The following is a 115,343-nucleotide window of genomic DNA, read 5'->3' as shown; positions in this document are numbered from 1 at the left end:
AGAACGACGTGGTGCTGGTAGAAGAGGGTGCCACATTCGCCATCGGCTTACCGCCGGAGCGTTGCCATCTGTTCCGTGAAGATGGCACCGCCTGCCGCCGGTTACATAAAGAACCGGGCGTTTAAGCGTACCCCACAAAGCGTTTACACAAAGCCATTCGCATTATGTCGAGGCGGCAACGTGATGACTCTCCGGCAACGTACAACCGTACCAGGCCGGGATTCATGACGGCAGCCAATAAAGAGATAGCGCGAAGGGGGATGTGTAAAAAAAAGAAAAGCAAGCTCAGGAGATAGAACGATGATTACTCTGCGCAAACTTCCACTGGCTCTCGCCATCGCGGCAGGCATACTGTCTGCACAGGCGGGTGCTGTTGATTTCAAAGGTTACGCCCGTTCGGGGATTGGCTGGACCGGCAGCGGCGGCGAGCAGCAATGCTTCCAGGCCACCGGTGCGGATGCCAAATACCGTCTCGGTAACGAATGCGAAACCTATGCGGAAATTAAATTAGGTCAGGAAGTCTGGAAAGAAGCGGATAAAAGCTTCTATTTCGACTCCAACATTGCCTATAAAACCGCACAGCTGAACGACTGGGAAAACGACAACGTACCAGCGGTTCGCGAATTTAACGTAGTGGGTAAAAACCTGATCGACTCCCTGCCAGGCGCCAACATCTGGGCCGGTAAGCGTTTCTATCAGCGCCACGACGTCCACATGATCGACTTCTACTACTGGGATATCTCCGGCCCGGGTGCAGGTCTTGAAAATATCGACGTTGGTATCGGTAAACTCTCTCTCGCCGCAACGCGTTCTTCTGAGCTGGGTGGTTCTTCTGCCTTTGGCGATCGCGATCCAAACACCGGCCTGCGCACGTATAACAACAAAGTGCCAAACGATGTCTTCGATGTGCGTTTAGCACAGTTGGCTACCAACCCGAATGGTGTGCTGGAACTGGGCGTTGACTACGGTCACACCAACATTCCTGACGACTATTACCTGGAGCCAGGCGCATCGAAAGATGGCTGGATGTTCACCGCTGAACATACCCAGAGCATGATGAAGGGCTACAACAAGTTCGTGGTGCAGTACGCCACCGACGCAATGATCTCGCAGGGTAAAGGCCAGGCTCGCGGCGGCGCTGTGGATAACGATGGTCACCTGATCCGCGTACTCGATCATGGTGCAATCAACCTCGCTGAGAAGTGGGACCTGATGTATGTCGGTATGTACCAGGATACCGATCGCGATAACAAACGCGGCAACACCTGGTACACCGTGGGCGTACGTCCGATGTACAAATGGACGCCGATCATGAGCACGTTGATGGAAGTGGGCTACGACAACGTCAAATCACAGCAAACGGGCGATCGCAACAGTCAGTACAAAATCACCCTGGCGCAACAGTGGCAGGCGGGCGACAGCATCTGGTCTCGTCCGGCAATCCGCGTTTTCGCTACCTACGCCAAGTGGGATGAGAAATGGGGTTACGTGAAAACGGACGCCGATGGCAACACCTCTTCCCTGGCTGCGAGCAATGGCGCGACTACACCGTTTGGCTTTGGCACCAATAGCCGTGGCAATGACGACGAGTGGACCTTCGGCGCCCAGATGGAAATCTGGTGGTAATGCTTAAACACCCGCTGTAATGACCAAATGAGGGGCGCAAGCCCCTCAATCTTAGGTGACGCGCGCTATTGCCTGGCCAACGCTCACCGCGCAATCAAGGTGATCATAATGAAAATGAAAAAAAGTCTCGTCGCACTCTGCTTATCCGCAGGGCTGCTGGCTGCGGCTCCCGCTGTGAGCTTGGCTGCTATAAATATCGTGCCGCAGGATGTCTCTGCAGCACCGTCTATCCCTGCTTCAACGTTGCAACAACTGCACTGGACGCCAGTGTCACCTTCGCAAACGCTGACCAGCGATATCGCTGCTGCCGGACAGACGCTGAATGCCGGTGATATTACTGGCCCGGTAATGGCCTATAGCGTTCCGGCGAATATTGGCGAATTGAACATTACATTGACCAGCAAAGTGAACAACGAGAGCGTTTATGCGCCAAACGTGCTGGTACTTGATCAGAACTTCACACCTGCAGCATTTTTCCCGTCCAGCTTCTTTGCGTACCAGGAGCCGGGCGTGATGTCTGATAACCGTTTAGAAGGTACGATGAAACTGACCCCGGCGTTGGGTCAGCAGAAACTTTATCTGCTGGTATTTACCACGCAAAAAGATCTGCAAAAAACCACGCAGATGGTAGATCCGGCTAAAGCCTATGCTAAAGGTAACGGTAACGCCGTACCGGATATTCCCGATCCGATTGCCCGCCATGGCGTGGCAGGTTCACTGGCGCTGAAAGCCAGCACCTCCTCCTCTTCCAGCATATTAGTCGGCCCGCTGTTTGGCTCTTCTGGCCCGGCTTCCGTTACCGTGGGCAATACCGCTGCACCGGCTTACAACACGCAACCGGCTCCTGCCGCCGCGCCCGCTGCGGCTCCTGCGCCAGTGGCGAAAAGCGAGCCGATGCTCAACGATACAGAGAGCTACTTTAACCAGGCCATCAAACAAGCCGCTGCCAAAGGTGATATTGATAAGGCGCTGAAATTATTGAATGAAGCAGAACGCCTCGGGTCGAAATCCGCCCGTGCCACTTTTATCAGCAGTGTAAAAGGCAAGGGGTAATCTCTCCCCACAATGCTGATATTTGCAGCAACTGGTGCGTCGCCTGACGCACCTTTTTTTCCGGCGCAGATGCGCGCTGTTGCGCATCTGTTGCGCTGATGAAAACTGAATGAAGTTTCCCCGCCCCGTGCGCCGGTTCTGCGATACAATAACGCTACGTTATGTACCGGAGAGTAAGGCATGTCACACCCTGCGCTTACGCAACTGCGAGCGCTGCGCTACGTAGACGCAATTCCCGCGCTTGAACCGCAACTGCTCGAGTGGCTGTTGCTGGAAGATTCAATGACCAAACGTTTTGAGCAACAAGGCAAGACGGTCAGCGTTACGCTGATTCGGGAAGGCTTTGTGACGGTGGATGAGATCGCCGAAGAACGCGACAGTCTGCCGAAGGAGGATCGTTACTGGTTGCGGGAAATTATTCTCTGCGCCGACGGGGAACCCTGGCTCGCCGGACGCACCGTGGTGCCGGAATCTACGCTGAGCGGTCCGGAACTGGCGCTGCAAACCCTGGGTAAAACGCCGCTTGGGCGATATCTCTTTACCTCATCTACGCTTACGCGTGACTTTATTGAAATTGGTCGTCATGAGCAGCTCTGGGGACGCCGTTCCCGTCTGCGTCTGGGCGGGAAACCGCTGATGCTGACCGAACTGTTTTTGCCTGCATCGCCGCTGTACTAAGAGGAAAAGAAAATGGAGTGGAGTCTCACGCAGAATAAGCTGTTGGCCTTTCACAGGCTTATGCGTACGGACAAACCAATTGGCGCTTTGTTGCTGCTGTGGCCAACGCTGTGGGCGCTGTGGGTGGCGACGCCGGGCGTGCCGCCGCTGTGGATTTTGCTGGTTTTTGTCGCGGGCGTCTGGCTGATGCGCGCTGCCGGTTGTGTCGTCAATGACTATGCGGATCGTAAATTCGACGGTCATGTTAAACGCACGGCAAATCGCCCGTTGCCAAGCGGCGCGGTAACGGAAAATGAAGCGCGCGTGCTGTTTGTGGTGCTGGTGCTGCTGGCCTTCGCGCTGGTGCTGACGCTAAATGTCATGACCATTTTGCTCTCCGTCGCGGCGCTGGCGCTGGCGTGGGTTTACCCGTTTATGAAGCGCTATACGCATCTGCCGCAGGTGGTGCTTGGGGCGGCTTTCGGCTGGTCGATTCCGATGGCGTTTGCAGCCGTGAGTGAATCTGTACCGCTGAGCTGCTGGATTATGTTTCTCGCCAATATCCTGTGGGCGGTCGCGTATGACACGCAGTATGCGATGGTTGACCGTGACGATGATGTGAAGATTGGCATCAAGTCGACGGCAATTCTGTTTGGTCGTTTCGACAAGCTGATTATCGGCATTTTGCAGGTGGCAGTGCTGGTGCTGATGGCGTCGATTGGCTGGCTGAATGGGCTGGGCTCGACCTACTACGTGACGGTGCTGATCGCCGGTGCGCTGTTTGTTTATCAGCAAAAGTTGATTGCCGGGCGTGACCGTGATGCCTGTTTTAAAGCGTTTATGAACAATAACTTTGTGGGGCTGGTGCTGTTTTTAGGGCTGGCGTTAAGTTACCTGCATTTGCCTTGAGTTTTTTCCCCTCTCCGGCAAGAGAGGGGAACATTTACCCTCACGCTTCCGCTTGCGTCGCGCTCTCAATCGTCAGACGCACATCCGACGTTATCAAGTCCGCCAGCATCTGGTACACGTTTAAGGTACGCGCCGGATCCGCATCGCCGGTATCGCTGATATAACCTTCATCGCGTAGCGTCAGCACCAGCGTACTGAACACCGCTTTATCGAAGAACTCCGGTGCGTTGATACCGTGCAGCACCGACAGGCGCTGCGCCAGCGTACGGCTCTCTTTTTCCAGCGTACTGCGGTTCATCGCCGGGTTGGCGCTCAGCAGCCAGAAAGTGATGGCATAACGCTGTAAGGTTTCTCGCGCGCCTGCCGCCAGCAGTTGCAAGGTGCGGGAGTGCGCCGGATTGATGCTCAGACGATCGTCTTTCACCGTCAACAAGCCCTGGCGCAGCAGCTCCTGCGTCAGGTTCTCCAGCACTTGCGCCAGCTCCGCTTTTTCCCAGCGCAGGAACAGCTCGGCTTTCAGCATCGGGTAAAGTAACTCGACGTGGCGCAGGATCTCGCTACGGGAGATAGCGCGGTGCTGGGTGACAATCGCCGCCAGCAGCGACGGCAGCATCAGCATATGCGCAATGTTGTTGCGGTAGTACGTCATCAACACCGCCTGCTCACGCGGCAGAATGATGATATCGCCGATGGTGTCTTTCTCGACTTCGAACTTGTTCATCTGCAGCGCGTGGTCGATAAGCTCGCTGGCGCTGGCCGACGGCGTGGTCGAATCCGGCGAATAAGGCACGTTGCGCATCAGCTCAAGATAGCAGCTTAACTGCTCGGTCAGTTGCTCGCGGGTCAGCGAACGCTGGCGGGAAGCCAGCAGCGCCGTACAGCACAGGTTCATGGCGTTAGCCGCACCGGCGTTGTTGATGCGCACCATCAGATCAGCGGCAATGGTGTTCACCGTTGGTGTTAACCACGCCGGACGGATGGATTCAATGGGATCGATGGCTTCGCGCCACTCCGGAACATGGTGGTTCAGGTAGTTCATCAGCGGAATGGGTTCGCCGAAGTTCACATAGCCCTGACCGAGGTTACGCAGCTTGCTTAAACCACGCAGCATCTGCAACAGGCTCTCTTTCTCTTTTGTCGCGCCACGCAGCTCTTTGGCGTAAGTGCCCACTTCCATCACGTGTTCATACCCGATGTAAATCGGCACCAGCGTGATGGGGCGCGTACCGCCGCGCAGCATCGCCTGAATGGTCATCGACAGCGTACCGGTTTTCGGATCCAGCAAACGCCCGGTGCGCGAACGCCCGCCCTCAACGAAGTACTCTACCGAATAACCGCGGCTGAACAGCTCACCCAGATATTCGCGGAACACGGTGGAATAGAGCTTGTTGCCTTTAAAGGTGCGGCGAATGAAGAAAGCGCCCAGGCGGCGGAAAATCGGCCCGGCGGGCCAGAAATTCAGGTTGATACCGGCAGCGATATGCGGCGGCACCAGCCCCTGGTGATAGAGCACATAGGAGAGCAGCAGGTAGTCCATATGGCTACGATGGCAGGGCACATAGACAATTTCGTGACCGTCGTGCGCCAGCTGGCGTACGCGCTCTGCATTATGCACATTGATGCCCTGATAGAGACGGTTCCAGGTAAAACCCAGAATGCGGTCGGTCAGGCGGATCATCTCGTAGGAGAAGTTCGCGGCGATCTCTTCCATCAGCGCGATGGCGTTTTGCTGCGCTTTATCATGGGAGATTTTTTTGCTGCGCGCTTCATCTTCGACCGCGCGGGCAATCGCTTTGGAAGAGAGCAATTTGTTAAACAAATCCTGACGCGCCGGCAGACGTGGGCCTACTGCGGCCAGACGCTGGCGGGCAAAGTGCATACGCGCCACGCGCGCCAGTTTTTGCGCGATAATTTTATCGGTGCCGTGCTCCGTCGCCATACGGCGCAGCGAAACTGGCGGTGAAAAACGCACAAAGCTGTCGCGGCCAAGCCAGGAAACAGCAAAGAATTTCTGGATGCCGTTCAGCATGCGCAGCGGCGGATTAATTTCGCCTTTTTCACGTCCGGGCGAACGGCCAAACATCACCGATACCGGCACCATTTGCACATCCAAATCGGGATGGCTGCGGTGTAAATCCAGGTAGTCGTGGAACAGCTTGATCGACTCTTCTTTTGGCGCGTAATAAGTGAACACGCGCGGCCCACCGTGGATAAACACGAAACGCGGCAGCAACGCGCCGTCGATTTCCAGCGGTTCCAGCGGGTCGGGCAACTCATGCGCCAGACACTGCGCGCGTAAAGTCAGTAAATCTGCCTTTGAGTTATAAGGCAGCACGTACATGATGGGGCGTGATGTATCGAGACCCAGTTCCTGTGCAGGTTCTGCGGGAATCGATTTACTTTTTACCAGCACGCTTAATGGTAAATTCAGTAATTTGTAGTAAATTCGTGGCCAGCCGGACATAAAGGATGTAAAGCCTCTGGTTAATAGTGCCATTGCGCCGCAAGAATATCAGAAAGCGCACATAATTTCTGTTGTACCGCTGCGCGCTTGCTGAGACATTGACGCCAATTTAATAAAAAGGTTCTTTTAAATGGCTAATAATACCACCGGTTTCACCCGGATCATTAAAGCCGCTGGATACTCCTGGAAAGGCGTTCGCGCTGCCTGGATTAATGAAGCGGCATTTCGTCAGGAGTCCGTTGCGGTTATCCTGGCAATTATAATCGCTAGCTGGCTCGATATTGACACAATGACGCGCGTACTGCTGATTGGTTCTGTGACGCTGGTAATGATTGTCGAAATTCTGAACAGTGCCATCGAAGCCGTGGTAGATCGAATTGGTTCGGAATTCCATGAACTTTCCGGGCGGGCGAAGGATATGGGGTCGGCGGCGGTGCTGATGTCCATCCTGCTGGCGCTGTTTACCTGGATCGCATTACTGTGGTCACATTTTCGATAACGCTTCCAGAATTCGATAACGCCCTGGTTTTTTGCTTAAATTTGGTTCCAAAATCGCCTTTAGCTGTATATACTCACAGCATAACTGTATATACACCCAGGGGGCGGGATGAAAGCATTAACGGCCAGGCAGCAAGAGGTGTTCGATCTTATTCGCGATCGCATCACTCAAACCGGTATGCCACCAACGCGTGCGGAAATCGCACAGCAATTGGGGTTCCGTTCCCCAAATGCGGCGGAAGAACACCTCAAAGCGCTGGCGCGCAAAGGGGTTATCGAAATCGTATCTGGCGCATCACGCGGCCTTCGTCTGCTGCTTGAAGAAGAAGAGGACGATATCGGTTTACCGCTGATTGGTCGCGTCGCTGCGGGTGAGCCGCTGCTGGCTCAGCAGCATATCGAAGGCCATTACCAGGTCGATCCGAGTCTCTTTAAACCTCATGCGGATTTCCTGCTGCGCGTTAGCGGTATGTCGATGCGTGATATTGGCATTATGGATGGCGATCTGCTGGCGGTGCATAAAACGCAGGATGTGCGTAACGGCCAGGTCGTTGTAGCGCGCATTGAAGACGAAGTGACCGTCAAGCGTTTGAAAAAGCAGGGTAACACCGTCGAACTGTTGCCGGAAAACAGCGAGTTTTCCCCGATCGTTGTCGATCTGCGCGATCAAAACTTCACCATCGAAGGGCTGGCGGTCGGTGTTATTCGTAATGGCGCGTGGTTGTAACGCACATTCGCTTTGCTGCGGGGCGGGTTCAGGTTCCGCAGCGATCTCCTCTTTTGCCTCATTAAATTTCACATTCAAACCATGCCACTGCTAACCGCATCTGACAAAGCGCTCTGGCGGCTTGCGCTGCCGATGATCTTCTCGAATATCACTGTCCCATTACTGGGGCTGGTGGATACGGCGGTAGTGGGGCATCTGGACAGCCCGGTTTACCTGGGTGGTGTGGCGATTGGCGCAACGGCGACCAGTTTTCTCTTTATGCTGCTGCTCTTTTTGCGCATGAGCACCACCGGCCTGACAGCTCAGGCGTTCGGCGCGAAAAATGCGTCCGCGCTGGCACGTGCGTTAGTCCAGCCTTTGCTGCTGGCGCTTGGGGCCGGTGTGTTGATTACCCTGCTGCGCACGCCGCTTATCGACCTGGCGCTGCATATCACTGGCGGTAGCGAGGCGGTGCTGGAACAGGCGCGACGGTTTCTGGATATTCGCTGGTTGAGTGCGCCCGCTTCGCTGGGCAATCTGGTGTTGCTCGGTTGGTTGCTCGGCGTGCAGTATGCGCGTGCACCGGTGATATTGCTGGTGGTGGGGAATCTGCTCAACATCGTGCTCGATGTGTGGCTGGTCATGGGGCTGCATATGAATGTGCAAGGTGCGGCACTTGCCACGGTCATTGCAGAATACGCCACCTTCGCTATTGGTTTATGGATGGTGCGACACGTACTCGTAATGCGCGGCATTTCATTGCTGACGCTGAAAAATGCATGGCGCGGCGGCGTACGGCGTTTGCTGGCGCTGAACCGCGATATCATGTTGCGTTCGCTGCTGCTGCAACTCTGCTTTGGTTCGATAACGGTGTTTGGTGCCCGGCTCGGGGATGAGACGGTGGCGGCAAATGCGGTGCTGATGATGTTTTTAACCTTTACCGCCTATGCGCTGGATGGTTTCGCGTATGCGGTTGAGGCGCACTCCGGGCAGGCTTACGGTGCCAGAGACGGCAGTCAATTGATGCATATCTGGCGGGCTGCCTGCCGGCAGGCCGGTCTGGTGGCGCTGTTCTTTGCCGTTGTGTATGCAGTGGCGGGTCAGCAAATTATCGGGCTGTTAACATCGTTACCCGCGCTGCAACAGCTTGCCGGACATTATCTGATTTGGCAGGTTATCTTACCGTTAGTGGGGGTGTGGTGTTATCTGCTGGACGGTATGTTTGTCGGTGCCACGCGCGCGGCCGAAATGCGTAACAGTATGGCAGTGGCGGCGGCGGGGTTTGCCGCTACGCTACTCACCGTGCCTGTTTTGGGCAATCACGGTTTGTGGCTGTCACTTGCTGTATTCCTTGCTCTGCGTGGGCTGACGCTGGCGCTAATATGGCGTCGTCACTGGCGTAACAACAGTTGGTTTGCTGCCAGCGATCCTTCCTGATAGCGCTTTATTTTCTAAGGTAGTGCTCCGATTTTCTCGTCTCGTTTACGCTGCTTTTATCTTGTTAGATGGTTAAAGATTCCGAATAAAATTCATAATGCCGAATCCCTGACTACAATAATCAGTACGTTCAGCACGGTGAGAACGTCATTTTAACCGAACGATAAGGAGTCCATGATGAATAAAGACGAAGTCGGCGGTAACTGGAAACAGTTTAAAGGCACAGTGAAAGAGAAATGGGGCAAACTCACCGACGATGATATGACTATCATTGAAGGTAAACGTGATCAGTTGGTGGGTAAAATCCAGGAACGTTACGGTTACGCAAAAGATCAGGCGGAAAAAGAAGTGACGGACTGGGAAACGCGTAATGATTACCGTTGGTAGCCAGCACATCCCCTCAAATGTGTTAACCCTCTAAAGGCTACCCTGCCCGAAGGTACAAGGATGTACCACCCCTCCAGATTCCATATTTATTAACTCTAACTACATTGTTTTGCGCACAAACTTCCTGATTTTGTGCTCTTATCGCATCCCTCTGTCTGCCTCGTTTTACCAACAGTTCGCCCGATCCACGGCTCCCGCAGCATGCGCTTGCTCGCCGCCATTAAAATGCGAAACCTGGCGGGTTGTGTTGCAGGTAATAAAGAGCTGATAAAAGACGGGAAACAATTATCGCGGTTTTTTCTTTAGCGGGACGCTATGGTCATGGTGGCAGTGATCGTGATGGCGGCAGGCTTCCACTTCCACGCAGGCGGCACACAGGCCATGGGCTTCAATCACATTATGACGCAGGGCAAAACCCATCTTCGCCGCCAGCGCATGCATAATATCTTCCACGCCTTCGGCCTGCTCTTCTTTCACCGAACCGCAGCGGTCGCAAATAAACATCGCAGAAGTATGCGTCGGCTGATCAAAAAGGTGGCACAGCACGTAACTGTTGGTGGACTCAACCTTGTGGACAAAGCCTTGCTCCAGCAGGAAATCAAGCGCGCGATAAACTGTCGGCGGTTTTGCTTGCGGTTCGCTCTCGCGCAGCAGGTCGAGCAAATCATACGCGCTGATCGCCCCTTGTTGCAGGCTCAGTAACCGCAATACTTCAAGGCGCTGGGGAGTCAGGCGCACATTGCGCTGCGCGCACAGCTTTTCAGCCTGCACTAACATCTCTTGCGAAGTGGTCTTATCCATTGGCGCCCTCGGGTTGGTGGGAACAGAAACCCACACTTTACCATGTCCTGCCCAAAACGCCGAGATCGCCGCCCGTAAACTCCTTTTCTCACTTTCCTTCCCGAAACGAATTTCCTCTTCTATAAATATTGAGAGTTTCCTCAATAACTATAACGTTCATATATATCCTGTACGTTCACATGATTTAGCTTCTTTTTTGGTCGTTGTTCGCAGCAATAGTGAATTCCTGTTTCTTTTAAAATAAACAGGCTTAAAAAAACTCATCTGGCTACGAGACACATATTGTGAATAAAAAACGTAAACTTTCAGTGGTCGCTATCGCTGTCTCCTTCTTTGCAGCAAATCAGGCAGGAGCAGCCAATACCTGGGCAGAAGCACGTAACGATGCAATGGGAGGAACCGGTGTTGCATCGGCAAATTATGGTAGTGGGGCACTCATCAACCCGGCGCTGCTGGCGAAAGCCAAACCGGAAGATGACGTCACGATTATCCTGCCGAGCGTGCAGGCGCAAATTACCGACAAAGATAACCTTCGCGATGAAATCGATAACATCAATGACAAAATTGATGGTTACAAGGATGTGGTCGATAACCTGACCGCCGCACAGATCATTGCTAACCCGATTGGTACATTAAATCAGTTCCAGGGGGCGGCGAAAGATCTGGCTGACGAACTGGTGTTCCTGAAAGGCAAAACCGCGCAGGCCAAAGCCGCTGCCGGGCTTGCCGTTAGTATTCCCAATGATGTGCTTTCGCTGGCCTTTGTTACCAAAGCCTACGCCCACGCCCGTGTCAGCTCGAATATCGATCAACAAGATATTGATTACCTGCGCGGCATTCAGAACAACGACGGCATTGCTTTGAGCGAAGCGCTGCGGGCGGTTGTCTCGCCAAACGGTAGCGAAGAGATCACCAAAAACCTTAACTCTACCGCTGCCGGTCGTGCGGCAATCGTCTCTGACTTTGGTATTGCCATGGCGCGCCAGTTTGAAGTTGCTGGCGTGCCGTTATCCCTTGGCGTGACGCCGAAACTGCAAAAAACGTGGGTCTACAACTACACCGCGTCTATTTATGACTATAAGAGCAGCGACCTGAGAGACAGCCGTTATCGTACCGATGACACAGGCTTTAACATCGATGTCGGTGCTGCGGCAGATCTTAGTGAAAACATCACTGTGGGCTTAACCGGCACCAACCTTATCTCGCGCGATATCGATACACAGAATATTCGAATTCGCAATGGTAGAACCGGTGTGGTCACCAATTACAAAGACACCTACCAGATTAGCCCGGTAGTGACGGCTGGCGCGGCCTGGCATAATGAGCTGGTGACATTAAGCGCCGACGGGGATTTAACCGAAACCAAAGGCTTTAAGAGCGAGAAAAACTCCCAGTACGTGGGCGTTGGTGCGGAAGTTCGCCCGCTTAGCTGGCTGGCGGTGCGGGCCGGTTACCGTGCGGATGTGAAAGGTGATGATAAAAACGTCTTCACAGGCGGTGTCGGTTTTGCACCGTTTAACCGTGTCCATGTCGATTTGATGGGGCTGGTTGGTGAAGATGAAACCTGGGGCGCAGGCGCACAGTTAAGCGTCACATTCTAAGATGTTCTGGCCGGAGGCTTGATGCCTCCGGTTTTTTATGACTTATAAATCAGATGATTAAGCCAGGAAGTGGAATTAAATGTTGCTCATCCTGGCATAGCTGGTCATCAAATTGCCGTAATCAGGAATATGAGTACAGAAAAGATTGCCCAACCCTTCAATATCGTTACGCCAGTCGCGGTGCAACTCGCAGGCAACACCAAACCAGGTCATCAACTGCGCCCCGGCCTGCGACATACGGTTCCATGCTGAATGACGGGTAATTTCATTAAATGTACCTGACGCATCGGTGACGACAAACACCTCGAAGCCCTCTTCCAGGGCAGATAACGCCGGAAATGCCACGCAAACTTCGGTCACGATTCCCGCAATAATCAACTGTTTCTTACCCGTTGCTTTCACTGCTTTCACAAAATCTTCGTTATCCCAGGCGTTGATATTACCAGGACGAGCAATGTAGGGCGCCGCGGGCAATTGTGTTTGCAGTTCCGGCATGAGAGGGCCATTCGGGCCAGTTTCGAAGCTGGTTGTCAGAATGGTGGGTAGCTTAAAATATGTAGCGAGGTCGGCCAGCGCCAGCACGTTGTTTTTGAATTTATCCGGATCGAGATCCCGGACCAGTGATAGCAAGCCCGTTTGATGATCGACGAGCAACACAGCGGCATTGTTTTTATCAAGACGTACATACGGTTTAGTCATTTTCCTTAACTCCCTTTGACCTGTTACGGTTATAAATAGCTTTCGCTATTAATGAACATTTCCTATGCCTACCAAAAATGTTAGGTAGTGGTTCCGTTTTGTACAAGGCTACCCCGGGCATATATCCATAACAGATGCTGACCATGCATTGTGTCAGCGGGTTTACGTGCTTCCTCTATGCTAGAATAATGCCCCGCTATTTCAGACGCTGGCGATTGCCGGACCTGAGTGGAAATCAGATACGACAAACCTTTTTAACTGTCCAAAATGCACGGTAACCCTGAAATGACAAACCCCCATCAAACCAACGCAACGACGCTCAATTCCACTCAACACTGGAATGGCCGGTTTAGCGTGGCGCCGATGCTCGACTGGACGGACAGACATTGCCGCTACTTTTTGCGTTTGCTGTCGCGCCAGACGTTGCTCTACACCGAAATGGTCACCACCGGTGCCATCATTCATGGCAAGGGGGATTACCTGGCGTACAGCGAAGAAGAACATCCGGTCGCGTTGCAGCTCGGCGGCAGCGATCCGGCGCAGCTTGCCCATTGTGCAAAGCTGGCCGAAGCGCGCGGGTATGATGAAATTAACCTCAACGTCGGGTGTCCGTCCGATCGTGTGCAGAATGGTCGTTTCGGCGCGTGTCTGATGGGCGAAGCGCAACTGGTGGCGGATTGCATTAAAGCGATGCGTGATGTGGTGTCGATTCCGGTCACCGTCAAAACGCGTATTGGCATTGACGATCACGACAGCTACGAATTTCTCTGCGATTTTATTGGCACCGTGGCCGGAAAAGGCGAGTGCGAAAGCTTTATCATCCATGCGCGCAAAGCGTGGCTTTCGGGGTTAAGCCCAAAAGAGAACCGGGAAATCCCGCCGCTGGATTACCCGCGTGTGTATCAGTTGAAACGTGATTTTCCGCACCTGAAAATGGCCATTAACGGCGGTATCAAATCGCTGGAAGAAGCCAAAGCGCATCTGGAACATATGGATGGCGTGATGGTCGGTCGTGAAGCGTATCAGAACCCTGGCATACTGGCGTCTGTTGACCGCGAGATCTTTGGCGCAGACGTGGCGGATGCCGATCCGATCGCCGTGGTGCGCGCGATGTATCCCTACATTGAGCGCGAGCTGAGCCAGGGCGCGTATCTCGGGCATATCACACGGCATATGCTGGGGCTGTTTCAGGGCGTTCCCGGCGCGCGTCAGTGGCGTCGTTATCTGAGTGAAAATGCGCATAAAGCCGGTGCGGATATCGCGGTAGTGGAACACGCGCTCAACCTGGTGGCCTCAAAGCGTTAAAGTTTCACTAAAAGGTAGTCAAATTCACTAAGCTCCGCCTTCTGCTGCGGAGCTTTTTTATTGATAAATAAGCTAATTTTTCCTGGCATGGTTCTTGTAATAACCGGGGAGTTACCTCTTTGGGAGATCCATCATGCTGGAATTACTGTTTATCGTGGGCTTTTTTATCATGTTGCTGGTGACCGGCGTTTCGCTGCTGGGCATCATCGCGGCGCTGCTGGTGGCAACGGCTGTTATGTTCCTCGGCGGGCTTTTCGCGTTGATGATCAAGCTATTGCCATGGCTGCTGCTGGCCGTCGCCGTTGTCTGGATTATCCGTGCCGTGAAAGAACCGAAGATCCCACGTTATCAACGCAATAACCGTTGGCGTTACTAAAGTATTGCGTGGTTCGTCACATACCGAAGACTTTTCCCGGTACATTGCTTAGAACCGAATAGGATTTACTTATTAAATCTGTCACTATCGCGACGTTAACGAATTCATCGCGCTGTACCCTACAATGCAGCCGAACTAAAAAAGAAAGGGCTTCCCACGGGAAGCCCTAATTCTTTCAGGCGATTAGCTTAAGGGATCAACAGACTGGAGCCCTGCGTCGCCCGACTCTCCAGCACTTCATGCGCCCGCTGTGCATCGTGCAGCGCGAACTTCTGGCTTTCGGTCACATCCACTTTGATAACCCCGCTGGCAATCAGCGAAAACAGCTCATTACTGGCTTCCTGCAACTCTTCCCGGTTAGTGACATAGCCATTGAGGGAAGGGCGCGTGGCGTAGAGCGAGCCTTTCTGGTTAAGAATACCCAGATTCACGCCGGTCACCGGGCCGGAAGCGTTACCGAAACTGACCATCAGCCCGCGACGGCGCAGACAATCAAGCGACGTCTCCCAGGTGTCTTTCCCCACCGAGTCGTACACCACCGCCACCTTTTTACCGCCGGTGAGTTCTTTGACACGTTCCACCACATTCTCTTCGCTGTAGTTGATCACCTGCCAGGCACCGGCCTGTAACGCGCGCTGCGCTTTTTGCGCGGAACCCACGGTGCCAATCAGTTTCGCGCCAAGAGCTTTTGCCCACTGGCAGGCAATCAACCCGACACCACCGGCGGCGGCATGGAACAGGAACATTTCATCTGGCTTGATTTCGTAGGTTTTGCGCAGCAGATAAAACACCGTCAGACCCTTCAGGAATGACGCCGCCGCTTGTTCGAAGGAGATCGCGTTCGGCAGCACCGCGACTTTATCCGCCAAAACGTTATGCACCGAGCTATACGCACCCAGGCCCGATTGCGCATATACCACGCGATCGCCCACTTTCACCTGCGTGACGCCGCTGCCCACTTTGCTTACCACGCCTGCCGCTTCGGTGCCCAGCCCGCTTGGTAACGCTGGCGGCGGATATAACCCGCTACGGATATAGGTATCGATATAGTTGATGCCAATGGCTTTATTTTCTACCTGCACTTCGTTTTCCGCTGGCGCTGCGGGGGTGAACTCAACCGCTTTAAGCACCTCAGGCCCACCATGCTTTTGAAATTCTATTCTCGTCGCCATGCTTCCTCCTGATGTGATAATCTCTCAACCCATTCATTACCCGGATAGCTCCATTCACTATGGCAGGAAATAAACCCTTCAACAAACAGACTGAAACCCGCGACGTACAGCTCGAGGGGATGAAAGTGCCTCCGCATTCTATTGAAGCGGAGCAGTCGGTGTTGGGCGGTTTAATGCTGGATAACGAGCGTTGGGATGATGTCGCCGAACGCGTCGTGGCGGATGATTTTTATACGCGCCCGCACCGCCATATTTTTACCGAGATGCACCGCCTGCAGGAGATGGGCAAACCCATCGATCTGATAACGCTTGCGGAATCGCTGGAACTGCAGGGGCAACTGGATATTGTCGGCGGCTTTGCTTACCTGGCTGAGCTCTCCAAAAATACGCCAAGTGCAGCGAACATCAGTGCCTATGCCGATATCGTGCGTGAGCGTGCGGTAGTTCGTGAAATGATTTCGGTGGCGAATGAAATCGCCAACGCCGGTTTTGATCCGCAGGGGCGCAGCAGCGAAGATCTGCTCGACCTTGCCGAATCCCGCGTTTTCAAAATCGCCGAAAGCCGCGCAAATAAAGACGAAGGCCCGAAAAACATCGCCGATGTGCTTGAAGCGACCGTTTCGCGCATTGAACAGCTTTTCCAGCAGCCGCACGACGGTGTCACCGGTGTTAACACAGGTTATGACGATCTTAATAAGAAAACGGCAGGTTTACAGCCGTCGGATTTGATTATCGTTGCCGCGCGTCCGTCGATGGGTAAAACGACATTTGCGATGAACCTCGTCGAAAACGCGGCGATGTTGCAGGATAAACCGGTATTAATCTTCAGTCTTGAGATGCCCTCCGAACAGATCATGATGCGTTCGCTGGCCTCCCTTTCGCGTGTCGATCAGACGCGTATTCGTACCGGCCAACTGGACGATGAAGACTGGGCGCGCATCTCCGGCACCATGGGTATCCTGCTGGAAAAACGCAATATCTATATTGATGACTCTTCCGGCCTGACGCCGACGGAAGTCCGTTCCCGTGCGCGGCGCATCGCTCGCGAGCATGGCGGCATTGGGCTTATCATGATCGACTACCTGCAACTGATGCGTGTGCCGTCGTTGTCGGATAATCGTACGCTGGAAATTGCTGAAATCTCCCGCTCGCTAAAAGCGCTGGCGAAAGAGTTACAGGTGCCGGTGGTGGCGCTGTCGCAGCTTAACCGCTCGCTGGAGCAGCGCGCCGACAAACGTCCGGTAAACTCCGACTTGCGTGAATCCGGCTCCATCGAGCAGGACGCCGACTTGATCATGTTTATTTATCGTGACGAGGTTTATCACGAAAACAGTGACTTAAAAGGCATTGCAGAAATTATTATTGGTAAACAGCGTAACGGCCCAATTGGTACCGTGCGTCTGACATTTAACGGGCAGTGGTCGCGCTTTGATAATTATGCAGGGCCACAATACGACGACGAATAAATCCTCTTCATCCTTCGCATTACAGGGACGTTGACCGCGTCCGCGGATCCCGGTCGCCTGGTTTATACCAAACCGCCGGTATCGACGGACTTGTCGTCTTCCTGTAGACGAATGATGTTGACGATTGCTTGATAGGGTAATGTAAATGCAAGCGGCACCCGTAGTAGTTAACCGCCGCGCTCTGCGACACAATCTGCAACGCCTGCGTGAACTGGCTCCCGCCAGCCGCGTGGTTGCGGTCGTGAAAGCGAACGCCTATGGACACGGTCTTCTCGAGACCGCGCGAACGCTCCCCGATGCCGATGCTTTCGGTGTCTCCCGTCTTGAAGAAGCCCTGCAATTACGCGCGGGCGGCATCACACAACCGATTTTGCTGCTGGAAGGTTTCTTCGCCGCCAGCGATCTGCCATTGGTCGCTGAACACCAGCTTCACACGGTTATTCATAGCCTTGAACAGCTGGAAGCGCTGGAAACCGCAACGCTGAAAGCGCCGGTGACCGTGTGGATGAAGCTCGATACCGGTATGCACCGCCTGGGCGTACATCCGCACGAGGCTGAGGCGTTTTATGCGCGCTTGTCACAGTGCAAAAATGTGCGCCAGCCAGTTAACGTTGCCAGCCATTTTGCCCGCGCCGACGAACCGGAATGCGGCGCAACAGAGCGCCAGCTTGATATCTTCACCACCTTTACTGACGGCAAACCTGGTCTGCGTTCCATAGCCGCTTCTGGCGGTACGCTGCTGTGGCCGCAATCGCACTTCGACTGGGTTCGCCCTGGCATTATTTTGTACGGTGTTTCGCCGCTCGATCATAAACCGTGGGGTGCCGATTTCGGTTTTCAGCCAGTCATGACGCTGACTTCGCAACTGATCGCCGTGCGCGAGCATAAAGCTGGCGATGCGGTGGGCTATGGCGGCACGTGGGAAAGTACGCGCGACACGCGTTTAGGCGTGGTGGCGATGGGCTATGGCGATGGCTATCCGCGCGCTGCGCCTTCCGGCACGCCGGTGCTGGTTAATGGTCGCGAAGTGCCGATTGTTGGTCGTGTGGCGATGGATATGATTTGCGTTGATCTCGGCCCGGATGCGCAAGACAAAGCCGGTGATGAAGTGGTGCTGTGGGGAGAGGGTTTGCCCGTTGAACGTATTGCTGAAGCAACAAAAGTGAGTGCTTACGAACTTATCACGCGCCTGACTTCGCGGGCGACTTTAAAATACATCGACTAAAAGGATTGCGCCTTGTCGCCAATGGAAATCGCCGCCTGCCTGGCTTATGCCCTCTCTGTATGGCTTGCCGCACGCAACAATATGCACACCTGGTGGACGGGGATTATTGGCTGCGTGCTGTATGGCTGGGTGTTCTACTCCGTACAGCTCTACGCCGATGTCACGCTGCAACTGTTCTTTATCGCCAGCAGTATTGCCGGGTGGATCAACTGGCTGAAAGGCAACCACGGCAGCGAACTGGCGGTACGCAAAACGCCGCTTAACCATTTGTTGCTGATGTTAGCGGGCGCGCTGGTTGTCGCCGGGTGTTACGCCTGGCTGTTGCACCGCTTTACCAACGCGTGGTCGCCGTGGCTGGACTCCACCATTATGGTTTTCAGCGTGCTCGCGCAATTTATGCTGATGGGGCGCAGGCTCGAAAGCTGGTATTTCTGGCTGCTGGTTAACACCATTGCCGTGCCGCTGTATGCCGCCCGCGATCTCTGGCTCACCGCCGGGTTATATCTTGTTTTCTGGTGTAACGCCTGGCATGGTCTGTATCAATGGCGCAAAGCGATGGCCGCGCGATGAAACGCTTTGCCAGCGGGTTGATCGTCGGTAAATTTGCGCCGTTACACTGCGGCCACGAACGATTGATTAACGCTGCGCTGGAACAGTGCGAACGCCTGTGGATCGTCAGCTACTCTGTGCCAGAGTTGCCTGGATGCGAGCCGGAAAAGCGTGAACGCTGGCTTCGTGCGCGTTTTCCGCAATGCGACATTCTGGTTCTCACCCCCCAGCGTCTTGCTGATTATGGCTTGAGTGCGCCACCGCATAACGAGGCCGACGGCGATCTGCATCGCCACTATATGGCCGATATCTGTTTGCTGGTACTGCACTGCCAACCGCAGGCGGTTTTTACCGCCGAAGAGTACGGCGACGGCTTTGCCCGCGTACTCAGCGAACGCTTCGCCAGCCCCGTCGTACATGTCCGTTTGCAGCGTGAGCAAGGAGAGCAGGCACCTTCCGGCACACTGATTCGTAGTGATGTTCACCGCTGGCGGCAGATGTTAGCGCCTGTTGTTTACCGGGATTTCGTTCAGCGCATCTGCCTGCTGGGTGGCGAATCGACCGGCAAAAGCACGCTGAGCATCGCACTGGCGCAGGCACTGGAGACGGCGTATGTGGCGGAATATGGCCGCGAGCGCTGGGACGAAAAGGGCGGTGAACTGGTTTATGACGATATGCTGGCGATTGCACAAACGCAGGTACAGCGTGAAGAAGCCGCCGATGCCCGGCAGTGGCTGGTATGTGACACCTCGCCGCTAACAACGTTGTTTTATACGTTGGCGATGTTTGGTCACGCGCCGGATGCGCTCTATGCACTGGCGCAGCGGCATTATCACCTCGTGGTGCTGTGCGACGACGATTTCCCGTTTGTGCAGGACGGCACCCGCCAGGATGAAACCTTCCGCCAGCGTCAGCAGGCCTGGTACAACGAACAGCTGACGCAACGCGGCATTCCCTTTCTGCGTGTACGTGGTTCGGTAAGCGAGCGTGTGGCGCAAATACTGGCCGCGCTGCGCGGCTAAAGCGCTTATTTTTTAACACCGCTATTACTGCTCTCGATCTTCCTCTGCTTCCGGTTTATTGTGGTGGTTCTTGCCTACTGTAAACCTGGAGAGTACACGCGTGTTTCAGAAAGTTGACGCCTACGCCGGCGACCCGATTCTGTCGTTAATGGAGCGCTTTAAAGAAGATCCCCGCAGCGACAAGGTCAATCTCAGTATCGGGCTTTACTACAACGAAGATGGCATTATTCCGCGTTTGCAGGCGGTCGCCGAAGCCGAAGCGCGCCTGAATGCGCAGCCGCACGGTGCGTCAGTTTATCTGCCGATGGAAGGGCTCAATAGCTATCGCAACGCGATCGCTCCGCTGCTGTTCGGTGCAGAACACCCGGTACTGGCGCAAAACCGCGTTGCCACCATCCAGACATTAGGCGGCTCCGGTGCGCTGAAAGTCGGCGCAGATTTTCTGAAACGTTACTTTCCAGATTCCGGCGTGTGGGTCAGTGACCCGACCTGGGAAAACCATGTCGCTATTTTTGAAGGCGCTGGCTTCGTAGTGAGTACTTACCCCTGGTACGATAGCGCGACTAACGGCGTGCGTTTTGAAGCATTTCTGGAAAAACTGAACACCCTGGACGCCCAGAGCATTGTGCTGCTGCATCCCTGCTGTCATAACCCAACCGGAGCGGATCTGACTCACGCGCAGTGGGACCAGGTGGTTGAGGTGTTGCAAGCGCGCAATCTGATCCCGTTCCTCGACATCGCCTATCAGGGCTTTGGTGCCGGAATGGAAGACGATGCTTATGCCATCCGCGCGGTTGCCCGCGCCGGGCTGCCTGCGCTGGTCAGCAACTCATTTTCGAAAATTTTCTCGCTGTATGGCGAGCGCGTTGGCGGGCTTTCCGTGGTGTGTGACGATGCGGACGCCGCCAGCCGCGTGCTGGGGCAGCTCAAAGCCACCGTGCGCCGTAACTACTCCAGCCCGCCGAATTTTGGCGCACAACTGGTCGCAACAGTACTTGGCGACGCCGGTCTGAAAGCCTCCTGGCTGGCGGAAGTGGAAGCCATGCGTACGCGCATTCTGGCGATGCGCCAGGAGCTGGTCACCGTGCTGAAAGAGGCGGTACCGGGCGGTAATTTCGATTATCTGCTTAAACAGCGCGGCATGTTCAGTTATACCGGCCTGAGCGCGGCGCAGGTCGATCGTCTGCGTGAAGAGTTTGGCGTTTATCTCATCGCCAGCGGGCGGATGTGCGTTGCCGGCTTGAATAGCCGTAACGTGCACCGCGTGGCGCAAGCATTTGCCGCAGTAATGTAAGCACCCACTTACTTTTTCCCGTCCCCTGCGTTCTGGCAGGGGATTATTTATGCCTCAATATTCGCTTATTCTCTGAATAATCTGCAAAAAATCCTTTTTTTCATCGGCTTCACAGGGTATGGTCTGGTAACATTTTGACCATTCGCACCATTTATAAAATATAACGAACTGATAATTTAGGGATAAATATGCGAAAGTTCATACGCGCGCTCGGCGCGGTCTGCCTGTGGATGACGTTTGGCAGCGCGGTTTACGCTTCGGCGCCCACGCCGGTATCTGAAGGCACCAATGTTGCCAGACTCGCCGAACAGGCGCCCGTTCACTGGGTTTCCGTGGCGCAAATCGAAAATTCTCTGATCGAACGCCCGCCAATGGCGGTCGGGTTTGATATTGACGACACGGTGCTGTTTTCCAGCCCCGGTTTCTGGCGCGGTAAAAAAACCTGGTCGCCGGATAGCGATGCCTATCTGCAAAACCCGGCGTTTTGGGAAAAGATGAACAACGGCTGGGACGACTTCAGTATTCCGAAAGAAGTGGCCCGCCATCTGATTGCGATGCATGTAAAGCGCGGTGACACCATCTTTTTCATCACCGGACGTAGCCCGACAAAAACAGAAACGGTTAGTAAAACGTTACAGGACGATTTTCTTATTCCTGCGGCCAATATGAACCCGGTGATTTTCGCCGGTGATAAGCCTGGCCAGAACAGCAAAACCCAGTGGCTGAAGGCCAATAAAATCCGCATTTTCTATGGCGATTCAGACAGCGATATCACCGCCGCGCGCGAAAGCGAAGCCCGGCCAATTCGCGTGCTACGCGCTTCAAACTCGACCTATCGCCCTTTACCGCAGGCGGGTGCGTTGGGTGAGGAAGTGATTGTAAACTCCGAATATTAGCCCCGGCTTTCCTGTTTCGCAGCCTGCTGCCACACTGACAAGAGTTCATTTTGCTGACAGGAGATGTGCATGTGGTATCAACAAACCCTTACGCTTGGCGCGAAGTCGCGCGGGTTTCATCTGGTGACGGACGAGGTGCTTGGGCAACTTCGCGATCTCTCCCGCATTAACGTTGGTTTGCTGCACTTGTTGCTGCAACATACCTCTGCTTCGCTCACCCTGAACGAAAATTGCGATCCCACCGTGCGCCACGATATGGAGCAGCATTTTCTGCAAGCCGTGCCGGACAACGCGCCGTATGAGCATGATTACGAAGGGCCGGATGATATGCCGTCGCACATTAAATCCTCGCTGTTAGGCGTTTCTCTGCTGTTACCTGTGCAAAACGGGCGCGTGGTGCTGGGCACATGGCAGGGAATTTGGCTTGGCGAGCACCGCATTCACGGCGGCTCGCGCAAAATCATCGCCACGCTGCAAGGAGAGTAGCCGCTCCATCAAACCTCCATATACCCCGGTTATAAGCCTGCATAAAGACGTGTGGGTGCGTCTGATAACACGGGGTAGTTATGGTTTTACGGAATGTTTTCGCGTGGCTGTACGGTTGGGAACCGTGCGATTTCGCCACCTACAAAATGGTCTGGCAACAACGTGGCGGTTCTGTCTGTACACATCCGGATGTGCTGCAATTTTTAAGTGCTGAAACGGGGGCGAAGCTGGATTTTTACGTCATTCGTCGCAAGCAGTTATACGTTGGCGCGTGTTACGCGGTGAAGGGTTCATTATCGCTACAGGACCGGCGTTATCCCTTTGTTTTTGATGACATCATTCTGCCGCTGCAAACGAAAAAGGTAGGGTATTTACCTGCGGTTACCAAGCGGTTATCTCCACATCATCGATCCGACTTTCTCAATGTTTTATTCAGCGGTTATTTAAAAAACAAGATCTGCTACGTCAAAGAGAGCCTGTCGAAAGCGTCACAGAAAAAACGCAACGGCGAAATGAAAAAGTTTCTTGCCTGTGGCGGTGAAGTTCGGTGGGTTGATGACTTTTCGGATAGTGAACTGGCCGACATATATATCGACGTGTTCAGGCAGCGCTGGCAGAGTAAAATTTACTGTTTTGCGCGTGATGACTTAATCAGAACATTCGCCGCATTGCGACATTTACTCTTTGGCGCGGTGTTGTTTATGCATGGTCGCCCCTGCGCGTTTGATATCATTTTTATGGCCGAGTGCGATGGCTATTTTTATTTCGATGATATTAATGGTGGGTATTCTCAGAACTATCCTGAATTTAATCTCGGCAGTATTTTGTTGTGGGTGAATATCTGCAAAGCAAAAGAATTATGTCTCGCGAAAGATAAAAAATTTAAATTTTCTCTCGGGGTCTATAAAGATTACTGGAGCTATAAAAAACAGTGGTGCGACATTCTGCCGTTGGGCAGGACGCTGTTTTAATGAACGCTCCCGGCGGTGGTTATCCCCCGCCGGGAGCCTGTTAGGCTACATCAATCTCCTAACCGATAGCCGAAGCCGCGTACGCACTCCGGCACATTGACGATGCCCGCCTGCTGGATCTTCTTTCTTAATTTGCTGACATGGCTATCTACGGTACGATCGCAGGCGTTTCCCTCTGGCATGCAGGAATTCATAATCTCTTCACGCGTAAAGATGCGCTGCGGGTAGCGAATTAAATGCATCAATATCTTAAACTCGGTTGAGGTTAAGTCTGTAGATAAATCCATTTTCTTCGGACCAACGTATACCTGATGCGTTATTTTATTTATTTCAATATTTCTGGTTTTATACAGTTTCAGATTTTGTAGCGCATGATATTGTTGGCTTCTTTTTAAAATAACATGCACCCTGGCGACTAATTCCTCGGGGTTGAACGGTTTTACTACATAATCATCAGCGCCCGTTTTTAATGCCAGAACTTTATCCGTATCGGCGCCTGATGCGGTCAGCATCATAATCGGGGTATCGGTTTTCTGGCGCAGCTCCATCAATACTTGCCAGCCATCCTTTTTCGGTATCTTGATATCCAGAATAATAAAATCAGGCTGGTATTTTTCGGCCATCATGACCGCTTTTTCACCATCAGGGGCATGAATCACCGCGAACTTGTCGCGTTCAAGGTAAGCAATAATAACACCAGCAATATCACTATCATCTTCAGCGACAAGGACGGTTTTCTTCTCGCCATGTAATATGCTCATCAGGCATCTCCGGGAGTTTTCTCTTTAATCCGTAATCAATTGCACATCAGTGTGCTGCTTTTATCTATTTGAAAAAAATGAAAAAATAACTGTTACTTTCTGGTTGTAACCATTTGTCACTCTAAAACACAAAAGGTTCCAGCGTTCTCAATTCTGTTTAGGTTGTGTTAATCGTCAGGTTTTGTAACGACCCACGATTTTTTTATCCATACACTACGCTTTAATGATGTATTTATGCCGATCGCGATACCCCACCACGACATGACAAGGAGAAGCAAAAGTGACAATTTCCGAGTTACTGCAATATTGCATGGCGAAGCCTGGCGCTGAACAGAGCGTGCACAGCGACTGGAAAGCAACACAAATCAAAGTTGCGGATGTGCTGTTTGTGATGGTGAAAGAGGTGGAAGGCCGGCCGGCAGCGTCGTTGAAAACGAGCCCAGAACTGGCGGATTTGCTGCGCCAGCAGCATGAAGATGTGCGCCCCAGCCGCCATTTAAATAAAGCGCACTGGAGCACCGTTTACCTGGATGGTTCGTTACCGGATTCGCAGATTTACTACCTGGTGGATGCGTCGTATCAGCAGGCGATTGAGTTGGTGCCGGAACAGGTCCGGCAGCAACTCTCCGTGTAATTACTTCAGCATCGGTTTGAGGAAGCGCGCCGTATGAGAGGCTTCGCATTCGGCGACCGTTTCCGGCGTGCCGGAGACCAGGATCTCGCCGCCGCCGCTGCCGCCTTCCGGGCCGAGATCGACAATCCAGTCCGCCGTTTTAATCACGTCCAGGTTGTGCTCAATCACCACAATGGTGTTGCCCTGATCCCGTAACTGATGCAGCACGTCCAGCAACTGCTGGATATCAGCAAAGTGCAGGCCAGTGGTTGGTTCGTCGAGGATATAGAGCGTCTGGCCGGTGCCGCGTTTCGACAGCTCGCGCGCCAGCTTCACGCGCTGGGCTTCACCGCCGGAAAGCGTCGTCGCCGACTGTCCAAGACGAATATAGGTCAGGCCAACATCCATCAGCGTTTGCAGCTTACGCGCCAGCGCCGGAACAGCATCGAAGAATTCGCGTGCTTCTTCGATAGTCATATCCAGCACTTCATGGATAGTCTTGCCTTTGTATTTGATCTCCAGCGTTTCACGGTTGTAGCGCTTGCCTTTGCACTGGTCGCAAGGCACGTAAATATCCGGCAGAAAGTGCATTTCAACCTTAATGACGCCATCACCCTGGCACGCTTCGCAGCGACCGCCGCGCACGTTAAAACTGAAGCGCCCCGGTGTGTAACCGCGCGAGCGGGACTCCGGCACACCGGCAAACAGCTCGCGCACTGGCGTAAAGACGCCAGTATAGGTGGCCGGGTTGGAGCGCGGCGTACGCCCAATCGGGCTCTGGTCGATATCAATGACTTTGTCGAAATGCTCCAGCCCCTGCACATCGCGATACGGCGCAGGTTCGGCGATGGTCGCGCCGTTCAACTGACGCTGGGCGATTGGGAACAGCGTATCGTTGATCAGCGTCGATTTACCGGAGCCGGAAACGCCGGTGATACAGGTGAACAGGCCCACCGGCAGCGTCAGCGTTACATCTTTCAGGTTGTTACCGCGCGCGCCAGTCAGCTTCAGCACTTTTTCCGGATCGGCTTTCACGCGCTGTTTCGGCAGCTCAATTTTACGTTTGCCGCTCATGTACTGCCCGGTCAGGGATTCCGGCACCGCCATGATGGCATCCAGCGTCCCTTCCGCCACCACCTGGCCGCCGTGTACGCCCGCGCCAGGGCCGATGTCGATCACATGGTCGGCGGCGCGAATGGCGTCTTCGTCGTGTTCGACAACAATCACCGTGTTACCGAGGTTACGCAGATGGATAAGCGTGCCGAGCAGACGTTCGTTATCGCGCTGATGCAGGCCAATTGACGGCTCATCCAGCACGTACATGACACCTACCAGACCCGCGCCAATCTGGCTTGCCAGACGAATGCGCTGCGCTTCGCCGCCGGAGAGCGTTTCCGCCGAGCGCGAGAGCGTCAGATAGTTCAGGCCGACGTTTACCAGGAACTTCAGACGATCGCCAATCTCTTTCAGCACTTTTTCGGCGATTTTTGCCCGCTGGCCGGAAAGTTTCAGATTGTTGAAGAAGTCCATCGCATGGCCGATGCTCATATCGGAAATGGTCGGCAGCGGGGTGTTTTCAACAAACACATGGCGTGCTTCGCGACGCAGGCGCGTCCCTTCACAGGAGGCGCACGGTCGGTTGCTGATGAACTTCGCCAGCTCCTCACGTACCGCGCTGGATTCCGTCTCTTTGTAACGGCGCTCCATATTATGCAGCACGCCTTCAAACGGGTGACGACGCACAGAGGTGTCGCCACGATCGTTCATGTATTTGAACTCAATCGACTCTTTACCGGAACCAAACAGCACCACTTTCTGCACGTTGGCGCTCAGGCTTTCCCATGGCGCTTCCACGTCGAATTTGTAGTGTTCCGCCAGCGATTTCAGCATCTGGAAATAGTAAAAGTTGCGGCGATCCCAGCCGCGGATCGCGCCGCCGGCCAGCGACAGCTCCGGGTTCTGGATCACGCGATCGGGATCGAAATATTGCTGCACGCCCAGACCGTCGCAGGTCGGACACGCGCCAGCCGGGTTGTTGAACGAGAACAGGCGAGGTTCCAGCTCGCGCATGCTGTAGCCACAAATCGGGCAGGCGAAGTTGGCGGAAAACAGCAGCTCTTCGGCGGTCGGCTCATCCATATCGGCAACCACTGCCGTGCCGCCGGAAAGCTCCAGTGCGGTTTCAAACGATTCTGCCAGGCGCTGGGCAAGATCAGCGCGCACTTTAAAACGGTCGATCACCACTTCAATGGTGTGTTTCTTTTGTAGCTCGAGTTTCGGCGGATCGGAGAGATCGCACACTTCGCCGTCGATCCTTGCGCGGATATAACCCTGGCTTGCGAGGTTCTCCAGCGTCTTACTGTGTTCACCTTTACGCTCTTTGATAACTGGCGCCAGCAGCATCAGGCGCTTGCCTTCCGGTTGCGACAACACGTTATCCACCATCTGGCTCACGGTTTGCGCCGCCAGCGGAACGTCGTGGTCCGGGCAACGCGGCTCGCCGACGCGGGCGAACAGCAGACGCAGGTAATCGTGAATCTCCGTGATCGTGCCGACGGTGGAACGCGGGTTGTGGGATGTCGATTTTTGTTCAATAGAAATGGCGGGCGATAAACCTTCAATGTGGTCAACGTCCGGTTTTTCCATCAGCGACAGAAACTGACGCGCATACGCGGAGAGTGATTCAACGTAACGACGCTGCCCTTCGGCATAGAGTGTGTCGAAAGCCAGGGAGGACTTACCAGAACCCGACAGCCCGGTGACGACAATCAGTTTGTCGCGAGGGATGACGAGGTTGATGTTTTTGAGATTATGGGTGCGGGCGCCCCGTACTTCTATCTTATCCAATCCATTCACCTTTTACCCGGAGGAACACTTTTTGCCTGGTGTGTTTGAAGGACAACCAGCGGTCAGAAACGGCTAATTATGACACAATTTAACCTGAATGAATATACAGTATTCGCATGCATCTTCGCTTCGGGTATGTCAAACTATGGCGCGCGGCGATAATCTGGAATCCTCCTCGCAGCTATCTAAGTGTGGCTTTGTAATGCTACAATCGCGCGTTTACACTACTAAGAATCAAGCAACGTTTTCAGGAGACACAATATGGCCAGCAGAGGCGTAAACAAGGTGATTCTCGTCGGTAATCTGGGCCAGGACCCGGAAGTACGCTATATGCCGAGTGGTGGCGCAGTTGCCAACATTACGCTGGCTACTTCCGAATCCTGGCGTGACAAGCAGACCGGCGAAACCAAAGAGCAGACCGAATGGCACCGTGTTGTGCTGTTTGGCAAGCTGGCGGAAGTGGCCGGCGAGTACCTGCGTAAAGGCTCTCAGGTTTATATTGAAGGCCAGCTGCGCACCCGCAAATGGACCGATCAATCCGGTCAGGAAAAATACACCACTGAAGTAGTGGTTAACGTTGGCGGCACCATGCAAATGCTGGGCGGCCGTCAGGGTGGCGGCGCACCGGCAGGTGGCGGCCAGCAGCAGGGCGGCTGGGGTCAGCCTCAGCAGCCACAGGGTGGCAACCAGTTCAGCGGCGGCGCGCAGTCTCGCCCGCAGCAGCAGTCTGCACCGGCACCGTCTAACGAACCGCCGATGGATTTCGACGACGACATCCCGTTCTGATTTGCGTTACGCCGCAAATTTAAAAACCCCGCCAGGCGGGGTTTTTTTGTTTACAGAAAACCCCCAGCCAGGCTCGGGGTTCCGCAAAGTTTTCAGCTTTAAGCCAGTTATTATGCGCCGCGCCCGCTGAACTGATGCAGCAGTAGCTCCGCAACGGTGGGCGCAACGCCGTCTGCGGCAAGCAGCACAAACGCAGCGCCCCAGCTTTGCATAGTGTCGAACTTGCATATTGTCGAAGACGCGCGCAAATAAAATGGGTGTCCGTGAGCAAGGCACCAGCGGCATAAAAAACCCCGCGTTGCGGGGTCTTACCATTCAGCGGCTACGCATCACTTCGACACATCCGCGCCGAAGTATTTCTGCGAAATGCGTTGATAAGTGCCGTCGGCTTTGATCTCTTCCAGTGCCTTATCAATCGCGGCTTTCAGTTGCGGGTTGCCCTTGCGGAATAACACGCCGGATTTCTCCGCGTCAGATTGCGTGGCGACAATTTTCACCGGCGCGTCGGGTTTATGTTTTTTGAAATCCAGGAATGACAGGTTGTCGTTGATGGTCGCATCGGCGCGCCCCTGCACCACCAAATCGACAGACTGGTTAAAGCCGTCGGTGGCGACGATCTCCGCACCATATTTGCGCGCGATCTGCGCATAGTTGCTGGTCAGCGTGTGGGCGGATTTTTTACCTTTTAAATCCTCGAAACGGGTGATTGCCGTATTTTTGCTGTTGACGATCAACACCGCTTTGGAGGCGATATACGGCTCGGAGAAGTCATATTTTTTCTGGCGTTCCGGCGTAATGCCCACCTGATTGATCACCGCGTCGTAGCGGTTAGCATCAATACCGGCGATCAGGCCATCCCATTTGCCTTCAACAAACTGGGCGTTCACTTTCAGGCGCTTGGCGATTTCCTGGCCGATTTCGACATCAAACCCTTCCAGCTTGCCGGCGGCGTTATGGAAAGTGAAGGGCGGATAAGTCCCTTCGGTGCCAATTTTTAACACCCCGGCGGACTGAATTTTTGCCAGATCATCCTGCGCCAGCGCCGCGTGAGCAAAGCCCAGCTGCATAACGCCTGCTATCACCAGTGTTGCGAATGCCTTCATCTGCGTTACCCCGTAAATATTGTTATTGATGCGCTTCGATAGTCGAAAACGCTGTGCTTAAAGAGGCGATGAATTCCGTGGTTCGTGGTTTCTTCGCCTGTGAAAAAAGGGTGCTGGCGCTGCCCGATTCGACAATTTCCCCGGCTTCGAGAAATACCACCTGGCTTGCGATATGGGCTGCTAAGCGCAGATCGTGGGTGGCCATAATCATCGTCGTGCCCTCGTGTGCCAGCTGGCGCAGGACGGCGACCACTTCGCCGGAAAGTTCCGGGTCGAGCGCCGAGGTTGGCTCATCGCACAGTAACACCGCAGGCGAAGGTGCCAGCGCGCGGGCAATCGCCACGCGTTGTTGCTGGCCGCCGGAAAGTGTATTCGGCAGTGCGTTACGCTTATGCAGCATGCCAACCTTCTCCAGCAGCGCCTCGCCGCGTTTGCGGGCTCGCTCGCGGTCCCATTTATGCACCGTAATCAGTCCCTCGGTAATGTTGTCGAGAGCGGTCATATGCGGAAACAGCGCAAAGTTTTGAAAAACCATTCCGGTCTGACGGCTCATCCGGCGAATATCCTGGCCTTTAATACGGGCACCTGGCGTAAATACCATCTCTTCTTTGCCGATGGTTAATTCCCCGGACTGGGGGATTTCCAGCAAATTAATACAACGTAATAATGTACTTTTCCCGCTACCGGAGGGGCCAATTAAGGCGGTGACGGTGCCTTCTGCTACCGTTAAATGAATATTTTGCAGCACCCGGTGACCGGCAAAACTTTTTTCAATGTTGCAGAGCGTTATCATTTGCCCGCTCCTTAACGGTTGTCCCGGCTAATTTCCGCTCCAGCTTCTCTTGTAAATGCGATAAGACAGAGCTGAATAAGAGATAAATCACCGCGGCCTCGCTATATAAAATTAACGGCTCGTAAGTCACCGCGGCTATTTGCTGCGCAGCGAGAAACATCTCCGGCACGGTGATCACCGAGGCCAGCGAGGTGTCTTTCACCAGCGAGATAAAGGTATTGGATAACGGCGGCACAGCGATGCGCGCGGCCTGCGGCAGAATAATGCGCCGTAGCGCCTGCGCCCAGGTCATGCTGATGGCATGCGCGGCTTCCCACTGACTTTTAGGCACGGCGAGCAGCGTGGCGCGGATCACTTCCGAGGTATAAGCACCAATATTTACCGTAAAACCAATCACCGCCGCCGGAAAGGCATCGATAGTCACTCCCGCGCTGGGCAACGCGTAAAAAATTAAAAATAATTGTACTAATAACGGGGTGCCGCGAATTAACCAGACGTAAAATATGACTATCGGTTTTAAACATGCCGGGCCATATAAACGCAATAACGCCACAATAAAACCGAGTGTCAGACCAAGAATAAATGCGCTTAACGTTAAGGGAATGGTAAATTTCAGCCCGGCGGAAAGCATTGGCCAGAACGAATCGATCGCTAAGGGTAACCATGTTGGCACTAAACACCTTCCGCACATCATTTATTGCCAGAAAAAGCTGGCAGAATGCTATGTAAATATTCCAGTTGATTATTCTGGTACCGTATTAAAATGAATTATATTCGTTGTGTCTGTGGCGAAAACCAATATATCCGGATAAGAATATGCGCAAATGTGCTAAAGGCCGTTGGCTGTGCGACAGCGAACAACTGTTGGGCAGCGGACTGTTGCGAAACTGCAAATCGGCAACGGTGGATGCCATAGCCCGCACCGAAGTTTAAAAATGCAGGCCAACTGACGGCTGTTTTTAATTTTAAATACGCAAATTTCATTTAGGGAGATATTATTGTAAATTGAAGAATATATGATGCGTTATTATTTATTGTTAGCTGAATCGAATAACCTGAAATCCACTGTTTTATCAGGGTAATTTGCACTGAATTGATTTTAAATAAGTTATTATTTTAATTATAAAATAAGACGATTCTGATATGTATTTGGCTGTCGTTTTTATGAACTGTGGATAATATTATTCGTAATCGTTGGTCGTTAGTAAATAATACGCGCGCGTATAAGTTTCTTTTGAATGATTTCCCGCAAATCGTTTTCTCCCGAAATATCCGCCGCTGCTACCAAGGAATACGTATGGTTAACCGGATAACCGTCCTGTCATCCGTTGGCAGTGATTCACTCCTGTTCTGGAAATTGAAAGGGGAAGAGCATCTTTCTGCTCCTTTTCGCTTTCAGGTCGACCTGCTGAGCAAAGACTTCACCCTTGATCGGCAAAAACTGCTCGGGCAGGAGATGACGGTGGTGATCCCGTGCCAGATTCCGGGTAGCGAACGCTATCTTTCCGGGAGAGTGACCGCCGTTTCGGTGCGTACCGAAGAACTGGACGGCACGCAGTACGCGGCGTACCAGGCGACGCTGGAACCCGATTTCTGGCCGATGATGCGCGATCGCAACTTCCGTATTTTCCAGCAGCAACGCGTGCCGGATATCGCCAAAACGCTGTTTTCCGAATACAACGTCAGGGTTGAAGACAAACTGACGCGCAGCTATCGCCAGTGGGATTACAGCGTGCAGTATGGTGAAAGCAGCTTCCACTTCATCAGCCGTTTGCTGGAGCTTGAAGGCATCAGCTACCTGTTTCGCCACAGCAAAGAGGGGCACACGCTGGTGCTGATGGACGACTACTCGCAGGCGGAGGCGTTTCCCGGTTACGACACTATTCCCTGGCATGCGCAAACCGGCGGCGGCGCGGTCAACGAAGAGGGCATCAGCCAGTTGGTGGCGAACCACGTGGTGACGCCGGGTCTGTACAGCACCGATGATTACGATTTCCGAAAGCCGCATGCCTGGATGCTGCAAACCCTGCAAAACCCCGTTTCGCCAAGCCCAGGGAAAATTGATGTGTATGACTGGCCAGGCCGCTTTGTTGAGCATGGCGACGGTGAAGCGTACGCGCGTATTCGCCAGCAGGCCTGGCAGGCGGAGCAGCAGCAAATGCAAGGCTCCGGTACCGCGACCGGCATCGCGCCTGGCCATCTTTTTCGGCTTACCAATGCACCCAATTTCGCCGATAACACGCAGTGGCTGGTGATTGGCGCCCGGTATGCGTTTGAAGAGAATCAGTACGCCTCCGGCGGGCAATTCAGTTCACAGCATAACATCGCCTTTACCGTTATTCCGGCGACAACGCCTTTTCGCCCGGCATCGGTCACCGACTGGCCGCGCACCTATGGCCCGCAAACGGCGCGCGTGGTCGGGCCGCAGGGCGAATCGATCTGGACGGACAAATATGGCCGCGTGAAGGTGAAGTTCCACTGGGATCGGCAAAGCCAGGGCGATGAAAACAGCTCTTGCTGGGTGCGCGTCTCCAGCGCGTGGGCCGGGCAGGGCTACGGCGGTGTGCAGATCCCGCGTGTGGGCGACGAAGTGGTGGTCGATTTTATTAACGGTGAGCCGGACAGACCGATAATCATTGGTCGCGTCTATAACGAAGCCAGCATGCCGCCGTGGGCGCTGCCGGCGGCGGCGACGCAGATGGGCTTTATGAGCCGTTCGAAAGACGGTTCGCCGGATAACGCCAACGCCCTGCGCTTTGAAGACAAACCCGGTGAGGAGCAACTCTGGCTGCATGCTGAGCGCAACATGGATACCGAAGTCGAAAACGACGAAACCCATGATGTTGGCAGCAACCGCACCAAAACCGTTGGCAAAGACGAAACCAGCCATATCAAACAGAACCGTACCCGCACAGTGGACGGCAATGAAACCGTCACTATCGGCCAGGATCGCAGCAAAACCATCAACGGTAACGAAACCACCACCGTGCAGCAGAACCGCACCGAAAGCGTGAAAGGCAATGAAACTCTCAGTGTCGAGCAAAACCGCGATGAGACCATTACCGGCAATCACACCACCACGGTGAAGAGCAACAACACCGGCACCGTGCAAGGCAACCAGACGCTGACCGTGGTGCAGGACAGAACCCGCACCGTGCAGGGCAACGAAAAGGTGAGCGTGCAGCAAAACCGCACCGTACAGGTCACTGGCGACCAGACGCTGGAAGTGACCGGTAACCGCAACGTCACCGTCAGCAGCAACGAAGTGCGCACGGTGGTGCGAAAGCAAGAGGTGAATATCGGTGCCGGGCGCACGCTGAGCATTACCGGCGGCGACACCCGTTTTACCCAGGGTAGCGTGGCGGACAGCGCAACGGATACCTTCCAGATCAACGTCGGCGAAAGCGGCATTCTGATTGGCAACGGCAGCGTGGAGATCACCGCGGGCGGCTCGACCATCACCATTAACGCGGCGGGCGTGATGGTCAATGGCAAGAAAATCGAGCTTAACGCCTGATAAGGACACGGAATGCGCGCGGCAAAGAACCCCACAGAGAAAGTGATGAGCGAGCTGGAGCTAAGCTGGCTGGACGCCAGCGAGAACGCTGCGCGTACCCGCCTGTTTATCTGGCGCGTTCCGGCGGGCGGCGAATCGCTGCTGGATGCCTTTATCGCCCTGCAACAGCACGCGGAAGGCCGCACACTGCCGGATCTGTTTCTTGGGTTGAATACCCCCTTCGAAACCGGTTATGGCTACAGCGACGCGCTGGGGCGGGAGTTTGTCGAGCAGTACGAAGCCACGGAAAATGCCGCCGCCTGGAATGCGGAACCCTGGCTGCCCTGTTACTCCCCGGCGCAACTGAACCGCTTATTACAGAGTTTCGCACAGGCTTTTGCAGACGATCTCCGTTACCTGGTACTGGTGCTTAAACCCGCCGCTGTCAGCGACGAAAGCGCCCTGGCGCGCTGGTTGACAGGCTGGCTGGAGCAGGATGAGAGTGCCCCGCGTGTGCTGTTGATTGATACGCTGGAACAACCGATCTGGCAGCCGTTATATGAGGCGCATCCGCACGGGGTGCAGTTGATTGTCGATGAAGTCGATGGCATGCGGGTGATGCACCAGACCGCGCAGCAGCAGACGGATACCGATGCCGACCGGTTGCTGTTTCGCCGCTACCTTGCTGACGCGATGCTGCTGCTGGAAAAAGGCAGTGCCGCACAAGTCGCCGCACGCGGCGAGCTGGCGCTGGGCATTGCGCAGCGGCGCGGCTGGACGGATCAACAAGCGATGATGCACAACCTGATGGCCGGTGGCTGGCTAAAAGGCGGCGACCATGCGCAGGCCGTCACTCACTACCGGCAGGCACAAACCCTCTCTGATGATATCCCTGATCCGGCGCTGAAAGGGCAGTTACGCACGCAAAGCACCTTCGGTGAAGCGGGCGCGTGGTTCGCGAAAAAAGATCACCTGCAGGCGGCGAAAGGCTATCGCCAGGCGGCGCTGGAAGCACAGGCCATTCCCCATCCGGTATTTGAGATGGAAGGCTGGCGCATGTCCGGGTTTTGCCTCTGGCTTGCCGGTCACCGACCGACGGCGATGGAGGAGTACGCGCGCGCCGTACAGGCGGCGGAAAGCGTGGCGCTGCCCGAACGCAGCCAGACCACGTTGCCGCTGGTGTTTCAGGATTTACTCCGTATGCACGATAAGCGCCGCACCGAGGCGCTCGAAGCATGCGCTGCGCGCTGGCAACGTGAAAAACAGCGGCTAATTCAGCAGGCGGAAGCGGCCCTGCCCGCCGGGCCGACCGTCGCGCAAGTTAAGCAGACCGAAAGCCGCTTGCAGTTACAACTTGAGGCCATGTTTACCGTGATCCGCGAGGAGCGGGAAAATCTGATTCGTCGCGGCGATGACAGTTTTCGCCGCGTTATCCGGCTGGCGCGGGAGAAATTACACCCGCACTGGAACGGCCTGCCGGAGATCGCTCATCCCTTTGATGCGCCCCCTGGCGAGTGGCAGAACCTGCCCGACTGGGGCAACCATGACGCATCGTTATCTGATACTGCAGGAAGCAACCCGCTATGAAAAATCGCATCATTATTATTGTTGTCGTCACGCTGCTCGCGCTGCTGTTTTTAAGCCTTTCCGATAGCGAGCTGGCGACAGAGGTTCGAACGTTCTTACGCGCGTTACTGCGCGCCATGTTCTGAGGCCAGACTTATGCACTCCGGCGCGCACTTCGATCCGCAGCTCGGGCTGGATATTCATACCTACCCGTGGCCGCTGCCAACGCCGCATATCGGCATTGTTTTTGACGTGTTCGATTACCTGCCGCTGATTGGCACCACGGTGCACGTCAACAGCATTAAGCGTGCGAGTGCAGGAACGGGCGGCATCGCCGTGCATATTCCGGTCGGCGGCGTATGGGTGCCGCCGCTACGCGCTCCGGGCGGGCCGCAAATTGAAGACGAGCTGTTTATGGGCAGTAAAACCGTCTCGGTGGACGGCGAACCCTTCTCGCGCATCGGCATGCCGGTGTTGAGCTGCAACATTATTGGTCTGGTGCCGCCGTTTCGCCTCAAGCGCGCCACCAAGCCAAAACCGCTCTCTCTCACGCTCCCGCTCACCTTTAACCTCGCCATTCCCAATAACGTGGTAGTGGGCGGCCCGCCGACCATCAACCTGATGGCGTTGCTGATGCGCGCCGGGTTAAGCGGGCTGGGTAAAGGCTTCAAGAAACTGAAGAAAACGCCGCAGTGGCGGCTGTTTATGCGCCGCTTTCGTAAGCTGCGGCAAAAGCTGTTTCGCAATATGGACTCCGGCTTCCTCAAGTGCCGCGTGTTGCGCGCCGAACCGGTGGATATTCGCGACGGCAGCGTCAGCCTGGAGCAGCAGGATTTCCTGTTAGCGGGTCGTCTGCCGCTGGCGTGGGCGCGGACCTATTCGTCGGCGGATAGTGAGGTCGAAGGGGTGTGCGGCTTTGGCTGGTCAACCCCGGCAGATATCCGCCTCGATGTGCTGGCAGAAGAGGGCGTCGCGCTGCTGACGCAGCCGGAAGGGATGACATTATTTGCTGCGTTGCCGCAAAGCGACGGGCGCGAACATGCCATTCACGGTTTGCCGGAGGGCAGCCGCCTGTGGCGGGAAACCCGTGATGGCGAGGTGGTGTGGCGGGTGGATCAGGAAAGCGGCCCGCTGCTGCACTTTAGCGGCAAACAGGGCGCCCTGCCGATTTCCGATATTGTCGATCGTAGCGGTAATGGCTGGAAATTCGAGCGTGATGAGGGCGAGTTACGGAAAATTCGCGAGTACACCCACGCGGGGATGACCGGGCGCGAAATCCTCGTCACACAGGAGCGAAACCGTCTGCATTCTCTGCGTCTGCATAATGCGCTGGACGGAGAGATAACGCCGCTTACCCGCTACGAATATGACACCCACGGCCAGTTGAGCGCGGAGATCGATGCGCTGTCGCATCCGCGCCGTTTTGCGTATCAGCAGCGTCGTATGGTCAGCCATGTTGACCGCAACGGGCAGGGGTTTCACTACCAGTACAACGAGGCCTGGCAGGTTATCCACGCCTGGGGTGATGGCGGGGTGTGGGATTATCACTTTGCGTACCACGCGCTGCTCAACGAAGTGGAAGTGACCGACTCGCAGGGTGCTGTTTCGCGCATCACCTTTGATGAAAATGGCCTGCCCGTCTCGGAAATCGATCCGTTGGGTGGCAACACCGTGTTCCGCTATGACGATTTTGGCCGCACGGTGGAAGTGACAGAGCCGGACGGCAGTACGCACCGCTGGGAGTATGACGAACAGGGGCGCATGACTGTTGAACAGATGCCCGATGGTTGCGCGATTCAGGCGGTTTATGACGATGACGGGCAATTACTGGCGCTTACCGATGAGAAAGGCGCGGTCTGGCGCTCGGAATACAGTGAGGCCGGTAATCTTACCCGCGAAATCGATCCCACCGGCGTCGCCACAAGTTATCAGTACGACGCGTTTGGGCAGCTTTGTGCGGCGCATGTGCCCGGTGTTTCGCCCACGCGCTACCAGTATGATCGTTATGGCTTTCCGCAGCGGATTGAACAGGCTGGCGCGGGCGCGATACAGCTTCGCCACGCGGCCCGTGGAACGCTGCTGGAGCGTATTGACGAAAGCGGGGGGATAACCCGTTTTCACTGGGACAGCAAAGACCGTCTGGTGGCAACCACCGATCCGGCAGGCGGGGAAATACGTGTTGTCTACGATCGAGAAGATGACCCGGTAAGTTACACCGATGAGCAGGGGCGCACTACGCAGCTTCGCTATAACGGCAGCGGCATGCTGACGGCCTGCGAAACCCCGGACGGCGCGACGCTGCGCTTTCTCTATGATGCGGAAGATCGCCTGGTGACGGTGGTGAATCAAAATGGCCAACGCTGGCAACTGACGCGCGATGCGCTCGGGCGGGTGACACAAGAGCATGATTATTGGGGGCAGGTGACGCGTTACGGTTGGGATAAGGCCAGCCGGTTGATAAGTCGTGAAGATCCGCTGGGTCGCGAAGTGCGCTACGGCTATGACAAAAGGGGACGGCTGACGGAGCGGCGCAGCGGCGACACGTTACAGGTTAAATACCATTACGATCCCTGCGGACGGATGGTGCTGTGTGAAAACCCGTGGCGGCGGCTGAGCTGGCGCTATGACGATGCCGGGCGTGTCCTGCTGGAAGAGCAGGACGGTTTTCAACTGCGCTACGGTTACAACGAACGCGGTGTGTTGATCACACGTGAAAGCGACAGTGGTCACCAGGTGCGTTATCACCTCGATGAGCATGAACGGCTCAGCCAGATACAGCTTAACGACGATGCGCCTATTCTGTTCACCTACGACGAGGCCGGGCGATGCGTGAGCGAACAGCTCTCCACCGATGTCCTGCGTACCTTTACTTTCGACAGACTGGGGCGGCTCAGTACCCAGCAGGTGCTGCAACACGATTTACCATTGTTTGCCAGCGGGTTTGCTTACGATCGCGCCGGGAATCTGACGTTACGGGAAGATAGCCTGTGGGGCAGCGATCGCTACAGCTACGATCCGGTGGGACGGTTGACGGCGCATACGACACCCGATGGCGCACTGCGACAATTTGTGCAGGATGCCGCCGGTAATCAATTGCAGACGCAAACGCGCGAGGTGAATGACAGCGCGGGCGGTTGGTTTCGCGAAGGCATTCACCACGGCGTGCGCTATGTGTTTGACCGCGCCGGTGAGCTACGCCAGCGGCGGGATAGCCAGTGCGAAGGCGAAAAAGAGGATTTTGTCTGGGATGACAATCGCCAGTTGGTCGCCGTGCGTAAAGGCGACAGCCTGGTGCGCTATGGCTATGACGGCCTGGGTCGACGGGTATTCAAGCAGACGGCGAGCGAAACCCGCTGGTTTTACTGGCAGGATGATGTGCTGGCGGGTGAAACGGTCACCAGGTTACAGGAACCGCTGGCCGCGCTGAGTATTTTCGATACCGGCGGCAGGTTAAAACGGCAGAAAGCGCAGGCTAACCTGTTCAGTGAGATGCGGGAATATATCTACTACCCGGACAGTTTCTGGCCGCTGGCGTTACTGACGCAAGAAGAGGGCGAAAAGCAGAGCTGGCACTACCACTGCGATCCCAACGGTGCGCCGGTCAGATTGACCTCGCCACAGGGAGAGATTGTCTGGTCGGAGAAAAGCGGCATCTGGGGCGAGAAAGGAGAGGTTTACGCCAGCCGCATCGACAATCCGCTGCGTTTTCAGGGGCAGTATTACGACGCGGAAACCGGGCTGCACTATAACCGCTATCGCTATTATGACCCGAACATTGCGGCCTATATCAGCCAGGATCCGGTGGGGATGGTGGCGGGGGTTAGCGTATACCAATATGCGCCAAATCCACTGGCATGGAGCGATCCGCTCGGCTTGCAGCGCTGCCTGGGGCTGCCGTCTACGCGCCCGCCCGGTGGCTCGAAGAAGAAGTACAACCGCGCCAAAGGGCAAGGGTTATATATTCTGCACGAGAATGGCAAAATCCGTTATGTTGGACGCGGTGATGCACCCACCCGTTTAAACGCCCATGCGAAAACGCCGGGTAAATCGCATCTGGAACAGCTGATCATTTTTGACAATAACTTAACCAAAGCTGAAGCTAAATTTCTGGAAGAAAAACTTATTGGTATGCATGGTGGTGCTAAGTCAATGAATCCATTAACGAATTTATTGAATGATATCCGGTCTTACCGCCCCGGAAATAAAAACGCACCCACCTATAAAATCGCTGGCGATAGCTCAGCATGGGGTAAAGAAATCTTACAAGACGCGCTGTCTATCATAAGGGGTAGCATATGAGTCAAAAGTACCAGGAAGGTGATATCTTTCTGATCCCAACTGCCGATGGTCGGTTTGCCGTGTGTCAGATCGTCTGTGCCTTAAAGGGGCGCTTTAAAAAGGCTTTCGCATTTGGCGTGCTGAGCATTCAGGCTGATAAAACCATTCCGCAACACGATGAGTTTCTGAAGTTTAAAAACTCACGAGGCATGACCAATGTGATCTTTGCGGCGGTTGATAGCCTCAAAAGTGGTGAGTGGGAAATCATTGGTCATATCCCGCTGACGGAGTGGAAAAACGAGCTGAAAATATTCCATAGCGCCGGGCATTTGTACAATGGCGATGATTACGTCAGAGTGCTTGATAAAAGCGAATACAAGCAATTCAATGTAATGGGCGTTGCCGGTAACGAGCTGGTACAGCAATATCTGGCGCAACATTGATGCATAAAGAAGTGAAGACGTTGCGCTTCACTTCTTGTTAATACTTTTAACTCACCAGGCATGTCTTATATCTACTTATTGATTAAACATTTCCTCCGTAATTTTTCACCGCGAGTACAGCGCCTTATATTGGTTAAGGCTCGTAATTCTGTTTTTGTATATTGTCGCTAAGGGAAAATAAAGGGGGTGGTCTGTCGTCGATTTATTATAGGCAAAGTTACAAAATTGGCGGTTATTGATATTAAAAGCCAGTAATGATTTTAATGAGTTTAAAAAATGACAAGTATTATATATCACCAAAGCGAGTGAGGAATGAGATCGTTTAAACATCAGTAAATTAGCCTGTTCAATGCTGAGTTCGACCAAAAAAGAAGATTATCGCCTTTTGATTTCTACCCGATAAAAAGCACTCCTCGCACACTTTAAAGGAGAGTAATCAGTAAGTTGCTAAAGAACCCCATTATGGGGAAGAATATATTCCCTTGCAGGCGACTATCTTTCGCAATAACGACTCGCTTTAAAAAATATATTTACGCACGAAAAGAGCATGATAATTCCTGGTTTTATCTCTTTACATGATTAATCTTATTTTTTTACGATGAACTTATGAATTATCCTAGGTAATTATGCAACGTTAAAATCCACATCCGGTTTCTGACGGATTTTTGTTTGATATATCCAGGATAAAGTTCTGAAAGATTATTTTAATTTTATAAAATCTCTTTTGTATCTCTTTGAATTCCGCCCGTTTATGGCTGTTATTCCGCTTTTAGCCAATGATCAACCTTCGCTGGAGCGATATAAAATGATCTCCTACGCTGTATTTCAACTTCCTTTTATCGGGCTGCTTATCTGCTCGCATGATGGCGAGGTCATTTAACGCTTACTGAAGAAATAGCGGTAATAAACGCGGCTGATCCTGTCCAGGAGAGCTGGTGGACAGTTTTTTGCTGATGGAAACAGGCAACCATGAATAAATGGTGGCCCCGCTACCTGCACGTTAAAAAGCTCTTCTGTCACATACAACCTTCCCTATTTAAAAAAGTTGAGGGGATACCTTATGTACGACTCTTATTACGATACCAAAACGATACTGGACAAAATCAGCCTTGCCCGCACCGGCGGGACAGATGACGGTGGCGTGGTCACCCAAAGCAGTGACGTGGTCACCCAAAGCAGTCTGGTTGATGAAAACAGCCTGCTCGCCTCACTGATGCCCAACTCCTTTGCCGAAATCTGGGCCAGCTATCAGGATGTGTTAACGCTCGGCGAGGCGGAGTACCTCAGCCAGGCGATCAGCGATGCGCAGAAAAAAAACACCGAAACCGAAGTGCGCACCTTCAGCCGGGCCAACCCGCAGCTGGCGCAGGCGGTCAGCCTGGGGATCAGCCAGAACCGTAACACACGGGATTACAACTCCGCGTTCGGCAACCGGGCGCAAATGTACGTTTCGCCGGGTTCGGTGGCATCGATGTTCTCGCCTGCCGGTTACCTGACCGAGCTCTACCGGGAAGCCCGCGACCTGCATACCACCGGCCACGCGCGCCATCTGGACAGCCGCCGCCCGGATCTGTCCCGGCTGGCGCTGAGCCAGGACAATATGGACGCGGAAGTCACCACGCTCTCCATCGCCAACGATATCGTGCTGAACGCCATTGCCAGCCGGGAAGGGACGGACGGCGACGCGGTAATGGAAAAACTCGCCGCCTGGCGCTTCTCCGGCAACACGCCGTACCACCTGCCGTATGAAAGCGCGCGCCTGGCGGTACTGCTGCAGGATCCGATGCTGGACGCGCTGACGGATAACCCGGCGATTGCGCAGCAGGTGGATCTCAACTCGCTGCTGGCGATCGTGGCGGATGTGTCGCCGGAGCTGTACCGCATCCTGACCGAGGAGATCAGCGCCGGTAGTGCTGCCGATCTGTACAGCAAAAACTTCGGCACGACCACCGCCGACACGCTGATGAACACCTATATGCTGGCCGGGTATTACGATGTGAGCGTGGAAGATCTGACGGCCTTAACCAGCCTGCTGACGCACCACGATTTTTCCGAGCCGGTGCCGTATTACGTCAACAATATGCTGACCACGATGGTGTCAGCCGATGACAGTTCTGCCGGTGGGGTGGTGCAGATTGTCCGCAGCGGGTTGCACAGTACGCTCAACTATGCAGAGTTGTTACCGCAGGGCGGGGACAGCTATCTCTTTAATTTTAATTTCAATTCTGCATGGAGTGCGGCGGACGTATTACGGATTGGCACACAAAGCGGAAATTCGTCCGATTTATACCAGGGTGCACTCATACCGCAGGCAAATGAACATATCAGTATCCCTGTCACGATCCCGGCAGAAAAATTAGCCGCCGGGGTCTCGATCGGCATCACTCGTTTTGATAACGACAGTTGGAGTTATAGATACGCGTCCACCACCTTCCAGCTGTACACCCTGTCATCAGAGCAGTACCTGCTCTACCTGAACAAAATCATCCGCCTGTACAAGGCCTGCCGCCTGACGGCGGAGCAGATGTACCTGCTGATTTACAACCACCCCGGCACGGAGCCGTTTGCGACCGGTATGCTGGGGCTGAGCTTCCTCAGCTATTACTACCTGCAGCGCTACAGCCTGCGCTTTGAGGATGCGCTGGTACTGGCCGGGGGGCGCATCAGCGCCGTCGGGATGAAAGGCCGGGACAGCTACTTCACCACGCTGTTCAACACCCCGCCGCTCAGTAACCGGTCCTTCAGCGCCGACGGCGCGCCGGTGGACTGGGATTCACAGGACGCGGACCACCTGTTCCGCGCCAGCGTCATCAAGCGCGGTTTTCACACCAGCGGTGCCGACCTGAAGGTGCTGTGGCAGATAGCGGCAGGTGAGAACACGGCGTTCACCGCCACGGCGGATAACCTGGCGCTGCTCTACCGCACGCAGCTGCTGGCGGAGGTTCACCATCTTTCTGCGTCTGAGCTGGCCCTGCTGCTGGCGGTATCGCCGTGGCAGGACGTGCCGCTGTCATCGCTGGACACCGCCGGTTTCGCGGCGGCGGTGAACTTTGTCTACAGCACCACCCGCTGGCTGAAACAGCTGGGCTGGACGGTGGGTGACCTGTACCTGATGACCACCACGGACTACAGCCCGGTGCTGACCCCGGAAATCAGCAGCCTGGTGGCCTCCCTGCGCGGGGCGGTGGGTCAGGCGGACGCCGACACGCCGGCGCTTATCCGTGACATCGCGCCGGTGATAGCCGCCGCCGGGCAACTGAACCAGTCCGGCAGGGCGGAGAGCATTCTGCGCTGGCTGGATGTGCGTAAACCGGGCGGCACGGACGTGAAAACGTTTATCGCGCTGGTGCTGAAGGACACCCGCAGCGAGGCGGAGACGGGGCAGCTGGTGGCATTCTGCCAGGCGCTGGCACAGCTGGCGCTGCTGGTGCGCAAAACAGACATCAGCGACTACCTGTTATCGATGCTGATAAGCGACCCGTCGCGGTTTGCCGGCGGGGTGAGCGTCATTCCGCTGGATATTGAGTCGCTGCGCCTGCTGGGGCGGATGAACCGGCGCATCCTGCAGACCGGGGATTACGCGCAGCAGGTGCTGGCGGCGCTGGAGGCGGGGACGCTGACCACCGCGCTGCTGGCACAGGCGCTGGGGGCGACACCGCAGTCGGTGGAGCAGGCGCTGATGCTGGCGGACAGCGGGGCGGGCGGAATTATCCGTTCGCTGAAAACGCTGGACGTGACGCTGCAGTGGCTGGACTTCTCGGCGGTGCTGAACTGCACGCCGGCGGCGGTGGCGGCAGTGGTGGCGCAGAAGTACACGAACACCGGGACGGATACACCGCAGGCGTATGCCAACTGGCTGACTGTGAGCAACCTGCTGCAGGCGGGGCTGAGCGCGGAGCATACCGTAATGCTGCACCGGCAACTGGACGAGCTGACCAGCGCGGCGCTGAGCAGCTATTACATCCAGACGGCCGGTCCGGCAGAAGTGAACGACCGCGAGCAGCTGTACGCGTGGCTGCTGATCGACGGGCAGGCCTCGTCGCAGGTGACCACCACACGGGTGGCGGAAGCGATCGCCAGCATCCAGTTGTATGTCAACCGCTGCCAGAATGCTCAGGAGGCGGAGGTGCAGCGGGCGGTGCTGACACGGCAGTTCTTCACCGACTGGGACCGGTATAACAAGCGCTACAGCACCTGGGCGGGGGTGTCGGAACTGGTGTATTACCCGGAAAACTATATCGATCCGACGGTGCGCACCGGGCAGACCAGCATGATGGACGATATGCTGGCGACCATCGGGCAGAGTGAGCTGAGTGCGGACTCGGTGGGAGACGCGTTCCGGGGGTACATGACGCAGTTTGAGAAGGTGGCGAACCTGGAGATAGTCAGTGCCTACCACGACAACGCCAGCATGGAGGAGGGGAGAACCTGGTTTCTTGGCCGGGCCAGCGCCGAAGGGGAGAAATACTACTGGCGCACGCTGCAGCAGAACATGCTGACGGACGGGAAATACCCGGCGACGGCGTGGAGCGAGTGGCGGGAGATTGGCACCGGTATCGCGGCGTACAACAATATGGTGCATCCGGTGGTGTTCAATGACCGGCTGTATGTGGTGTGGGTGACGGAGCAGCCAACGGCGACGGACAACAGTGGCACGGTGACGGAGACTTCAGATCACTTTCTCAGCTTCTCGTATCTGCGTCATGACGGAAGCTGGAGCACGCCGCTGAACGGTAAGCTGTCGGATTACCTGCCTTCCGGGGATATCAGCGCGTTGTCAACAAAACATCTCTATTGTTCGAATACGAATAAGGACAACGCACAGATTGCTGTGGTGTTTTATACACCGGGTGCCAACGAATCGGTGAATCAGAACATTACGGTATCCGGGTTAACCATCTCTGCAGAGCATAAACTGGCGATTATGGCGGATGTGAAATACTACCACGGCTATATCTGGCGGGAATATGATACTCAGAGTGAAAAACGGGTTAATTTTTTAATTGTACCCGCATTAACGTATAAAGCCGGAGCACTGAATTATGAGTGGGGTTATGAAAACCTGGCCATAATGCGTAACGGCAGTTACTGGGTTAGATACCTCACGTTAGATGAGGGTGGCGGTTATTTTACGCTTGGGTACACCATGAATGTTTCTTATTCCTTTGGCGGCGATGATAGAGGTACCTTTGGCAATAATAGACGGGAGTGGACTAATTTAATTAAGTTAGTGCAGGGAGTGGGCCACAAATATGTAATTTACAGAAGGCCAGTTTTATATAATTACCAGGGATATAACGGTGAAGGGTTTGTTATTGGAGCGCTTGAGCATGATAATATTTTTGGGCCAAATTATTTGCTGCATTCCAATAGTCCAATCTACAATTTTTCGATTCGCTTGAATGACGGCATTTTTATTGATTGGGATAAATTTCGTAATGCTGGCGGCCCTACTGATTTATGGATTTTAAATGCCACTGAAAGTGACATGAACAATATAGCCTATTTTAACGATTTTTACGGCGTACATATCATAAGTGCCTTTAGCGATCCTATTTATTATTCCACCGTGGTTAATCCTGGTGATGTTGGCTATACGATGACAAGCCCCAGTGGACATTATGCCTACGCCAATGGCAGTGCAGGAATGACCACGCCAGGCTGGGATACCACTTATACTTTTAATAAATACACCACCTTCAATATATCTGAATTTAAGAACGGAAGAATGGATCTGGTGATTCGCTTTCATGCAAACAATGCGCTGGGGCAATCACTGGGTGCTCAAACCGCGACCCTGACAATTTATCAGGGGACAGAATCACGGAAAATGTCATTTCTGCGTACCGATACTGGCGTGCAATATCTGCAGCGTGGGCCTTATCGGGTTCGTATTAATACGCTATTTGCCCGCCAACTGGTAGCTCGCGCGAATCTGGGACTGGACGCCGTGCTTTCTATGGAAACCCAGTTATTACAGGAGCCGCAATTAGGCCTTGGTAACTATGTTACAGTGACGTTTCCCCCTTATGACGAGTCGTTACATGGCGAGGGTTGGTACAAGTTATATTTGGTGGGGATTACGACTTCGGCAGGCGATAATATTGATAGGGATGTTAGTCTTATTGCTTCCGGATATGTTTCCGAAACGGAAAATACGACGTTAACAATTTTCCTTCCCCATGATCCCAATAAGAAAGGAAGCGAGGATTTTTCAGGTATAGGTGTTGAGTACTCTGATTATTCAGGTTTTGGTTCATACAAAACAATAGAAAAATATGATTGGCATAGTTCAAATAATTACGAGAAAGATACGACCACAAGTAGTCGAGGATTAACTTCCTTTATTCGTGCCGGCAACACCGAACCGATGGATTTCGCCGGTGCCAACGCGCTCTATTTCTGGGAGATGTTCTTCTACGTGCCGTCGATGGTGTTCCAGCGCCTGCTGCAGGAGAGCAAGTTCGCGGAGGCCACCGCCTGGATGAAGTATATCTGGAACCCGGCTGGCTATTACGGCAGCAATGGTGCGCCAGCGCCGTGGACGTGGAACGTGCGCCCGCTGGAAGAGGACACCTCGTGGAACCCCAATCCGCTCGATTCCGTTGATCCGGACGCGGTGGCCCAGTCCGACCCGATGCACTACAAAGTCGCCACCTTTATGCGCGTGCTGGATCTGCTCATCGCGCGCGGTGACGCCGCCTTCCGGTTGCTGGAGCGCGACACGCTGAACGAAGCCAAAATGTGGTATGTGCAGGCGCTGAACCTGCTGGGACAAGAACCGTATGACTCGCTGGTCTACGGCCAGGGAAGCTGGTCCAGCCCGGTGCTGGGCGCGGCGGCGAGCCAGACGCTACATCAGGCCTACCAGTTGCAGCTGCTCAGGGCCCGTGCTGAAACAGTACCGGCTGTGGAAACGCGGACGGCGAACTCGCTGCTGGGGCTGTTCTACCCGCAGTTTAACAGCAAGCTGAGCGGCTACTGGCAGACGCTGCGCCAGCGGCTCTACAACCTGCGGCATAACCTGTCAATTGACGGCCAGGCACTGTACCTGCCGGTATACGCGGCACCGGCCAGCCCGTCGGCGCTGCTGAGCGCGGCGGTGATGTCAGCCAGCGGGGGCGATTCGCTGCCGACGGTTCCGCTGCCGTTGCTGCGCTTCCCGACGCTGCTGGAGAGTGCGCGCGCGGTGGTGAGCCAGCTTATCCAGTTCGGCAACGCGATGCAGGCCATCACCGAACGCCAGGACGCGGAAGCGCTCTCCGTGCTGCTGCAGAACCAGGGGCTGGCGCTGCTGAGCCAGAGCATTCAGGTGCAGGAGCATGCGCTGACGGAGCTGGATGCCGACAGGGAAGCGCTGCTGGTGAGCCGCGCCGCCGCCGAGCAGCGGCGTAACAGCTACCGGCAGCTGTATGACGAAAACATTAATGCCGGGGAGATTCAGGCCATGAGTCTGCAGCTCTCCTCCTCTGTCACAGCGCAAGGGGCCAACGCCCTGCATATGGGGGCCGCGGCGCTGAGTATGGTGCCCAATATCTATGGCCTGGCTAATGGCGGTGGTCGTTATGGGGCGATACTGTCGGCGGTGGGGATCGGGATCCAGATCGCTTCCGATGTTCAACGCATTGCCAGCGATAAAGTCAGCCAGTCGGAGTACTATCGCCGCCGCCGCCAGGAGTGGGAGATCCAGCGCAATAACGCGGAGTCGGAGATCAAACTGGCGGACGCGCAGCTGGCGTCGCTGAGTGTCCGGCGCGAGGGTCTGGCGCTGCAGAAAGCACAGGTGGAAACGCAACTGGCGCAGACGCAGGCGCAGCTTGATTACCTGCAGGGCAAGTTCACCGGGCAGGCGCTGTACAGCTGGCTGCGCGGTACGCTGTCATCGATTTACTACCAGTTCTATGACGCGGCGCTGACGCGCTGCCTGCTGGCACAGCGGGCGTGGCAACTGCACTTTGCCGATGAGGCGACGACCTTTATCAAACCGGGGGCGTGGCAGGGAAGCTGGATGGGCTTTATGGCCGGGGAGACGCTGATGCTGGAGCTGGAGCGGATGTCGCAGGCGTGGATCGAGCAGGATGCGCGGATGCTGGAGGTGAACAAAACCGTCTCGCTGGCAGATTTTTACCGCGGGGGGGCTGGCGGGTCGTTCATCCTCACCGATCAGGCCCCATCCCTGATCATCAACGGGTCGGGCAGTGTAGGTAGCGGGGGTAACACACTGTCGATAGCCGACGGGCAGTTGAAAGCCAGCGTCAGGCTCGCCGATCTGAGCATTCTCGATGATTACCCCGCCGGGCTTGGCGCGCGGCGGCGTATCAAACAGATAAGCGTCACGCTGGCACTGCCCGTGGGACCCTATGAGGATGTTCAGGCCGTGCTGAGTTATGGCGGCAGCGTGGTGTTACCGCAGGGGTGCAAGGCTGTAGTGGTCTCGCACGGCATGAACGACAGCGGTCAGTTCCAGCTTGATTTTAATGATGGTCGCTGGCTGCCGTTTGAAGGGATCCCGGTGGATGACAGCGGCACGCTGACCCTCAGCTTCCCGGATATCAGCGGGGAACAAAAGGAACTTCTGCTTGGCCTGGCGGATATCGTTCTGCATATCCGCTACACCATTACCGGCTAAATCGATGTTTTTATTTCAGGCTCCCTGCGGGGAGCCTGTGGGAGCGCAGCCATGCAAAACACAGATATTGTCAGGCCTGAAACCCTGTCGTTGCCAAAAGGTGGCGGCGCGATTTCTGGTGTAAAAGGTGATGTGGCGGGAGCCGGTCCGGATGGCGCAAATTCTCTGACGCTACCGCTACCCATTAATGCCGGGAGAGGGTATGCGCCTTCGCTGGCACTGAGCTATTACAGCCGCTCTGGCAATGGTCCCTTCGGTATGGGATGGAGCGTTGATGCACCCGCCATTCGTCGTCGCACGAAAAAAGGGGTGCCCAATTATAACGATACAGATGAGTTTCTGGGGCCAAATGGCGAAGTCATTGTGCCGTTTCTCGCTGATGACGGTACGGCGAGCACCCGCACCGCCAGTTCACTGCTTGGCGTCGATCTCGGCAGCGGCTTTACCGTTCACCGTTATCGTTACCGCGTGGAGAGCGATTTTAGTCGGTTTGAATATTGGGTCGAAAGCGGATCTGCCGCGCGTGATTTTTGGCTCCTCTACACGCCAGATGGCCAGGTGTATCTCTATGGCAATACCGCTCAGGCTCGCGTTAGTCACCCCGAAGCCGCAGAGAAGGCGGGTATCTGGCTGCTGGAGTCATCCGTTTCGGCAACCGGGGAACAGATCTACTGGCTGTATCGCAGTGAAGATAATACGGGGTGTACCGGACCTGAAATCACCGCGCATCCGAATGCCACTGCGCAACGCTATCTCGCGGCCGTCTACTATGGCAACCGTGTTGCCGGGCGCGTATTACCCGGATTGACGGCCGACCCCGCGCTTACGGACTGGTTGTTTATGGTGGTGTTCGATTATGGCGAGCGTAACGTGGATATGTATATGGTGCCGGATTGGGTCACGCCAGGTACTGGCGACTGGGCTTGCCGCCAGGATTGCTTCTCCAGTTGGGAGTATGGTTTTGAAATCCGTACTCGCCGTCTCTGCCGCCAGGTATTGAGTTATCACTTTACCGGCACATTAGGCGGCAGCACCGCCGAAAGCCTGCCTCAACTGGTTTCCCGCCTCCTGTTGCGCTATGAAGAATCACTGATAGTCACGACGCTCGTGAGCGTCTTGCAGTCAGGTTTGAATGCCAATGGTACGTTCAGCTTCTTACCTGAGGTGCAGTTTGGCTGGAGTAAATTTGTGAATGACGGGTATTCCATGGAGTGGGACATCACATGGCAAGAACGTGAAGACCTGGGAAATTTGAATAGCCGCCAGCCCTATCAGATGGTTGATCTCAATGGCGAGGGGATTGCCGGCATTTTGTATCAGGATAGCGGGGCGTGGTGGTACCGCGCGCCCATTCGCCAGCAAGGCAGTGATGCCAATGCTGTCACCTGGGATAAGCCTGAGCGGTTATCGACCATTCCCGCGCTCCGCGATGGCGGTGTTCTGGCGGATCTGAATGGCGATGGCTATATGGAGTGGGTCGTCACTTCGGCGGGCGTCAACGGTTACTACGGACGCACACCGGAACGGGGATGGCTCAATTTCACCCCGCTTTCGGCCTACCCGGTGGAGTACCTTCACCCGCGCAGTCTGCTGGCGGATATCACCGGCGCGGGGCTGGCGGATTTGGCGCTTATCGGCCCGAAAAGCGTGCGGCTTTATGCCGGAACCGGCGATGGCTGGGAAAAAGCGCAGGATGTGTTGCAACCAACCGGCGTCCAACTGCCAGTTCCCGGGACTAATGAACGGGTTCTGGTGGCGTTCAGCGATATGGCCGGCAGCGGGCAGCAGCATCTGGTCGAGATAAAACAAGACAGCTTGCGTTACTGGCCCAATTTAGGAAATGGGCAGTTTGGCGCGCCGGTGAAGATGGCGGGATGGTGGATGGGGGTACAGTTTATTCCCTCAAATATTTTTCTGGCCGATGTTGATGGCTCCGGCACGACAGATGTAATCATTGCCGTTCAAGAATATCTCATCATCTTAATCAATCAGTCCGGGAACAGCTTTGCAATGCCTTTTCAGTTCAAACTGCCGGATGGGGTGCATTTCGATAACACCTGCGAATTGCACGTCGCGGATATTCAGGGCATGGGTGTCGCCAGCCTGATACTGACCGTTCCTCACCCGAAACCGCGGCACTATGTGTGTAATATCACCTCGGTAAAACCCTGGTTGTTGAACAAAATGAAAAACATTATTGGGGCGCAGCATGATTTCACCTACCGCAGTTCAACCCAGTTCTGGCTGGATGAGAAACACGAGGCAGCGGCGGCAGGAGAACCCGTTCCGGCCAGCTATTTGCCGTTTCCACTTCATCTGCTTGCCCGCACTGACGTAACAGACCTCTTCACCGGAAATAAACTGGTCAGCACGGCGCGTTATCGTTCCGGCGCGTGGGATGGTAAAGAGCGTGAGTTCCGGGGGTTTGGCTATGTCGAAATACAGGACACCGATACGCGGACCAGCCAGGGCACCACGACGGAAATTAGCCAGCCGTCTTTGACGCGTAACTGGTTTGCCACCGGTCTGGCGACCATTGATGATCGCATGCCGCAAGCGTGGTGGTCCGGCGATAGTGGCGCGTTTGAGCACTATTCCACCCGTTATACCCGGGGTTTTGGCAATAATGAGCAGGTTTATACCCCGGATGAGAACGAGGCTTTCTGGTTACGCCGCGCCACGAAAGGCATGCTGTTGCGCAGCGAGTTGTATGGCCTTGATGACAGTGCTTCGCAACCCATTCCGTATCAGGTGAGTGAATCGCGCCCGCAGGTTCGCCTGGTGGTGGCAGCGGGCGAGGCCCGTTATCCGGTGGTCTTGCCGATAAACGCCGAAACGCGATCCTATGTCTATGAACGGGTAAGCAACGATCCGCAGTGTAGCCAGCAGGTCACCCTCTGCAGCGATCAGTATGGTCAGCCGCTTTATGTCATGACGCTCAATTATCCGCGCCGCGCCAAACCGGCAACCAGCCCCTACCCGTATACGCTACCGGATACGCTGTTTGATTCCAGCTACGACGACCAACAGCAGCAGTTGGTGGTGACCCGCCAGGAAAACCACTGGTATAGCATTGATGATATGGCCGCCGGGAGATGGGTTAACGGCCTTGAGGATGCGATAAGGAGCGATGTTTATCTCTACTCCACCGCCCCGGAAACGGGGTTAACGCTCGAAGATCTGAGTATTTCCGGCGCACCGCTGGGGGCGCCGGCCAGACAGGCTTTTGCCGGCTGGCATCAACCCTGGTATCTGGACGGCAATAACAATCCCACTTCCGAGCTGCCAGCCTTTCCTCCGCGTGTCGGATTGATCGAAACGGCGGTGCTGGACGCCGAAATGGTGGCGACGCTGAGAGAGGATCTGACCGACAGCGTGCTTAGCGACGCAGGGTACATTTGGCTTTCGTTTCTCAACGCGTGGGTGGTGCGGCGTAACCTCACCACCTACGGCCCGGCAGAGCATTTCTGGTTGCCGCAGACGGTGCGGGATTCGGCGCTGACCGGCGCGATTACCCTGACCCGCGATGCTTACGACTGTGTGGTGACCAAAGTGGTGGATGCTGCGGGGCTTACGACGCAGGCCGAATATGACTGGCGATTTTTAACGCCAGTTAAACTTACCGATGTGAACAATAACATCCATCAAGTCACGCTGGATGGGCTGGGACGCGTGACCAGCCAGCGCTTTAGCGGCACCGAGAACGGTGTGGAGGCGGGTTACAGCGATACCGAGTTCTCCCCACCGAACGATATTGATGAAGCCCTGGCGCTGAACCCACCGTTACCGGTGGCGCAGTGTCTGGTTTATTCAAGCCCATGGAGCAGTAGCCTCAAACAACAACCCCCCCATGTGCTGGTGCTGACAACCGATCGTTATGATCGGGGGGAAGGCAGCGAGGAACAACAGATCCGCCAGACGGTGGTCTTCAGCGATGGCTTCGGTCGTGAATTGCAAACCTCGGTTCGCTTTGAAGCGGGCGAGGCCTGGCAGCGCGCGGGCGATGGAACGCTGATTACTGAAATGGCGCAGACCAGCAACCGCTGGGCGGTAAGTGGCCGCACGGAGTATGACAACAAAGGCCAGGCCATTCGCACCTATCAACCCTATTTTCTGAATAGCTGGCAGTGGGTGAAAGATGACAGCGCGCGCACTGATCTGTATGCCGACACGCACTATTTTGATCCTCTCGGACGTGAAAGAGAGGCGCTAACTGCCAAGGGCTACCAGCGACGCACGCTTTACACGCCGTGGTTTGTGGTCAGCGAAGATGAAAATGATCTTTTCGGCGTTAAGTCAGACTGGTGGATTGAAATAATCGTCGTTGCCAACAATGGTGTAGTAGGTGAAACGGCAGGCAACACCATCAAAGTTACAGCCTATGATCCGTATGGCGATCCTTTGGCTGGCAAAGCTGTGACGTTGAGCTGTGATGGCGACGTCAACATTGAACAGCTTACGCAGAGCACCGGGGCTGATGGTAGCGTAACGGCTATATTGACCACTACTGTTGCCGGGCAATTTACGGTGGACGCGACAAGCGATGGTCATCGCGCTTCTGCCAGTGTTACTTTCATAGCTGATGTTAATCACCTGAGTCCAACCTTGTCGACACTGGCGGCAAATCCCCCGTCTGTCGTTGACACAGGGGCGAGCATGTCAACCCTCACACTTGTACTAAAAGATATTTATGGCAACCGGATTGCAGGGCAACACGTTGAGCTTATCAGTAGCATGGCAGAGCTTATTCGTTCCGCTTTTTCTGACAGAAAAGATGGTTCATATGACGCGATGATAGGTAGCCAAACCCGGGGTGATGTCACTCTCACGGTGAAGGTTAACGGCAATGACCTTGAGGGGCTTTCGACAATTTTCCACGTTTTAGCTATCCCTGAATTAGTGCCGGCTGACACCAAGCTCTCGGTGAACGGATACGAGTTCTATAGGGGCACTCAATTCCCACACACAGGTATCCTTGGTGCGAAATTTCAGGTTTGGTTCAACGGAGATGCATCAAACAACAGCGCTTACCAATGGTCAGTCGATCAACCGTGGGTGAGCATAGACAGTGAAGCCAATGTCACGTTTATTGATACGCCGGACAGCACCAATAATACGGTGACCATCATAGCAATCCCCATCGATACAGGGACGCCGAGGTATTACCATACCTTTACCGTAAGTAAATGGTTTGTTACGGCAGGCGGGGAGAAAAAAAACTGGGCGGGTGCTGACGCCTGGTGTAAGGAAAATGGTCTGGAGATGGCTTCCATGGCCGATGTTGTTTATGCTTCACAGAGACGATATTGGGGACCATATTTGTGGTCAGAATGGGGAGACTGCTCTGTGTTTGCGAATGCAGGCGTGACTTCTGGTTATTATTGCTGGGTAACGGATGTGGGGGATGATGGTGTTCATCGCAATATCTCGCTATGGGGTGGTGGTGAGTGGGTTGATACGACTGGTGGGCGGACTGATGAATTTGAAATGAATGTTGTCGGTAAAAAAACGCTTTAGTTTTAAACACCTTTAGCAAACGGCTCTGTGGGGCCGTTTGCGCTTTTAAGCATCTCCCCGTTAGTGCGAGTCATAAACAGTACATATAAAACGCGCCATGGTATTCACTAACAATAAGGACACCCTGTGTGTACGCGGAAAGCGATGCTGACCAACCTGTTACATGATCTCCCCGCGAGCACGAATGACGCGGAGACGTTTGACGATCTGCTTTCGCGAAAAGATCTGAAAATTGAGCGCATCGTCTCTACCGGGCAGGCCAGCCCGCCTGATTTCTGGTACTGCCAGCCGCAAAGCGAGTGGGTATTGATTCTTCAGGGCGCCGCCGGTTTGCAACTTGAAGACGAAGCGCAAGAGCGGGTGTTGCAGGTGGGAGATTTCGTCAATATCCCCGCGCAATGCCGCCATCGGGTGAACTGGACACAGGCTGAACCGCCGACCATCTGGCTGGCGGTTCACTACGAATACCCAGAAGAAGAACGGCCCGAATGAGCCGTTTTCCCTGGAAAGCGGGTTTAACCATTTGGCAGTAAAATCGGTTGCAGGCGCTGCCACACGTGCGGCGTTGCCGCCCAGGCGTTATTGCCCTGCGTCAGACCATTATTGGCAAGAAAATCGTTATGCATGCCGCCCGCTTCTTTAATAATCACCAGCCCCGCCAGCGCATCCCAGCTGTGCAGGTGCGCTTCGAAATAACCATGCACCTGGCCGGCGGCTACGTGCGCCAGCATTAACGCGCCCGCACCAAAGCGGCGGTGTTCCACGCCGTGTTCAAACAGGGTTTCGATGGTTTGTGTATATTCGCGTGGCGGCCTGCGGCTGGAGCGGCCAATGCCGAGCACTACCGCGTCGGCGTCTGGTTCGCTCAGGCTCAGGCGTTTACCGTTTAAGAACGCGCCTTTGCCGCTTTCAGCGAAGAAAAACTCGTCGCGATCCGGGGCGTAAATCACCCCAAGTTGGATGGCATCATTGCGCACGTAAGCAACCGAAATGCACCAGTAATCCATGCCGAGAATAAAGTTGGTGGTGCCATCAATCGGGTCGATAACCCATACGCCGTCGCTGCCTGGTTCCAGCCCGCGCTCCTCGCCGAGCAGACCATCCTGCGGACGTTCAGCTTTCAGCCAGGCGCGCAGCTCGGTTTCGACATACACATCCGCCTGGGAGACAAAATCCTGACGGCCTTTCTGTTCAATGGTCAGCCCGTTATCACGAAGCTGTTTCGCCTGCTGACCGAGACGACGAATCAGTGCGCACAGCGCCTGGGTAAACTCTTCTCTCATATCTGAACTCTTAGCCAATCTGTGGCGATGTTTGTCGGTGAATCAATGTCACCTTAACCCACTCAACGCGGGAAGGCTGTAAAGGATTTTTCGCCCGCTCCAGCAGGCGCGTCAGCGCCCGGTTGGCTATCTCCGCCACATCCTGATGCAACGTGGTTAACTGGTAGCTGAACTGGCCGCTCTGCGGCGTGTTATCAAAACCTATCAGGTGAAAATCGTCTGGCGCGAATTTTCCGCGCTGGCGCATGCCGTCGAGAAAACCGCAGGCCAACTGCGCGTTGGCGCAAAACATGCCCTCCGGCAGATCTTCATCACTCTGTTGCGCGGCCTGAAAACCGCCGTCGTAGCCCTCTTCGCGCGCGTCATACCAACGCACTTGCTGCTGGGTATCCACGCCGAGTTGCTGCAATGCCTGGAAAAAGGCTTCACCGCGCTGAATACCCGCCCAGGTCGATCCGCAATTGTTGAGCCAGCCAAAACGGCGACAGCCGGAGTGATAAAGCTGTTCAGCGGCCTGACGTGCGCCAGATACGTTGTCGGAACAGACGAAATCGACCAATGGAATATCCGGGTGGCGGTTGATGCCGACCACCGGAATGCGCTGGCTGACGCACTCGTTCACTATCGCTTCTGGCGGTTGGCCGGAGGTGACGATCACGCCGGAGACGCGAAACTGGGTAAAACGGCGCAGCGTGGTGACCAGATCCTGCTCGCCAGTGATCTCGGTGACCAGCGCCTGGTAACCACGGCGCTGAATTTCATGCAGCAAGCCTTCCAGCAGGCTGCTGCGAAACGGGTCGCCAATGCGCGCGACAATCACGCCAATCAAGTGGCTGCGCTGGCGGTTAAGCCCCTGGGCGAGGAAATTGACCTGGTAGCCAAGCTCCTGCGCGGCGCGCAGCACTTTCTCTTTGGTGGACGGCGAAATACTGCCGTTGCTGCTCAGCGCGCGTGACACCACGGCTCGGGACACGCCCGCGCGCTTCGCCACGTCTTCGGCGGTTACTGCTTGTTTGCGTAAACTCTGGCTCACACTTTCCCCTCCGCGCGGCGGCTGAGATCGGTGGCGAAACCATCGTGGCTGAGAAACAAACCCGGATACGCCGTGCAGGCTTGCTCAATCGCGGGCAAGGCGGCGTCGTTGCAGTGGTACAACCCCAGGCGCGGTAAACGCAGTTGGCCGAACAGCGCCAGGCAGCCGGGAAAGTCACCGTGCGAGGCGTCATTGGGCAGCGCCGTTGCCGAAGCGCACTCCTGAAACGCCAGCGTCGCGTTGTGCATCAGCGCTATGCTTTCTGGCGTTGGGCGTCCGTCGCCGCTGTAGAACAGCGTGTGACCATCCGCTTCGATTCGCAGGGCGAGATTGGGCAGTTCATGGTGCGTAAACGCGGTGCGCATGTGCCAGCCTTGCCACTGCCATTCGGCTTCGCTGTCGCGCCAGTCAATGTCGAAACAGAGGGTGCTTTCCGGCCAGTTAGCGAGGCTCGCCAGTTTTATCAGTACCGGGCGCTGTTCGCGCTGCGACCAGATGATCAGCGGTTTACAACGCTGAAAACTTTTCCAGTAATTCAGCAGCGCAGTTAGCCCCGTACAGTGATCCGGGTGAACGTGGGTGAAGTAAATGGCGTCGATGTCGTTTACGTCGCCGCCGCGCTGCCACAGCGCGCGCGGGATTGTCGGGCCACAATCGATCAGCAACTGGCGATTTTCGTTATCGATAACGCGGATTGCCGAGGTGTTTTGCTGCAATGAGAAGGCGCTACCGCAGCCCAGAACATCTATTTTCATTTCGCCCCACCAAATTTATTGCGCACTTAATCAAACTGTCACAAATAGACGACAAAGTAGGCTCACATAATGTCGGTGCAACGTTGCATTTTTTTTGCAAATAAATGAACACGTGTTCATCGGCGAAAGAAAAGCTGAAGAAAGGAACGCCCGTGAGTTATTTACAGATTGAAAAACTGAAAATTGGCTATGGCGAAAATATCGTTCTTCACGATATTCATCTCGCTGTGGAAAAGGGCGAAATGATTGCGCTGCTTGGGCCGTCTGGTTGCGGAAAAACCACGTTGCTCAACGCGTTATGTGGTTTTATTCCGGTGCGAACCGGCGTTATTGCCGTTAATGGTCGGGATATTACTTACAGCACGCCAGAGCAGCGAAATATTACCATGGTGTTTCAGAGTTATGCCTTGTGGCCGCATTTTACCGTCGCGCAAAATATTGGTTATGGCTTAAAAGTCCGCCGCGTTAAAAAAGAGGCGATTGCGCAACGCGTGCAGGAATTATTAAAAATCGTCAACCTTGAAAATTATGCGGATATAAAAGTGACGGCGCTTTCCGGCGGCCAGCGTCAGCGCGTGGCGCTGGCGCGCGCATTAGCCATTGAGCCGGATGTGCTGGTGCTCGATGAGCCGCTGTCGAACCTGGACGCCAAAGTGCGCCTCAATGTACGCCACGAGATCAAAGCGCTCCAGAAAAAGCTCGGTTTCACCTCGTTAATCGTCACGCATGACCAACAAGAGGCGCTGGTGATGGCCGACAAAATTGCGGTGCTGAATAACGGGCGCATCGAACAAATGGGGACGCCTGAAGATATTTATCACCGCCCGGCAACGCCGTTTGTCGCGGATTTTATGGGCGCGGATAACTGCATGACGCGGGCTGATGCGGGCGGGGAAACGCTCTATTTCCGCAGTTCGGACGTCAACATGCACCGCCCGTTAACGACGCCGGAGCAGCCGGGACTGGTACTGAATGGCGTGGTGGAAGAGAGCGCGTTTCTCGGCCACCAGTATCGTCATAGTGTGCGCTGCGAGGGGCAGATTTTTCTCGCGGATTCCACACAGTTCTGGCCTGCCCGAACGCCGGTGATTTTGCACGTGCCGGAAACGGCGCTGCATGTTTTTGCAACCTCTTAAGCCAACCAACACACTTTTCCTGGGGATTATCATGTCAGTAAAACCGAAACTTGCTGTCATCGCCGCACTCTGTTTGGGTGCAGTTCACACCGCCAGCGCCGAAACGGTTCTCAATGTGGCGACGGCGGGCGATCAAAACATGGTCGACTACGTTAAAACCTGGCTGGGGCCAAAGTTTGAAGCCGCGCATCCGGGCGTGAAAGTGCAGGTGGTCGGCACCGGGCCGGGCGATGCGGGTTCAAACAAGATTGTCGAAAAACTGACGGCGCAACAGCAGAGTGGCGCGAAAAGCTGGGATATCGACGTCGCGGTTGTGCACCAGGCGGCGGGGGGGCAACTGGTGGAAAAAGGGCTGCTGGAGAAATACCGCTCGTCCATCAACACCGGTTCGATGGTGACGGCAGAGAACGCCAAAAACGCGCTGGGTGTTAACGTTGATGGCTATGTAATGCCGATGTTTTTGAGCCAGACGGCCATCGCGTATAACAGCGAGCTGATTAAAACCCCACCGAAATCCTACGACGAGCTGGTGCAGTGGTCGGCGAAAAACCCGAAAGCCTTTGGTTATAACGGCATTAAAAACGGCATGTCCGGCGTCAGCTTTGTGGTCGGCTGGATTTACGCTTACGGCACTGATGCGGCGCGTCTTTCCGCGCTGCCGTATGACAAAAGCGTGGAAAAAACCTGGAGTCAGGCGTTCGCCAGGCTGAAAGAGTTCAATAAAAACGTCACTTTCACGCCGGGTAACGCCGGAACGCTGGATATGCTCAGCCGGGGCGAAATCACCATGGGGCCGGTGTGGGTCGATATGTTCTATAGCTGGAAAGATCAGGGCAAAGTACCACCGTCGATCAAACTGGCGTTAATCGCGCCGGGGATGCCGGGCCAGCCAATGTATTACGTTGTTCCGGCACATGCAGCGCAGGCCAAACTGGCGCAGGAGTTTATTGCGCTGGCGACCAGCCCGGACGTGCAGGCGCAGGGCATTGTGAAGCAGTTCAACTGGTATCCAGGAATTGACGCGAAATACGTGAAAGAGAAACTGGATGCAGCTACCTGGCAGAAACTGTTTGCAGAAATCTCGCCGGATGATTTAGCGAAATACGGCAAAAGTTTCCCGATCACGCCGTACTTTGACGATATCAAAGAGGGCTACGAGAGCCAGGTTTCTAACTGACTGACGGACATGCCTGGGCATTTCGCCCGGGCATTTTTTTGCTGTGATTATTCAGGTTCACCATGCGACACGCCTTTAAATACTGCTTACTGGTAGGCCCGGCCACGCTGCTGATCGCCGTCTTTTTCCTCTGGCCGCTGGGTTTTTCGCTGATTTCCGCGTTTACCAGCGATACGCAGCCTTTCACGCTGGCGCACTTTGATAAAGTCTTTGCGCTTTACTCGAACGATATTCTCTTTACCGTGCTTATCGTGCTGGTTTCACTGGTGATTCTGGCGCTGCTGTCGATAACAATTTCCGCCATTATCGTGCTGTCGCCGTTTCGCGGCATCGTGAAAGCGCTGGCGTTTTTGTACCGCCTGCCGCTGTTTATTCCCTTTATTGTTACCGCGCAGATGATGCGCACCTTCCTCGCCAAAAACGGGTTGATGAACAATGTGCTGGTGGCGAGCGGGCTATTAACGCCAATGGACACCACCTCGCTGCTGGGCTGGAGCGGGATCATTATTACCTTTGTCTGGAAGCAGATGGCGTTCTCGACGTTACTGATTTGCGGCGCGATGTCGGCGGTGGAGCCGTCGCATATTCTGGCGGCGAAAAACCTCGGCGCGTCACGTTTACGCATCCTGTTTGACATCATTTTGCCGCAGGTGCTGCCGACGATTGGTGTGGCGATGGTGCTCTCCACGGTGACGATGATGTCGGTGCTTTCCGTGCCGCTGATGATTGGCACCGGCACGCCAACCATGATGACCGTCGATATGGCGTTTCGCGTTAACTCGTACGGCGATTACCCGGTGGCGAATGCGATGGGCGTGATCTCCTATCTGATTTGCGCGGCGCTCTCCTGGTTCTATTTACGCCACAGCCTGCATGCGAAAGGAGCGCAGTAATGACCACGTTTCGACAAAAACTCCGCGGCAGTTTTCTGCTGCAAACTCTGTCGCTCACTTTTCTGGTAGTGGCGCTGTTTGGCCCGCTGCTGAATCTGCTTATCTGGACGGTGGCGGAAAGCTGGTTTTTCCCACACACCTTGCCGAGCCAGTGGGGATTGAAATACTGGAGCCAGGTGTTTAGCCCCTACAGCGATGTCTCGGGATCGCTCTCCATTAGCGTGCTGATCGCCGTGCTGTCGGTGCTGGTTTGCCTGCTGATTTCTATTCCGGCGGGTTACGCATTGTCGCACCGAACCATGCCGTGTCGCGCCTTCTTTATGCTGCTGTTTCTCATCCCGCAGGCGTTTCCTAACCTGACGGTGTATATGAACGTGGCGCGGCTGTTTTATCAGTGGGGACTGAACGGTACGGTGGCGGGCGTGGTGCTGGTGCACAGCGTGCACGGCTTGATGTATTCGATCTGGATAAGCGTGGCGGCGTTCTCTTCACTCGATCCGCTGCTGGCACGCGCCTCGCGCAACCTGGGTGCCGGGCCGGTATACACCTTCATCCATATTATTTTGCCGCAGGCCGCGCCCGGGCTGATTGCCGCCAGCATTTTTGTCTTCCTGGAATCGCTGGATGAGTTTACCGCCACCTTTTTTGTTGGCGCACCGGATATCACCACGCTGCCCATTTTGCTCTATACCGCCAGTATGTCGGGCAACTACCAGGTGTCATCCATTACCGCGCTGATCCTGCTGGTGCCATCGGTGCTGTTTATGCTGGTTATCCATAAATTTATGCGCCCGGAGATGCTGTCGAAACTGGGGAAATAATTATCTGACGACGTCACAAAAAGGCGTGTGCCGGGCCACTTAATAGGTAGCTGTGGCGCGACGCTACCAGCCAAAACAAGACGGCAACAGTCGGAGGAGAAAGTATGGATATCAAAGGCCCGGCAGCGATTGATGTATTTAAACCTTATGATATTTCCCCTTACGAAGACAAAACACTCAGAGCGGTTCAGCTGGAGCCTGCCTATACGCCCGCAAAGGAGTCTTTTCAGGCGTTTCAGCAGCGGCATTATGCGTGGCGAACCGGTGATAAACAGGCCGATATTTCCCATGTCCCCAAAGATGAAGGCAAGATACCGTTGCCCACGCTGGGCGAAAGTTTGCAGGAGATTTTCCTGGGGGCGGTATTGGGCGGGCCGCTGCCGGAATTTCCGGGCGGAGTGCGATCGCTTCCCGGTGCGGGCGCGGCGCGGCTTGCTGAACGACCTTCTGGCACTGCTAAAGGCCCGCATGGTGAAATCAACGTCGCTATTGCGGAGTCGAAAATGGCGGTGGCAAGGCCATTAAATCCAACTACGGAAGCGAACGTTTCCGCCAGTAAGCCGTTAAGCCACGCCATACCTGACGCCTCTGGCCCGGACGTATTACATGTTTCATTACCGCAAGCGGGAGGAAAAAATTTTTCCGAGGCTATGGCGTCGTCAAAACTCAACATCAAACAATTCGCTGATATTGCTAAAGTTGGCGCGGATGTGGGTGAGAAAGAGATGGGGAGGGTGACATTATCCGGTGAAATCAATATTGTGCGTCGCGATGGCCCCTTAAATGATCCGAATATGTATATGTTTTTCACTGACAGCTACAAGGGCGAGCCGCGGCTGAATATCATTGGTCATGGCATTTTTACACCAAACGGTGACAGCACGACCGGCCTGCAGGTCGCTGGTGGTATCAAAGGGCCGTTTGATGTGGCGCTGGATACGCTGGAACTGGCTGGCGATGTGAGGTTTAAAAACATCCGTTGCTTAAGTTGTCACGGGGCGGAAGGTGGCATTGATTCTTTCGCACAAAAACTGGCGAATTACACCGGCGTGCCGGTAAAAGGTTATCACGGTTCGGTCACCGTTGGCGGGCATGCGGACGGTTCAAATATGGTCGTGATAAAAAATGAGATGGACGCGCTGTTCTATTTCGGCAAGCGCGAAACGACGCATTACCAACCGCAGAAATTCCACCCGCTCTGGCGACCGTGGGAAACCCGTATTCTTGAATAAAACAATCGTTGTGCTGAAGTGAAAGCGCAGATGCCCGCGAAGCTGAGTCCTGGTGGGCATTTGTATTTTTACGTCCTGCTTCGGCGAGTGTGCATTCCCGTTTACCACCCCTGGTTGGCAATAAGACGGCTTATCCGCCCGATCCCTCTATTAAATCAAATAGATGTGCACCGATTTACGCACCAGTGAGCCATTATGCCAATGCCAGTAAAGATCGGCCGCTGGCGCAGATCCGATGTTTATATTTATGCGAAAGGGCGTCGCGTAGAAAAATGACCCCCAGAGGAAATAAAAAAGCGCCCGCAGGCGCTTTAAGCAATCACGTTACAATCATCGGCCACTCGGGTGGCGCTTTTTGCGCGATCTCTTCCATCACGACGAGCAGGTTGTGCCAGGTCGTGGAGAGATCTATCGCCGTAATGCCCAACAAACCGGTAGCGAACCAGCATGCCGCCGCTAAGCCCATGCCGCTGCTGATCACTGCCAGGCCAATATAATCAGCACGACGGAAGCGAATGTTCAGCGTACTGGCCATAAACATCAACACTGCACTCAGTAACTGCCAGCGGAGAAGCACGACGCTGGCGGTAAAGGTAGCCATCAAACCATCCTCAGAAAGACCGAATACCGGGCGGACAAGCACGTTGCGCGAGTGGCAATGCTGAAGATCCGCGAATAACACAACGAATTGAAACGGCGTTCCCCGTTTCAGGAATGTGTGAACTATATCACATTTGTTGATTTATTCGCCAGTACAAAAAGCGTGCTTTTTGCATCGTGTTGGTTGTGTTTTATCCGAAAATATATCGCCAATGTATTTATGTGTGCACGGGAATGAATGTTTTTTTCATCTAATACATTTGAGTGATATTTAGCATCCTAATTGCCACAACGTTTACAGGTTGTGTCGCATATATTATGCTTTTGAGGATAATCTTATTAGCCTGTGAATGATGATTCAGGGTTTTGATCTTTATCGATATATTCTTTTTCATCACGTCCTGTATGCGTGAGGAAGATATTTGTGCGCGCAGTTGCGCTAACTGAATTGATGACCGCCTCTTCTTTTTTCCTGATGACATCATTTTAAGCTGGTTTCGCGTCTTATAACCTGCGAATGAAAAAATATGAAAATAGAAAATTCCGCCGTGCCGCCTGGGGACGCTGATGCGGCGTTGTCGGTTCTGGCCAGGCTGATGCCCTGGCTCACTGCGCAACGCTCAATGGAAGAGATATTACGCGCGATCAATGCAGCACTAGGATCCACGCTTGCGTGGGTGGTTATCCGGCAGGGCGACGCGTGGCAGCTCGTCAGCTCAGGGTCGCCGGGCTGCACGTTGCAGGATGTACAAATCTTTCTTGAGCAGTCTCAACTGCAACGACATCAGCGCGCCTGGCGAGTCATTTGCTGGCGGCGACATGCCGGTGATTTATTATTTCCGCATCATGAAATAGCGGCCAGAAAATTACGCAGCGGTATTTTGTGTAAATTGAATTATAAAGAGTCTGGAGTCGAAGGTTATTTCTTTTTGGCATTTTCGCAGTCCTTGCACTCTTTATCCATCGTGAAAAATGTCGTTATTGTTTTGGTCGAAAAACTAAAAAATTATCTTGCTGAAATTGTCGCCCGGGAACGCACGGCGAAAGAGATGCAGCGCATTGTGACGCAATATAAAGCGTTATTTGAACGCGCTCCGGTTTTAATGAACTCGTTTGATAAAAGCAATCGCTGCATATTATGGAATGGTGAGTGCGAACGCGTATTTGGATGGAGCATGAATGAGCTCAATCAGCAGGCCGATCCATTAGCGTTATTTTTCCCCGATCCCGAGGTACGGCAAAAAGTTCGCGCTTCGGTTAATACATCGCCGGCCGTCGACATGCATGAATGGCACCCGGTACGACGTGATGGCCAGGTGCTGACGGTACTCTGGTCAAATATTCAACTGCCGGATCACTCCGTGCTGAGTATTGGGCTTGATATTACCGAGCGTAAAAAAGCGGAGCGGCAGCTGGAAATGAAAGCCACCATTGACGATCTGACCGGCTGTTATAATCGTTTTTCTATGTTGCGGAAGTTAAAAGAGGCGCTGGTGGCCTGTCGCCCGGACGAGCCGCGCAGCCACTTTAGTCTGCTGATGCTGGATCTTGATTATTTTAAAAATATCAATGATCGCTGGGGGCATTTAACAGGCGACGCCGCACTGATTCATTTTTGCGATCAGATCCGTGAACATTGCGATCCGTCGTATATTTTGGGTCGTTTAGGCGGTGAGGAATTTCTGATTTTAATGCCGCATACCCACAGTAAAATGGCGCTGCGTTTTAGCCAAAAAATCCGCGCTTCACTGGCGCGAAATCCATTGTTTAGCAATGGTGAAAAGATAGCCTTATCCTTTAGCGCTGGTTTAGTATTCGTCACCGGTGAAGAGTCCGATACTTCAGTTTTACTTACACTTGCGGATAACGCCCTGTACGATGCGAAACGCGCAGGACGCAGTCAAACCGTGGTGGTTGGCGCTTTTTTATAAATAAAGAAGAAATTATGAAGACTTCGCAACGACAGATGAAAAAATACGCGAATGGCGTGCCTTTTTTTTATCCTGCGGCCAGTTTAGCTTAATCAGCGATACTCTGTTGTATTAAGTTAAAACACCCCCATGCGAATGGATTAATATTTTCCTTAATATAAACATTGGGCACACTCTGAGTTTGCTTTATGGTCGCCTGTTTCGGTCATAACCAAATATTAGGTTTTTAATGAGAAAAGTCAGTTGCTAATGTCGTTTGATTCATGCAACGTAATCACCTGTTTATCAAAGCATCCTGCCAAACATTAAAAAGGCGCTTTAAATGCATGGATATAGGCGGACATGAATCATAGCGTGCGTCGCAAGATGCTCAGCGTCGTCGTGCTCATCACGGTAGTTCTTCTGCCGCTGATGTTGTCGCTATGGTTTGCGCATATTCGTGCGGTGAAAGAAACGAGTGCCCAGCTTCAATCGTTTGCCCAATTAGCGCTAAATAAAACGGAGCGCGTTATCCAGCAAGTGGATACGGTTCGCAGCGCCGCGGAAAAATACCACGGACAAATTTGTGCGCCGGAACATCGCGCGGCCATGCTCAATATCGTCCGCAGCAGTATGTATGTTTCGGATTTAATTTATGCCCGTGGCGACCACTTTTTATGTTCGAGCGTAATAACGCCCACGCAATCGTATGCTATTTCACCAGCGGATTATAAACGCGCGCCCGATATCGCTATTTATTACTATCGTGATACGCCTTTTTACGCAGGCTACAAGATGGTGTACATGCAGCGCGGAAATTATGTCGCGGTGATTAATCCGCTCACTTACAGCGATGTGGCATCAGACAATCCTGATCTGGCTTACGGTATTTACGACACCGTTACGCACCAGTTTTTTTCCGTCAGCCAGAATGCCCACCTTAGTAAGTTAGCTACGCTGTTACGCACCGACGATTTAACATTCCAGCAGGATCAGCGCTTTTATACCATTGCGCGTTCGGAGAATCGTCCGATCGCGATTATTGTTTCGACATCGAGTGACCACTATTTTCAGGCGCTTTATCACCAGGCCACTTTAACGCTGCCGCTGGGCGTGATTGGTAGCGTTATTCTGCTATTAATATGGTCGCGAACACGGCAGGAGTTTAACTCTCCACGCCGTATGCTCCACCGGGCGTTAACCCGACGCCAGCTTCGCCTTCATTACCAACCTATTATCGATATCAAAAATGGTACCTGCGTTGGTGCGGAAGCGTTGTTGCGCTGGCCGGGGTTTAATGGACCGGTCATGAGCCCGGCGGAGTTTATTCCGCTGGCAGAAAAAGAGGGCATGATTGAGCGTATTACCGATTATGTCGTCGACGAATTGTTCAGCGATCTGGGCGATTTCCTGGCAATGGTGCCGCAACTTTATATTTCAATTAACCTCTCCGCCTCCGATTTTCACTCCTCGCGCCTGATTTCATTGATTGCCAATAAAGCCAAGATGCATGCGGTACGCGCCGAGCAGATTAAGATTGAAGTGACCGAGCGCGGGTTTATTGATGTGCCGAAAACCACGCCGGTTATTCAGGCGTTTCGCCAGGCGGGTTACGAAGTGGCGATTGATGATTTCGGTACCGGTTATTCTAATTTGCACAACCTGTACTCGCTGAATGTCGATATCCTGAAAATCGACAAATCGTTTATTGATACGCTAACGACGAACAGCACCAGCCATTTGATTGCTGAACACATTATTGAGATGGCGCAGAGCCTGCGTCTGAAGATTATTGCGGAAGGGGTCGAGACGGCGGAGCAGGTCACGTGGTTGTTAAAACGCGGTGTGCAGTTCTGTCAGGGGTGGCACTTTGCAAAGGCGCTGCCGTCACAGGAATTTAAACGCTGGGTACAGCAGCCGCCTTCGTTAAAGTGATAACTCATCAGGCCTGGTGTCGGTAATCGCTGGGTGTGCGATCAAACTCCCGGCGAAAGACGCGTGAAAATGTTTGTTGCGAGACATATCCCAAATCCATCGCGATATCAAAAATAGGCCGCTGCGTGGTTCGCAGCGCTTCCGCTGCCAGCAGTAAACGGCGCTGGCGAATGTAGTCACCCAGCGTTTGATGCATCACGGTGCGGAACATCCTCTGTAAATACCATTTCGAATAACCTGACTTTCTGGCGACTACATCAATGTTCATTGGTTGGTCGATATGTTCATCAATCCATTCAATAAGTGTCTGAATAATTTGCTGATGGGACATATGGCTTCCTCATTTCCCGATTCGTCGTTTTGTCTGGAAGTGAGTATAATTCCTCAAGTTAACTTGAGGTAAAGAGGTTTTATGGAAAAGAAAACGCCGCGTATTAAAGCCTTACTCAGCCCCGGTGAAGTGGCGAAGCGCAGCGGGGTTGCCGTCTCTGCGCTGCACTTTTATGAGAGCAAAGGCTTAATCAAAAGTACCCGTAATACCGGCAATCAACGGCGCTATACGCGTGATGTGCTGCGCTATGTGGCGATCATCAAGATTGCCCAGCGCATTGGTATTCCGCTGGCGACCATTGGTGACGCGTTTGGTGTGTTGCCGGAAGGGCATACATTAAGCAAGAAAGAGTGGAAACAGCTGTCGTCACAGTGGCGTGAAGAGCTGGACAGGCGCATCCATACGCTGGTGGCCTTACGTGATGAGCTGGATGGTTGCATCGGCTGTGGCTGTTTGTCGCGCAGCGATTGTCCGCTGCGTAACCCCGGCGACCAACTTGGGCAGCAGGGCACCGGCGCGCGCTTGCTGGAAGACGACTGAAACGTACAAAAAACTAAAGCGCCCGTTGGGGCGCTTTAGTCGTTTTCCGGTCTTTGTCTTTCTCTCTATCCCGCTCAGTTACGGGAGGGTTTCCCCCGACACCAGCACCCCTCAGTATGTTGGAGGTTCCGGGTTGTGCTGACACTTTTAGTGTAGGCCACAGCGGCATAATTGCTACTTTTTTGAGCAATTATTTTTGTCTTTTTTTTCACCGCTGCAAGTGCGGGTTTTCTATAGTTAATGTGTATGAATTCTCTGGAGAAAAATATGCTTACGGTGCATCACCTTAATCAGTCTCGCTCCCAGCGCGTGCTCTGGGCTTTGGAAGAATTGGGCGTGCCGTATCAAATTGTCCGCTACCAGCGAGAAAAAACAATGCTGGCACCGGCATCCCTGAAAAAAGTGCACCCGCTCGGCAAGTCACCGGTGGTGGAGGATCAAGGGCTGATCCTCGCCGAATCCGGGGCGATCCTCGAATATTTGCAGGAAACTTACGACCCTGAGCAACGCTTTAAACCGCAGGAGACAAAACAGAAGCTGGATTACCGTTTCTGGCTGCACTACGCCGAAGGTTCGCTAATGCCCGTGCTATTAATGAAACTGGTGATGAACAGCCTGGGTAAACCCCCGGTGCCGTTCGGGATACGCAGTGTGGGAAAACTCCTCGCTAAGGGTGTCGATAAAGCGTTCCTGAAACAGCAAATTGAAAACCATGCGCGCTTTATTGAAGGTGAACTGGCGCAGAAAAGCTGGTTTGCAGGAGATCAACTGAGCATGGCCGATATTCAGATGAGTTTCCCGGTGTTTGCGCTGCTGGCTCGCGGCGGCGTGGAGGATTTGCCCAACTTACGTGCGTGGAAAAAACGGGTCGAGATGCGTCCGGCATGGCAGCGCGCCATTGTGCAGGGTGGGCCATTTGATCTGCCTGGCAGCTAAAAATGATCGGCAAATGTTGCAAAGTTGCGCACCGACGATAACGTTTGCGCATCTGACGCCCACTTCTTCGCCGCTTCGCGCGAAATTTAGCGAAAAGCGGCAAAGTTCAGTTGAAAAGCGCCATATAAACGCTGGATAATCGTTTGCCTTTTTTTGACCAACCGTTGTATGCGCGGAGTTAAACGTTTGCTTTTTTGTGACCTTTTGTCACAACGCAGCCCAGGGAGATGACGTTTAACCGGCAGTGGACTGTCCACCACGCATGCCAACGCACAATAAAATTCTCAGGGGATGTTTCTATGTCTACGCCTTCTGCGCGTACCGGCGGTTCGCTTGACGCACTGTTTAAAATTTCTGCCCGTGGCAGCACGGTTCGTCAGGAAATCGTTGCCGGTTTAACCACCTTCCTGGCGATGGTCTATTCGGTCATCGTCGTACCTGGCATGCTGGGTAAAGCCGGTTTCCCACCGGCGGCTGTGTTTGTCGCCACCTGCCTGGTTGCCGGTGTCGGCTCCATCGTGATGGGCCTGTGGGCGAATCTGCCGCTGGCTATCGGTTGCGCTATCTCTCTGACCGCCTTTACCGCGTTCAGCCTGGTGCTGGGCCAGCATATCAGCGTACCGGTCGCCCTTGGCGCGGTGTTCCTGATGGGTGTGCTGTTTACCGTTATCTCTGCCACCGGCATCCGTAGCTGGATCCTGCGCAACCTGCCCCAGGGCGTTGCGCATGGCACCGGTATCGGCATTGGCCTGTTTCTGCTGCTGATCGCCGCCAACGGCGTGGGGCTGGTTATTAAGAACCCGCTGGACGGCCTGCCGGTGACTCTCGGCCACTTTGCCAGCTTCCCGGTGATCATGTCGCTGATTGGTCTGGCGGTGATTATCGGCCTGGAAAAACTGAAAGTGCCGGGCGGCATTCTGCTGACCATTATCGGCGTGTCGATTGTGGGTCTAATTTTCGACCCGAACGTACATTTTTCTGGCATTTTCGCCATGCCGTCGCTCAGCGATGACAAAGGCAACTCGCTGATCGGCAGCCTGGATATCGTCGGCGCGCTGAACCCGGTGGTGCTGCCAAGCGTGCTGGCGCTGGTGATGACAGCGGTATTTGACGCCACCGGCACTATCCGTGCGGTAGCGGGCCAGGCAAACTTGCTGGGCAAAGACGGCCAGATTATCGATGGCGGCAAAGCGCTGACCACCGACTCCCTGAGCAGCGTCTTCTCAGGCCTGGTGGGTGCGGCACCGGCAGCAGTGTATATCGAATCTGCGGCGGGTACGGCGGCAGGCGGTAAAACCGGCCTGACGGCGATCACCGTGGGCGTGTTGTTCCTGCTGATCCTGTTCCTCTCTCCGCTCTCTTACCTGGTCCCGGCTTATGCCACGGCACCAGCGCTGATGTACGTTGGTCTGCTGATGCTGAGTAACGTGGCGAAAATCGATTTTGCCGACTTCGTCGATGCGATGGCGGGTCTGATTACTGCCGTGTTTATCGTGCTGACCTGCAACATCGTCACCGGCATCATGATCGGTTTTGCTTCGCTGGTAATTGGCCGCGTGGTATCCGGTGAGTGGCGAAAATTGAATATCGGCACCGTGGTGATTGCCATCGCGCTGGTGGCTTTCTATGCGGGCGGCTGGGCGATCTGACACCGCTTTTCCTCTTCCTGTGGGCAGAGGGCGTTGAGCATAAACCTTTACACAATGGGCAACTTCGGTTGCCCATTTTTTTGCCCACAGCCCGGTTTCTTTGCGTTAAGCTGAAGGCTCTGGCATCAAGGTCTGAGGCCTTTATAACAACACATCGCAAACAGGGAACGCATGGAAATATTTTTTACCATTCTCATCATGACCCTTGTCGTCTCGCTTTCTGGCGTCGTGACTCGTGTTCTTCCATTTCAAATCCCGCTTCCGCTGATGCAGATCGCCATCGGCGCACTGCTGGCCTTTCCTACCTTTGGCCTGCATGTGGAGTTCGACCCGGAACTGTTCCTGGTTTTGTTTATTCCGCCGCTGCTCTTCGCCGACGGCTGGAAAACGCCCACGCGCGAGTTCCTCGAGCATGGCCGCGAAATCTTTGGCCTGGCGCTGGCGCTGGTGGTAGTCACCGTGGTCGGGATCGGTTTCTTAATTTACTGGATGGTGCCGGGCATTCCGCTGGTGCCCGCCTTTGCGCTGGCGGCGGTGCTGTCGCCAACCGATGCCGTAGCGCTTTCCGGCATTGTCGGGGAAGGGCGTATTCCGAAGAAAATCATGGGTATTTTGCAGGGCGAGGCGCTGATGAACGACGCTTCGGGCCTGGTGTCGCTGAAATTCGCCGTGGCGGTAGTGATGGGCACCATGGTGTTCACCGTGGGCGGCGCGACGTTCGAATTTTTCAAAGTGGCGATTGGCGGTCTGCTGGCCGGGTTTGTGGTCAGCTGGCTGTATGGCCGCTCGCTGCGTTTTCTCAGCCGCTGGGGCGGCGATGAACCGGCAACGCAAATCGTGCTGCTGTTTCTGCTGCCGTTCGCCTCCTATTTGATTGCGGAACACATCGGCTTTTCCGGCATTCTTGCGGCGGTCGCGGCGGGGATGACCATCACCCGTTCCGGCGTGATGCGCACCGCGCCGCTGGCCATGCGTCTGCGCGCCAACAGCACCTGGGCGATGCTGGAGTTCGTCTTTAACGGCATGGTGTTCTTGCTGTTAGGCTTACAGTTGCCAGGCATTCTGGAGTCTTCGCTGGTGGCGGCAGAAGCCGATCCAAATGTCGAAACCTGGATGTTGTTTACCGATATTGTGCTGATTTACGCCGCGCTGATGCTGGTACGTTTTGGCTGGCTGTGGACGATGAAGAGATTCAGCCAGCGTTTCCTGGTGAAAAAACCCATGGAGTTCGCCTCGTGGAGCGACCGCGAGCTGCTGATCGCCACTTTTGCCGGGGTGCGCGGGGCGATAACGCTTGCCGGTGTGCTCTCCATTCCGCTGTTGTTGCCGAGTGGCGATGTCTTTCCAGCGCGCTATGAACTGGTGTTCCTCGCCGCCGGGGTGATCCTGTTCTCGCTGTTTGTTGGCGTAATCGCGCTGCCTGCATTGTTGCAGCATGTTGAAGTACGCGACCACGCGCAGCAGTACAAAGAGGAGCGGATGGCGCGCGCAGCAACGGCAGACGTGGCGATTGTCGCGATTCAGAAGATGGAAGAGCGGCTGGCGGCAGACACCGAAGAGAACATTGATAACCAGTTACTCACGGAGGTGAGTTCGCGGGTGATCGGAAATCTGCGCCGCCGTGCAGACGGACGCAATAACGTTGAGAGTTCCCTGCAGGAAGAGAATCTGGAGCGCCGTTTCCGCCTGGCGGCACTGCGCTCAGAGCGCGCCGAGCTTTACCATCTGCGCGCAACCCGGCAGATCAGTAACGAGACGCTGCAAAAACTGCTGCACGATCTCGACCTGCTGGAAGCGCTGCTGTTAGAGCATAAGTAAACCCTGCGCCGGGCCGCCATTTATGCGCTGCCCGGCCAGTTAACCCCGTTACTCGCTTTTCTCATCAAGCCAGAACCCTTTACAACATTGCAGCCACGCCTGCGCACTGCGGGAAAGATAAACCCCTTCGCGCCAAATCATTCCTAACTCCCAGCGCAGGTCGCTCTGCAGCGGGATCCAGCGCAGCGTGGTTTTATCCAGCCGCTGGCAGACCGGCTCCGGCAGAATGGCAATACCCACGCCCGCTTGTACCATCGCAGCGAGAAAATCCCACTGACCGCTGCGCACGGCGATACGCGGCTTCACGCCATGTTGTTGAAACAGCAGCATGAGCTGGCGGCTTAAGGCGAAATCTTCGTTGTAGATCAGCAGCGGATGCCCGGCGAGTTCCTCCGGCGTCACGACTTCACGCGCAAGCCAACTGCCGGAGCGCGGCACCAGCACGCACATTGCATGGCTGAACAGCGGCAGGGTAGCCAGGCCACTCTCTTCTTCGACCGGTAGCGCCGTCATCGCCACATCCAGTTCACCGTTGCTCACGGCTTGCTGTACGGTCAGACCGCCAAACTCGGCAATCTTCAGTTCCACACCGGGATAGCGCTGGCTGAAGAGGTTGATTGGCCCGGCCATCAGCATGCCGACCATCGGCGGAATGCCGAGGCGCAAAATCCCTTTGTTCAGGTGATTGATGTCGCCAAGTTCGGTTTCTAACTGGCGAAACTCCGCGAGGATGGCGATGCCGCGCTCATACACCACGCGGCCGGTATCGGTGAGTAAAAGTTTGCGCCCGTCACGAATAAGCAGCGTGCAGTTCAGCTCGTCTTCGAGATTTTTCAACATCTTACTGATGGTCGGTTGCGTCACAAACAGGCGCTCCGCCGCGCGGGTGAAACTTTGCTGGCGTACCACCTCCACAAAATAGCGCAGCGTTCTGATGTCCATAATTATTCCTTAGAACTATGTATGCGATGAGTTTAATTCATTTCAGTAGCGCATTGGGGCTCTCTATACTGGCCGCCTGCTTATTTGATGGAAAATCGTTATGGACGTGGCGTTAAGCCGTGTTACGCCTGCCCTTGTGCGTCGTTTACAGGTTCCGCTTCAGGTATTGCTTTATGCCGGGCTGTTTATCTTTGCGCAATACCTGGTTCAATGGCTGCATCTGCCGCTCCCTGCCAATCTGGTGGGCATGATACTGCTGCTGGGGTTAATACTTTGTCGGGTGATCCCGCTCAATTGGGTGCGCGCCGGCGCGCATTGGCTGCTGGCGGAAATGTTGCTGTTCTTCGTGCCTGCGGTGGTCGCTGTGGTTAATTACGCGCAACTGTTGATGGTGGAAGGCTGGCGCATTTTTATGGTGATCGGTTTGAGCACGCTGTTGGTGCTCGGTGCTACCGCCTGGGTGGTGGATAAAGTCTACCGCTTCGAACTCAGCAGGCTGAAAAAATGAGTGATTTCGCTTTAAGCCTGCTGTGCCTGGCGATGACGCTGGTGTGCTATTTCCTCAATAAACGGCTCTACCGCCGTTTTCGTAAATTACCGCTGATGCCACTGGTATTCACGCCGCTGCTGTTGGTGTTAATGCTGGTGTTCGGCCATATCTCCTGGCAGGACTACATTGGTGAATCCCACTGGCTGATGTGGCTATTGGGGCCCGCGACCATCGCTTTCGCCGTGCCGGTGTATGACAACCTGGCGATTATTCGCCGTCACTGGATGTCGCTATCAGCGGGTGTGATCACCGCTTCGGTGGTGGCGGTGACCAGTTCGGTCTGGCTGGCGCGGCTGTTTACGTTGCCGGATGAGATCCAGCGCAGCCTCGCGGTGCGTTCAATCACCACGCCTTTTGCGCTGGCGGCCGCCGGGCCGATTGGTGGCCAGCCGGATCTGGTGGCGCTGTTTGTAGTGGTCACTGGCGTATTTGGCATGGCGGTTGGCGATGTGCTGTTTCTGCGCTTATCAATTCGCGAAGGTGTGGCGAAAGGGGCCGGTTTTGGCGCGGCCTCACACGGCGCGGGCACCGCACGTTCTTATGAGCTGGGGCAGCAGGAGGGCGTGGTCGCAAGTCTGGTGATGATGCTTTCTGGCGTATTGATGGTGCTGGCAGCGCCGCTGATCGCCAGCGTGATGTTTTAGCTCCCCGCCTGGCAACGGGGAGCCGGAAGGTCAGTGCTTTTTCAGCCTTGCGATCAGTTCGAACTCGTTAAAGTTAACCGGGCGTTGTTGCTGCATGGAAATGTTCCCGGCAATGCCGGTCAGAATCGACATCGCACCTGCGCGGTGATCGGCGGCGCGTTTCAGCGGGTCATTGCCCGGCGTGCCAAACAAGTCCGCCAGCATGGCGTTATCGCCGCCGCCGTGGCCGCCTTCGCCAAGGATAAAATCCGCTTTCCACGGTGCGGCAAACATCGGAAACACGGTGATGTCACAGGATTCAAGGCTGCCTTCATTGGCGCGTTCGCCGCCGGCGTTAACGTAGGATTTCTCGACGATTTTCATCTCCAGCCGCCCCTGGCTGCCGTTAAACACCACGTTTAGCCCTTCCCACGGTAGATAAGTATTTAGCGAATAAGTGAGCTGACACTGGTTCTGGTATTTCACCAGCACTGAAAGCGTGTCTTCAATGGTAATGCCGTCGCTGAACACGCTCTGATCGCGCCAGTAGTTATCTTCATGTTCGGCGTCGAGATAAAGCGCTTTTAACTGCGGATTGTCCGCCATATGCAGCGCGAAAGGATCATCGTGAGCGGCGGCATAGCCGTGCGTGCGCGGGTAAAATTGGCTAACGCCGCGTTTTTCGGCGTTCTCTTTGCCATAAAAACGCAGCCCGCCTTCGGCATACACCCGCTGCGGGTAGCTGTTGAGCCAGAAGTTCATCAGATCAAAATGGTGGGTCGATTTATGTACCAGCAGCCCGCCGCTGTTGCGTTTTTCCCGGTGCCAGCGACGGAAATAATCGGCGCCGTGTTCGGTGTTCAACAACCATTCGAAATGTACTGAATAAACGTCACCGATGGTGTTGTTCATCAGTAACTCGCGCACCTTACTGTGGTGCGGCGCATAGCGGTAATTAAACGCCACGCGCACGGTTTTGCCGGTCTGCTCAATGGCATCGAGAATACGCAGCGCCCGCTGCTCGTCGATGGTCATGGGCTTTTCGGTGATCACATCGCAGCCTGCGTGTAACGCCCGCACAATGTAGTCGTCATGGGTTCTGTCCATGGTGGTGACAATAACAATGTCTGGCCGGGTTTCGCGGATCATCGCCTCAAACTGCGCCGCTTTCCACGTGGAAACGGGCTGAGCGTCTTCGTTTTGTAACAGCTGGTTGGCGTAATCCATGCGCGTCTGGTTGCTGTCGCAAAACGCCACCATGCGGGCATTCTCTTTCCACTGCCCGCCAATGGCGGAAATATACAGCCCGGCGCGCCCACCGGTTCCCACTAAAGCATATTTTTTCATCACACCCTCTTCAGTCATAAATGAATTAACGTGCTGATGTATTAAAAACACTGTTTCAATAAGCTGAGGTTACTGTAGCGCGCTGGTGGGAGAGGGGTAGCGAAAAGGCGGGAAAGTGTGATCCCCGGCCATTACTGACCGGGGAGGAGGGTTAATGAGCGCGGCCCTGTTCGATACCGATCCCGGTTTGCGAACGGATAAACTGCGCACGGAACTGTTCGCGCTCCAGTTTGCCGGCTTCGGTGTTGTCGGTGGCGGAGAAGATCCAGATACCGATAAACGCCACGGCGATGGAGAACAGCGCCGGATACTCATACGGGAACACCGGTGCCGCGTGACCAAGGATCTGCACCCAAATTGTCGGGCCGAGGATCATCAGGACAACTGCCGTCAACAGGCCCAGCCAGCCGCCAATCATCGCACCGCGCGTGGTCAGCTTCGACCAGTACATCGAGAGCAAAATGATGGGGAAGTTACAGCTGGCGGCGATCGAGAAGGCCAGCCCAACCATGAACGCGATGTTCTGTTTTTCGAACAGGATGCCGAGCAGAATGGCGACAATCCCCAGTATCAACACGGTGATTTTCGACACTTTCAGCTCCTGGCGTTCGGTCGCGCCTTTGCGGAACACGTTGGCGTAGAGATCGTGGGAAACCGCAGAGGCACCCGCCAGCGTTAACCCGGCGACCACCGCCAGAATGGTGGCGAACGCCACGGCGGAGATAAAGCCTAAGAACAGGTTGCCACCAACCGCATCTGCCAGATGCACTGCCGCCATATTGTTGCCGCCAATCAGCGCGCCCGCCGCGTCTTTAAAGGCCGGGTTTGCGCCCACCAGCATGATGGCGCCGAAACCGATGATAAAGGTCAGAATGTAGAAGTATCCCATAAACCCGGTGGCGTAGAACACGCTTTTACGCGCTTCGCGCGCGTCGCTGACGGTGAAGAAACGCATCAGAATATGCGGTAAACCGGCGGTGCCGAACATCAACCCAAGCCCGAGCGACAGGGCGGAGATCGGATCTTTCACCAGTCCACCAGGGCTCATGATTGCCACCCCTTTCGGGTGGACAGCCATCGCTTCCGTGAACAGGTTATTGAAGCTGAAACCGACGTGTTTCATTACCATAAAGGCCATAAAACTCGCGCCGAACAGTAACAGCACCGCTTTGATGATCTGTACCCAGGTGGTGGCGAGCATGCCGCCGAACAGCACATACAGCACCATCAGCACGCCAACCAACACCACGGCGACGTGATAATTCAGGCCAAACAGCAGCTCAATTAATTTGCCCGCGCCGACCATTTGCGCAATCAAATACAGCGCGACAACCACCAGCGAACCGCAGGCAGAAAGGGTGCGGATTGGGCCTTGTTTCAGGCGATAAGAGGCCACATCAGCAAAGGTGTAACGCCCCAGGTTGCGCAAGCGTTCGGCGATTAAGAACAGAATGATCGGCCAGCCGACGAGGAAGCCGAGCGAGTAGATCAGTCCATCGTAGCCGGAGGTGTACACCAGCGCGGAAATCCCCAGGAACGAGGCTGCTGACATAAAGTCACCCGCTATTGCCAGGCCGTTCTGAAAACCGGTGATATTACCGCCGGCGGTGTAGTAATCGCTGCGCGAACGCACCCGCTTGGATGCCCAGTAGGTGATGTACAAAGTCAGCGCGACGAAAATGACGAACATAATGATCGCCTGCCAGTTGGTCGGCTGGCGTTGTACCTCGCCGGTGATGGCATCGGCGGCGTGAGCCGTAAAAGGAAGTGTGGCGGCCAGCGCCGTCAGGACTCTCTTCATGATGCTTTTACCTCGCTCAGAACCGCTTTGGTCAGACGATCAAACTCGCCGTTTGCCCGCCAGACGTACACGCCGGTCAGCACAAACGAAATCACAATCACACCGATACCAATCGGAATACCGCGCGTGACGCTGGTGCCTTCATGCAAGGGCGTACCGAGCCAGTGCGGGGCAAACGCGATCAGCAAAATAAAGCCGACGTAGATAATCAGCATGATGATGGAAAGCATAAAGGCAAACCGTTGCCGTCTTTCGACTAACTCCCTGAAATGCGCACTGTTTTCTATCTGTTGATAAATGTTATTCATCACAGAATTCTCCAGAGGTCTCCCCGTTGTCTTGCGCGCTGCCGGTCAGTTGGCCGCACGCGCCCGCCCCAGTCACATCGTTATCGTTGCGCCTGGGATATGCGCGTTTGCCGCTTTCCTGCAACACGAAATCCATTAGGAATTGTAGGGTGAGGTGGTTGTTTCCTCTCCTTGGAAGGAGAGCGTTATGGTTGCGTTTGCCGCCGGATAACACACTTTCGCGCCGCTATCCGGCAGGGTTTTACGATTATTACGATGGCATGGTAATGGCCTGCTTCTCTTCGAGCAGTTTTTCCACTACGCCAGGATCGGCGAGCGTTGAGGTATCGCCGAGATTGCTGGTATCGCCAGCGGCGATTTTGCGCAGAATACGGCGCATGATTTTGCCGGAGCGGGTTTTTGGCAGTGAGTCTGTCCAGTGCAGCACGTCCGGCGTCGCCAGCGGGCCAATCTCTTTACGCACCCAATTTCGCACTTCGGTGTACAGCTCCGGCGACGGTTCCTCACCGTGGTTGAGCGTGACGTAAGCGTAAATGGCCTGGCCTTTAATGTTGTGTGGAATGCCGACGACCGCCGCTTCGGCGATTTTCGGGTGTGATACCAGCGCCGATTCGATCTCTGCCGTTCCCAGACGGTGACCGGAGACGTTCAGCACGTCATCCACGCGACCGGTGATCCAGTAGTAGCCATCTTCGTCACGACGCGCCCCGTCACCGCTGAAGTACATATTTTTGAAGGTGGAAAAATAGGTCTGCTCAAAGCGTTCGTGATCGCCAAACAGCGTCCGCGCCTGGCCCGGCCAGGAGTCGGTGATCACCAGGTTGCCCTCGGTCGCGCCATCGAGCGCGTTACCTTCGTTATCCACCAGCGCAGGCTGCACGCCGAAGAACGGGCGCGTGGCGGAACCGGCTTTCAACTGGGTTGCGCCGGGAAGCGGGGTGATCATAAAGCCGCCGGTTTCCGTCTGCCACCAGGTATCCATGACCGGGCATTTACCGTTACCGATTTTTGACCAGTACCACTCCCAGGCTTCCGGGTTAATCGGCTCGCCGACGGAGCCGAGGATCCGCAGCGAAGACCGGCTGGTGCCGTCAATCGCTTTATCCCCTTCCGCCATCAGCGCGCGAATGGCGGTTGGCGCGGTATAGAGGATATTCACGTTATGTTTGTCCACCACCTGGCTCATGCGCGCCGGGGTCGGCCAGTTCGGCACGCCCTCAAACATCAGCGTGATGGCGCCGCAGGCCAGCGGCCCGTACAGCAGGTAACTGTGCCCGGTCACCCAACCGACGTCGGCAGTACACCAGTAGACATCGCCCTGGTGATAATCGAAGACATATTTAAAGGTTGACGCGGCATAGACCAGGTAGCCGCCGGTGGTGTGCAGCACGCCTTTCGGTTTCCCGGTGGAGCCGGAGGTATAAAGGATAAACAGCGGGTCTTCTGCATTCACTTCTACCGGCTGGTGCTGGTCGCTGGCCTTGTCGGTCAGCTCGTTCCACCACAGATCGCGCCCTTCATGCCAGTCGATGTTGCCGCCGGTGCGTTTGAACACCACGACATGCTCGACGCTGCTGACGTTCGGGTTTTTCAGCGCGTCATCAACGTTTTTCTTCAGCGGAATGTTGCGCCCGGCACGCACGCCTTCATCGGCGGTGATCACCAGCCGTGAGCTGGAGTCAATAATGCGTCCGGCGACCGCTTCCGGCGAGAAGCCACCGAAAATGACCGAATGCACCGCGCCAATACGCGCACAGGCGAGCATTGCCACAGCGGCTTCCGGCACCATCGGCATATAGATGGCGACGACATCGCCTTTCTTAATACCGAGCGACACCAGCACATTGGCGAAGCGGCAGACATCGCGGTGCAGTTCACGGTAGGTGATGAGTTTGCTCTGGCTGGCGTCATCACCTTCCCAGATAATGGCCGTTTGATCGCCGCGTTCGGCGAGGTGGCGGTCGAGGCAGTTGGCCGCCAGGTTCAGCGTGCCGTCTTCATACCATTTAATGGAAATATTGCCTGGCGCGAAGGAGGTGTTTTTCACCTTCTTATAAGGCTTGATCCAGTCGAGGATTTTGCCTTGCTCGCCCCAGAATGTGTCAGGGTCAGTTACCGATTGCTGGTATTTGGCCTCATACTGCTCCGGATTTATCAGGCAACGTTCCGCAATATTGGCGGGAATATCGTGTTTATGTATTTGGCTCATGGCGATTGCTCTCCTTGTAAGATGTTAATAATATGTCACAAGAACGTTAATTGTAGGGCCTTTGCCAGCTTTGTTTACTATTTGCGCGATAGATCACGCATTAAATGAATTGTGCAAAAAGCGAGCAAAATAAATGTGCTGGCGCGCGAAAGAACGCAAAAAGGTGGAACGGTAAGAAAGACGCTTCATAACAGCAAGTTATGGAAGGTGACAATTCGATTACGCTTACTACCGGCGTAAAAAAGCAGGCTGTTGCAAGCCTATGAAAATCCATTATGTAATCAGTAGGGTGGTAATGGTTACGATGATGAATTATTCACTGCATTAACAAGGAATCGCAGACGAAATAACGTTAGAAATTGGCTTATGAGACATTTTTCGTGATTAAAAAATGCGCAAATAAACGAATTACCCACAATAATTTCCGATGGTAAATATTGGATTTGCCGATAGTGAAAAGTTTTTCATAACAAAGAGTTATTTGTCATAACTGAAATAAAAGACGGTTTTTGAGTAAAAATTCAGTCAAACCCCCTCCCGGTATAGGGTTGCGCGTTACACCCTGCAAATGATACTGATAATGCGCGTTAAAAAACCCCACAATACTGTGCGACGCTAATCATACCCTTTCAGTATGTGTCGTTCCTTGCCTGGAATGGCGCTTCATTGAGGATGTCTGTAGTTATGAAAAACATGAAAATCAGCCTGGCCTGGCAGATTCTGCTAGCCCTTGTGCTGGGTATTCTTCTGGGTAGTTATCTGCACTACCACAGCGACAGCCGCGAATGGCTGATTGCGAATCTCCTGTCTCCGGCGGGCGATATCTTTATCCATTTGATCAAAATGATTGTCGTGCCGATTGTTATCTCGACGCTGATTGTCGGCATTGCAGGCGTTGGCGACGCGAAACAGCTTGGCCGTATCGGCGCGAAGACCATCATCTATTTCGAAGTGATCACTACGGTGGCGATTATTCTCGGCATCACGATGGCGAATGTGTTCCAGCCAGGCGCGGGAATTGATATGTCGCAGCTGGCGACGGTGGATATTTCGAAATACCAAAGCACCACCGCGGATGTGCAAAGCCACGCCCACGGCCTGATGGGGACGATTTTATCGTTGGTGCCGACCAATATCATCGCGTCGATGGCGAAGGGCGATATGCTGCCGATCATCTTCTTCTCAGTGCTGTTTGGTCTGGGGCTCTCTTCCCTGCCAGCTTCGCACCGCGAGCCGCTGGTCACCGTGTTCCGTTCTATTTCCGAAACCATGTTTAAAGTCACCCATATGGTGATGCGTTATGCGCCGGTCGGCGTGTTTGCGCTGATCTCAGTAACGGTGGCGAACTTTGGTTTCGCTTCGCTGTGGCCGCTGGCAAAGCTGGTTATCCTGGTCTATTTCGCCATTCTGTTCTTTGCGCTGGTAGTACTGGGCATTGTGGCGCGGGTGTGCGGTCTGAGCATCTGGATTTTGATCCGCATCCTGAAAGATGAGCTGATCCTGGCGTACTCCACCGCCAGCTCGGAAAGCGTGCTGCCGCGCATTATCGAGAAAATGGAAGCCTATGGCGCGCCGGCGTCGATCACCAGTTTCGTGGTGCCGACCGGTTACTCCTTTAACCTTGATGGTTCGACGCTGTACCAGAGTATTGCGGCGATCTTTATTGCTCAGCTGTATGGCATTGACCTGTCGCTGTGGCAGGAAATCATCCTCGTGCTGACGCTGATGGTCACCTCGAAAGGTATTGCGGGTGTGCCGGGTGTCTCCTTCGTGGTACTGCTGGCAACGCTGGGTAGCGTCGGTATTCCGCTGGAAGGCCTGGCGTTTATCGCTGGTGTTGACCGTATCCTCGATATGGCACGTACCGCGCTGAATGTGGTGGGGAATGCGCTGGCGGTGCTGGTGATCGCCAAGTGGGAGCACAAGTTTGACCGCAAAAAAGCGCGCGCTTACGAGCGCGAAATGTTGGGCAAATTTGATAAGACCGCCGACCAGTAACCTTCTCAATCCCTCCTTCATGGAGGGATTTTTACATCAGGCGGGCTTACCCGCCTTGCCTGTCAAACGACGCCGCTCGCTCATTAACGCTCTGATCGAACATCCCATCACGCCACCTCTATATGTATCCGGCCGGATGCTCAGCAGGGTTTCAACATGGATGGTAACGGGCGGGCAGGGCGGGATCATTGTGCGTTATGCGCAGGGACAAAACGTGATCGGTCATATGCAGCTTCTCCTGTGCGCCCGGCGGTGAAGGTATTTCGCGACGGGCTGGCGCAGGCGGTGAGGGCCGACAGACGGCACATCACTCATCATCAATGTTATGAATACCCAGGCTGCGTTGCAAAAACGCTTTCCCGGCAGGGGTGACGGTCAAAATACGTGCCTCATTGGTTTTGATGATAAAACGCTTCCTGAGCAGCGCATTAAAGAGATGCGCGCCGAGCTCTCCCGAAAGATGGTAACTCTGTTCGCTCCAGTCCATGCAGGGGATCACCAGCGCCCGGCGTGAATGGCTAAGGGCGTGAGTATCAATGCCTAAGTGTGTGCTGAACCACGTATCGCCAGCGGCGCTAATGGCAAGGTTTCCCTCCGCGGCCTCGAGCACTTTTTGTTGGCAAAGGTGCTCGTAGATGGTCACGCCGACATGTCCGGCAATATGGTCGTAGCAGGTTCTGGCATAACACATTTTCTTGAACCCGCTGGGTTTGATGCGTTCCTGAAAATTGCTATCAGCATAGGTGGCGACCATCATTGATTCTATCGCCTGGGCAATCAGCGAGTTATAAAGCCGGTAATAACGGTTGCGGCCAATTTTATCAAAGGCAACGACGCGGCAATGGATGAGTTTCGCCAGATGATTACTCGTCGATTGAGGGGAAAGCCCGGCGGTGATAGCTAATTGCGATGCGGTGAGCCGGTTATTATCCATTAACGCGCAGAGCATTCTTGCCCGGCTCGCATCTGCTAATAAACAAGCCAATCGACTAAAATTAGGAAGTTGCTCTGTCATGACGTTCATAGTTCATTAAAGAATTAAACATTTATGTGTTTGTTCGTAAAGAATACCGCAATTCAGAACAGACAAGGCAGTCATAATGTTCTTACAACGACCTCTATATAAGGACCCCCTCCTCTTTTTCAGATTTTTTGCTTTAATTTTATGGCTTTTATTGACGGTTTATATTACTGGCTTTGTTAGTATTGCTGAGAATTATATTTTAAGTCTCGCCATGATGGTCGGCGCATTTGTCGGCAGTGCCACACCGGTCGGCGGTGGTGTGGTGGCGTTTCCGGTACTGACATTTATCAAGCAGATCCCCGCGAAAGAGGCCGCTGTTTTTTGCCTTGCTATGCAATCGTTTGGCATGACGGCGTCTTCTTTAGCGATATTTACCCGCAAGATACCGGTGGATAAATTTCTGATAACCTGGTGTGTAATAACCAGCTTTTGGGGCTATCTGCTGGCGCTATTTTATATTCCCAATCCCTTTTCATCCGCAGGTTTAAAAGTTTTTTTCTCCTCATTCTGGCTTGCTTTTGGCGCAGCGATTTTTGTCGTCCGAAGGAAAAAAAACATTTCGCAGACTGTTGGAATTACCCACGCGAGAGGCTGGCGATTACTGCTATTTATCGCTATTTGCTTTGCGGGGGGGATTGTAACGTCATGGATTGGTAATGGCATCGATGTGGTCTTTTTTTGTGTTTTGATTTTAATGTTCTCCCGCACCGAATCTGTGGCAACACCTTCTGCGGTTATTGTGATGGCATTGATATCCATCTTTGCGACAGCGTTAAATATCAGTGCCGGTAATGTGAATATGCAGACGTTAAAATATCTTAGTGCAACGATTCCGGTGGTCATTATTTTTGCACCTTTAGGTATTCTTTTTTCTGTTCGGCATGGAGATGCATTTATCCGAAAACTTCTGCTGGCGCTGGTTATTATTCAGTATCTGTTTACCGCTGCTGCTTTTTTCAGGCAGCTGGATTATGTCTTTCTCTCCATGCTCGTTATTGCTCTTTCATCCGTTTTATTGTTTGCCATTGGCTATATTGATAAAAGGAAAGCGGTGTGACCACGAGAAATATGAACTTTCTGATAAAAGTCGTTATTGCGACCCTCTGTATGGGGTCTTCTTTTCCAACCGGGAAATACTTAATCTCTTATGAAAACATGCCGCCATTTTTAATGGGCGGTTGGCGGTTTATGGCGGCCGGGCTTTTTATGCTATTAATTCCCATATTTACCCGTGGCATTCAGGCTATCATCCCGACCAGTGAAGGTTCTGTCGCGAAGGGGCTGCTTTTAACTGCGGTCGTCGGTGCGTTGCAAACGACAGGGACAATGGGTTTTCTCAATCTGGCGCTGGAGAGCGTTACCTCATCCATGTCTTCTATTATTCTTTTTACCAATCCACTATGGCTTGCGATATTGGCGCATTATTTACTGCACGATAAATTAAACAAGCGAAAAATTATCTCACTGGTCATCGGTGTTGCGGGTGTCATTGTTTGCCTGGGGCTTGAGAGCGTTAAAGGCGGAACCGGTTTATTTTATGCGTTTTTAGGATCGATATGCTGGGCGGTATGCACGGTCGTGAGTAAGCGATTTGTTTTTGATAAAGATAGCTGGGTATTTACCGGCTGGCAGCTTTTTCTCGGCGCGCTGTTTATGTTGATCATCGCCTGGATAAGACATGAAAAATATGATATCGGCGATTTACAAACCTGGGGCTGGGTGTGGTTTATTTGGCTTATTTTACCGGCCAGCGTTGGCTCGTTCGGTTTATGGTTTTCAGCACTACGGCAGGGCGGCGCAACCCTTGCCAGCGGTTTTCTGTTTCTGGTTCCTCTCTTTTCAACGATCTTTTCTATTTTCACCTTGCATGATGGTCTCTCCATCCAACTTATTATCGGCGGATGCCTGATTGTCCTTTCACTCTTTCTTCTTAATCGGGAGTATTAACATGGAAGTGGGTAACAGTATTTCGATATCAACCGGAAAACAATGGTCTTTTGATAACGATGTCGCCAGCCATTTTGATGAACATGTGCAAATGTCGGTGCCAGTTTATCAGGAGGGGCATGAGCTTATTGGTTTTTTAAGCGATTTCTTTATTAAAGAAGGTTCCGTGTTTTATGAAATCGGCTGCTCCACCGGCGCACTGATTCATAAAATCTATACCCGTCATAGTCAAAAAACAGCGACACGGTTTATTGGCGTTGAGCCGGTGCAGAATATGATCGCGCAGGCAAAAAAAAGAACCGGTAGTTTACCCATTGAATATGTGCATGACACCATTGAAAATATCGATATGGAAGCGTGCGACTTTATCGCCTCTTATTACTGCTTGCAATTTATCCCCCTGACTAAGCGCATAATCGCGTATGAAAAATTATACGACGCATTAATTCCTGGAGGCGCGCTGATTATTTTTGAAAAAGAGGTTATTGACGACTCTAAAATAAATGAAATGATAGAGTCTTGTTATCTGAAATTTAAGCTATCACGAGGCTTTTCAATTGATGAGATTATCGCTAAGAAATTTAGCCTCGAAGGAGTGATGCGGCCTTGCACCGAGCGGGAAAATAGAAAAATCCTTGCGGAAGTCGGGTTTAAACAAATTGCCACGATCATGAAATACGGTGAATTCCATGGATACCTTTGCATCAAATAAGCGCAGCCAGCAAAATAAAAATAAATGGGAAGAGTTACATAAAAAATCGGCGGATCAAAGTGTGCGCACCACACCCAGTTACGCAATAAGACGAATTTACGAAAGTCTGGAATATATACAAACTGACTCGACTACCGTCAATACGCTTGAAATTGGCTGTGGATTTGGCCGCAACCTTCATTACCTGATTACACATGGTTTTTCTGATAATTATGTTGGTATTGATCAGACCGATGTCGCAATTAATAAAACAGCCGAGCTGCTAAGCGATTATCAACAAAAAGGTATTGTACAACTTATCAAGGCCAACGCGGCGGGGGATTTACCCTTTCCGAATGCTCATTTTGATTGCATTTTCGATATTATGTCCGCCATCACCTTTATTCCCGATGAAGCGGTACGAGTCGCTTATTTCAGCAACGTAGTCAGGCTGCTGAAACCGGGCGGTGCTTATTTTTTCCTCGCAGTCAGTAACCAGGCGGTAGTTAACGATAAAGTCGTCGATGTAACGCTGGATGAGCCGGGCTTGTTTAAACGTAAGTTCGACAACATGATTGAAAAAGCCTATTCGGCGGATGAGCTGAAACGCTATCTGGCGGGGTTGTCTGTTTGCTGTCTGGATGTGGTTTCCGAGCATACTCGCGCTTTCGGCGATGAAAAGTTCGAACGCGAAAATGGCTTCTGGTTTGGCTGTTTTACCAAAGAGATCTGAAAAAATGCGGGGTGATGAACACCCCGCATTAACCGCTTAACCCATTGCGCTTTCGCGCAGGCGAGTCTTCAGTTTGTTGTACTCATCTATTACATACTGCTCGGCGGCGCGCTGATCGGCGATCGGCTCCACGCGCACGGCGCAGTATTTGTACTCCGGCGTTTTGGTAATCGGGCTGAGGTTTTCCGTCACCAGCTCGTTACAGGCACCAATCCACCACTGGTAGGTCATATATACCGCGCCTTTATTAGGACGCTCGCTGACCTGCGCACGCGTAATGATTTTGCCTTTGCGCGAGTTCACCCACACCAGCGCTTCATCTTCAATGCCCAGCCTTGCAGCGTCGGCCGTGTTGATTTGCGCATAACCCGGTTCATCCGCCAGCGCGGCGAGCGCGGCGCAGTTACCGGTCATTGAACGGCAGGAGTAGTGACCCACTTCACGCACGGTGGAAAGCACCATTGGATACTCCTCGTTGAGTTTATCCATTGGCGCGACCCAGTCGCAGGTGAAGAACTTCGCCAGCCCATTCGGCGTGTCGAATTTTTCTTTGAACAGATACGACGTGCCTTGATCGGCATCCGACGTGTCACGACACGGCCACTGAATGTAGCCCAGCTCACCCATTTTTTCGTAGGTGGCGCCGTAGAAGTCCGGGCAGAGATGACGCAATTCATCCCAGATTTCCTGCGTGTTGTTGTAATGCATCGGATAGCCCATCCGGGTGGCAATCTCGCTGATGATTTGCCAGTCCGTTTTCAGATCCCACTTCGGTTCCACCGCTTTAAAGAAGCGCTGGAAGCCGCGATCCGCTGCGGTATACACACCTTCGTGCTCACCCCAGGAGGTCGACGGCAGGATGACGTCCGCCGCGGCTGCGGTTTTGGTCATGAAAATGTCCTGCACAATGACCAGTTCCAGCCCTTCAAACGCCTTACGTACCGCTGAAAGCTCGGCATCGGTCTGAAGCGGATCTTCGCCCATGATGTAGGCGGCGCGGACTTCGCCATGCTCAACGCGGTGCGGCAGTTCGCTGATGCGATAACCGGTATGCGCAGGCAGGCTTTCAACGCCCCAGGCTTTGGCGAATTTCTCGCGGTGCGCCTCCTCTTTCACGTACTGGTAACCAGGGTAGGTATCCGGTAACGCGCCCATATCGCAGGCACCCTGCACGTTGTTCTGACCACGCACCGGGTTCACCCCAACGTGCGCTTTGCCGAGGTTGCCCGTCAGCATCGCGAGGCTGGTCAGCGAACGCACGGTTTCCACCCCCTGGTAGAACTGGGTCACGCCCATGCCCCACAGAATGGCAGCGGTTTTCGCACCGGCATACATACGGGCGGCCTGGCGGATCTCCTGCGCAGTGACGCCTGTGATCTCCTCGACCGATTCCGGCGTATAGCCTTCAACGATTTTCCGGTACTCTTCAAACCCTTCGGTACGATTGGCGACAAACGCTTCGTCGTACAGCTTTTCCTCAATAATGACATGCCCCATTGCGTTGAGCAGGGCGATGTTCGACCCGTTTTTCAATGCAACGTGCATATCAGCAATGCGCGCGGTTTCGATTTTGCGCGGATCGCAGACGATGATTTTCGCCCCGTTTTGTTTCGCGCGAATCACATGATTAGCGACGATCGGGTGAGAATCCGCCGGGTTGTAACCAAAGATAAACACTAAATCTGTGTTATCAATTTCATTAATGGCATTACTCATCGCGCCATTACCGACCGACTGGTGCAGACCTGCAACCGATGGGCCGTGTCAGACGCGAGCGCAGCAGTCGACGTTATTGGTACCAATAACGGCGCGCGCGAATTTTTGCATTATGTAGTTGGTTTCATTACCCGTACCGCGGGAAGAGCCGGTGGTCTGGATTGCATCCGGACCGTACTTCTCTTTGATGGCGCTCAGACGACCGGCGACATAATCGAGCGCTTCATCCCAGGATACCGACTCCAGTTTGCCGCCGCGCTGGCGACGGATCATCGGGGTTTTCAGGCGAGGTGTCAGAATCTGGGTATCGTTAATAAAATCCCAGCCGTAATAACCCTTCAGGCAGAGCGTGCCCTGATTGGTCTTGCCCTGCGCAGCCTCCGCCCGAACGATTTTGCCGTTATCGACCACCAGGTGAATCTTGCAACCTGAGGCGCAATACGGGCAAACCGTGACGACTTTTTTCATCACTTTCGCTCCAGTTAAGAATATCGCCCCCGATTATGCATCTTCTATGCCACAGTGTTGCTGGGGGTATTCACTGATATTACGGCGGATATTTGGTCAAAATACTGACGAAACGCAGGTCATCGTCAAAAGTGACGTGTCGAAAGGCCAGGGGGATGTGACCCCGGTTAAAAATCCGGCATTTAGTCGCTGCATTTATCAATCGCAGCCAACAGAATGAGCCAGAATGAGCAAATAAAGCCTGGCGGAAGCGGATAATGAAACCTGCGATTCTGGTTGTGGATGACGATACGGCGGTGTGTTCACTGCTGGAAGATGTGCTCAACGAGCACGTCTTTACGGTCTACGCCTGCCATAACGGGCGTGATGCGGTAAACCTTTGTGCGCAGCATGCGGATATCGCGCTGGTGCTGTTGGATATGATGTTGCCGGATATCAATGGCTTGCAGGTATTACAGCAGTTGCAAAAACTGCGCCCGTCGCTGCCGGTGGTGATGCTGACCGGGCTGGGCAGCGAATCGGATGTGGTGGTCGGCCTGGAAATGGGCGCCGATGACTACATTGGCAAACCTTTTAACGCGCGTGTGCTGGTCGCGCGCGTCAAAGCGGTATTACGGCGTACCGGTGTACTGGCGGCGGAAGCCACTGCGATAAAAACGCCGGGGTTTGTCTTTAACGGCTGGCATCTCGATCCTGAGCGCTGTGAGCTGTTTAACCCGCAGCAGCAGAGCGTGGCGTTGACGCAAGGGGAGTACAGCTTATTGCTGGCGCTGGTGCAAAACGCGCGTCGGGTACTGAATCGCGAACAGTTGCTGGAGCTAACGCACAGCGAAAGCGTCGATGTGTTTGATCGCACCATTGACGTGTTGATTATGCGCCTGCGCCGCAAAATCGAAACCAATCCTCACCAACCCGCGTTGATCAAAACCTTGCGCGGGCTTGGTTACGTGTTTGCCGCAGACGTTTCTCACGGTGATAAAGCCGCCTGAGCCTCAGCACTCTTGTAATAACGCGTCCAGCGTTTTCGCGCCGTCAATGGCGTTGGCGCACAGCAGGCTGGCGCGGGCGCAGGCATGCGCCAGCAAAATGCTTTTTTGCAGCGGCCAGCTTTCGTGGCAGCCATATAAAAAACCGGCGCAAAAGGCGTCTCCCGCCCCCACGCTGCCAATAATTTCGGCCTGGCTCAGCATCCGCGAAGGTACCCAGCTGCCCGCTTCGCCGGGTGCTTCACCCCAGGCACCTTCCGGGCAGTGGATCACCACCCGCTGTTTTACGCCCGCCGCCAGCAGTTTTGCTGCGGCGAGAGCGATATTGTCGATATGCGGCCCATCGTCGGCAGTGCGCATTGCCAGTCCGCTGAACTCGCCCGCTTCCAGTTCGTTGATCACCAGATAATCAAGATGCGGCAAGCAGGGCAGCACCAGCGGTTGATAGCGCGGATCGCCTTTGCGCGACACTAAATCGAGCGAGGTTTCAAAGCCCTGTTCGCGCATTTGCGCCAGCAGGCGTGCGCTGCGGGTGCCAAATTCCTCATCGGGTTTATCCAGGCTGTCGAGCAGCAGTAAATAACCGAGATGGAAAATCTTCATGCTGCCATCCAGCCCGTCAAAGGCGGGCAGATCCAGCAGACGATTGGCTCCGGGCGAGTGGAAAAAGGTGCGCTGCCCGGAAGGATCGGTCATCACCTGCGACATGGACGTCGGTGCCGACGTGGTGCGCTGTACATGCTGGCGGTTGACGTGATACTGCTCCAGCATCGCCAGAATATAATCGCCGTCGCTGTCTTCGCCCACCAGCCCGACCGCCTGTAGCGGCAGGCCAACGTGCATTTTCGCCAGCGTCAGCAGGACATTCAGCGGCGCACCGCCGGTGGAGCGCTCGCTGTGGGTGATTTCCGCCAGCCAGCCGCGCTCCGGCCACTGCACAATCTGGTGGACATGATCGACCAGCATATTTCCGGCGGCGATAACCCCTTTACGTTCCATCACAGTTGCCCCGCGCTGCCAAAGATGCGCATCTGCCCGGCGACGGTATCGGTAATGGCTTCTTCAACACTGAGCAATAACTGCGCGAACTCATCATACAGCGGCTGGCGGTTGCCCATGCGCTGCTCAATGGCGCCCAGTGCGGCTTGCGACATGCCGGTGTAGAAGTTGATCTTATGAATGCCGAGCGAGATGGCGCGGCGGAAATCGTCATCGCTGATGCCGGAACCGCCGTGCAGCACCAGCGGCAGGCCGGTTTGCTGGCGAATGGCGTCCAGACGTTCGAAATCGAGTTTCGGCTCGCCTTTGTACTTGCCGTGCGCGTTACCAATGGCGACCGCCAGCGTATCGATGCCGGTACGATCCACAAAATCCCGCGCCAGCGCCGGATCGGTGAAACAGGCTTCATCGGCGTGACCGTACAACGCACCGCCTTCATCGCCGCCCACCGCGCCCAGCTCGGCTTCAACGGAAACGCCCACCGCGTGGCACATCTTCACCACTTCCCGCGTCTGGCGAATATTCTCTTCGTACTCCAGCGTGGAGCCATCGAACATCACCGAACTAAAGCCGAGCCGCAGCGCGCGCACCACGGATTCAAAGTGCAGCCCGTGGTCGAGATTTAAGACCACCGGAATGTCACTGCGGGCGGCCTCGAATTTCACCGCTTCGACCAGCGAGTCCAGCGAGATGTACTTAAAATGCACTTCGGCGATGTTGATGATAAACGGCGAGCGCTCCTGTTTCGCGGCGGCGAACAGGGCGCGTAGAAAGTGGGAGTCGAGCACGTTGAACGCGCCCAGGGCGTAGTGATGTTCGCGGGCGTGGGCCAGGCCTTCGGCAAGAGAAATCAGCGGCATAGCAAACTCCTTTAGCTCAGAAACAGATGATACTCGTTGCACAGCACCAGCAGCGCCGGTTCGTCTTCCAGAATGTTGTTGTAGCGATCCATGGCATTCAGGAAGTGGTTGTCATGCTCGTCATCGTTTACCGACGACACTTCCCCGACCAGCACATCGCCGAAGCCGGGTTCACCCCAGAAGCTGTGATACAGCCCCGGTGGCAGGCAAATACTTTCCCCTGGTGAGAGGCGCAGCTGGCTGCCCGCCGCGTGTGTCTGAATGCAGCCATCAATGACCACGGTAACGTCGGTGTTGAGCGTCTCGTCATTCGCTCCGGCGTTCCACAGTTCAATAATTAAATTACCGCCGCCGCGATTAATGATGTCCTCGCGCTTGCGCCAGTGAAAATGCATCGGTGTCACCTGTGCGTCGCGCACATGCATGATCTTTTCCGCATAACATTTTTCATAGGGCGCGCCGTTGGGCGAGCCGTTGCGCAGCGTAAACAGCGTCAGCCCCTGGGCGTAGAAATTCGAACTGCCGAAGGCGGTGACATCCCAGCCTAACTTCAGATCGAACACTTCGCGCCAGGCCTCTCTGTCCAGCTGTTGCCATTTGGTTGGTGGAAAACTGGCAAAAGGAGGCAGATGCACATCGTGCATCGAGAAGAACTGTCGTGTATGGCCGAGAATCTCATTAATGTCGGAGCGTTTCATGGTATCCCCTGTGTTGGCACTCCCTCTCCCTTGCGGGAGAGGGATAAACCGTTATTTCACCGTCCAGCCTTTGTAACTGCCGACATTCTGTTTATCGATCATGGTCACCGGGATCAGCACCGGCGCTTTCGGCGCGGGTTTGCCTTGCAGGATGTCATAACCAATTTCCACCGCGCGGGCGGCCATCACTTGGGGATCCTGCGCCGGGGTGGCGACAAACAGCGAGTTCTTACGTTTCAGCGCCTCTTCACCGTCCGGGCTGCCGTCGACGCCAACAATAAAGAACTCGTTGCGTTGCGCCTGTTTAGCAGCCAGATCGGCACCGATCGCCGTCGGATCGTTAATCGCAAATACGCCGTCGATTTTCGGGTTAGCGGCAAGCAGTGAGGTCATCACTTCCAGCCCGCCTTCACGGCTGCCTTTGGCGTTCTGGTTATCGGAAAGCACCTTGATGTCCGGGTGGCGTTTAAACTCGGTCTGGCAACCTTCGACACGGTTCTGTACGGCGGAAACCGGCGGCCCGTTGATGATCACCACATTGCCTTTGCCTTTCAGACGCTCGGTGATGTATTTACACGCCATTTCACCCGCCTGGGTGTTATCGGAGGTAATGGTGGCGTCAGCGCCTTCCGCCGCTACGTCAACCGCCACGACGACGATCCCGGCGTCTTTTGCCCGTTTCACCGCCGGGCCGATGCCTTTGGAATCTGCGGCGTTGAGGATGATCATGTCGACTTTGGCGGCGATAAAGTTGTCAATCTGCGCCACTTGCTGACCGAGGTCGTAGCCGCTGGAAACCAGCGTCACTTTGACCTTATCGCCCGCCAGTTTGCGCGCTTCCAGCTCCGCGCCCTTGGTGATTTGCACGAAGAAGGGGTTGGCCAGATCGCCCACCGTCACGCCGATGGACTTCAGTTCTTTGGCCTGCGCGAACGGGGCGCTGGCCAGCAGAGCACCCGCGCAGAGCGCAGTGATAAGAGGTTTAAGACGCATGCTGTAATCCTCGCTTATGTTACTGTTTTGTAGGGTATTGTTATGCTGCCTGATGATGCCGGGTACGGTATTTGTCGATCAGCACCGCTATGATGATCACCGCCCCTTTGATCACCAATTGCCAGAAGTAGGAGACGCCCATCAGCGTCATCCCATTGTTTAAGGTGGCGATAATCAGCGCCCCCACCAGCGTACCGGTGATGGTGCCAATACCGCCGACAAAGCTGGTACCGCCGAGGATCACCGCCGCGATGGCATCCAGCTCATAGCCCATGCCGAGGTTGCCGTTGGCGCTGTACAAACGCGAGGCGCTCATCACCCCGCCAAGACCGGAAAGCAACCCGCTCATGCCATAGACGAACAGCAACACCAGCCACACTTTGATGCCGGTCAGGCGTGCGGCCTGCATATTGCCGCCCACTGCGTAAATATGTACGCCAAGCGTGGTGCGGCGCAGGATAAACCAGCACACCACAATCACCGCCAGCGCGATTACCACCAGCCACGGCACCGGGCCAAGATAGTTATTGCCGATCCACTCAAAACTGATGTCGGAGTTAATCACTGTGGTGCCGTCAGCCAGCAGATAGGCCGCACCGCGCAGCGCGGTGTAAGTGCCGAGCGTGACGATAAACGGCGGCAACCCGGCGAACGCCACCAGCGCGCCGTTAAACAGCCCCAGCACCAGGCCAAGCATCAGCGCCGCCGGCACCGACAGCATGGCGAGCTCCGGTGTCAACGACACCACCATTGCTGCCACTGCTGTAGTACCAAGGATCGACCCGACAGACAGGTCAATGCCGCCGGTCAGAATGATGAAGGTCATCCCTGCTGCCAGCACGATGTTGATCGACGCCTGGCGGGTGATATTCAGCAAATTGCTTTCGGTAAAGAAGTTCGGCGCGATAAAGCCAAACACGGCGACGATGAGGATCAAAATCGGCAGAATGCCGACCGTTTGCATCAGATCGCCCATTAACATTTTTTTGGCGGAGGCCGATTTGGCGACCTCGGTGGCTGTATTTTCTTTGTAATCAGTCATGGTGTACCGCCGGATGTAGGGATTCGTTAACGCCGGTCGCCAGCGTCATGATGTTTTCCTGGGTGATGTCGCCGTTGAGTAACTCACCGGCAATCTCGCCTTCGCGCATCACATACACGCGATCGCTCATGCCGACCACTTCCGGTAACTCACTGGAGATCATCAGGATCGCCACGCCTTTGCGCGCCATCTGGTTCATGATCCGGTAGATCTCGCTTTTCGCGCCGACATCGACGCCGCGCGTTGGCTCGTCGAGGATCAAAATGCGGGGGCCAATCGCCACCCAGCGCGAGATCAGCAGTTTCTGTTGGTTGCCGCCGGAAAGCCCGCCCGCCCGTACTTGCGCGTGCGGTACGCGGATATTGAGCAGTTTGATGGCATCATCGGAGATCGACTGCGCTTTTTTGCGATCGAGCATTCCCCAGGCGGCGTCGCGCTCAAGCGTCGCCATGGTGATGTTCTCCTGCGCCGCCAGTTCGAGAAACAGCCCTTGCTCTTTGCGGTTTTCGGTCAAAAAACCGATGCCCAAATCAATGGCGGCGCGCGGGGAGTGGATCACCACCGGTTCGCCATCCACTTCGATCATGCCGCCGGTGGCTTTACGCACGCCGAAGATCAACTGCGCCAGTTCCGATCGCCCCGCACCAACCAGCCCGGCGAGACCGACGATCTCCCCGGCGCGGACATGCAAGCTAACCGGCTGGATCTTTTCGTTATCCGTCAGGTGGTGAATGCTCAGACGTGGGCTGCCGAGCGGAATATCGCGCTCTTTGTTAAACAGATCGCTGAGTGGTCGCCCGACCATCATGCGCACCAGCTCGGAGGCGTTCAGTTTGTCGCGGGTCAGGCTGCCGACGTATTGCCCGTCGCGCAGCACGCTGACGCGATCGGAAAGCTCATACACTTCCGCCATGCGGTGGCTGATGTAGATAATCGCCATGCCTTGATCGCGCAGGCGCAGGATCAGTTCGAACAGGCGGTGAGTTTCACGCGAGGAGAGGGCGGCGGTGGGTTCGTCCATTACCAGAATGCGGCTGTTGCGGTGCAATGCGCGGGCGATCTCCACCTGCTGTTGTTCGGCGATGGTTAACGTCATCACCCGGTCGGTGGCTTTGAAATTGGCGCCAAGGCGATCGATCACCGCCTGGGCTTGCGCGGCCATCTCTTTGCGCTGCACCAGCCCGCCACGGGCGATTTCGCTGCCGAGAAAGATGTTTTCGGCGACGGTAAGATTGGGCGCGAGCTGCATCTCCTGGTAAATCAAGGTGATGCCCGCCGCCAGCGCGTCTTTCGGGCCTTTGATACTGTAAGGCTGGCCGTCAATCAGGATCTCGCCGCTGGTGGCGCTGTACGCCCCGGCAAGAATTTTCATTAACGTGCTTTTCCCCGCGCCGTTTTCCCCCATTAGCGCGTGGATCTCGCCGGGCCAGACCGTCAGGTCCACCCCTTTGAGCGCGTAAAACTTGCCAAACGCTTTGGCAATGTTGCGCATCTCCAGAACGGGCGTTGTGCTCATGTCAGGCTCCTCGGAAGGACGATATCCGCACTTCATCACACGTTCGTAAATGCACAATGTCAGAAGCTGTTCATATTTGTCATAGTGACGCCCATACCCGCGTTGAGCCTCTTATGGAGCCACTATGCCGTATCGCGCGAATCCGTTCTTTTCCAGCGCCCGTGGGCGGTTGCTGTTTTTCAATGTGTTAGTGGTGGCCGTGACCTTAATGGTGTGTGGCGTGGCGGTACTTGGCTTTCGCCATGCCAGCCAGATCCAGGAACAGGTGCAACAGCAAACGCTGGACGATATGACCGGCAGCATGAACCTGGCGCGCGATACCGCCAACGTTGCCACGGCGGCGGTGCGTTTATCGCAGGTGGTCGGCGCGCTGGAGTACAAAGGTGAAGCTGAGCGGCTGAAAGCAACGCAAAGTGCGCTACAACACTCGCTAAACCAACTGGCGAACGCGCCGCTTGCGCAACTGGAGCCGCAACTGGTGGCGCAGATCACACGGCGCAGTCATGAGTTGCAGCAAAGCGTCACCGAGATGCTGCAACGCGGACAGCGCCGCCACCTGGAGCGTAATGCGCTGCTCAGCTCGCTCTACCAGAGCCAAAGTTATTTGCGTCATTTACAGGAGATAAATACGCGGGAAGGGGGAAATATCCCCGACAGCCGCCTGCTGGAAGAGATGGACCGGCTCATCATCGCCGCTATTCAAACGCCTTCCCCGCGCCCGACCATCAAGCAACTGTCTGAAGTGATGGCGACATTACCGCTGCAAAGCGCCAGCCCAACGGTGGCGTTTATCCTGCCCGATTTCAGCGCCGAGTTGCGCAAACTGGAGCCGCTGTCGCTGCAACTGGAAGAGAGCGATCTGGCGATTAGCTGGTCGATGTTTCACATCAAAGCGCTGGTGGCGCTGCTCAACAGCGACATTAACCAGTATGTCTCGGAAGTGGCGAACGCCTCTGAGCTGCGCACCACCCAGAGCCATCAGGAGATGCGTTCCATCATTGCGTTTATCAGCGTTTTCGCCCTGCTGGCGCTGGTGATCACTGGCTTTGCCGGTTGGTATATCTACCGTAACCTGGGATCTAATTTAACTGCGATTTCGCGCGCGATGTCGCGGCTGGCGCACGGTGAAAAGGACGTTTCCGTACCGGGTTTGCAGCGGCGTGATGAGCTGGGCGAACTGGCGCGGGCGTTTAACGTCTTCGCGCGCAACACCGCCTCGCTGGAGCACACCTCAAAGCTACTGAAAGAGAAAAGTACGCAACTGGAAACCACGTTTCACGCCATGCGCGACGGCTTTGCCCTGTTTGATAACCAGGGCTGTCTGGTCGTGTGGAACCCGCAATATCCGCTGCTGCTGGGGTTAACTGCCGATGCGCTTCAGCGCGGCCAGCATTACCAGCGTTTGCTGCACCAGGTAAGTGATTTACCCAACCATGTGCAGGAGAATCTCGCCCGGGCGCTGCCAAAACCGCAAGAATTGCGGCTGGCGGATGACCGCACCATTGAGCTGCGCTTCAGCCCGGTGCCAGGGCGCGGGATGGTTAACGTGGTGCTGGACCGAACCGAACGTAAAGGGCTGGAAGCCGCATTGCTGCACAGCCAGAAGATGAAAGCGGTCGGGCAACTGACCGGTGGGCTGGCGCACGACTTTAACAACCTGCTGGCGGTGATCATCGGCAGCCTCGAACTGGTCGCGCCCGGTTCGCCGGATGCGCCACGTATTTCGCGGGCGCTGAAAGCCGCCGAGCGCGGGGCGTTGCTCACGCAGCGCCTGCTGGCGTTTTCACGTAAGCAGTCGCTGCATCCGCACGCGGTAGAGATGCAGCCGCTGCTGGAAAACCTCGGCGAGCTGATGCGCCATTCCCTGCCGGCGACATTGACGCTGGAGATTGAGGCGCAGAACCCGGCGTGGCCCGCGTGGATCGATGTCGGACAACTGGAAAACGCCATCATCAACCTGGTGATGAACGCCCGCGATGCCATGGAAGGAGAGAGCGGCGTTATCAAAGTGCGCACCTGGAACCAGCGCGTGACCCGCAGCGACGGGCGCAAGCAGGATATGGTGGCGCTGGAAGTGGTGGATCACGGCTGCGGGATGTCGCAAGAGGTGAAAGCACAGGTATTTGAACCGTTCTTCACTACCAAGCAGACCGGCAGCGGCAGTGGGTTAGGGCTGTCGATGGTTTACGGTTTTGTCCGTCAGTCCGGCGGGCGGGTAGAGATCGAAAGCGCGCCAGGGCAGGGCACCACGGTGCGTTTGCACCTGCCACGCGCGGCGGTGCAGGTGGTCAATCATCCCGAACCCGATTTGGCGCAAACGCGTGATACCCGCGACACGCTGATTCTGGTGCTGGAAGATGAAGCGGATGTGCGCCAGACGCTGTGTGAACAACTGCATGAGCTGGGGTATCTAACGCTGGAGGCCGAAAGCGGCGAGCAGGCGTTGCAACTACTGAGTGCGTCGCCGGAGATTGGCGCGCTGATTAGTGACCTGATGTTGCCCGGTACGTTAAGCGGGGCGGAAGTGATTAACCTTGCGCGTCAGCACTATCCGCAACTGCCGCTGTTGCTGATAAGCGGCCAGGATCTGCGTCCGGCGCATAACCCTGCGCTGCCGGATGTTGAGCTGTTGCGCAAACCGTTTACCCGCCTACAACTCGCCCAGGCGTTGCGGCGCATTGCGGCGTAGTGGATTTGAGATTCCTCCGCTACTCGGCGCGCGGGTGGCTGAATTAACGTAAGCCTCGTCCCTATTTGAGGCTGGCCTTTATGAAACGTTACGCGAACGCGCTGGTGCTCGGCGCTCTCTTACTCAGTGGTCAGGTTGCCCACGCGGATGTGATTGATGATGCGATTGGTAATATCCAGCGGGCGATTGGCGAGGCGTATAACACAGATAGCCGCGATGACAGGCGCGATGACGACTACCAAAGCCGCGATCAGCGCAGGCAGTACGACGACCGTTATCAGCAGCTTGAGGATCGGCGTCGTCAACTGGATGACCGCCAGCGCCAGCTCGATCGCGAGCGGCGCCAACTGGAAGATGAACAGCGCAGGCTGGAAGACGATGATTATCGCTAACGCGGCTACGCAGGGATGCGCAAACCTAAACGCGCCGGAACAACATCTTCCAGCAACGCGATCAGTTGCGGATCCATAAAGTGGTAATGGTCAGGAATATCCAGCACGTAAACCGGTTTATGCTGCACCAGGCGGCTGAAGTCTTCCAGAATCCGGCTCTTGTGATGTTCTTCCATGACGCAGATAACATCCGCCCAGGAGAGAATGGCGGGGGAGACGGTTTTTCTCGCCTGGCGCTGCGTGCCAGCGGAACGGGCATTTAGCCCCGGGTAGCGGCGAAAAACCTGCTCAGCCGTGGGGCTGCGCCACTGGTTTCGGCTACAAATAAAAAGCACATTCATGGCAAGCTCAATACTCTGTCAAAGCCGCGATGTGCTAATAACTGCCAGGTCACACGCGGGTAAGTAAGACCCCGTTGCGTTATGCGCAACAACTTTTTTTTGCTTCGAGTCTGTACGCTTAATCCCTCAAACGACCTCTTTACAGGCTGCGTCTGCTTATTCCGCTTCCACCGGAAAAGATGCGACGAATATATCGGTATTATGCGGTCTAATCCAGCACAATCCGCATGCCATCATACCCTGCTTCAACCCCCGTCGGCAGCGGGTTTTTCATCATCCATTGATCAAAGACATGACTGATATGCGTTAGGATAACTCTTGGACAGCCAATCACCTCATTCAGGGCGATAACCGTGTTCAAATCGCTGTGATTTTTTGGCGTTTGCGCACGTGGTTCATAAGAACAATCTATCACCACCACTTGTGGATGATTATTGAGCAGAAACTTTAACGTCTTGTCCGGTAACCCGGCGGTATCAGACAGCCATGCCACCCGGCTGTGCGCCGATTCGAACAAATAGCCAAAGGTGAGTTTCGAATGGTTCAGCGGCAGTGGCGTCACCTGTAAACCTTGCAGGTCAAACACCACAAACGGTTCAACGGTATGGCTGAAATCAAGCAGGCCGGGGTGCTTAAACAGATCGTCGCAACCCTGTTCATCCGGTGGGCCATAGACCGGGATTTTCTCGCCTACGCCCCAGCGCAACGGAAACAGCCCTTGCACATGATCCATGTGATAGTGAGTAAGCAGGAACTGCTGAAAGTGACCGGCGGGAAAGGTATCCATCAGATCGGGGATACCGGCGTCGAGTAAGGTCACTGCGTCGTTAAACTTCACCACGGCGCTACAGGGTTTACGGCGATGGGTTTCATTCTGACGGGCACGGCGGCAGGCTGCGCAGTCGCAACCAAAAACCGGCACCAGTTGTGCGCCGCCGGTGCCGGTGAGGGTGATTGTCAGGCTCATAGCGCCTCGCTTTAACGGTTGAGTCAACGTAACCGGCGCAGCAACGCTACGCCGACATCATTACGCGCTTTTCCCTTGTTGCGCACGAATCAGCATGACCAGTCCTTCTACTGACTGTAGCAAACTGCCATCGTTATTCAGCGTCAGGCAATTGCCTGGCTGGTAACGCGCCGCGCGCTCCAGCCGCGCTTCAATCTCTGCGGGGCTCTCCCGCCCGCGTTTTTCCAGGCGTTGGCGCAAAATGCCGGGCGATACCTGCACGTACACCGGCATCAGCGTGTCGCCATATTGCGCTTGCGCCTGTTGCAGATGCCCGCGCGAACCGTTTACCACCACATCAAACCCGGCCTGCAGCCAGAGGTCTATCTCTGCGCCAATGCCGTAATAAAAGTCGTTGGCATGCCAGCTCAGCGTAAACAGATGCTGCTCGGCACGGGTGAAAAACTCTTTTTCACTCAACGCGATATGGTTTTCGCTCCCGGCGCTGGCCGGGCGGGTAATGTAGCGGTGCGCGACCAGTAATTGCGGATGCTCTCGCTGGCGCAGCGCCGCCAGTAGCGAGTCTTTGCCCGCGCCGGACGGCCCCATTAACCAGATCAGTCTGCCCATCAGAACACCCTTTTCCCCTCGCGCCAGACATGATCAATGCGTACGTGGTCGCCTTTGTGGTGCGCCAGCACCAGATCCGCCCGCTTCCCTTCGGCGATCACGCCGCGATCGTTAAGATTCAGCGCCTGTGCCGGGTTTTTGGTCACCAGGTGAACCGCTTTCTCCAGGCTGAAATCATTCTCTTCATCGCTGGCTACGCGAAACACCGCATCCAGCAGGCTGGCGGGGTAGTAGTCGGATGACAAAATATCCAGCATGCCAAGTTGCGCCAGCTTATGTGCCGCCACGTTGCCGGAGTGGGAACCGCCGCGCACGATATTGGGCGCGCCCATCAGCACGCTTAATCCATGGTCTCGCGAGGCTTCCGCCGCCGCGAAAGTGGTCGGGAATTCAGCAATCACGCTACCGAGCTGGTGCGATTCGACAACATGCTCGCGCGTTGCGTCATCGTGGCTGGCGAGGGGCAGATTACGCGCATTGCATATCGCGGCGATGGCTAACCGGTTGGGCTGCGACCACTGTGCGGCGAGCGCCAGTTGCTCCTGCTCGAACTGATCCATCTGCTCATCGGTGAGGTGATATTTACCCTGATAATATTCACGATACTTCTCATAGCTGGCGTACTGGCGCTGTCCTGGCGAATGATCCATCAGCGACACCAGCGCGACCGGCTCGCGGCCAACCAGTTTTTCAAACAGCGGCAGAGTGGTGTGATGCGGCAGTTCGCAGCGTAGATGCAGGCGGTGCTCGGCGCGGTTCAACCCGCGCTTTTGCGAATCTTCCACGGCGTTGATCATCTTTTCCAGATTCTCCAGCCGGTCGCCGCCGTCGCGCACATCGCCAATCGCTACCGCGTCCAGCACCGTTGTTATCCCGCTGGCGACCATCAGCGCGTCGTGGCTGCTCATCGCGGAATGGGCGGGCCAGTCCACTTTCGGCCGCGGGGTGAAGAACTTATCCAGGTTATCCGTATGCAGTTCAATAAGCCCAGGCATCAGCCAGCCGCCGTCGCCATCATGCGCGCCGGGCTGGCGGCTTTGGGTTTCGGCAAAAGCACGAATTACGCCGTCACGAACTTCCAGCGAGCCGCTGATCACCTCATCTTCGAGGATCAGTTTTACATTGTTGATTATCATGCGGAGATCCCCATCGGGTAGAGGCGGTCGGCGACATGTTCGCGCACGGCGCCATCGTGAAAGATGCCGACAATCGCTGCGCCGCGCGCTTTCGCCTGCGCGATCAGTTCAACGACAGCGGCGCTGTTTTTCTCATCCAGCGAAGCGGTAGGTTCATCGAGCAGCAAAATCGGGTAGTCGACAATAAACCCGCGCGCGATATTAACGCGCTGCTGTTCACCGCCGGAAAAGGTGGCGGGAGCGAGATGCCACAAGCGTTCCGGCACATTCAGCCGGGTGAGCAGTTCACCCGCTTTTTGCGCGCACCGTTCGCGGGCAATGCCCTGTTCCAGCAGCGGTTGCATTACCACATCCAGCGCGCTAACGCGGGGGATAACGCGTAAAAACTGGCTCACCCAGCCAATGGTGTGGCGGCGCACTTCCAGCACTTTACGCGCCGGAGCCTGCACCAGATCCACCCATTCATCGCCGTGTTTGACATGAATATGTCCGGCGTCGGGCAGGTAATTGGCGTACAGCGAACGCAGCAGGGTCGATTTCCCGCTGCCGGAATGGCCATGCAGCACCACACATTCACCGGCCCCGACACTGAGCGATGTTTCGCGCAGCACCGGCAGGCGCACGCCGTTTTGGTGATGCAGAACGAAGGTCTTGCTGACATTTTCCACACGCAAAACAGTCATCATCCACTCCTTAATTTTGCAATACCGAGGAGACCAGCAATTGGGTGTAAGGGTGGTGCGGATCGTCGAGCACCCGATCGGTTAATCCACTTTCCACCACCTGACCTTGTTTCATCACCAGCAAGCGGTTCGCCAGCAGCCGCGCAACGCCCAAATCATGGGTCACCATCACCACGGCAAGGTTCATCTCCACCACCAGGCCGCGCAGCAGATCGAGCAAACGCGCCTGTACGGAAACATCCAGCCCGCCGGTGGGCTCATCCATAAACACCAGTTTCGGGCGGGTGACCAGGTTACGGGCAATTTGCAGACGTTGCTGCATGCCGCCGGAAAAAGTGGTAGGCAAATCGTCGATGCGTGACGGCGGGATCTCGACATCGCTAAGCCACTGCTCAGCGCGGGCACGGATATCGCCGTAATGCCGCGCCCCGGTTGCCATCAGACGTTCGCCGATATTGCCGCCAGCGGAAACCTGGCGGCGCAGGCCATCGAGCGGATGCTGATGGACCACGCCCCACTCGGTGCGCAGCAGGCGACGGCGTTCGGCTTCGCTCATTGCGTAGAGGTCGCGCGCCTGGTACGTAATGGTGCCGTGCTGAGGCACCAGGCGCGCCGAAATTGCATTCAGCAGCGTGGTTTTGCCAGAGCCAGATTCACCGACAATGCCCAGCACTTCGCCCGGCCACAAATCGAAAGAGACGTCCTGAAAGCCCTTGCCTGGCGCATAAAGATGGGAAAGGTGAGTCACCGAAAGCAGCGGTTGGGTCATTTGCGTAAAGCCTCTGTCTGTTGGCGGCAGAAATCGGTGTCGGAGCAGACGAACATGCGCGTGCCGGTATCATCCAGCACCACTTCATCCAGGTAGCTATGGGTGGAACCACAAATGGCACACGGCTGATCCCACTTTTGCGGCGCGAAGGGGTAATCCTCAAAATCGAGGCTCACCACCTGTGTATAGGGCGGCACGGCGTAGATGCGTTTTTCACGCCCGGCGCCAAACAGTTGCAGGGCGGGCATCATGTGCATTTTCGGGTTATCGAACGCCGGGATTGGCGACGGGTCCATCACGTAGCGGGCGTTCACTTTTACCGGCCATGCGTAGCGGGTAGTGAAGTTGCCAAAACGGGCAATATCTTCGTACAACTTCACCTGCATCACGCCGTACTCTTCCAGTGCGTGCATGGTGCGGGTTTCCGTCTCGCGCGGCTCGATAAAGCGCAGCGGTTCCGGGATCGGCACCTGGTAAATCAGAATTTGATCTTCTTTGAGCGGCGTTTCGGGAATGCGATGACGCGTCTGAATCAGCGTGGCGTCGGCGGTGCGTTCGGTGGTTTCCACGCCGGTAACGCGGGTAAAGAACTGGCGGATGGAGACGGCGTTGGTGGTATCGTCCGCGCCCTGGTCGATTACTTTCAGCACGTCATCTTCGCCGATCACGCTGGCGGTGATCTGGATGCCGCCGGTGCCCCAGCCGTAGGGCATCGGCATTTCGCGCCCGCCAAACGGCACCTGGTAACCGGGGATCGCCACTGCTTTCAGCAGCGCGCGGCGGATCATGCGTTTGGTTTGCTCATCAAGGAAAGCAAAGTTGTAACCGGTTAGCGCGTTAGCCACGATGTTTCTCCTGTTGCAGCTGTCTGAGCAAATCCAGTTCGGCCTGGAAATCAACGTAGTGGGGGAGTTTCAGATGCGAGACAAAACCTGCCGCTTCGACGTTATCCGCGTGCGCCAGCACAAACTCTTCGTCCTGCGCCGGGCTTTTAATCGGCTCGTCGTAGTCGGCGGCTTGCAGGGCGCGGTCGACCAGCGCCATCGCCATCGCTTTGCGTTCGCTCATGCCGAACACCAGCCCGTAGCCGCGGGTAAAGTGTGGCGGCTCATCATGCGGTGCGACAAAGCCATTGACCATTTCGCATTCGGTTATCAACAGTTCGCCGATGTTGACCGCAAAACCCAGCTCTTCCGGCACAATTTCCACATCGATATACCCGCTGCGGATCTCACCGGCGAACGGGTGATTGCGCCCGTAACCGCGCTGAGTGGAGTAGGCGAGCGCCAGCAAGTAACCCTCATCGCCGCGCGCCAGTTGCTGCAAACGTGAAGCGCGCGAACAGGGGTAAACCGGCGGATTGCGGGTAATGTCGTCCGGGGTTGCGCCGCTATCTTCTTCGGCTTTTGCCAGCCCTTCGTTGACCAGCAAACTGAAAACGTGCGGGGCGGCGTCCTGCTGCGCTTCGCGCGTGGTGAGCGTCGGCGTTTCGCCTTCGGCGAGCAGGGTGAAATCGAGCAGGCGGTGGGTGTAATCGTGCGTGGGGCCAAGCAACTGGCCGCCGGGAATATCTTTGTAAACCGCTGAGATACGGCGTTCTAAACGCATTTTCGCGCTGTCGATGGGTTCGCTCACCGCCAGGCGCGGCAGCGTGGTGCGGTAAGCGCGCAGCAGAAAAATGGCTTCGACGTTATCGCCGCTCGCCTGTTTTAACGCCAGCGCCGCCAGTTCCCGATCGGCAATGCCGCCTTCGGTCATCACGCGGTCGACCGCGAGGTGCAACTGGTCGGCGATTTGTGCAACGCTCAGCTCCGAAAGCTCCGCGTCGCCACGGCGTTTATGCTCCTGCAGTGCGTGGGCTGCGGCGATGGCCTTTTCGCCCCCCTTGACAGCAACGTACATCAGTACACCTCCACCAGCGTGGTTCTCGGTATCGCCAGCGCGCGTTCGCCGCAGGTCAGGATCACGTCGATGCCTGTCGGAAACGAGTGCGGGCGGTCGGTAAACTCATCGGTAATGCACTCCGGCAACTGCGGGGCAACCATGCGTTCTTCCAGAATGCCCGGTCCGGTCAGGCGCAGCATGCGCCCGCCGCTCAGTGCCGGGAGCTGTAAAATCAGGGTCGCGCTGCTTTCCGGGCTGATATCCGTGCCGCCTGGCAGGGCGCTCAGTTGCTCGGCGCTGAGGGTGTGATCGGCAATGGCGAACAGCGAGTGTTGCGGTTGATCGACCAGCGGCGCGTTGGTGTGAAAGCGCAGGTTCTGACGCACGAGGTCGTTATCCACGGCGGCGGAAAGCCAAATCGGTGTGTCGTTATCGGCAAGCGTCAGCAATACGCTGGTGGTGGCCGGGTTGAGCGGCGGCCAGCCATGTTTTAACTGCGGCAGCGAAATAATCACGCCCGGCTCGCTCATGGCTTTTAACAGACGGCGAAAACAGTGTTGGGCATCGTGAACCGCCGACGCGAAAGCGGGTTGTAAGGTCATGCGTTATCTCCGCGAACCAGCGTAAAGAAGTCGACCCGGCTGGCGTTGATTTCGGCCTGACGCGCAGTCAGTCGCGCGGCGCGGTCCGCTTCCAGCGGGGTAATAAGGGTTTCCATCAACGTCTGGAAATAGGAAGGGTCCTGCAACAGCGCATCACACACGGCGCAACGTTCGGCGTGGCCTTTATCGCGCCCGAGCACCCAGCTAAAACCGAGCGTGCCGCACTCCAGGCGAATAACCGCGCGCGTTAATGTTGCATCGCCGGGAAAGAAACGATCGCCGGTCGCGCCCATGCGTGCCTGGATCTGCACCAGGCCTGTCTGCGGGGCGCGCACCTGTTCATATTCCGGGGCGAGTCCGAGCGTGCGCATTCGGCCGCGCAGCATCTCCGGCGTGGCGTGCGCGAGTGCGGCCATCCAGCGCTGTCGGGTTGGCGTATCAAAGTGCATTCAGTGCTCCATGGTGAATTCGATCATGTCGGCGCGCGTCAGGCTGACGGAGTATTCCGTGGCGTTGACCTCGCCTTCACGATGGTTGAGGGTGCGCACGCAGAGCAGCGGCGCCATATTGGGGATCTCCAGCCAGCGGCTCTCTTTAACTTGTGCGCGACGGGCGCTGATGCGCGTCTGGGTGCGTTTCAGGCTGACCCCGGCCTGTTCACGTAAAAAGTCATGCAGCGAACCGCTGTCAAACTGTTGCAGTAGCGGCCATAACTGCAGATCGGAGAAATAGTGATCGATAAGGCACAGCGCCACGCCATTCACCCGACGGCGAGTGCGCAGGTGAATCACGTTGTCGCCCTCCTGGATGCCTAATGCATCGGCGACGTGTTGCGACGCCGGACGCAGCACCGCCAGCAGACGTTCGCTGGTGGGATGGCTGCCCTGATCGAGCAGGTTTTGACTAAAGCGCGCCTGTGCATTGAGGGGGTAGTCGAACGGGCGCATCAGCACCATCACGCCAACGCCCTGGCGGCGCTGTACCCAGCCTTTTTCCACCAGTTGATCGATCGCGCGGCGCAGTGTGTGGCGGTTAACCTCAAAGCGCGTGGCCAGTTGTTGTTCTGCAGGCAGCCAGTCACCGCAGCGATAGTTGCTGCGCAGTTCCTGCTCTAACCTTGCGGCGATTTCCTGATAGCGCGTGGGGTAGCTGGTCGGATGTCTGGACAAGTGCATGCTCATAGTAGCTCCGCGGGCCAGGTAAAAAGTGGTCTTATCGTGAAGTGCAAATGTTGCATTTTGGTTATGCGGTGATTGCGCGGGGATGAATCTTGGCAAACAAGGAGAAGCCGTATGGCGGTATGAAAATGAAAAAGGAGCCGCTGGCTCCTTTTTCAATAAAGATATCAAGTTAAATGAAGAGATTAAGCGGCGGGCGGTGCTTTGGCGACATTCACCATCCAGGGAATGCCGAATTTATCAGTCACCATGCCAAAACCGTGCGCCCAGAATGTCTCCTGCCACGGCATGGTGACGCGCCCGTCGGCGGCAAGCGCGTCGAACCAGGCTTTGCCTTGATCGACATCCTGTGTGGCGAGACTTAAGGTAAAACCGCTGTAATCCCCACTGTTTTGCCTGCCGTCGCTCATCATGATTTCGCTACCGGCAATGCGTAAATTCGCATGGGCAATATCGTTATCGGCGAAAGCCTGACCCGCAGCGCAGCTTTCATCGCTATTGCTCTCTTGCGGAGATTTAGGCATTTCACCAAATGTTATCTTGTAGGTTAATTCGGCATGGAGTGCCTGTTGGTAAAACTCGATGGCCTGCTGGCACTGGCCAGAAAAAGAGATGTAGGGACTGAGCGGCATAATCATTACCTCGGGTAACGAAATCTGCCATAAAGTGTAGTCGCTGCGGGAAAAAGTAAACCAGACGGGAAGCGAATGCTTCCCGTCAAAACATCAATTCTTTTTAACAAATTCAGATTTGAGTTTCATTGGACCAAAACCGTCGATTTTACAATCGATATTATGATCGCCTTCCACCAGACGAATATTTTTTACCCTGGTGCCAATCTTCAACATTGAAGAACTGCCTTTTACTTTCAAGTCTTTAATTACGGTGACGGTATCACCATCGGCTAAAAGATTGCCGTTAGCATCTTTGACGATTAATTCATCTGCATCGTGAGCAGGTTCCGCATCGTTCCACTCGTGAGCGCATTCCGGGCAAATGAACATGCCATTATCTTCATAGGTGTATTCGGAATTACATTTTGGGCAGTGGGGGAGTTGCATAGGGAGTTCCTCAAAAGTACATACAGAGCGGGATAAACCGCACAAAGGCTCAGCGCCAGAAAGGCTGCGATTATACAGCAAAACCGTACAGTTGCCGTTGTTATTATTTTTTTCAGAAAAAACATAAAAAGATGAAAGTAGTGACACAACCTGTCATTCGGTTAAGCGATGCTTATCGCAGAAACATGATGAGTAAATTCTTACACCAGTTATTTAGATTATTTTCTGGTGGAAATTGCCAGCATTTACTAATTCATATAAGGTGGCGTGTAGTATCTGGTGTAATTCGAACCCGAACTGTCATGCCTGCTACGCTGCCAGCAATGGTGGTTATTACCTCTCAAATTGGGTGGGTAAATAAATGATGATATATCCTGGTTGTTCCCGAAAATGAGCTAAGCTCAAACTCTCTGGTTTTTATCACCGGAGTTGCGCCGCTGTCATTTTTTGAGAAAAAAAATATATATTTTCCTGAGTATCATCAGGCGTTTATCTTTTCGAAGATATTTTCCACACGTAATTATAAAAGCCGAAACTTCACTAATAAAACATTCCGGCTAAATAAAAGTAAGAAAATTTGCGTTAAGGAAAGACTTTTGACATGCACACACAAACAATTTTTGAATTAAGCCAGGAAGCAGAAAGATTGTTGCAACTTTCCTTGCACAATCTCCAGGCTTTAAAAAAAATACCGACGGCGACGTTTGATGAGACGAACGCCACCGGTAAGGCGGAAAACGCCAATGTTTTGCCGTTGCATTTCAGCGCGCGCGGCGTTGAAGCGCAGCAGGCGACGCTGCATAACGAATTACGGAAAATTACCCGGCTGGAAATGGTGCTGGCGATTGTCGGTACCATGAAGGCAGGAAAGTCGACCACCATCAACGCGATTGTTGGCACGGAAGTGCTGCCCAACCGCAACCGGCCGATGACCGCGCTGCCCACCCTTATTCGCCACACACCTGGTCAAAAAGAGCCGGTGCTGCACTTTTCTCACGTCGGGCCTATCGACGCGCTTGCGCAACAGCTTCAGACGCGGCTTTTTAATTACAACCGTGAAAAGCTGGCGCAAAAAATTGAAATCGATAAAGACATGGCCGCGCTGCTGGATCGTATTGCGCAAGGCGATGCTTTTGATAAGCACTATCTGGGCGCACAGCCGATCTTCCACTGCCTGAAAAGCCTCAATGATCTGGTGCGCCTCTCCAAAGCGCTGGATGTGGACTTCCCCTTTTCCGCGTATGCGGCGATTGAACACATTCCGGTGATTGAGGTGGAGTTTGTGCATCTGGCCGGGCTCGATAATCAACTGGGCCAACTGACACTGCTGGATACCCCCGGGCCGAATGAAGCCGGGCAGCCACATCTGCAAAAAATGCTCAGCGAGCAACTGGCGCGCGCTTCGGCGGTGCTGGCGGTGATGGACTACACACAGCTTAAATCCATCTCTGATGAGGAAGTGCGCCGCGCGATCTCCTCGGTCGGCCGCTCGGTGCCGTTGTACGCACTGGTGAATAAATTCGATCAAAAAGATCGCAACAGCGACGATGAAGATCAGGTGAAGGCGCTGATTTCCGGTACGTTAATGAAAGGAAACATTAACCCGACCCAAATTTTCCCGGTCTCTTCAATGTGGGGCTATCTGGCGAACCGCGCCCGCCATGAGTTGCAGCACCAGGGGCGTTTGCCGGATCCGCAAGAGCAACGCTGGGTGCAGGACTTTGCCGAAGCCGCGCTCGGACGCCGCTGGCGCAACGCCGATTTAGAGGATATTGAGCATATCCGCCATGCCGCCGATCTGCTGTGGGAAGATTCGCTGTTTGAAAAACCGATTCGCACACTGCTGCATGCCGCACACGCGAACGCCTCGCTTTATGCGCTGCGTTCGGCGTCGCATAAGCTGCTGAACTACACCCAAAGCGCCCGCGAGTACCTTGATTTTCGCTATCAGGGATTAACCGTGGCCTATGAAAAGCTGGAGCAAAACATCTCCCGGCTGGAAGAGGACATGGCGCTGCTGCGTAGCTGCCAGGAAGGCGTTAGCGATGAAATTGAACATGAAGTGGAAGAGGCGCTCGCCGCAGCCGAAATTTATATTCATGGCCAGCAATTTGAAATTGTCGAAGCCATTGATGCCTGGTTCCATGATGGTCAGTTAATGACAATGGTCAGAGACAGCCATGCTGACCTGCGTTTCGATGAACATTTCGCGCCGGGGCAACTGGTGCTGGAAAATGAAGGCCAGGCGCAGGTCGCGCTCAGTAAAATCCGCTCGGTGTGCGAGACGATTTTAGTCGCGGCGCAGGAGCGCATCAGCCGTGAGCTGGCACAGCGTTTCGACGAACTGGAAAATACGCTGGCGCGCTCGTTGAACGATGCGATGCGCCCCATCGAAACCCGTATTAAAGAGGAACTTACGCACGCCGGTTTTCGCGCACGTATCAGTTTCCCGGCGTTCCAGGCAAGCGCGCTCAACTTTAACGCCCGTTCGTTGTTTACCAATGTGATCGCGCCGCAAGATTTGCCTGCCGGGCAGGCGCCGCGCGCTGGCAGCATGCGGGAAACTGTGTCGCGCTGGCTCAACAACCCCAGCTGGGGGTGGGACGATTATGTCGCCACGCGTACCCGCTACGTGATCGACCTTACGGCGTTAAATAAGAAACTCATCGACCATGTTGCTCATTTTTGTGAACAAATTCGTAAAGCTTTAAGCGCGCAGGTCGATGTTTCTGTTACGGCGGGAATGGCGACATTTTTTGCCGAGTTCTCGTTAAGTCTCGCGGGACTACAGGAAAGTTTGCGTGACAGCCTGGCGATACGACAGCAGAACGAGTCGTCAGTGTTGGCGTTGCGCCAGCAGTTGCAGCAGAGCATCAGGACGGCCAATTGGATCCATGAGGACGCACGCCTGTTACGCGATGATATACAAACCCTCTTCGCGGCAGATCTACCATGAAAAATCGACTACTGGACGGCCCGGGGCGCGTACTTGAGTGTATTCACCCGAAATTTATCGTGGATTTGGTGCAGGGCGTTGATGCGCCGCGCCAGACGCCGATTGTGCCTCAACAGCAGTTGTTTCGTGAGCGGCTGACGCAGGAGATCATGGCGCAAACGCAGCTGCGCCCGTGGGCAATGTCTGGCGTATTAAATGAAAACGACGCGCTGCGTCTGGGGCTGGCGGAAAAACTGGCCAGCATGCTTGATCCGGGATATCTGGCATTAACCCGCATTACCGAGCGGCTGGCGGCATTGCAACAAGCGGAGCGCCGTCCTGCCAACGCGACGCCTGGCGTGCAGCAGCAATATGACGAGCTGGTTGAGCATTTCAGCCAACGTGCGGCGTGGAAAGAGAAAGCGCTGACCCAGCGCGGACTGGCCGTACAGGCGGGCAACCATAGCGAGCAAGTTTTTGCCCACTGGCGCGCCGGGAATTACAACGGCTGGTCGATGGCCGGACGCTGCTACATCGCGCTGGAAGAGTTGCGCTGGGGGGCGTTTGGAGATGCCTGCCGCCTGGCGAATGAAGGTGTGGCGACGATGCTGAAAGATAATCTGCGCGCGATGGCTGCCGATTTTCTGGCGCAGGGGATTAATGCTTCGCCGGCAACCCGACATTTCTACCACCAATGGCTGGCGACACCTTCGACGCCAGGATTGATGGACTATAAAGATTTACTCGGCTGGCTTGGCGACTGGTGTGATGCTGAACGCCATCCGATCTGCTGGTCTGTCACCCAGAGTTGGCAAACGGTGGCGCTCGGCATGCCGCGGCTCTGTTCCGCGACACGCATCGCGACGGCGATGGTCGACGAAGTGTTTGGTGAGTAACCCGCTTTCATACCCGTAAACATCCCTCTTATAAAGACAGCGTTGAGTAACAGTGAGAGGGGTAATCAAAACCCGCAACGTGCATTTTCTCCCGGTCATGCGCGCGAGCATGGCAAAGCCAACCCTTGCTGACCACGCCCGCCGGATGCGCTTTTCAACTGGCAATAAAAAAGCCCCGTCAGGGGCTTTTTTGATCGAGCATCTTTAGTGTCCTGTCGACTCGATCGGGTTCTCTGCTTCCTCTTTCGCGTGCGGCACATGACCGAAGCGTTTCGCATACAGCGCGGTGATAATCGGCACCAGAATGGCCGTCACTATCACACTTGCGGCGACCAGCGCGGTTGCGGATGCGGCTACCGGTTCAAATGCCGGGTTAATCTGCGCGATAATCACCGGGTTCGCCACCGCCGCGCCTGCCGCAGAAGAGGCTGCCACACCTGCCGTTCCGTTGCCGCCACCGATTACACGGTCGGCGATAATCAGCGGAATACCGGTGATGATAATCACCGCAACGCCGAGGAAGATGCCCAGCAGGCCGGTTTGCATGATAACGCTCAGGTTGATGGTGTTACCCAGCGCGAAGCCGAAGAACGGGATCAGCACCGGCGTTGCTTTACTGAAGAAAGCGCGCAAATCATGATCGAGGTTACCGAGCGCGAAACCAATCAGGAACGGCAGCACGGCGCCGACAAAGTGGTGCGGCTCAAACGAGGCCAGACCGGCGGAGCCGAGGATCACCATGGTCATCAGCGGGCCGGATTCCAGCGACATCAACACAAACGCGCCAGACTCCTCTTTGCTGCCGTACTGGTTCATCAGGCTCGCGTACAGACCGCCGTTGGTCATATCCATGGCGGATACCAGCGCCAGCACGGAAAGCCCGGCAAAGAATCCGGTCTGGATGCCGGTGTCCGGAATAAACGACGCGGCGATCATCGCCACTACCCAGGCGACGGCAATTTTTGTCAGCACCAGCGTGCCGGATTTACGTAAAACGGTGCCGGTAGCGCGTAAATCAATGGACGCGCCAATACAGAAAAACCACACCGCAAGAATGGGTACTGTGCCGGTAATCATCCCTTTAGTGAATGAGCCAAAATAAGCACCGGTATCCGGTGCCAGCGTATTCAACATTGCGCCTAACAGCAGCGGAACCAGCATCATCCCGCCAGGAATGCGTTCTATCGTGGCCTTGATTTTCATAATAAATCCTCACTGCTCGTCATTGCCATGAACGAGGAAAGCTAAAAATTAATAGTGAATATTTTCAATTCATTAAAGAATTTCTCAGGCAGGGCACTCGCTATCGATTGCCGCTGGTCGCCGCATTTAAAGACGCTGTGTTGCGCCACTCTGCGGGGTTATGTCGCTATCATCCGATCAATGGAATATCTATTCAATAAGAATGAAACAATGTTTTAGTTACTCCGATCACATATTTTGCGTAAAGATAATCTGATATTTGTTTATTTATTTTTGCTGTAAATGAGTTGTGAAGAAATATATGGGGGAGATGGCAAGGAAGGTAATAATCACGAAGGTGATTACCGGCATGTTTTTAGCCTGCTCCGCATTAGATGTTTCTTATTCCCGATGAAAGAAAAAGCGTTAAAACTGTGAGGAGGATTATTGCGTGGTAAAACTATGTGAATTTGATCACATTTTTAAACCCTGTTAGGGTAAAAAGGTCATTCATTGCCCGGCAGGCGTCAACAGGTTCGGTTGTACAGGCTTTAAACAGTCCGTGTAAGTAAACCTGCTACGCTTGAACAGGAAGGCTGAAAAGCCATTTAAAACGCCCGGCAGGGAGAGTACGCCGGGCGGTTCAGGGCGAAAGTCTAAAGAGGAATAGATGCATGCTAAAAAGGAAAAAAATTAAACCCATCACCTTGCGTGATGTAACTATTATCGATGATGGCAAATTGCGTAAAGCGATTACCGCCGCATCGTTGGGTAACGCCATGGAGTGGTTTGATTTCGGCGTTTACGGCTTTGTCGCCTACGCCCTTGGTAAGGTGTTCTTCCCCGATGCAAACCCCAGCGTGCAGATGATTGCTGCGCTTGGGACCTTCTCCGTTCCGTTCCTGATTCGTCCGTTAGGCGGCCTGTTCTTCGGCATGTTGGGCGATAAATATGGCCGACAAAAAATCCTCGCAATAACGATAGTGATCATGTCCGTCAGTACCTTCTGTATTGGTCTGATCCCGTCGTATGCCACCATTGGTATCTGGGCGCCGATTTTACTGCTGCTGTGTAAGATGGCGCAGGGCTTTTCGGTGGGCGGCGAATATACCGGGGCATCCATCTTTGTCGCCGAATACTCGCCGGACCGAAAACGCGGCTTTATGGGCAGCTGGCTGGATTTTGGTTCCATCGCCGGTTTTGTGCTCGGCGCGGGCGTCGTCGTTCTGCTCTCTACCATTGTCGGTGAGGAGAACTTCCTCGACTGGGGCTGGCGTATCCCGTTCTTCCTGGCGCTCCCGCTGGGGTTAATCGGTCTCTATCTGCGCCACGCACTGGAAGAGACGCCTGCCTTCCAGCAGCACGTCGACAAACTGGAGCAGGGCGATCGTCAGGGGTTGCAGGATGGGCCTAAAGTCTCATTTAAAGAGATTGCGACCAAACACTGGCGCAGCCTGCTGGCCTGTATTGGTCTGGTGATTTCCACCAACGTGACCTACTACATGCTGCTGACGTATATGCCAAGTTACCTGTCGCATAACCTGCACTATTCCGAAGACCACGGCGTGCTGATCATCATTGCTATCATGATTGGTATGCTGTTTGTGCAGCCGGTAATGGGGCTGTTGAGCGACCGCTTTGGCCGCCGTCCGTTTGTTATTCTGGGCAGCATTGCGCTGTTTGTGCTGGCGATCCCGGCCTTCATCATGATTAACAGCAACATTATTGGCCTGATCTTCGCGGGTCTGCTGATGCTGGCGGTGGTGCTGAACTGCTTTACCGGCGTGATGGCATCAACGTTGCCAGCGATGTTCCCGACGCATATTCGCTACAGCGCGCTGGCAAGCGCGTTCAACATCTCTATCCTGATTGCCGGTTTGACGCCGACGCTGACGGCCTGGCTGGTGGAAAGTTCAGCCAATCTGCTGATGCCTGCCTATTACCTAATGGTGGTTGCGGTGATTGGCCTGATTACCGGCCTGACGATGAAAGAGACAGCGAATCTACCGCTGAAAGGAGCGACCCCGGCGGCGTCGGATCTGCAGGAAGCGCGGGAAATCTTGCAGGAACATCACGATAACATTGAG

95 protein-coding genes (2 of these 95 cut by a window edge) are annotated in these 115,343 nt (G+C 54.7%); 54 read left to right on the top strand and 41 right to left on the bottom strand.

Annotation, left to right across the window (positions count from 1 at the left end; genetic code table 11):
* The 5 genes from malK to ubiA all read left to right on the top strand — a co-directional run.
* Window positions 1-125, top strand: the 3' portion of a protein-coding gene (malK, locus tag AAIG26_RS19205) for a maltose/maltodextrin ABC transporter ATP-binding protein MalK (RefSeq protein WP_020456108.1). It extends 985 nt beyond the left edge of the window; 125 of the gene's 1,110 nt are visible here — the last part of the coding sequence; its start codon lies off the left edge, out of view; it ends in the stop codon at window positions 123-125.
* A 175-nt stretch (window positions 126-300) separates the two neighbouring features.
* A complete protein-coding gene (locus tag AAIG26_RS19200) occupies window positions 301-1,626 on the top strand; it encodes a maltoporin (RefSeq protein ID WP_343181246.1) in 1,326 nt (441 codons plus the stop codon).
* A gap of 108 nt (window positions 1,627-1,734) precedes the next feature.
* Complete coding sequence (gene malM, locus AAIG26_RS19195; RefSeq protein ID WP_343181245.1) at window positions 1,735-2,679, top strand: maltose operon protein MalM; 945 nt, start codon at window positions 1,735-1,737, stop codon at window positions 2,677-2,679.
* A 180-nt stretch (window positions 2,680-2,859) separates the two neighbouring features.
* Window positions 2,860-3,357: a chorismate lyase gene (ubiC, locus tag AAIG26_RS19190; protein WP_017459433.1), complete on the top strand. Its 498-nt coding sequence runs from the start codon at window positions 2,860-2,862 to the stop codon at window positions 3,355-3,357.
* Between the two features lie 12 nt (window positions 3,358-3,369).
* Window positions 3,370-4,245, top strand: a complete 876-nt coding sequence (gene ubiA / locus AAIG26_RS19185; protein WP_343181244.1) for a 4-hydroxybenzoate octaprenyltransferase — start codon at window positions 3,370-3,372, stop codon at window positions 4,243-4,245.
* Window positions 4,246-4,285: 40 nt separating this feature from the next.
* On the opposite strand, the gene plsB is transcribed toward ubiA, so the two are convergent.
* A complete protein-coding gene (plsB, locus tag AAIG26_RS19180) occupies window positions 4,286-6,709 on the bottom strand; it encodes a glycerol-3-phosphate 1-O-acyltransferase PlsB (RefSeq protein ID WP_020456112.1) in 2,424 nt (807 codons plus the stop codon).
* A gap of 130 nt (window positions 6,710-6,839) precedes the next feature.
* Here plsB and AAIG26_RS19175 point away from each other — a divergent pair, with 130 nt between their 5' ends.
* From AAIG26_RS19175 to AAIG26_RS19160, 4 genes are all read left to right on the top strand, one after another.
* Window positions 6,840-7,208 carry a diacylglycerol kinase gene (locus AAIG26_RS19175; protein WP_343181243.1) on the top strand — a complete coding sequence of 123 codons (369 nt, stop codon included), beginning with the start codon at window positions 6,840-6,842 and terminating at the stop codon, window positions 7,206-7,208.
* Window positions 7,209-7,316: 108 nt separating this feature from the next.
* Window positions 7,317-7,934, top strand: a complete 618-nt coding sequence (gene lexA, locus AAIG26_RS19170) for a transcriptional repressor LexA (protein ID WP_017459437.1) — start codon at window positions 7,317-7,319, stop codon at window positions 7,932-7,934.
* Between the two features lie 81 nt (window positions 7,935-8,015).
* Window positions 8,016-9,350 carry an MATE family efflux transporter DinF gene (gene dinF, locus AAIG26_RS19165; RefSeq protein ID WP_343181242.1) on the top strand — a complete coding sequence of 445 codons (1,335 nt, stop codon included), beginning with the start codon at window positions 8,016-8,018 and terminating at the stop codon, window positions 9,348-9,350.
* Window positions 9,351-9,527: 177 nt separating this feature from the next.
* Window positions 9,528-9,737, top strand: a complete 210-nt coding sequence (locus AAIG26_RS19160) for a CsbD family protein (protein ID WP_007372427.1) — start codon at window positions 9,528-9,530, stop codon at window positions 9,735-9,737.
* Window positions 9,738-10,022: 285 nt separating this feature from the next.
* Here the strand turns inward: AAIG26_RS19160 and zur are convergent, their stop codons facing one another.
* Entirely contained in the window at window positions 10,023-10,538 is a 516-nt protein-coding gene (gene zur, locus AAIG26_RS19155; RefSeq protein WP_020456115.1) for a zinc uptake transcriptional repressor Zur, read from the bottom strand.
* A 284-nt stretch (window positions 10,539-10,822) separates the two neighbouring features.
* Here zur and traF point away from each other — a divergent pair, with 284 nt between their 5' ends.
* Window positions 10,823-12,139: a conjugal transfer protein TraF gene (gene traF / locus AAIG26_RS19150; protein ID WP_020456116.1), complete on the top strand. Its 1,317-nt coding sequence runs from the start codon at window positions 10,823-10,825 to the stop codon at window positions 12,137-12,139.
* Between the two features lie 75 nt (window positions 12,140-12,214).
* Here the strand turns inward: traF and ycaC are convergent, their stop codons facing one another.
* The gene (ycaC, locus tag AAIG26_RS19145) at window positions 12,215-12,838 is read right to left on the bottom strand and encodes an isochorismate family cysteine hydrolase YcaC (RefSeq protein ID WP_343181241.1); all 624 of its coding nucleotides are present in this window, start codon (window positions 12,836-12,838) and stop codon (window positions 12,215-12,217) included.
* Window positions 12,839-13,105: 267 nt separating this feature from the next.
* On the opposite strand from ycaC, the gene dusA reads away from it, so the two are divergent.
* The gene (gene dusA, locus AAIG26_RS19140; protein ID WP_343181240.1) at window positions 13,106-14,143 is read left to right on the top strand and encodes a tRNA dihydrouridine(20/20a) synthase DusA; all 1,038 of its coding nucleotides are present in this window, start codon (window positions 13,106-13,108) and stop codon (window positions 14,141-14,143) included.
* A gap of 133 nt (window positions 14,144-14,276) precedes the next feature.
* Window positions 14,277-14,519: an envelope stress response protein PspG gene (gene pspG, locus AAIG26_RS19135; RefSeq protein WP_313627331.1), complete on the top strand. Its 243-nt coding sequence runs from the start codon at window positions 14,277-14,279 to the stop codon at window positions 14,517-14,519.
* A 188-nt stretch (window positions 14,520-14,707) separates the two neighbouring features.
* Here pspG and AAIG26_RS19130 read toward each other — a convergent pair whose 3' ends face one another.
* Window positions 14,708-15,691 carry a quinone oxidoreductase gene (locus AAIG26_RS19130; RefSeq protein WP_097406554.1) on the bottom strand — a complete coding sequence of 328 codons (984 nt, stop codon included), beginning with the start codon at window positions 15,689-15,691 and terminating at the stop codon, window positions 14,708-14,710.
* Between the two features lie 59 nt (window positions 15,692-15,750).
* Between AAIG26_RS19130 and dnaB the strand changes: the two genes are divergently transcribed.
* The 8 genes from dnaB (at window position 15,751) to AAIG26_RS19090 (ending at window position 23,600) form a co-directional block, all read left to right on the top strand.
* Window positions 15,751-17,157, top strand: a complete 1,407-nt coding sequence (dnaB, locus tag AAIG26_RS19125) for a replicative DNA helicase (RefSeq protein ID WP_017459445.1) — start codon at window positions 15,751-15,753, stop codon at window positions 17,155-17,157.
* A 145-nt stretch (window positions 17,158-17,302) separates the two neighbouring features.
* On the top strand, window positions 17,303-18,382 hold the full coding sequence (gene alr, locus AAIG26_RS19120; protein ID WP_343181239.1) for an alanine racemase: 1,080 nt from the start codon (window positions 17,303-17,305) through the stop codon (window positions 18,380-18,382).
* 12 nt (window positions 18,383-18,394) lie between these two features.
* Entirely contained in the window at window positions 18,395-18,952 is a 558-nt protein-coding gene (pnuC, locus tag AAIG26_RS19115; protein ID WP_343181237.1) for a nicotinamide riboside transporter PnuC, read from the top strand.
* Window positions 18,949-19,953 carry an AAA family ATPase gene (locus tag AAIG26_RS19110; RefSeq protein WP_343181269.1) on the top strand — a complete coding sequence of 335 codons (1,005 nt, stop codon included), beginning with the start codon at window positions 18,949-18,951 and terminating at the stop codon, window positions 19,951-19,953. Before pnuC ends, AAIG26_RS19110 begins: the two co-directional genes overlap by 4 nt.
* A gap of 100 nt (window positions 19,954-20,053) precedes the next feature.
* Window positions 20,054-21,247: an aromatic amino acid transaminase gene (gene tyrB / locus AAIG26_RS19105; protein WP_343181236.1), complete on the top strand. Its 1,194-nt coding sequence runs from the start codon at window positions 20,054-20,056 to the stop codon at window positions 21,245-21,247.
* A gap of 188 nt (window positions 21,248-21,435) precedes the next feature.
* Complete coding sequence (gene aphA / locus AAIG26_RS19100) at window positions 21,436-22,143, top strand: acid phosphatase AphA (protein ID WP_097406557.1); 708 nt, start codon at window positions 21,436-21,438, stop codon at window positions 22,141-22,143.
* A gap of 69 nt (window positions 22,144-22,212) precedes the next feature.
* Window positions 22,213-22,629 carry a secondary thiamine-phosphate synthase enzyme YjbQ gene (locus AAIG26_RS19095; RefSeq protein ID WP_249880483.1) on the top strand — a complete coding sequence of 139 codons (417 nt, stop codon included), beginning with the start codon at window positions 22,213-22,215 and terminating at the stop codon, window positions 22,627-22,629.
* 80 nt (window positions 22,630-22,709) lie between these two features.
* Window positions 22,710-23,600, top strand: a complete 891-nt coding sequence (locus AAIG26_RS19090) for a transcriptional regulator (protein WP_343181235.1) — start codon at window positions 22,710-22,712, stop codon at window positions 23,598-23,600.
* A 50-nt stretch (window positions 23,601-23,650) separates the two neighbouring features.
* Here the strand turns inward: AAIG26_RS19090 and AAIG26_RS19085 are convergent, their stop codons facing one another.
* Entirely contained in the window at window positions 23,651-24,361 is a 711-nt protein-coding gene (locus tag AAIG26_RS19085; protein ID WP_343181234.1) for a response regulator, read from the bottom strand.
* A gap of 280 nt (window positions 24,362-24,641) precedes the next feature.
* Here AAIG26_RS19085 and AAIG26_RS19080 point away from each other — a divergent pair, with 280 nt between their 5' ends.
* Window positions 24,642-24,995: an MmcQ/YjbR family DNA-binding protein gene (locus AAIG26_RS19080; RefSeq protein WP_020456129.1), complete on the top strand. Its 354-nt coding sequence runs from the start codon at window positions 24,642-24,644 to the stop codon at window positions 24,993-24,995.
* Here the strand turns inward: AAIG26_RS19080 and uvrA are convergent, their stop codons facing one another.
* The gene (gene uvrA / locus AAIG26_RS19075; RefSeq protein WP_020456130.1) at window positions 24,996-27,821 is read right to left on the bottom strand and encodes an excinuclease ABC subunit UvrA; all 2,826 of its coding nucleotides are present in this window, start codon (window positions 27,819-27,821) and stop codon (window positions 24,996-24,998) included.
* 261 nt (window positions 27,822-28,082) lie between these two features.
* On the opposite strand from uvrA, the gene ssb1 reads away from it, so the two are divergent.
* The gene (gene ssb1, locus AAIG26_RS19070) at window positions 28,083-28,607 is read left to right on the top strand and encodes a single-stranded DNA-binding protein SSB1 (protein WP_017459456.1); all 525 of its coding nucleotides are present in this window, start codon (window positions 28,083-28,085) and stop codon (window positions 28,605-28,607) included.
* A 329-nt stretch (window positions 28,608-28,936) separates the two neighbouring features.
* On the opposite strand, the gene AAIG26_RS19065 is transcribed toward ssb1, so the two are convergent.
* From AAIG26_RS19065 to AAIG26_RS19055, 3 genes are read right to left on the bottom strand one after another with little or no spacing between them, the layout of a single operon-like run.
* Entirely contained in the window at window positions 28,937-29,710 is a 774-nt protein-coding gene (locus AAIG26_RS19065; protein ID WP_020456132.1) for an amino acid ABC transporter substrate-binding protein, read from the bottom strand.
* Window positions 29,711-29,732: 22 nt separating this feature from the next.
* Complete coding sequence (locus AAIG26_RS19060) at window positions 29,733-30,503, bottom strand: amino acid ABC transporter ATP-binding protein (protein ID WP_020456133.1); 771 nt, start codon at window positions 30,501-30,503, stop codon at window positions 29,733-29,735.
* Window positions 30,481-31,176, bottom strand: a complete 696-nt coding sequence (locus tag AAIG26_RS19055; protein ID WP_170956341.1) for an amino acid ABC transporter permease — start codon at window positions 31,174-31,176, stop codon at window positions 30,481-30,483. The genes AAIG26_RS19060 and AAIG26_RS19055 overlap by 23 nt, the downstream gene beginning before the upstream one ends.
* A gap of 624 nt (window positions 31,177-31,800) precedes the next feature.
* Here AAIG26_RS19055 and tssI point away from each other — a divergent pair.
* The 8 genes from tssI to AAIG26_RS19015 all read left to right on the top strand — a co-directional run bounded on the left by tssI (window position 31,801) and on the right by AAIG26_RS19015 (window position 54,924).
* Window positions 31,801-34,020: a type VI secretion system tip protein TssI/VgrG gene (gene tssI, locus AAIG26_RS19050; RefSeq protein ID WP_343181233.1), complete on the top strand. Its 2,220-nt coding sequence runs from the start codon at window positions 31,801-31,803 to the stop codon at window positions 34,018-34,020.
* A gap of 12 nt (window positions 34,021-34,032) precedes the next feature.
* Window positions 34,033-35,586 (top strand): hypothetical protein, encoded by a 1,554-nt coding sequence (locus tag AAIG26_RS19045; RefSeq protein ID WP_343181232.1) that lies wholly within the window; start codon window positions 34,033-34,035, stop codon window positions 35,584-35,586.
* A complete protein-coding gene (locus AAIG26_RS19040; protein WP_020456137.1) occupies window positions 35,583-35,711 on the top strand; it encodes a hypothetical protein in 129 nt (42 codons plus the stop codon). The genes AAIG26_RS19045 and AAIG26_RS19040 overlap by 4 nt, the downstream gene beginning before the upstream one ends.
* A 10-nt stretch (window positions 35,712-35,721) precedes the next feature.
* Window positions 35,722-39,864, top strand: a complete 4,143-nt coding sequence (locus AAIG26_RS19035; RefSeq protein ID WP_343181231.1) for an RHS repeat-associated core domain-containing protein — start codon at window positions 35,722-35,724, stop codon at window positions 39,862-39,864.
* Entirely contained in the window at window positions 39,861-40,286 is a 426-nt protein-coding gene (locus tag AAIG26_RS19030) for an immunity 26/phosphotriesterase HocA family protein (RefSeq protein ID WP_343181230.1), read from the top strand. Before AAIG26_RS19035 ends, AAIG26_RS19030 begins: the two co-directional genes overlap by 4 nt.
* Before the next feature lie 1,060 nt (window positions 40,287-41,346).
* Window positions 41,347-48,915 (top strand): neuraminidase-like domain-containing protein, encoded by a 7,569-nt coding sequence (locus AAIG26_RS19025; RefSeq protein WP_343181229.1) that lies wholly within the window; start codon window positions 41,347-41,349, stop codon window positions 48,913-48,915.
* A gap of 51 nt (window positions 48,916-48,966) precedes the next feature.
* Window positions 48,967-54,432 (top strand): SpvB/TcaC N-terminal domain-containing protein, encoded by a 5,466-nt coding sequence (locus tag AAIG26_RS19020; protein ID WP_343181228.1) that lies wholly within the window; start codon window positions 48,967-48,969, stop codon window positions 54,430-54,432.
* 144 nt (window positions 54,433-54,576) lie between these two features.
* Window positions 54,577-54,924, top strand: coding sequence for a cupin domain-containing protein (locus tag AAIG26_RS19015; protein WP_160271341.1), 348 nt, complete (start codon window positions 54,577-54,579; stop codon window positions 54,922-54,924).
* A gap of 23 nt (window positions 54,925-54,947) precedes the next feature.
* On the opposite strand, the gene AAIG26_RS19010 is transcribed toward AAIG26_RS19015, so the two are convergent.
* The 3 genes from AAIG26_RS19010 to AAIG26_RS19000 are packed head-to-tail and all read right to left on the bottom strand — an operon-like array spanning window position 54,948 to window position 57,503.
* Window positions 54,948-55,715, bottom strand: coding sequence for an inositol monophosphatase (locus tag AAIG26_RS19010; protein ID WP_097406569.1), 768 nt, complete (start codon window positions 55,713-55,715; stop codon window positions 54,948-54,950).
* A 10-nt stretch (window positions 55,716-55,725) separates the two neighbouring features.
* Complete coding sequence (locus tag AAIG26_RS19005; RefSeq protein WP_343181227.1) at window positions 55,726-56,748, bottom strand: LacI family DNA-binding transcriptional regulator; 1,023 nt, start codon at window positions 56,746-56,748, stop codon at window positions 55,726-55,728.
* A complete protein-coding gene (locus AAIG26_RS19000) occupies window positions 56,745-57,503 on the bottom strand; it encodes a ribonuclease Z (RefSeq protein ID WP_343181226.1) in 759 nt (252 codons plus the stop codon). The genes AAIG26_RS19005 and AAIG26_RS19000 overlap by 4 nt, the downstream gene beginning before the upstream one ends.
* Before the next feature lie 152 nt (window positions 57,504-57,655).
* Here AAIG26_RS19000 and AAIG26_RS18995 point away from each other — a divergent pair, with 152 nt between their 5' ends.
* The 5 genes from AAIG26_RS18995 (at window position 57,656) to AAIG26_RS18975 (ending at window position 62,762) form a co-directional block, all read left to right on the top strand.
* Window positions 57,656-58,639 carry an ABC transporter ATP-binding protein gene (locus tag AAIG26_RS18995; protein WP_343181225.1) on the top strand — a complete coding sequence of 328 codons (984 nt, stop codon included), beginning with the start codon at window positions 57,656-57,658 and terminating at the stop codon, window positions 58,637-58,639.
* Window positions 58,640-58,670: 31 nt separating this feature from the next.
* Window positions 58,671-59,816 (top strand): extracellular solute-binding protein, encoded by a 1,146-nt coding sequence (locus tag AAIG26_RS18990; RefSeq protein WP_020456147.1) that lies wholly within the window; start codon window positions 58,671-58,673, stop codon window positions 59,814-59,816.
* Window positions 59,817-59,878: 62 nt separating this feature from the next.
* On the top strand, window positions 59,879-60,709 hold the full coding sequence (locus tag AAIG26_RS18985) for a sugar ABC transporter permease (RefSeq protein ID WP_045511793.1): 831 nt from the start codon (window positions 59,879-59,881) through the stop codon (window positions 60,707-60,709).
* Entirely contained in the window at window positions 60,709-61,530 is an 822-nt protein-coding gene (locus tag AAIG26_RS18980; RefSeq protein ID WP_343181224.1) for an ABC transporter permease subunit, read from the top strand. Before AAIG26_RS18985 ends, AAIG26_RS18980 begins: the two co-directional genes overlap by 1 nt.
* A 104-nt stretch (window positions 61,531-61,634) precedes the next feature.
* Window positions 61,635-62,762 carry a hypothetical protein gene (locus tag AAIG26_RS18975; protein ID WP_343181222.1) on the top strand — a complete coding sequence of 376 codons (1,128 nt, stop codon included), beginning with the start codon at window positions 61,635-61,637 and terminating at the stop codon, window positions 62,760-62,762.
* A gap of 319 nt (window positions 62,763-63,081) precedes the next feature.
* Here the strand turns inward: AAIG26_RS18975 and AAIG26_RS18970 are convergent, their stop codons facing one another.
* Window positions 63,082-63,363, bottom strand: a complete 282-nt coding sequence (locus AAIG26_RS18970) for a YjcB family protein (protein WP_045511800.1) — start codon at window positions 63,361-63,363, stop codon at window positions 63,082-63,084.
* 526 nt (window positions 63,364-63,889) lie between these two features.
* On the opposite strand from AAIG26_RS18970, the gene AAIG26_RS18965 reads away from it, so the two are divergent.
* Both AAIG26_RS18965 and AAIG26_RS18960 read left to right on the top strand, forming a co-directional pair.
* Window positions 63,890-65,293, top strand: coding sequence for a sensor domain-containing diguanylate cyclase (locus AAIG26_RS18965; RefSeq protein WP_343181221.1), 1,404 nt, complete (start codon window positions 63,890-63,892; stop codon window positions 65,291-65,293).
* 342 nt (window positions 65,294-65,635) lie between these two features.
* Complete coding sequence (locus tag AAIG26_RS18960) at window positions 65,636-67,207, top strand: EAL domain-containing protein (RefSeq protein ID WP_020456154.1); 1,572 nt, start codon at window positions 65,636-65,638, stop codon at window positions 67,205-67,207.
* Between the two features lie 7 nt (window positions 67,208-67,214).
* Here the strand turns inward: AAIG26_RS18960 and soxS are convergent, their stop codons facing one another.
* Window positions 67,215-67,538, bottom strand: coding sequence for a superoxide response transcriptional regulator SoxS (gene soxS, locus AAIG26_RS18955; protein ID WP_017459478.1), 324 nt, complete (start codon window positions 67,536-67,538; stop codon window positions 67,215-67,217).
* Window positions 67,539-67,619: 81 nt separating this feature from the next.
* On the opposite strand from soxS, the gene soxR reads away from it, so the two are divergent.
* The 4 genes from soxR (at window position 67,620) to AAIG26_RS18935 (ending at window position 72,481) form a co-directional block, all read left to right on the top strand.
* Window positions 67,620-68,078: a redox-sensitive transcriptional activator SoxR gene (gene soxR / locus AAIG26_RS18950; RefSeq protein ID WP_017459479.1), complete on the top strand. Its 459-nt coding sequence runs from the start codon at window positions 67,620-67,622 to the stop codon at window positions 68,076-68,078.
* 267 nt (window positions 68,079-68,345) lie between these two features.
* Complete coding sequence (locus tag AAIG26_RS18945) at window positions 68,346-69,014, top strand: glutathione S-transferase (protein ID WP_343181219.1); 669 nt, start codon at window positions 68,346-68,348, stop codon at window positions 69,012-69,014.
* A 299-nt stretch (window positions 69,015-69,313) separates the two neighbouring features.
* Window positions 69,314-70,663, top strand: coding sequence for a guanine/hypoxanthine transporter GhxP (gene ghxP / locus AAIG26_RS18940; protein ID WP_017459481.1), 1,350 nt, complete (start codon window positions 69,314-69,316; stop codon window positions 70,661-70,663).
* Between the two features lie 171 nt (window positions 70,664-70,834).
* Window positions 70,835-72,481, top strand: a complete 1,647-nt coding sequence (locus tag AAIG26_RS18935) for a Na+/H+ antiporter (protein WP_020456156.1) — start codon at window positions 70,835-70,837, stop codon at window positions 72,479-72,481.
* A 48-nt stretch (window positions 72,482-72,529) separates the two neighbouring features.
* On the opposite strand, the gene AAIG26_RS18930 is transcribed toward AAIG26_RS18935, so the two are convergent.
* On the bottom strand, window positions 72,530-73,423 hold the full coding sequence (locus AAIG26_RS18930) for a LysR family transcriptional regulator (protein ID WP_313627314.1): 894 nt from the start codon (window positions 73,421-73,423) through the stop codon (window positions 72,530-72,532).
* 100 nt (window positions 73,424-73,523) lie between these two features.
* On the opposite strand from AAIG26_RS18930, the gene AAIG26_RS18925 reads away from it, so the two are divergent.
* Window positions 73,524-73,931 carry a CidA/LrgA family protein gene (locus tag AAIG26_RS18925; protein ID WP_020456158.1) on the top strand — a complete coding sequence of 136 codons (408 nt, stop codon included), beginning with the start codon at window positions 73,524-73,526 and terminating at the stop codon, window positions 73,929-73,931.
* Window positions 73,928-74,617: an LrgB family protein gene (locus tag AAIG26_RS18920; RefSeq protein ID WP_020456159.1), complete on the top strand. Its 690-nt coding sequence runs from the start codon at window positions 73,928-73,930 to the stop codon at window positions 74,615-74,617. Before AAIG26_RS18925 ends, AAIG26_RS18920 begins: the two co-directional genes overlap by 4 nt.
* A 30-nt stretch (window positions 74,618-74,647) precedes the next feature.
* On the opposite strand, the gene AAIG26_RS18915 is transcribed toward AAIG26_RS18920, so the two are convergent.
* From AAIG26_RS18915 to acs, 4 genes are all read right to left on the bottom strand, one after another.
* Complete coding sequence (locus AAIG26_RS18915) at window positions 74,648-75,943, bottom strand: Gfo/Idh/MocA family oxidoreductase (RefSeq protein WP_343181217.1); 1,296 nt, start codon at window positions 75,941-75,943, stop codon at window positions 74,648-74,650.
* A 151-nt stretch (window positions 75,944-76,094) separates the two neighbouring features.
* On the bottom strand, window positions 76,095-77,744 hold the full coding sequence (gene actP / locus AAIG26_RS18910; protein WP_045511824.1) for a cation/acetate symporter ActP: 1,650 nt from the start codon (window positions 77,742-77,744) through the stop codon (window positions 76,095-76,097).
* Window positions 77,741-78,055 carry a DUF485 domain-containing protein gene (locus AAIG26_RS18905; RefSeq protein ID WP_170956342.1) on the bottom strand — a complete coding sequence of 105 codons (315 nt, stop codon included), beginning with the start codon at window positions 78,053-78,055 and terminating at the stop codon, window positions 77,741-77,743. The genes actP and AAIG26_RS18905 overlap by 4 nt, the downstream gene beginning before the upstream one ends.
* Window positions 78,056-78,302: 247 nt before the next feature.
* Complete coding sequence (acs, locus tag AAIG26_RS18900) at window positions 78,303-80,261, bottom strand: acetate--CoA ligase (protein WP_020456164.1); 1,959 nt, start codon at window positions 80,259-80,261, stop codon at window positions 78,303-78,305.
* Window positions 80,262-80,945: 684 nt separating this feature from the next.
* On the opposite strand from acs, the gene gltP reads away from it, so the two are divergent.
* Window positions 80,946-82,259, top strand: a complete 1,314-nt coding sequence (gltP, locus tag AAIG26_RS18895) for a glutamate/aspartate:proton symporter GltP (RefSeq protein ID WP_020456165.1) — start codon at window positions 80,946-80,948, stop codon at window positions 82,257-82,259.
* 307 nt (window positions 82,260-82,566) lie between these two features.
* Here the strand turns inward: gltP and AAIG26_RS18890 are convergent, their stop codons facing one another.
* Window positions 82,567-83,274 carry an ArsR family transcriptional regulator gene (locus AAIG26_RS18890; RefSeq protein WP_044489776.1) on the bottom strand — a complete coding sequence of 236 codons (708 nt, stop codon included), beginning with the start codon at window positions 83,272-83,274 and terminating at the stop codon, window positions 82,567-82,569.
* 85 nt (window positions 83,275-83,359) lie between these two features.
* On the opposite strand from AAIG26_RS18890, the gene AAIG26_RS18885 reads away from it, so the two are divergent.
* From AAIG26_RS18885 to AAIG26_RS18870, 4 genes are read left to right on the top strand one after another with little or no spacing between them, the layout of a single operon-like run.
* Window positions 83,360-84,340: a sulfite exporter TauE/SafE family protein gene (locus AAIG26_RS18885; protein WP_343181216.1), complete on the top strand. Its 981-nt coding sequence runs from the start codon at window positions 83,360-83,362 to the stop codon at window positions 84,338-84,340.
* Window positions 84,337-85,230, top strand: a complete 894-nt coding sequence (locus AAIG26_RS18880; protein ID WP_233500388.1) for a DMT family transporter — start codon at window positions 84,337-84,339, stop codon at window positions 85,228-85,230. Before AAIG26_RS18885 ends, AAIG26_RS18880 begins: the two co-directional genes overlap by 4 nt.
* 1 nt (window position 85,231) lies before the next feature.
* On the top strand, window positions 85,232-85,942 hold the full coding sequence (locus AAIG26_RS18875) for a methyltransferase domain-containing protein (RefSeq protein ID WP_020456169.1): 711 nt from the start codon (window positions 85,232-85,234) through the stop codon (window positions 85,940-85,942).
* A complete protein-coding gene (locus AAIG26_RS18870; RefSeq protein ID WP_097406585.1) occupies window positions 85,920-86,654 on the top strand; it encodes a class I SAM-dependent methyltransferase in 735 nt (244 codons plus the stop codon). The genes AAIG26_RS18875 and AAIG26_RS18870 overlap by 23 nt, the downstream gene beginning before the upstream one ends.
* 36 nt (window positions 86,655-86,690) lie before the next feature.
* Here the strand turns inward: AAIG26_RS18870 and fdhF are convergent, their stop codons facing one another.
* The gene (fdhF, locus tag AAIG26_RS18865; protein WP_082071791.1) at window positions 86,691-88,838 is read right to left on the bottom strand and encodes a formate dehydrogenase subunit alpha; all 2,148 of its coding nucleotides are present in this window, start codon (window positions 88,836-88,838) and stop codon (window positions 86,691-86,693) included.
* 257 nt (window positions 88,839-89,095) lie between these two features.
* On the opposite strand from fdhF, the gene AAIG26_RS18860 reads away from it, so the two are divergent.
* On the top strand, window positions 89,096-89,827 hold the full coding sequence (locus tag AAIG26_RS18860) for a response regulator transcription factor (protein WP_020456173.1): 732 nt from the start codon (window positions 89,096-89,098) through the stop codon (window positions 89,825-89,827).
* 3 nt (window positions 89,828-89,830) lie between these two features.
* Here the strand turns inward: AAIG26_RS18860 and AAIG26_RS18855 are convergent, their stop codons facing one another.
* From AAIG26_RS18855 to AAIG26_RS18830, 6 genes are read right to left on the bottom strand one after another with little or no spacing between them, the layout of a single operon-like run.
* Entirely contained in the window at window positions 89,831-90,823 is a 993-nt protein-coding gene (locus AAIG26_RS18855) for a carbohydrate kinase family protein (protein ID WP_020456174.1), read from the bottom strand.
* Complete coding sequence (locus AAIG26_RS18850) at window positions 90,823-91,683, bottom strand: ketose 1,6-bisphosphate aldolase (RefSeq protein WP_200552067.1); 861 nt, start codon at window positions 91,681-91,683, stop codon at window positions 90,823-90,825. Before AAIG26_RS18850 ends, AAIG26_RS18855 begins: the two co-directional genes overlap by 1 nt.
* A gap of 11 nt (window positions 91,684-91,694) precedes the next feature.
* The gene (locus tag AAIG26_RS18845; protein WP_343181215.1) at window positions 91,695-92,381 is read right to left on the bottom strand and encodes a D-lyxose/D-mannose family sugar isomerase; all 687 of its coding nucleotides are present in this window, start codon (window positions 92,379-92,381) and stop codon (window positions 91,695-91,697) included.
* A 51-nt stretch (window positions 92,382-92,432) separates the two neighbouring features.
* Complete coding sequence (locus AAIG26_RS18840) at window positions 92,433-93,374, bottom strand: ABC transporter substrate-binding protein (RefSeq protein WP_343181214.1); 942 nt, start codon at window positions 93,372-93,374, stop codon at window positions 92,433-92,435.
* Window positions 93,375-93,414: 40 nt separating this feature from the next.
* A complete protein-coding gene (locus tag AAIG26_RS18835; RefSeq protein WP_020456177.1) occupies window positions 93,415-94,416 on the bottom strand; it encodes a ribose ABC transporter permease in 1,002 nt (333 codons plus the stop codon).
* Window positions 94,409-95,932: a sugar ABC transporter ATP-binding protein gene (locus tag AAIG26_RS18830; protein ID WP_020456178.1), complete on the bottom strand. Its 1,524-nt coding sequence runs from the start codon at window positions 95,930-95,932 to the stop codon at window positions 94,409-94,411. Before AAIG26_RS18830 ends, AAIG26_RS18835 begins: the two co-directional genes overlap by 8 nt.
* A 124-nt stretch (window positions 95,933-96,056) precedes the next feature.
* Here AAIG26_RS18830 and AAIG26_RS18825 point away from each other — a divergent pair, with 124 nt between their 5' ends.
* Window positions 96,057-98,621: an ATP-binding protein gene (locus AAIG26_RS18825; protein WP_343181213.1), complete on the top strand. Its 2,565-nt coding sequence runs from the start codon at window positions 96,057-96,059 to the stop codon at window positions 98,619-98,621.
* A gap of 80 nt (window positions 98,622-98,701) precedes the next feature.
* Entirely contained in the window at window positions 98,702-99,013 is a 312-nt protein-coding gene (gene yjdP, locus AAIG26_RS18820; RefSeq protein WP_020456180.1) for a DDRRRQL repeat protein YjdP, read from the top strand.
* Between the two features lie 5 nt (window positions 99,014-99,018).
* On the opposite strand, the gene AAIG26_RS18815 is transcribed toward yjdP, so the two are convergent.
* The 13 genes from AAIG26_RS18815 to AAIG26_RS18755 all read right to left on the bottom strand — a co-directional run bounded on the left by AAIG26_RS18815 (window position 99,019) and on the right by AAIG26_RS18755 (window position 108,243).
* Entirely contained in the window at window positions 99,019-99,354 is a 336-nt protein-coding gene (locus tag AAIG26_RS18815; RefSeq protein WP_020456181.1) for a phosphotyrosine protein phosphatase, read from the bottom strand.
* 208 nt (window positions 99,355-99,562) lie between these two features.
* Window positions 99,563-100,321, bottom strand: a complete 759-nt coding sequence (phnP, locus tag AAIG26_RS18810) for a phosphonate metabolism protein PhnP (RefSeq protein WP_020456182.1) — start codon at window positions 100,319-100,321, stop codon at window positions 99,563-99,565.
* A 60-nt stretch (window positions 100,322-100,381) separates the two neighbouring features.
* The gene (phnN, locus tag AAIG26_RS18805) at window positions 100,382-100,933 is read right to left on the bottom strand and encodes a ribose 1,5-bisphosphokinase (RefSeq protein ID WP_161796285.1); all 552 of its coding nucleotides are present in this window, start codon (window positions 100,931-100,933) and stop codon (window positions 100,382-100,384) included.
* Entirely contained in the window at window positions 100,930-102,066 is a 1,137-nt protein-coding gene (gene phnM, locus AAIG26_RS18800; RefSeq protein ID WP_045511850.1) for an alpha-D-ribose 1-methylphosphonate 5-triphosphate diphosphatase, read from the bottom strand. Before phnM ends, phnN begins: the two co-directional genes overlap by 4 nt.
* Window positions 102,063-102,749: a phosphonate C-P lyase system protein PhnL gene (gene phnL, locus AAIG26_RS18795; RefSeq protein ID WP_343181212.1), complete on the bottom strand. Its 687-nt coding sequence runs from the start codon at window positions 102,747-102,749 to the stop codon at window positions 102,063-102,065. The genes phnM and phnL overlap by 4 nt, the downstream gene beginning before the upstream one ends.
* A 10-nt stretch (window positions 102,750-102,759) precedes the next feature.
* On the bottom strand, window positions 102,760-103,518 hold the full coding sequence (gene phnK / locus AAIG26_RS18790; protein ID WP_020456186.1) for a phosphonate C-P lyase system protein PhnK: 759 nt from the start codon (window positions 103,516-103,518) through the stop codon (window positions 102,760-102,762).
* Complete coding sequence (locus tag AAIG26_RS18785; protein ID WP_343181211.1) at window positions 103,515-104,363, bottom strand: alpha-D-ribose 1-methylphosphonate 5-phosphate C-P-lyase PhnJ; 849 nt, start codon at window positions 104,361-104,363, stop codon at window positions 103,515-103,517. The genes phnK and AAIG26_RS18785 overlap by 4 nt, the downstream gene beginning before the upstream one ends.
* Complete coding sequence (locus AAIG26_RS18780) at window positions 104,356-105,420, bottom strand: carbon-phosphorus lyase complex subunit PhnI (protein ID WP_343181210.1); 1,065 nt, start codon at window positions 105,418-105,420, stop codon at window positions 104,356-104,358. Before AAIG26_RS18780 ends, AAIG26_RS18785 begins: the two co-directional genes overlap by 8 nt.
* The gene (gene phnH, locus AAIG26_RS18775; RefSeq protein WP_343181209.1) at window positions 105,420-106,004 is read right to left on the bottom strand and encodes a phosphonate C-P lyase system protein PhnH; all 585 of its coding nucleotides are present in this window, start codon (window positions 106,002-106,004) and stop codon (window positions 105,420-105,422) included. The genes AAIG26_RS18780 and phnH overlap by 1 nt, the downstream gene beginning before the upstream one ends.
* Window positions 106,001-106,453: a phosphonate C-P lyase system protein PhnG gene (phnG, locus tag AAIG26_RS18770; RefSeq protein ID WP_045511862.1), complete on the bottom strand. Its 453-nt coding sequence runs from the start codon at window positions 106,451-106,453 to the stop codon at window positions 106,001-106,003. The genes phnH and phnG overlap by 4 nt, the downstream gene beginning before the upstream one ends.
* Entirely contained in the window at window positions 106,454-107,179 is a 726-nt protein-coding gene (gene phnF / locus AAIG26_RS18765; protein ID WP_044489777.1) for a phosphonate metabolism transcriptional regulator PhnF, read from the bottom strand.
* A gap of 188 nt (window positions 107,180-107,367) precedes the next feature.
* Complete coding sequence (yjdN, locus tag AAIG26_RS18760; RefSeq protein ID WP_020456192.1) at window positions 107,368-107,814, bottom strand: VOC family metalloprotein YjdN; 447 nt, start codon at window positions 107,812-107,814, stop codon at window positions 107,368-107,370.
* A gap of 93 nt (window positions 107,815-107,907) precedes the next feature.
* A complete protein-coding gene (locus AAIG26_RS18755) occupies window positions 107,908-108,243 on the bottom strand; it encodes a zinc ribbon domain-containing protein YjdM (RefSeq protein WP_045511864.1) in 336 nt (111 codons plus the stop codon).
* Window positions 108,244-108,844: 601 nt separating this feature from the next.
* On the opposite strand from AAIG26_RS18755, the gene crfC reads away from it, so the two are divergent.
* Complete coding sequence (crfC, locus tag AAIG26_RS18750; RefSeq protein WP_020456194.1) at window positions 108,845-111,199, top strand: clamp-binding protein CrfC; 2,355 nt, start codon at window positions 108,845-108,847, stop codon at window positions 111,197-111,199.
* A complete protein-coding gene (locus tag AAIG26_RS18745; protein WP_020456195.1) occupies window positions 111,196-112,074 on the top strand; it encodes a diguanylate cyclase regulator RdcB family protein in 879 nt (292 codons plus the stop codon). Before crfC ends, AAIG26_RS18745 begins: the two co-directional genes overlap by 4 nt.
* A gap of 204 nt (window positions 112,075-112,278) precedes the next feature.
* On the opposite strand, the gene kdgT is transcribed toward AAIG26_RS18745, so the two are convergent.
* Complete coding sequence (gene kdgT / locus AAIG26_RS18740; protein ID WP_020456196.1) at window positions 112,279-113,277, bottom strand: 2-keto-3-deoxygluconate transporter; 999 nt, start codon at window positions 113,275-113,277, stop codon at window positions 112,279-112,281.
* Window positions 113,278-113,930: 653 nt separating this feature from the next.
* Between kdgT and proP the strand changes: the two genes are divergently transcribed.
* Window positions 113,931-115,343, top strand: the 5' portion of a protein-coding gene (gene proP / locus AAIG26_RS18735) for a glycine betaine/L-proline transporter ProP (protein ID WP_020456197.1). 90 nt of this gene lie beyond the right edge of the window; 1,413 of the gene's 1,503 nt are visible here — the first part of the coding sequence; it begins with the start codon at window positions 113,931-113,933; its stop codon lies off the right edge, out of view.

The sequence above is a fragment of the Kosakonia sp. PSU_27 genome (assembly GCF_039409795.1).
Taxonomy (GTDB): domain Bacteria; phylum Pseudomonadota; class Gammaproteobacteria; order Enterobacterales; family Enterobacteriaceae; genus Kosakonia.
This window is presented reverse-complemented; position numbering and strand designations above follow the sequence as displayed.

What these genes read in the sequence shown, in the direction of transcription:
- AAIG26_RS19200 (WP_343181246.1), top strand. Translation starts at nt 301, where the DNA reads ATGATTACTCTGCGCAAACTTCCACTGGCTCTCGCCATCGCGGCAGGC.
- malM (WP_343181245.1), top strand. Translation starts at nt 1,735, where the DNA reads ATGAAAATGAAAAAAAGTCTCGTCGCACTCTGCTTATCCGCAGGGCTG.
- ubiC (WP_017459433.1), top strand. Translation starts at nt 2,860, where the DNA reads ATGTCACACCCTGCGCTTACGCAACTGCGAGCGCTGCGCTACGTAGAC.
- ubiA (WP_343181244.1), top strand. Translation starts at nt 3,370, where the DNA reads ATGGAGTGGAGTCTCACGCAGAATAAGCTGTTGGCCTTTCACAGGCTT.
- plsB (WP_020456112.1), bottom strand. Translation starts at nt 6,709, where the DNA reads ATGTCCGGCTGGCCACGAATTTACTACAAATTACTGAATTTACCATTA.
- AAIG26_RS19175 (WP_343181243.1), top strand. Translation starts at nt 6,840, where the DNA reads ATGGCTAATAATACCACCGGTTTCACCCGGATCATTAAAGCCGCTGGA.
- lexA (WP_017459437.1), top strand. Translation starts at nt 7,317, where the DNA reads ATGAAAGCATTAACGGCCAGGCAGCAAGAGGTGTTCGATCTTATTCGC.
- dinF (WP_343181242.1), top strand. Translation starts at nt 8,016, where the DNA reads ATGCCACTGCTAACCGCATCTGACAAAGCGCTCTGGCGGCTTGCGCTG.
- AAIG26_RS19160 (WP_007372427.1), top strand. Translation starts at nt 9,528, where the DNA reads ATGAATAAAGACGAAGTCGGCGGTAACTGGAAACAGTTTAAAGGCACA.
- zur (WP_020456115.1), bottom strand. Translation starts at nt 10,538, where the DNA reads ATGGATAAGACCACTTCGCAAGAGATGTTAGTGCAGGCTGAAAAGCTG.
- ycaC (WP_343181241.1), bottom strand. Translation starts at nt 12,838, where the DNA reads ATGACTAAACCGTATGTACGTCTTGATAAAAACAATGCCGCTGTGTTG.
- dusA (WP_343181240.1), top strand. Translation starts at nt 13,106, where the DNA reads ATGCACGGTAACCCTGAAATGACAAACCCCCATCAAACCAACGCAACG.
- pspG (WP_313627331.1), top strand. Translation starts at nt 14,277, where the DNA reads ATGCTGGAATTACTGTTTATCGTGGGCTTTTTTATCATGTTGCTGGTG.
- AAIG26_RS19130 (WP_097406554.1), bottom strand. Translation starts at nt 15,691, where the DNA reads ATGGCGACGAGAATAGAATTTCAAAAGCATGGTGGGCCTGAGGTGCTT.
- dnaB (WP_017459445.1), top strand. Translation starts at nt 15,751, where the DNA reads ATGGCAGGAAATAAACCCTTCAACAAACAGACTGAAACCCGCGACGTA.
- alr (WP_343181239.1), top strand. Translation starts at nt 17,303, where the DNA reads ATGCAAGCGGCACCCGTAGTAGTTAACCGCCGCGCTCTGCGACACAAT.
- AAIG26_RS19110 (WP_343181269.1), top strand. Translation starts at nt 18,949, where the DNA reads ATGAAACGCTTTGCCAGCGGGTTGATCGTCGGTAAATTTGCGCCGTTA.
- aphA (WP_097406557.1), top strand. Translation starts at nt 21,436, where the DNA reads ATGCGAAAGTTCATACGCGCGCTCGGCGCGGTCTGCCTGTGGATGACG.
- AAIG26_RS19095 (WP_249880483.1), top strand. Translation starts at nt 22,213, where the DNA reads ATGTGGTATCAACAAACCCTTACGCTTGGCGCGAAGTCGCGCGGGTTT.
- AAIG26_RS19090 (WP_343181235.1), top strand. Translation starts at nt 22,710, where the DNA reads ATGGTTTTACGGAATGTTTTCGCGTGGCTGTACGGTTGGGAACCGTGC.
- AAIG26_RS19085 (WP_343181234.1), bottom strand. Translation starts at nt 24,361, where the DNA reads ATGAGCATATTACATGGCGAGAAGAAAACCGTCCTTGTCGCTGAAGAT.
- ssb1 (WP_017459456.1), top strand. Translation starts at nt 28,083, where the DNA reads ATGGCCAGCAGAGGCGTAAACAAGGTGATTCTCGTCGGTAATCTGGGC.
- AAIG26_RS19065 (WP_020456132.1), bottom strand. Translation starts at nt 29,710, where the DNA reads ATGAAGGCATTCGCAACACTGGTGATAGCAGGCGTTATGCAGCTGGGC.
- AAIG26_RS19060 (WP_020456133.1), bottom strand. Translation starts at nt 30,503, where the DNA reads ATGATAACGCTCTGCAACATTGAAAAAAGTTTTGCCGGTCACCGGGTG.
- tssI (WP_343181233.1), top strand. Translation starts at nt 31,801, where the DNA reads ATGGTTAACCGGATAACCGTCCTGTCATCCGTTGGCAGTGATTCACTC.
- AAIG26_RS19045 (WP_343181232.1), top strand. Translation starts at nt 34,033, where the DNA reads ATGCGCGCGGCAAAGAACCCCACAGAGAAAGTGATGAGCGAGCTGGAG.
- AAIG26_RS19040 (WP_020456137.1), top strand. Translation starts at nt 35,583, where the DNA reads ATGAAAAATCGCATCATTATTATTGTTGTCGTCACGCTGCTCGCGCTG.
- AAIG26_RS19035 (WP_343181231.1), top strand. Translation starts at nt 35,722, where the DNA reads ATGCACTCCGGCGCGCACTTCGATCCGCAGCTCGGGCTGGATATTCAT.
- AAIG26_RS19030 (WP_343181230.1), top strand. Translation starts at nt 39,861, where the DNA reads ATGAGTCAAAAGTACCAGGAAGGTGATATCTTTCTGATCCCAACTGCC.
- AAIG26_RS19025 (WP_343181229.1), top strand. Translation starts at nt 41,347, where the DNA reads ATGTACGACTCTTATTACGATACCAAAACGATACTGGACAAAATCAGC.
- AAIG26_RS19020 (WP_343181228.1), top strand. Translation starts at nt 48,967, where the DNA reads ATGCAAAACACAGATATTGTCAGGCCTGAAACCCTGTCGTTGCCAAAA.
- AAIG26_RS19015 (WP_160271341.1), top strand. Translation starts at nt 54,577, where the DNA reads ATGCTGACCAACCTGTTACATGATCTCCCCGCGAGCACGAATGACGCG.
- AAIG26_RS19010 (WP_097406569.1), bottom strand. Translation starts at nt 55,715, where the DNA reads ATGAGAGAAGAGTTTACCCAGGCGCTGTGCGCACTGATTCGTCGTCTC.
- AAIG26_RS19000 (WP_343181226.1), bottom strand. Translation starts at nt 57,503, where the DNA reads ATGAAAATAGATGTTCTGGGCTGCGGTAGCGCCTTCTCATTGCAGCAA.
- AAIG26_RS18990 (WP_020456147.1), top strand. Translation starts at nt 58,671, where the DNA reads ATGTCAGTAAAACCGAAACTTGCTGTCATCGCCGCACTCTGTTTGGGT.
- AAIG26_RS18985 (WP_045511793.1), top strand. Translation starts at nt 59,879, where the DNA reads ATGCGACACGCCTTTAAATACTGCTTACTGGTAGGCCCGGCCACGCTG.
- AAIG26_RS18980 (WP_343181224.1), top strand. Translation starts at nt 60,709, where the DNA reads ATGACCACGTTTCGACAAAAACTCCGCGGCAGTTTTCTGCTGCAAACT.
- AAIG26_RS18975 (WP_343181222.1), top strand. Translation starts at nt 61,635, where the DNA reads ATGGATATCAAAGGCCCGGCAGCGATTGATGTATTTAAACCTTATGAT.
- AAIG26_RS18970 (WP_045511800.1), bottom strand. Translation starts at nt 63,363, where the DNA reads ATGGCTACCTTTACCGCCAGCGTCGTGCTTCTCCGCTGGCAGTTACTG.
- AAIG26_RS18965 (WP_343181221.1), top strand. Translation starts at nt 63,890, where the DNA reads ATGAAAATAGAAAATTCCGCCGTGCCGCCTGGGGACGCTGATGCGGCG.
- AAIG26_RS18960 (WP_020456154.1), top strand. Translation starts at nt 65,636, where the DNA reads ATGAATCATAGCGTGCGTCGCAAGATGCTCAGCGTCGTCGTGCTCATC.
- soxS (WP_017459478.1), bottom strand. Translation starts at nt 67,538, where the DNA reads ATGTCCCATCAGCAAATTATTCAGACACTTATTGAATGGATTGATGAA.
- soxR (WP_017459479.1), top strand. Translation starts at nt 67,620, where the DNA reads ATGGAAAAGAAAACGCCGCGTATTAAAGCCTTACTCAGCCCCGGTGAA.
- AAIG26_RS18945 (WP_343181219.1), top strand. Translation starts at nt 68,346, where the DNA reads ATGCTTACGGTGCATCACCTTAATCAGTCTCGCTCCCAGCGCGTGCTC.
- ghxP (WP_017459481.1), top strand. Translation starts at nt 69,314, where the DNA reads ATGTCTACGCCTTCTGCGCGTACCGGCGGTTCGCTTGACGCACTGTTT.
- AAIG26_RS18935 (WP_020456156.1), top strand. Translation starts at nt 70,835, where the DNA reads ATGGAAATATTTTTTACCATTCTCATCATGACCCTTGTCGTCTCGCTT.
- AAIG26_RS18930 (WP_313627314.1), bottom strand. Translation starts at nt 73,423, where the DNA reads ATGGACATCAGAACGCTGCGCTATTTTGTGGAGGTGGTACGCCAGCAA.
- AAIG26_RS18925 (WP_020456158.1), top strand. Translation starts at nt 73,524, where the DNA reads ATGGACGTGGCGTTAAGCCGTGTTACGCCTGCCCTTGTGCGTCGTTTA.
- AAIG26_RS18920 (WP_020456159.1), top strand. Translation starts at nt 73,928, where the DNA reads ATGAGTGATTTCGCTTTAAGCCTGCTGTGCCTGGCGATGACGCTGGTG.
- AAIG26_RS18915 (WP_343181217.1), bottom strand. Translation starts at nt 75,943, where the DNA reads ATGAAAAAATATGCTTTAGTGGGAACCGGTGGGCGCGCCGGGCTGTAT.
- actP (WP_045511824.1), bottom strand. Translation starts at nt 77,744, where the DNA reads ATGAAGAGAGTCCTGACGGCGCTGGCCGCCACACTTCCTTTTACGGCT.
- acs (WP_020456164.1), bottom strand. Translation starts at nt 80,261, where the DNA reads ATGAGCCAAATACATAAACACGATATTCCCGCCAATATTGCGGAACGT.
- gltP (WP_020456165.1), top strand. Translation starts at nt 80,946, where the DNA reads ATGAAAAACATGAAAATCAGCCTGGCCTGGCAGATTCTGCTAGCCCTT.
- AAIG26_RS18890 (WP_044489776.1), bottom strand. Translation starts at nt 83,274, where the DNA reads ATGACAGAGCAACTTCCTAATTTTAGTCGATTGGCTTGTTTATTAGCA.
- AAIG26_RS18885 (WP_343181216.1), top strand. Translation starts at nt 83,360, where the DNA reads ATGTTCTTACAACGACCTCTATATAAGGACCCCCTCCTCTTTTTCAGA.
- AAIG26_RS18875 (WP_020456169.1), top strand. Translation starts at nt 85,232, where the DNA reads ATGGAAGTGGGTAACAGTATTTCGATATCAACCGGAAAACAATGGTCT.
- AAIG26_RS18870 (WP_097406585.1), top strand. Translation starts at nt 85,920, where the DNA reads ATGGATACCTTTGCATCAAATAAGCGCAGCCAGCAAAATAAAAATAAA.
- AAIG26_RS18860 (WP_020456173.1), top strand. Translation starts at nt 89,096, where the DNA reads ATGAAACCTGCGATTCTGGTTGTGGATGACGATACGGCGGTGTGTTCA.
- AAIG26_RS18855 (WP_020456174.1), bottom strand. Translation starts at nt 90,823, where the DNA reads ATGGAACGTAAAGGGGTTATCGCCGCCGGAAATATGCTGGTCGATCAT.
- AAIG26_RS18850 (WP_200552067.1), bottom strand. Translation starts at nt 91,683, where the DNA reads ATGCCGCTGATTTCTCTTGCCGAAGGCCTGGCCCACGCCCGCGAACAT.
- AAIG26_RS18845 (WP_343181215.1), bottom strand. Translation starts at nt 92,381, where the DNA reads ATGAAACGCTCCGACATTAATGAGATTCTCGGCCATACACGACAGTTC.
- AAIG26_RS18840 (WP_343181214.1), bottom strand. Translation starts at nt 93,374, where the DNA reads ATGCGTCTTAAACCTCTTATCACTGCGCTCTGCGCGGGTGCTCTGCTG.
- AAIG26_RS18835 (WP_020456177.1), bottom strand. Translation starts at nt 94,416, where the DNA reads ATGACTGATTACAAAGAAAATACAGCCACCGAGGTCGCCAAATCGGCC.
- AAIG26_RS18830 (WP_020456178.1), bottom strand. Translation starts at nt 95,932, where the DNA reads ATGAGCACAACGCCCGTTCTGGAGATGCGCAACATTGCCAAAGCGTTT.
- AAIG26_RS18825 (WP_343181213.1), top strand. Translation starts at nt 96,057, where the DNA reads ATGCCGTATCGCGCGAATCCGTTCTTTTCCAGCGCCCGTGGGCGGTTG.
- yjdP (WP_020456180.1), top strand. Translation starts at nt 98,702, where the DNA reads ATGAAACGTTACGCGAACGCGCTGGTGCTCGGCGCTCTCTTACTCAGT.
- AAIG26_RS18815 (WP_020456181.1), bottom strand. Translation starts at nt 99,354, where the DNA reads ATGAATGTGCTTTTTATTTGTAGCCGAAACCAGTGGCGCAGCCCCACG.
- phnP (WP_020456182.1), bottom strand. Translation starts at nt 100,321, where the DNA reads ATGAGCCTGACAATCACCCTCACCGGCACCGGCGGCGCACAACTGGTG.
- phnM (WP_045511850.1), bottom strand. Translation starts at nt 102,066, where the DNA reads ATGATAATCAACAATGTAAAACTGATCCTCGAAGATGAGGTGATCAGC.
- phnL (WP_343181212.1), bottom strand. Translation starts at nt 102,749, where the DNA reads ATGACTGTTTTGCGTGTGGAAAATGTCAGCAAGACCTTCGTTCTGCAT.
- phnK (WP_020456186.1), bottom strand. Translation starts at nt 103,518, where the DNA reads ATGACCCAACCGCTGCTTTCGGTGACTCACCTTTCCCATCTTTATGCG.
- AAIG26_RS18780 (WP_343181210.1), bottom strand. Translation starts at nt 105,420, where the DNA reads ATGTACGTTGCTGTCAAGGGGGGCGAAAAGGCCATCGCCGCAGCCCAC.
- phnH (WP_343181209.1), bottom strand. Translation starts at nt 106,004, where the DNA reads ATGACCTTACAACCCGCTTTCGCGTCGGCGGTTCACGATGCCCAACAC.
- phnG (WP_045511862.1), bottom strand. Translation starts at nt 106,453, where the DNA reads ATGCACTTTGATACGCCAACCCGACAGCGCTGGATGGCCGCACTCGCG.
- phnF (WP_044489777.1), bottom strand. Translation starts at nt 107,179, where the DNA reads ATGCACTTGTCCAGACATCCGACCAGCTACCCCACGCGCTATCAGGAA.
- yjdN (WP_020456192.1), bottom strand. Translation starts at nt 107,814, where the DNA reads ATGCCGCTCAGTCCCTACATCTCTTTTTCTGGCCAGTGCCAGCAGGCC.
- AAIG26_RS18755 (WP_045511864.1), bottom strand. Translation starts at nt 108,243, where the DNA reads ATGCAACTCCCCCACTGCCCAAAATGTAATTCCGAATACACCTATGAA.
- crfC (WP_020456194.1), top strand. Translation starts at nt 108,845, where the DNA reads ATGCACACACAAACAATTTTTGAATTAAGCCAGGAAGCAGAAAGATTG.
- AAIG26_RS18745 (WP_020456195.1), top strand. Translation starts at nt 111,196, where the DNA reads ATGAAAAATCGACTACTGGACGGCCCGGGGCGCGTACTTGAGTGTATT.
- kdgT (WP_020456196.1), bottom strand. Translation starts at nt 113,277, where the DNA reads ATGAAAATCAAGGCCACGATAGAACGCATTCCTGGCGGGATGATGCTG.